Source organism: Exiguobacterium flavidum, from assembly GCF_003344535.1.
Taxonomy (GTDB): domain Bacteria; phylum Bacillota; class Bacilli; order Exiguobacteriales; family Exiguobacteriaceae; genus Exiguobacterium_A; species Exiguobacterium_A flavidum.
Map to the genome: position 1 here is coordinate 1 of NZ_QPKS01000006.1, position 115,343 is coordinate 115,343.

Here is a 115,343-nt window from a genome sequence, read left to right on the forward strand (position 1 = left end):
ATGATAAGCTCCCTCATAAGTAAACAGTTGAAACAATAAAACTGTCTGCTTATGAAGGGAGCTTTTCCTATGTCTAAAAAACGGCATACCGCGCTAGAAAAGATGAGAGCCATCCGAGCATATGAAGAAGGAACTGGAAGCATGGCCGCGATCGCGTCGCAGTTCGGAATCTCGCTAGACACACTCAAAGAATGGAGAAGCGTATACCGAAACGGCGGCCTTACGGCGCTCGAACCCCGCAAAAAATGGACGGGCTACACGACAGAGCTGAAACATCGAGCCGTACGCGACGTCCTGGAAGGTCGTGAATCCATTCGGAGCGCGACAAAAAAGTATGGTATCTCCGGCAAGAGCGTGTTGAAGAACTGGATAACGCAATATAATGGTCATAGAGAAATCAATGAGAGAAAGAGGCGAACCTCTATGACCAAGGGAAGACAGACGACGTTCGAGGAACGGATCGAAGCGGTGCTCGACTGCATCGGGAGAGGAAAGGACTACCATGGGACGGCAGAGACCCATCGGGTCTCGTATCAACAAATCTATAGCTGGGTCCGGAAGTACGAGAAAGACGGACCAGACGGCTTGATGGACCGGCGGGGACGCACGAGGATGGATGAGGAATTGACGGCGGAGGAACGCCACGCCATCGAGAAGAAGCGACTCGAGCTTGAAAACGAACGTCTCCGCGCGGAGATCATGTTCCTAAAAAAGTTAGAGGAAATCGAGAGGAGGCGAAACTGAGCCAAGTCCGAAACATGGACAAGTACGAGGCGATCCGGAAATTCACAGGTAAGACCTGTTTGTCGATCAATCGTCTATGCGACATCGCGGGTGTCTCGCGCGCCGCCTATTATAAATGGATGAGGTGTGTGCCTTCGGCTCGCGAGGTGGAGAACAAAGCCATCGTCGAGGAGATGCGGACGATCCATGAAGCGGTCGACGGTACCTACGGCTATCGTCGGATGCGTTTGAACCTGAAGCGTCGTTTCGGCAGAAACGTCAACCACAAGCGTGTACGCCGGCTGATGCGCATCGCAGGGCTTCGCTGCGTGATCCGTCGGAAGCGGGCGCAGTATATTCGGCATCCTGCGCAGCAGACAGCTGAGAACCTTCTGAACCGGGATTTCCGTGCGGACGCCCCGGACCAGAAGTGGGTGACTGACGTCACGGAGTTCAAGTATGGGGCTTCGAAGAAGGCCTATCTGAGCGCGATCCTCGACCTGTACGACGGGTCGATCCGCTCCTACGTGATCGGGCACGCGAACAACAACCAGCTGGTCTTCGATACGCTCGACATCGCCATCGCGGGCTCCCCCGGAGCCCGTCCCCTCCTCCATAGCGACCGCGGCTTCCAGTACACGTCCCATGCGTTCCGCTACATGACAGGAAAAGCGGGAATCACACAGAGCATGTCCCGCGTCGGGAAGTGCATCGACAACGGACCGATCGAGTCGTTCTGGAGCGCCCTCAAATGCGAGAGGTACTATCTGCATAAGTACGAGACGTTCGACGAGCTTCGTCATTCGATCGAACAATACATCGAGTTCTACAATCACGAACGATACCAGCAACGATTAAACGGCCTCAGCCCGTTGGAGTACAGGGCTGAGGCCGTTTAAAGGGTTTTCATTTTTACGACTGTCTACTTGACAGGGAGCTGTTCAGGAAGAGAGGATTTTTTCGTTTACCGTTTTCCTTTGATGTAAGGTACACCGACTGCTTTAGGTGCATCTGCCCGACCGACGACACCTGCGAGGGCGAGGATCGTCAAGAGGTATGGTGCGATCAGCAAGTAGACTTGCGGAATCTGGTCGAGGACCGGAAGCTGCTGACCGATGATCGAGATCGCCTGGGCGAATCCGAAGAAGAGGGCAGCGCCCATCGCACCGACCGGATGCCACTTACCGAAGATCATCGCAGCGATTGCAAGGAACCCTTGTCCGAGGATCGTCGTCAGGCTGAAGTTCAATGAAATCGATGTCGCGTAGACAGCGCCGGCGAGTCCGCCGAATCCGCCCGAGATCATGACGCCGATGAAGCGCATCTTGATGACGCTGATCCCCATCGTATCGGCAGCCATCGGATGTTCGCCGACCGAACGGAGACGAAGTCCGAACGGCGTCTTGAAGACGACGTACCAGGCAACGAACGCGAGGATGATCGCGATGTAGGAAGTATAGTAGATGTTCGCGAAGAACATTTTAAGCACCGGGATGTCGGAGAGGAACGGGACGTTCTCCTTCGAGATCCGGTTCGGAATCGAATCTGTCTGCCCTTTGTCATACAACGCACGTACGAGGAAGATCGTAAGACCTCCCGCGAGCATGTTGATCGCGACACCAAGTACCGTCTGGTCTGCCCGGAACAAGATGGCAGGGACAGCGAGGAAGAGCGAGAACACGACACCGGCAGCGATCGCGATCAACATCGCGATCCAAGGACTGGCTGCGCCTAGCCCCATCTTTGAAAGCGTAAGGGAAGAGACGATCCCGACGAATGCGCCCATGATCATGAGACCCTCGAGGGCGATGTTGACGACGCCGGACCGTTCACTGAAGATGCCGCCTAGAGCTGCAATGATCAGCGGAGCCGAATAGGCAAGCGCAATCGGCACGATGATATAGAGTACTTCAAGAAAGCCCATTATTTACCGGCTCCTTTCGATGTTTTCGCCATGTCCTTCTTCGTCGTGAAGCGGTCGATCACGAGACGGATCGCATAACCTGAAGCGACGAAGATGATGATGAAGGCGATGATGATTTTGATGAGTTCAGGAGGAATACCGACCTGTTGCATCGAGAGACCACCGATGTTGAGTCCTGCGAACAGGAGTGCCGCAAGGACGACCCCAATCGGGTTGTTCGCTCCAAGAAGCGCGACGGCGATCCCGTCAAAACCGACCCCCGTGAATGAAGCATTGAGCGTCATGTTCTGGAACGTACCGAGCCCTTCCATCGCTCCCGCAAGGCCGGCGAACACACCTGAGATGACGAATGAGAGGACGATGTTGCGCTTGACGCTCATACCAGCGTACTCAGCAGCACTCTTATTGAAACCGACGGCACGAAGTTCATATCCAAGCGTCGTCTTCCACAGAATGAACCAGAAGACGGCGGCTGCGAGGACGGCGACGAAAATCCCGTTGTGCAGGCGTGAGAAGTCCGTCAGCTCTGAGAGGAACGTCGAAGCGAGCGAAGCCGACTCTTTGACCGTCTCCGTCCGTTCGTTCGTGATGCCGATATACCTGCGCAAGATGTCATTCGTCAAATAAAGCGCGATGTAGTTCATCATGATTGACGTGATGACCTCGTGGACATGGAAAACAGCTTTTAGTACACCCGGAACAGCTGCCCAGAGTGCTCCAGCCAGTCCTGCGCCGATCAGCGCGAGCGGGAGGTGGATTGCAGTCGGCAGGTCGAACGAAATACCAATCCAGACGGCGACCATCCAGCCGACGAGCACCTGGCCTTCGACCCCGATGTTGAAGAGTCCTGTGCGGAACGCGAACGCGACCGCTAGCCCTGCGAAGATGAGCGGCGCAGTCGCACGAAGCGTCTCGCCGATGCTATATGGCTCTCCGAAGATGCCGTAGTAAAGCTGATAGAATCCTTCTCCTGCGTCGTAGCCCCCTGCGATCATCACGATCGCACCGACCGCGATTCCGAGGATGATCGACAGGATCGGGATCAGGATTCCATAGAAACGTTCGAGCTTCATACTTGATCTGCCCCTTCCTTCTTACCGCCGGCCATCAGGAATCCGAGTTCGAGCTCATTCGTCTCTTTCGGATCGCGATAGGCGACGATCTTACCTTCATAGAGAACGGCGATCCGGTCTGATACGTGAAGGATTTCTTCGAGTTCGAAGGAAATCAACAGCACGGCACGCCCTTTTTCGCGTTCTTCGATCAATTGTTGGTGAATGAATTCAATCGCTCCGACATCAAGCCCCCGTGTCGGTTGCGCAGCGACCAGGAGGTCCGGTGAACGGTCGACTTCACGGGCGATGATCGCCTTCTGCTGGTTACCCCCGGACAATGCGCGGGCGAACGTGTCGACGCTTGGTGTTCGGACGTCAAACTTCTCAATCAATTTTTTAGCTTTCTCGGCTACGGCGTTATAGTTCATGATCCCGCCCTTGGAGAAAGGTTTTTTGTAGTAGGTTTGAAGGACCATGTTATGCCCGATCGAATAGTCGAGTACGAGTCCGTGTTTGTGACGGTCTTGCGGGATGTGCCCGATTCCTGACTCCGTGACCTTGCGCGGTTTTAAGTTGGTGATAGGTTTATTATTAAGATAAACTTCTCCACTATACGGTTTACGAAGTCCAGTGATCGCCTCGATCAATTCCGTCTGACCGTTGCCATCGATACCGGCGATTCCGACGATTTCTCCGGCTCGCACGTTCAAATCGAGTCCACGAACGGCTTCTACGCCACGGCTGTCTTTGACGACCAGGTTTTTGACATCGAGTACTGATTCTTGTGGATTTGCCTTGGAATACTCCGCATCGAAGTTTACTTCACGTCCAACCATCATTTCCGCCAGGCGGTTCTCAGTCATCGTTTCGTCGATATCGACCGTCCCGATGTATTTACCACGGCGAATCGTCGTACAACGGTGCGCCACCGTCTTGATCTCCTTCAGCTTGTGCGTGATCAGGATGATCGATTTCCCTTCGCTGATCAGTCGGTTCATGATCTGGATCAACTCTTGGATCTCTTGAGGCGTCAACACGGCAGACGGCTCATCGAAGATCAAGATATCCGCGCCGCGATAGAGCGTCTTCAAAATTTCGACACGCTGCTGCATACCGACAGAGATATCCTCGATTTTCGCATCCGGGTCAACTGCCAGCCCGTACTGCTCGGAAATCTGACGCACTTTCTCACGTGCAGCTGCACGATCGATTTGAAGGCCTGATTTCGGTTCTGCCCCGAGGATGATGTTTTCTGTGACAGTGAAGTTTTGAACGAGCATGAAGTGCTGATGCACCATCCCGATTCCAAGATCGTTCGCGACGGTCGGACTCGTGATTTCCACTTTCTCTCCGCGTACGCGAATCTCTCCAGCCTCAGGCTGATACAGACCAAACAAGACGTTCATCAGCGTCGATTTTCCGGCACCGTTTTCACCAAGTAATGCGTGAATCTCACCTTTCCGAAGCTGGAGCGTGATATTATCATTTGCGACGAAATTGCCAAACTCTTTACGTATGTTCAGCATCTCAATGACGTATTCCAAGAAAATCCACTCCCATGTTTAGTTTAAAAGGGGAGGCCGCAGCTCGCGACCCCCGCTCCCTTAATGAATTATAGCGACGCTTCGTATGCTTTATACTCGTCGTCTGTAGCTGGCACTTTGATCTCGCCATCCATCATTTTCTTCTTGTACTCATCGACTTTAGTCAAGATGTCTTCCGAGATGTTGTCTTTCGAAGGAGCGATATCTACACCGCCGTCTTGAAGACCGAACTCGACGATCTTGCCGCCTGGGAATTTGCCGTCCTTCGTATCTTTCGCGACTTTCTCGACCGCGATGTCTACGCGTTTGACCATCGACGTAAGTGTGACGTTCTCAGGCATACCTTCTTCGACTTGGTCACGGTCAACACCGATGACCCAAACCTCTTCACCGTTCTTCTTACGGTTCTTCGCTTCCGTGAAGACCCCTACACCAGTACCGCCAGCAGCGTGATAGATGATGTCAGCCTTCTTGCCGTACATACCTGAAGCGATTGCTTGTCCTTTTTCAGCTGCGTTGAAGTCTTCAGCATATTGAACGAGTACTTCTGCTTCCGGGTTTACAGCCTTGACGCCTGCTTTGAAGCCACTTTCGAATTTCTTGATGAGGTCAGAGTTGACTCCGCCGACGAAACCGACTTTGTCAGTCTTCGTCGTAAGACCTGCTACGACACCTACGAGGAACGAACCTTCTTGTTCCTTGAAGACGATCGAAGCGACGTTCGGCTGCTCGACGACCATGTCGACGATTGCGAAGTTGTTGTCTTTGAACTGAGTCGCAACTTTGTTGATGTCTTCAGCCATCAAGAAACCGATACCGAGGATCAGATCGTACTTCGCACGAGCAAGTTGCTGCAAGTTCGGCTGGTAGTCCGATTGTTTAGCAGACTGGAGGTACTTGTAGCCAGTGCCTTCCTTCAAGTCGTTTTCCTTACCGAACTTCGTAAGACCTTCCCAAGCCGATTGGTTGAACGATTTGTCGTCAACGCCGCCAGTATCTGTTACCATACCGACTTTGAAGCTGTCTTTTTCGCCGCCTGAACCGCCGTTAGACTCTTTTTCGTCTCCACCGCAAGCTGCGAGGACCGAGCTCATTGCAAAACCTGTTGCCGCTAAAGCGAGAAGTGATTTCTTTTTCATGTGAAGTGTTCCCCTTTCGAATATGGTCATGCAAGTTCTTGCTACGTCAAGCACCCGAGGCTGGTGATGTGGAAGCGTTATAACCAAGTAGAAAGCGCTTTCAGGGGAATCCCCGAAAACAATCGTTACACACGCTTACGAATGACATGGAAGTCGAATTTGTCAGCGCGGAAATAATTCGCTGAGAAGAGCACCGCACGGTCGAGCTCATCGTAATGCGTCTGTCGCAAGACGAGCAGTGGTTGATCCGTATGTAGCTGTTCAGCGATTTTTGCATCGATGCGCGGCTCGATGTGCGTTACCGCGTGTGTGACGCGGCGCCCGACTTCCTTTTCCAGCGCGTCGAAGAGCGACGTCGAGGAGAACAGCTGGGCTTCATTTTTAATATAATGACTAGGAATCTTATCTACGCAGTATACGACCGGCACATCTCCTGCGAGACGAATCCGTTCGATCCGGTATACCAACTCTCCCGGAGCAAGTTGAAAGCGCTCTCGGTCGCGGTCAGTCGGTTCCACCAATTCGGACGACAAGACTTCAGAACCTGGAACCATACCTGCTCGGGAGATCATCTCCGTCACGCTGTAGAGTTCTTCGATTCCAGAAGCAAAAGGTGGACGTGCGTTGATAAAAGTACCGACACCGTGTTTACGGATGACGATATTCTCGTCTTCAAGAATTCGTAATGCCTCTCGAAGAGTTGCCCGGCTTACGCCAAGCTGCTTTGAAAGTTCAAACTCTGAAGGTAATTTCTCGCCTTCCTTGTAAACGCCGCCATCAATGTCGGACTTGATTTTTTCAATCACGCGTAAGTAAAGCAAACGATGATCTAATTTAATCGACATGACGCATCTCCATCCTCTATCTAGTTGTAACCAGTGCTCAGACTTCTGACGTATGAGAACTCCAGCCAAGATAAGTATATGACGCAACAACTCATCCTGCAATCTTTTTGTAACATGTTAGAAGTCTGACTTCTGGCGCTTTGTAACCCTTTTCATCATTACATAAAATAGGAAGAAAATAGGGCATTCGTATCAGGAATGCCCTATTCATCACCTTACCTTTCCGGGACCGAGATCTTTCCTGAGATGACGTCTTCCTTCGCCTTCTTCAGTTCGTTTCGAATCTCGTCAGACAACATGTCCGACGAAACGACATCGACGCCGTCTTCCTTCATGCCGTAACGTAACGTCTCGCCGCCTTTAAGCTCTCCTGCCTTCGCCTTACCTGCGACATCCGCGACAGCACGGTCGACACGCTTGACGACTGAAGTCAACGTGACGCCTTCAGGCATCCCCTCTTCGGTCTGATCACGGTCTACACCGATGACGTAGACGTCTTCACCGTTCTTCTTACGGTTTTTCGCTTCAGTGAAGATGCCATTCCCCGTTCCGCCCGCCGCGTGGAAGATGACGTCAGCTCCCTTACCGTACATGCCTGCAGCGATCGCTTGACCCTTTTCGGGTGCCGCGAAGTCCTCAGCGAACTGGACATCGACCTGGATGTCCGGATTGATTGATTTCGCTCCTGCGATGAAACCGGCGCGGAACCGTTCGATGACGTCCATCTGCATCCCGCCGATGAAACCGACGTGATCCGATTTCGTCTGCATGGCAGCTGCGATTCCGGCAAGGTATGCCCCTTCGTTCTCTTTGAACGTGATCGACGTGACGTTCTCGCCTTCGACGACGTTATCGACGATCGCGAATTGCGTGTCCTTGAACTGGCTCGAGACCGTCTTGATATCCTCGTTGAACGTGTTACCGATACCGAAGACGAGATCTGCTCCGCCTCGCGCAAGGCGCGACAAGTTCGGTTGATAGTCCTGTTGCGCCTTCGATTGAAGGTAGGAGTATCCTTCGCCTTCTTTAACTCCCTCTTTCTCGCCGTATGCCTTCAGGCCTTCCCAGGCCGACTGATTGAATGATTTGTCATCGATGCCGCCTTTGTCCGCGACCATCGCGACTGAGAACCCTTCGTTCTTCTTTTCTCCGCCATCGCCACACGCAGCCAGTCCGGCAGTCGACACCGCCAGCGCAGAGAACAACACCATCTTATTCTTCATCATTCTGATTTCCCCTCCCGTGATAACGCTTTCATTATCTGTTTGTTAAAAAAGCGCTCTCAGCCCGTCAAATATTTTCTTCTCTTACTCGAGAGTATGACAAACCGTAACTTGAGATTCAACAGACGTCTGACATCTAAATATGTTTTTTTATGCCATTTATTTTTCTTACAGGCCATGTATAGGTTTTCAAACCATTTTTATATCTCTTATTTTTGCTTATTCCCCAATTCATCCCATATTTTTTGAAACAAAAATACGTTCACACGAGTTCGTGTGAACGTATAATCACGTACCGATGACGCGCCTCGGTTTCGACCCTTCCGACGCTCCAATCAAACCGTTCGCTTCAAGTGAATCGATCAGGCGGGCCGCCCGATTATATCCGATGCGATACTTGCGCTGAATCATCGAGGTCGAGACCGTTTCTTGTGTCAGCGTATACTGGACGACTTCATCGTAAAGCGGATCGTCTGATTCCGCCTCGCCTTCCGGCACGTCCTTCGGTATCATCGCCTCGACATACTGCGCCTTCTGTTGCGAGATGACGTGGTTGACGATCTTCTCGACCTCTTCGTCGGACAGGAAAGCTCCTTGGACACGAACCGGCTTGTTCATCCCATTTCCGAGCAGCAACATATCACCGCGCCCAAGCAGTTTGTCTGCTCCGCTCGTATCAAGGATTGTCCGCGAATCCGTGCCGCTCGAGACACTGAAGGCGATCCGTGACGGGATGTTCGCCTTGATGACGCCGGTGATGATATCGACACTTGGCCGCTGTGTCGCGATGACCATATGGATGCCGGCAGCACGCGCCATCTGTGCGAGACGCATGATCGCATCCTCGACTTCACTCGATGCGACCATCATCAGGTCGGCGAGTTCATCGACGATGACGACGATATACGGCAAACGTTGGTGCACTTTCTCATCCGCGTTCATCTTGTCGATCAGCTGGTTATAGCCTTCGATGTTCCTGACACCGTTCTGACTGAAGATCTCATAACGGCGCTCCATCTCTGAGACGACCTGCTTCAATGCTTGAGCCGCCTTCTTCGGATCCGTCACGACAGGTGCTAGTAGATGAGGAATGCCGTTATAGACGTTCAACTCGACCATCTTCGGGTCGATCATCATCAATCGCACCTCATCCGGCCGCGCCCGCATCAGGATCGAGACGATCATCCCGTTGATACAGACCGATTTACCGGAACCGGTCGAACCGGCGACGAGGACGTGAGGCATCTTATTGAGTTTCGCCGTCACCGTTTCACCCGAGATGCTTCGTCCGAGCGCGACGAGTAGCCGGTCCGGATCAGTCTGGACGCTTTCCGCTCCGAGCACTTCACGGAGCGAGACCATTGCGACCTCGCGGTTCGGCACCTCGATGCCGACTGCCGCCTTCCCTGGAATCGGTGCTTCGATACGGATGTCCTTCGCGGCAAGCGCGAGGGCAAGGTCGTCCGCGAGACCTGTGATCCGGCTCAGCTTGATTCCCTGGTTCGGTTCGATCTCATACTTCGTCACACTCGGTCCGAGATGAATCTTCAATACCTTCGCGCCGATTCCGAACGAACGAAGTGTCGCAATCAACTTTGTCGCGTTGTCCTTCAAGCGCTTGTTTTCACCAGACAAGTCCTTCGCCACCGGTTCAGCGAGCAAGTCGAGTGAGGGCAGCTGGTAGCCGTCAGGTGTCTCTGTCATCGTCAAAGGACCGATCGGCTCCTTCGCCTGCGGCTCGACATGATCGGCGAAGCCGATGATCGGAACGTCCTGAATGCTCGTGATTGGATCTTCCGGCCCCTCGGCGGCCAAGTCCTTCTCCTCGGTCAGCCGCACTTCAGGTTTGTTCCGCTTTTTCTCCTTTGGTGCTTCCATCCGCTTCGGTTCGACTGTTGGTCGGTTGCGGTAATCCTCGATCCGTTCCCGCGCACCGCTTCCTAGATCCGAGTAGAACGATGGACGGAGCACATGGACGGAGAACCCGATCAAGAAGAGCCCGATCAGAAACGTCCCGAAACTCGAGATATAATAGTCGGACTGGAGATAGAGCAGACCGTTCAAGCGTCCTCTAGGCTCCCCGAGCAAGAGGTCAAGCCAAATGAAGAGTCCGAGCGCAAGGAGCGACCAGGCCGCCTTGTCCCGCCGTTCAAGCGACGACAATGCCAGGAGACCGCCTCCCCCGATCAGACCGTAGAGCAATGAGCCGAACTGGCCGACGAGTGAATCGGCGAATCGCGAGAGCGAGGCCCCGAACTCCCCGAACTTCCCTAATGCCAGAAGATAGAGCAACAGGAACAGGATCGACCCGATCCAGAGATATGTACGAACAGGTATCGGCGCCTTTTTCTTCTTTTGCGGAGCGCGCCTGCTCGGCGCCTTCTTCCGCGGTTGACGCTTCGTTGTCGTCGCCACACCAAGACCCTCCTTTTCAAAAAAACGACTCAGTCGACCGTTACGGTTTCCTGAGTCGCAGTCATTTGTCAGATTTCCATGATGATCGGCAAGATCATCGGGCGGCGTTTCGTCTGTTCATAGAGGAACGCGCTGAGCTTGTCACGGATGAGTGATTTCATCTCCGTCCAGTCAAGCTCGCCATTCAGCTTACCGTGCAGCTGTTTCGCGACGATCCGGTTTGCTTCGTTGATCATCTCTTCTGATTCGCGCATATAGACGAATCCGCGTGAGATGATCTCTGGTCCTGAAACGATCGTCTTGCCTTTTCTGCTGATCGTCAACACGCAGAGCACGACGCCGTCTTGTGACAGGAGACGGCGGTCACGGAGGACGATGTTCCCGACGTCACCGACGCCGATTCCGTCGATCAGCACGTTTCCTGCGTTGACTTTACGAGTCATGCGCGCCTTTCGCTTCTCGAACTCGACGACATCACCGTTCTCGACGATGAAGATGTTGTTCGCGTTCACGCCGACCGTCTGTGCGAGACGGCTATGCGCCTTTTGCATCCGGTATTCTCCGTGGATCGGCATGAAGAACTTCGGTTTGATCAAGTTGAGCATCAGCTTCAAATCCTCGGCAGACCCGTGGCCTGATACGTGGACTTTACGTTGGTTATAGATGACGTTCGCACCGGCGCGGAACAAGAGGTCGATCGTCTTCGAGACGGACTTCTCATTACCCGGAATCGGCGTCGCGGCGATGACGACCGTATCATTCAAACGAATGTTGACCTGCTTATGGGCATTGCGCGCCATGCGCGTCAGTGCGGCCATCGGCTCCCCTTGCGAACCTGTCGTCAGGATGACGACCTGATTGTCGTCAAGTCGATTGACTTCTGACAGTTCGATCAGCGTCTTCGGCTTGAAACGAAGATACTTCAGCTTTTCTGCCACTTCGACGATGTTGACCATACTGCGGCCGACGACCGCGACTTTACGGTTGTTGGCCTCTGCAGCAGTGAACACCTGTTGCAATCGATGGACGTTCGATGCGAACGAAGCGACGAGGACACGGCCCGGTGCCTCGTAGATGACATCATTGAGCTCGGAGCCGACGATCGATTCCGAACCGGTCATGCCCGGACGTTCCGCGTTCGTCGAATCTGACAACAGGCAAAGTACTCCTCGCTGACCGATGGCCGCGATTTTGCCGAAGTCGGCTTGTTTGCCGTCGACTGGCGTGTAATCGAACTTGAAGTCCCCAGTGTGGACGATCGCTCCTTGGGACGTTTGGATACAAATCCCGACCGCGTCCGGAATCGAGTGGTTGACCCGGAAGAACGTGACGAAATGTCCTGCAATCGTCAGCTTCGTCTTCGCATCGATGACGCGAAGGTCTGCCCGTTTAAGTAGCCCGGCTTCCTTCAACTTGATCTCGATCAGGCCGAGCGTCAAACGAGTTCCATAGACCGGTACTTTCAAATCGCGCAGCACGTAGCTGAGCGCCCCGATATGGTCTTCATGACCATGTGTGATGAAAATCCCTTGAATCCGTTCCTTGTTTTCTTTTAAATAACTGATGTCTGGAATGACTTTGTCGATTCCAAGCATCTCATCTCCTGGGAACATGAGTCCAGCATCGATAACGAAGATGTCCTCGTCGAGTTCGACGACGTACATGTTCTTACCGATTTCACCGGCGCCACCAAGAGCAAAGACGCTTACTTTTTCCGTCTTCTTCTTTGACACGACATGACCTCCTATTTTTATTCACTTTTCGTGAGCCGTCCACATATCACTATCACTATTCTAGCCGAATTTCAGACGCCTGCCAACAATTGGCCGTCGGATTCTGAAAAAAAACGGCTTGACTGGCGACTTACGCCAATCAAACCGTATTACTTCCCAAGCAGTTCTTCGATTTCATCGGTTCGGTCGGCTATAAGGGACTCAGCTGGACGTTTCCCCTTCTTCAAATCGTTCAAACTATGTCCGAACGTCATCTCGAAGTGCGGGACATCCTTGAAGCGGGTCCAGTCCCCGCCCCAGTCGAATCCTAATGCCTTGCCAAGCATCCCGATTTCGTTCCAATCGTTCTTGCCTGAACCGTTCCCGTCATGATTTAAATCGTAGGTGATGCCGCCGTCCGGTTTCAACAGGACGAAATCGAATGCGAGACCGTAGTTGTGCATCGACTCCCCACCCCGTGCGTTCGTGACGATTTCTCCGGATTTCGACCGTCCTTGCGAGAACAGCTCGTCCTGTTCCTTTTTCGTCCGGTATCCTTGTGTGATCCGGATATCGATGTCGTAACAAGACTTGCTCAACCGGATCAAATCCTCAGCCCCTTGGCGGACGCTCGGGTGAAGATTTTCGAGCCGCTCCGCACTCTTTCTGAGGAGTGCGTTCTCAGCCGCTTCGTCACGCGGACAAGCTTCGATTCCTAAGTCAGGTTCGTCGATCAGGACGCTCGGTAATCGGTTCATCGAAGCGGCGATGAAGAGACCTGCCGCGAACATCCCGAACGCAAAGAGGATCCAGCCGAATATCGTCCCACGTCTCATTAGCGACGCAACTTCTTCCGAATCTTCTTCAAGAGTGGCAAAGCGACTTCCATCCCGAGATAAAGCGGTCGGTTCAGCACGTAGTCGAACTCGCCTGCCTTCTCGATCATTTCGCTTCCCCAGCCCGATTTGAAGGCATAGAGTCCAGCATAGTGATCTTCAGGGTCCGTCGAGCCGCTGACACCTCCGAAGTCGTATGAAAGCGCGCCGTGGGCTTTCGCGTATTTCATCATCGTCCATTGCATGAGATGGTTCGGCATGAATTCACGGTACGCGTTCGAAGAAGCACCATACAGGTAATAGGAACGTCGTCCTGCAAGCGTCAGGATCGCTCCCGACAGAATGACGCCGTTCGGATGCTTCGCTGCGATCCCGAGCAATTCCGTTTTCGAGGCCTGCGCTTTTTCGATCTGGGCGTTCGTCTGGCCTTTACGATTCTCAAGGCTTTTGAGCTTCTTCTCCTTCTGTTCCTTCTCGAGCTGGCGTTCGATCTTCTCGAGTTCGTTGCCAGCCTCGATCAGTAGCGCCTCCACGTTCGCGAGAGCCTGCTCGACGTCAAGCTTCGTCAAGAACAGCGCAGCGTCCCCGTTTAATCTCAGCTTGTCATACAGATTCTCGAAATAATCGAGTCCGCGGATCGAGAAGCCGTCACGTTCTCCCGTCTCGACCATCAACTCGGCGAACGTCTTCAAATCCTCCCTGCCCGCCTCATAGCAGACGATTCCTTTGCGTTCCGCAAGGCGTACGTTATAGCGGAATTTCGGATGGAATGCCTCGAAGATTTCCTGCTCGTCGCGATCAAGGTTCGTCTCCATCGTAAAGCGGGGCTGAGCATGATCGAATCCGCCGCCATATCCCTGGTGTTTGAACCCGAGACGCGCCATCTCCCCGATGAAACCCGGATACTCGTCCCGGTCGACGTTCGGATCGATTTTGATCGCGATCGCCTTATGCTGCTTCGCGACTTCGACCGCCGCATCCCGCAGCGCAGCGACCGCTTCGAGGTCGTCATAGTCGACGACGAACCCGCGCGGTGCGTAACAGAGCGTGTACGGCAGCTTAGGCACCTTTTTGAAGAGAAGGAGCCCTGTACCGACCGGGCCGTTCGAATCGCCGACCGCGATCCGCTCATGGTCCCATCCCTTCTTGACTTCTCCCCAAGCCGGAAGTTGGAGCAAGTCGCCCTTTGGATGTTGTTTGACGAATTCGTCAAACGCCTCTATGGATAAATCGATTCGATGATAAGTCACTGCTTTTCCTCCAATTGTTGAATCGTTTCGCGCACGATCTGTTCCTCATCGAGCGGGATTTTTTCATCCCCGATGATTTGATATTTCTCGTGCCCTTTCCCGGCCAGGATGACGATATTGTCCGGCCGAGCGAGTCGTGCCGCGTACTTCACCGCCTCGAAGCGGTCTCCGATCGTCACGAACTGGTCGTGCGTCATTCCTTTTGCGATGCCGGACAGGATGGTCTCCTCAGACTCGAATCGCGGGTCATCCGTCGTGATGACGACGGTCCCGGCATACGTCGAGGCCATCTCGCCCATCGCGGGCCGTTTCGTAACATCACGGTTCCCACCTGTACCGATCAAGAAGACGATATTTTCTTTCGGCACGCCGACAAGTGCCTGCAGGCATTGTTCGATGCCGTCCGGAGTGTGTGCATAGTCGACATAGATGTTATAGCCCGGAATCGGCAGACGCTGCATCCGGCCTTTCGCGGGGTGGATCGTCTCGATCGCCGCAGCGATCTCAGGGAGCTCGTAACCGAGCGACAGCAGCACGCCGGTCGCAAGCAGGAGATTGTAGACGTTGAACCGGCCGATGAACTGTACCGTCAATTCGACCTGCTCCTCCTGATACGCCATCGTGAATGTCGTTTCTTGCAGAGTCTGGCTGATGTCATGCGCTGTCAGGTCCGCCGGACGATCGATTCCGTAAGTCAAGACGTTCGCGCCGGTCATCCGTTCGAACAACTCGCTCGTCTCGTCGTCGGCGTTCAGCACGGCCGTCTTTCCTTCCGAGAGGCGTTGTCCGAGCTGTGCGAAGAGCAATCCTTTGGCACGGGCATAATTGTCGAACGTCTTATGGAAATCAAGGTGGTCATGCGTCAGGTTCGTAAAACCGGCGACGTCGAAGTCAGCCCCCGCGACACGGCCAAGTTCAAGACCGTGGGAGGACACTTCCATGATGACGTCTTCGACGCCTTCGGCGTGCATTTGATGGAAGAACTCCTGCAGCTCGGAACTTTGCGGCGTCGTGTTGCGACTCGGCACGACGCGGTCTCCGATTTTCACTTCGACGGTGCCGATGATGCCGGTCTTCCTTCCGAGGCGCGCAAGGACGTCCCGGATGATGGTCGTCGTCGTCGTCTTCCCGTTCGTTCCGGTGATGCCGATCATGCGCATTTTTTCAGACGGGTAGTCGTAGAACTTTCCCGCGAGCTGGGCGATGGATCGAGTCGTGTTCCGGACGATGATGACCGGAATATCAACGTCGAGCGGACGTTCCGCGACGATGGCGACAGCCCCTTGCGCCTCAGCCTGTCTTGCGAAGTCATGGCCGTCGACGGTATACCCTGGAATCGCCACGAAGAGCGTTCCCGGCCGGACGAGGCGCGAATCGGTCGTCAGCGCATCAACTTCCGCGTCAGCCATTCTTTCGATTTTCTTTATCTGGATGGCGTGAATCAATTCAGCTAGGTTCAAGGGTATTCCTTCTTTCTCGGCTACATTTGTTCGTTCTGTTCGCTATTAGTTTAGGGGAAGGCACCTCTCGTTTCAAGAGTCACTCTTCCTCAGCAGGCATGACATAGGACTTCGCAGGTGCTTCTGCGAATACCTCGCGTATCAGTTCCTCGATTACTTCAGGCGTGATCCGTTCGACTTCCGCGATGACCTCTTCAAGGGACGGATGGCGTTCGAGATGCAGTTCATTGCGCGCATTCCGGTTCATATGGCTGGACGAGCCTTCGTTGCTCAAAATGAGTGACCCCTTCAGCTGTTCGATCCCGCCTTCGATTTCCTCCTGTGTCAATCCTTCTGCGAGCAGCCGCTCGATTTCTTGAGCGAGGAGCTGTTCGACTTCCGGAAGGGTTTCCGGTGAAGTCCCGACATAGATCGTATACGTCCCGTGATCGTCGAACGTCGTGTAATAGGAGTAGACGGAATAGGCGAGTCCCCGTTCTTCCCGAATCGTTTGGAAGAGACGGCTCGACATCGTCGCTCCGAAAGCATTGTTGAGCAATGCCAGCGCAGGAAGACGTTCATCCGCTGATTTCAGACCGCGGAAATTGTAGCAGAGATGGACTTGTTCCGTCTCCTTCTCCTTACGGACGATCCCGCTTTTCAGTACAGGTTCTTTTACGAGACGGGTCGTCTCCGTATCCTCCATCGCCGAGAAACGCTCCTTGATATGCGCGAGCAGCTCATCCGTCACGTGACCAGCGACAGAGATGACGATCTGATCCGGTGAATAGGCCTCTTTCAAATATGATTCGATCATCTGCCGGTCGATTCGGCGGACGCTCTCTTCCGTGCCGAGGATAGGCTGTGCCATCACATCCTCCCCGTACGCGGCGAAGGCAAGCAGTTCATGGACGAGGTCGTCCGGCGTATCTTCGTACATCTTGATCTCTTCGATGACGACACGCTTCTCCTTCTCGATCTCCTCTTCCGCGAAGGTCGAATCGAGGAACATGTCCGCTAAGACGTCAAAAGCATCTTCCGCATGCTCGTCGAGCGTCTTGACGTAATAACAGGTCTGATCCTTCGAGGTGAATGCATTGATATTTCCACCGAGCCGGTCGAAGTAAACTGCGATTTCTTTCGCGGAACGTTTTGATGTCCCTTTGAACATCATATGTTCGATGAAATGACTGATGCCGTGCTCCTCTTGCTTCTCCGTCCTAGAACCTGCCTTGATGAAAATACCCGTCGCGACGCTTCGCGTTCCTTCCATCCGTTCAGATACGATTCGGACTCCGTTGTCTAATACGATTCTCTCTATCATCTCGTTCCTCCTCTATGAAACAAGGTGGCCTTTTGCGCATCCTACTGCGCGAAAGAGCCACCTTGATCAATTAGTTACGACGTGGCGGACGTTGTCCGTCGCGCGGCGGGCGCGAACCACTGTCCCGACGCGGCGGGCGGCTTTCACGCTCAGTTTTTTTCTTTTCCTCGTATGCTTCTCGCTCGTCAGGCGTCATGCCTTCGACAAGCAACACTTTGTGTGATGCATTGACGCGTCCCTTGTCATCGATTTCCGTGACACGGACTTTCAACTTGTCCCCGAGCTTGACGACGTCCTCAGTCTGTCCAACGCGCTCGAGTGCGAGTTCTGAGATGTGGACGAGAGCGTCTTTGCCTTTGAACAACTCGACGAATGCACCGAACTTCTCGATCCGGCGAACCGTCCCGTCGAATTCTTCGCCGATGACGACTTCACGGACGATATCCTCGATCATCTGGCGAGCCTTGTCGATTCCAGCCTGATCCGTCGAAGCGATGAAGACCGAACCGTCCTGCTCGATGTCGATTTTGACGCCCGTCTCATCGATGATACCGTTGATGATCTTCCCGCCTGGTCCGATGACGTCACGAATCTTATCCGGATTGATTTTGATCGTGACGATTTTCGGAGCGTATTGCGAAAGCTCGGTGCGCGGCTCTGCGATGACCGTGTTCATATGCTCGAGGATATGAAGACGTCCGAGGCGGGCCTGCTCGAGAGCCTCTTCAAGAATCTGGCGCGTGATTCCGCCGATTTTCATGTCCATTTGCAGCGCGGTGACGCCTGCTTCCGTCCCGGCAACTTTGAAGTCCATGTCGCCAAGGTGATCTTCCATCCCTTGGATGTCCGTCAGGATCGAATAGTTCTCACCTTCCATGATCAGACCCATCGCGATACCAGCGACTGGCGCCTTGAGCGGGACACCTGCATCCATCATCGCAAGGATCGATCCGCAAATCGAAGCCTGTGAAGATGAGCCGTTCGACTCGAGTACTTCCGAAACGAGACGGATCGTGTACGGGAAGTCCTCGTCTGAAGGCAAGACTGGGCGAAGCGCGCGCTCTCCGAGAGCACCGTGACCGATTTCACGGCGACCAGGCGCACGCATCGGACGTGCCTCTCCGACAGAGAACGGAGGGAAATTGTAGTGATGCATGAAGCGCTTCTCTTCTTGCAGCCCGATTCCGTCGATGATCTGCGCATCGCCGACGACTCCGAGTGTCGCGATCGAAAGCACCTGTGTCTGACCGCGCGTGAAGAGGCCAGATCCGTGCGCGCGCGGCAACAGACCGACTTCTGAATCAAGCGGACGGATTTCAGCAAGTCCACGGCCGTCCGGACGGACTTTGTCTTCCGTGATCAGGCGGCGCACTTCTTCTTTGACGAACTTATTCAGAATGCCTGATACCTCACCGAGCTGTTCAGCCGTGACCGTCTCGTCAGCAGCGTAGAGGTCGATATACTTCGCGATGACTTCCGTGATCGCGATGTCGCGTGCCTGCTTCTCTGTGACCTGGACGGCCGCAGTAAGTTCCGCAAGGGCATCTGCCTTCAGGCGTGCGACGAGTGATTCGTCGAACGATGCGACCGTGTAAGCGAATTTCTCCTTGCCGACCTGAGAGACGATCTCCTCTTGGAAGGCGACGAGCTCCCTGATGACGTCGTGTCCGAGCAGAATCGCTTCGAGCATCGCCTGTTCAGATACTTCCTTCGCACCGGCTTCGACCATGTTGATTGCATGTTTCGTCCCTGCGACTTGCAGATCGATGTCGCTCTCTTCCGCCTGAGCCGATGTCGGATTGACCACGAACTCGCCGTTGACGCGACCGATCGTCACGCCGGCAATCGGGCCATCGAACGGAATGTCAGAAATCGAAAGTGCGATCGATGCGCCGATCATCGCTGCTACTTCAGAAGAGCAATCCGGGTCAGCCGAGAGTACAGTCGTCGCGACTTGGATGTCGTGACGGAAACCTTCCGGGAAGAGCGGGCGGATCGGGCGGTCGATCAGGCGCGACGTCAAGATCGCGCTCTCACCTGGACGGCCTTCACGTTTAAGGAAACCTCCAGGGATTTTACCAACTGCATATAGTTTTTCTTCATAGTTTACCGTCAGGGGGAAGAAGTCCAAGTCCTTCGGCTGTTTCGAAGCGACTGCTGTCGCAAGTACCGCCGTGTCGCCATAGCGGACGAGCGCTGAACCGTTCGCCTGTTTCGCCAGTTGCCCGACTTCAATTGTTAGTGGACGTCCACCGAGTTCGGTCGAAAACGTCTGTTTCGTTTGTGACATGCACAAATCTCCTCTCACATCTATCCATTTTTTCATTCAAGTCTAATTATGTAGGTTTAAGGACCAAATGTCCACGAATCGACAAAAAAAAGAAACAGGAGACAGTGCTCCTGCTTCTGCTTGGCTGTTCGCAAATTAGCGACGGAGACCAAGGCGCTCGATCAACGAACGGTAACGAGCTACATCCTTGTTACGAAGGTATGTGAGCAGGTTACGGCGACGACCGACCATTTTCAAGAGACCACGACGTGAGTGGTGATCCTTTTTGTGTGTACGCAAGTGATCGTTCAAAGTCGTGATTTGTTCAGTCAAAACAGCGACTTGTACTTCCGGCGAACCAGTATCGCCTTGTTTCGTAGCGTAAGCTTCGATGATTTCGTTTTTACGTTCTTTTGTGAGTGCCATTGTCACTCCACCTCCATCTTATGAATGACCGTGTTGCCGAGCATTGGACGGTGAGACCGAATGCCAAGCGAACCGGCTGTACGTCATCGTACCGACTCATCATATCGGATTCATCTGCCGGTGTCAAATCGACAGACGGCTTTTCGTCGCGATCCGGTCTGCAGCGAGTTGTGCCTTCAAACTGTCAATCCCGTCGAAAGCGACTTCGTCACGCAAGAAATCGACCCATTCAAGCGTGATCAGCTGACCGTATAGATTATCGTCGAAGTCGAGCAGGTGCGACTCGACGCTAAGCTCTCCCGTCTCATAGAACGTCGGACGGCGTCCGATGTTCGTCATCGCGTCGAAGACACGGCCGTCCTCGAGGTGCGCCCGCGTGGCGTAGACCCCCGTTCGCGGGATGACGTATTCGAAATCAGGACGGATGTTGGCCGTCGGAAAACCGATCAATCGTCCGCGCGCATCCCCGTGGATGACCTTTCCCCGAAGAATGTAGTTCTCTCCGAGCAGACGCGCCGCTTCCTTGACGTCTCCTGAAGCAAGGAGTTGGCGGATCCTTGTCGAACTGACCTTCTCGCCACCATCTCCGAACTCCCTGACCGTCGTATGAGTGAACGTCCCCCTGCTGTGGAAGGCGATCGTCTCCATCTTGCCTGCACCGAAGCGACCATAGGAGTAGTCGAACCCGGCGACGACATGGCGTGCACCTGCCGCGATCAAGTACTTGTCAACGAACTCCTGCGGCGAGAGCGCTGAGAATTCTCGTGTGAACCGGACGACGTAAGTCCGGTCGATGCCGGCAGCCGCGATTTTCTCGAGCTTCCGCTCAAGCGGCGTGATGTAACGAATTTCCTCGTCGCCTTTTCCGAGCACCTTCTTCGGATGCGGATCGAACGTCAGGACGACCGATGGAAGCTGCCGTTTCTCTGCTTCCGCACGGGCTGTTTCAAGCACGTGCTGATGACCGGTATGGACGCCGTCGAAAAAACCGAGCGCGATGACGGCCGGCCACTCCGGCGGCGTCTCCGGGTACTCCAAATGAATGATTTCCATCGCTTGATCTCTCCGTTCCTAATCGATTGCCATCATGACCTCGACCCGGGCGATATCCGATTCCGGGACGCGTCGATAGACGGCTAGACATCTGTCTTCCTCATTATAGACAGTAAAGACATCGAATTCGACTGGGATGCCTGACAACTTCGCCCCGTTCAATACACGCCCAGCCGTTGCGGCATCGACATCGAGCCGCGGCCACTTTGCGACGACCTCGTCGACCGGCAGCACGTACTGCATCCGCTCCTCGACCGTCTCACACGACTCGAGTGTCGCAAGCGTGACCGTCCGGCTCTCGTCGATCGCGCCGGAACCTGTCCGCCGCAGTTCGCTCATATGTGCAGGGTAACCGAGTGCTTCCCCGATTTGGACTGCGAGCGTCCGGATGTATGTCCCTTTTCCGCAAGCGATCCGGATACGGAAACGGCACGTGTCCTCTCCGAAAACGACGTCTGAAGTCCGAGTAATCTGGTCGACCTGGACGATTCGCGTCGGCCGTTCTACTTCGATTCCTTTTCGAGCGTACTCATAAAGCTTTCTTCCATTCACCTTGACGGCAGAGTAATAGGGTGGCGTCTGCTCGATCGCTCCCGTCAGCGAAAGAAGCACCTCATCGATTTGTTCTGCATCGAACGATGAAGGGGATACCTCCTTTGAGTCGATGACGTCACCATGCGCATCCTCGGTCGTCGTCGCTGTTCCGATCGTCACTTCGGCCTCATACACTTTACCCTCGTCCGTAATGAAACGGGCGAGCTTCGTTGCCCGTCCGAGGCAGATTGGCAGGACACCCGTCACCTCAGGGTCGAGTGTTCCTGTATGTCCGACCTTCTTCGTCTGAAACAGCTTCCTCAGCCGGAAGACGCAGTCATGGCTCGTCATGCCGGCCGGCTTGTCGAGCGGCAGTACACCGATAGGTTCCATCTCTCATTCCTCCTAAAAAAGGGTGGCCACTCGAGTGGCCACCCTTCGTTCATTCCTTGTTCAAGTTGCGGAGCAGCTCATCGATCCGCGATCCATATTCGACTGATGAATCGACCTCGAACATCAACTCTGGCGTCTTGCGCAAGCGGATGCGTGATCCGATCTCCTTGCGCATGTAACCTTTTGACTTCTCGAGTCCGATCTTCGCGTCTTCTCTCGCCTTCTCGTCTCCGAGGACGGAGTAATAGACCGTCGCCTGTTGCAAGTCTCCAGTCACCTCTACTCCTGTGACCGTGATCGTCTTGACACGCGGGTCCTTGACGTCCTTGATCAGAAGCGAGGTGATCTCCTTACGAATCTGTTCCGCAACACGGTTAGAACGTAAACTCATAGCTTATCCCTCCCGTTCGGGCTTTTTGCTTATTTGCGTTTGACTTCTTCCATGATGAACGCCTCGATGACATCATCAACCTTCAAGTCGTCATACCGTTCGATCTTGATTCCGCATTCGTAGCCAGTCGCGACTTCCTTGACGTCGTCCTTGAAACGGCGAAGCGTATCGAGCTTGCCTTCGAAGATGACGATACCTTCACGGACGATCCGGACGCCTGCGTCACGTGTCATCTTACCTTCAGTGACGTATGCCCCTGCGATCGTACCGACTTTCGATACTTTGATGACGTCGCGAACTTCAGCCTGACCGATGATCTTCTCGACGAACTCAGGGTCGAGGAGACCTTTCATCGCCTGCTCGATCTCTTCGATCGCATTGTAGATGATACGGTGGAGACGGATTTCGACCTTCTCCTGATCCGCCATCGATCTCGCGTTTCCGTCAGGACGGACGTTGAAGCCGATGATGATCGCGTTCGCTGCAGAAGCGAGGATGACGTCACCTTCCGTGATCGCACCAACGCCAGAGTGGACGATGTTGATTTTGACGCCTTCGACGTCGATTTTACGGAGTGATCCAGCGAGTGCTTCGACAGAACCTTGTACGTCACCTTTGATGATGACGTTGAGGTCCTTGACTTCGCCTTCCTTGATCCGGTCGAACAGGTCCTCAAGGCTGACTTTCGCGGATGCACGGCGTTGCGCCTCGATTTCACGCTGGTAACGCGCTTCCCCGATTTGACGCGCTTTCTTCTCGTCTTCGAAAGCGATGAAAGAATCACCAGCTTTAGGCACGTCGTTCAGTCCCGTGATCTCGATTGGAGTCGATGGACCGACTTCCTTGACGCGGCGGCCGATATCGTTGACCATCGCACGAATCCGTCCGAACGTATGACCGACGACGATCGGGTCGCCGACACGGAGCGTACCGTGCTGAACGAGGAGCGTCGCGACTGGTCCGCGGCCTTTATCGAGTTTCGCCTCGATGACAGTCCCGCGTCCGTTCATGTCCGGTGTCGATTTGTACTCCTGGACTTCAGATACGAGGAGGATCATCTCGAGGAGCTCGTCGATTCCTTCTCCTTTAAGTGCTGAAACCGGCACGAAGATCGTGTCTCCGCCCCAATCTTCCGCGACGAGTTGGTGTTCCGTCAATTCTTGTTTGACTCGGTCAGGGTTTGCCCCTTCTTTGTCCATCTTGTTGACGGCAACGATGATCGGCACGCCTGCTGCTTTTGCGTGGCTGATCGCCTCGACAGTTTGCGGCATTACGCCATCATCTGCTGCGACGACGATGATCGCGATATCCGTCACTTCCGCACCACGTGCCCGCATCGTCGTGAACGCTGCGTGACCCGGTGTATCGAGGAAAGTGATTTTCTTGCCTTCGACTTCGACCTGATACGCACCGATGTGCTGCGTGATTCCGCCGGCTTCGCCCGCAGTGACCTTCGTGTTACGGATCGAGTCGAGGAGTGTCGTCTTACCATGGTCGACGTGACCCATGATCGTAACGACTGGAGGACGTTCAGACAGCTCGTAAGCATCGAGGTTCAATTCGTATGCATCGAGTTCCGTCTCGTCGACTTTGACCGTCTTTTGGACGTCGTAGCCGAAATCAGCTGCGAGAAGTTCGACTGTCTCGTCGTCGATGTCCTGGTTGATCGTCGCCATGACACCCATTCCCATGAGCTTCATGATCAACTCGTTCGGTTTTTTGTTCATCTTTTGTGCGAGTTCTCCAAGTGTGAGGTTATCCTCGTATTGGATGACGTTCGCCATCAGCTCTTCTTGAGCGCGGCGAGCCGCTTTCCGCTGACTCGACTTCGAGTTCGGATCGGCTACTTCGAGTTGACGAGGTTCTGCCTTTTTCTGAGTCGGACGGCGCTTGCCGCCACGGTTGCGGTTGCCGAACTCCGGCTTCGATTTGCCGCCGCGGGCTGGGCCGCTTGATTGTCTGTTGCCACCTGTAGTTGGTCGGTTTGGTTTATTATCTGATTTCACTTGTGTTGGAGCCTCCGTTTTCTGCGCCCGGTATTTCTCCGGATTGAATACCTTGTCAAGCTGCTTGACAGTCTCTTCATCAAGGACTGCCATGTGGTTTTTGACTGGCTTATTTATTTTATCTAACTGGGTGATGACCTGTTTGCTTGTTACGTTCTGTTCCTTAGCGAATTCGTATACACGTTTACCCAAAGGATCCACCTCCAATTAATCTTGCGAGAGGAGTTCAGTCAGCTTTTTCGCAAATCCGGCTTCATTGACCGCCACGACGACGCGTGCTTCCTTTCCGAGCGCTTGCCCGAGAACGAAACGATCTGCTACGAGCAGATACGGCACGTCGTAACTGTTGCACTTGTCCGTCACTTTCTTGCGTGTGGCAGGTCCGGCATCTGCAGCCAACAGGACGAGCTTCGCCTGTCCGCCCCGCACTTCTTTCAGTACGAGTTCTTCTCCCGTCGTCACTTTGCGCGCCCGGTTCGCGAGACCGAGTAGCGATTCCCACTTGCTCATTTAATGCCTCCTGCTAGTTCAAACAACTGCTCATATAGCGCATCGGTCGTCTTGACCTTCAGATGATGGTCGAGCGTCCGTTTCTTTGCGGCTTGTGTGATGACCGCCGCGTCCTTCGACAAGTAGGCACCCCGCCCATTCATCTTACCACCAAGATCGACGACGACGTCGCCTTCAGGTGTCCGGACGACACGAATCAATTCGCCTTTCGGCTTCATTTCCTGTGTGATGACACATTTACGAAGTGGCACTTTCTTCTGCACCGCTTATTCCTCGCCTTCGGCTTCGACAGCATCGGCAGCGACTTCCGCTTCGATCGGTTCAAGGGCAGGCTCTTCCTTTGAGAACACGTCTTCTAGCGTCATCGTCTGTGCCTCAGTCTCACTCTTGATGTCGATTTTCCATCCTGTCAGCTTCGCTGCGAGACGTGCGTTCTGACCGCGCTTTCCGATCGCGAGCGAAAGCTGGAAGTCAGGTACGACGACGATCGTCGCCTTCGCCGGCTCGTTGACGTACACGTCGACGACTTGTGCCGGGCTGAGTGCATTGGCGACATACTCTTTCGGGTTGTCAGAGTAACGGACGATATCGATCTTCTCGCCGTTCAACTCGTCGACGATCTTCTGGACACGTGCGCCTTTCGGTCCGACACATGCGCCGACCGGATCGATCTCGTCTGAACCGACCGCGATTTTCGAACGGTCTCCAGCTTCACGAGCGACCGATTTCACTTCGACGACACCGTCTGCGATTTCCGGTACTTCGATTTCGAACAGACGCTTGAGAAGCCCCGGGTGCGTCCGAGAGACGAGGATCGATGCACCTGATCCCTTGACCATCGGATCGACCTTCGTGACGTAGACCTTGATCCGGTCACGGATGCCGTACTTCTCGTTTGGCATCTGCTCATGCGTCGTCAAGACTGCCTCGATGTTCTCGAGGTTGACGTAAAGGTTACGTGCGTCCTGACGTTCGACGATACCCGTCATGATCTCATCTTCACGGTCCGCGAAATGATTGTAGATACGCTGACGTTCTGCCTCGCGCATTTTTTGTGTGACGACTTGTTTTGCCGTCTGTGCCGCGACTCGACCGAAGTCACTCGGCGTCACTTCGACCTTGTGGTAATCCCCAAGCTCGTAAGTCGGATCGATCTCATGCGCTTCTTCGAGCGAAAGCTGCTCGTCCGGATGCGTCAAACGTTCGACGACCTTTTTCATCGCGAAGACACGAATGTCTCCAGTCGTCTGATCGAACTCGACCTTCACTTCCTCCGAGTCCTTCCCGAAGTTCTTGCGGTATGCCAAGATGAGTGCCTGCTCGAGCGCATCGATGATGATGGTCTTGTCAATTTCCTTTTCCTGCGCGATCAGCTCGATCGCCTCTAACAACTGTGGTCCCATTGTGCTCTTCCTTTCCATTAAAACGTGACGGCATGTCGCGCCATCGCGATTTTGTCGACTGGTATCTCGATTTTCAATTTACGGGTCTTGACACGGACCTCGATCTCTAGCGTCACGCCGTCGTATGCGAGGAGCGTCCCCTCGAATTCCTTCGCGTCCTTGACCGGCGCGTATGTCTTGACGTAGATATGCTTGCCGATCGCCTTCTCGTAATCTTCAGGCTTCTTCAGCGGACGTTCCGCCCCCGGGCTTGAAACGTCGAGGTAATAGGCTTGTTCGATCGGGTCGTCCTCATTGAGTGCCTCGGACAGTTGTTCGTTGATTCGAACACAGTCCTCGAGGTCGACTCCGCCTTCCTTGTCGATGTAGACACGTAGGAACCAATCCGTTCCTTCCTTGACGAATTCGACGTCGACGAGCTCCATGTTCTCCCGCTCGACGATCGGAAGAGCGAGTGATTCGACGATCTCAGTTACGTTCGTCATCTTCATCCTCCTTCAAAAAACAAACAAGAAAGGAGCAGGTCCCCCTACTCCTTCCCGTCGTAGTATAAAAAACATTTCCTCAACCAATATAGCATAGGAAGCCTGTTCCTGCAAGCGTTCCCCCCGCTTTACAGGTCGAAGAGCGAGAGCTGGTTCTCGTCCGGAAGCCCTTCGAGGCAGCCGAGCCCATCGAGTGTCTCGATGATCGACTTCGAGAGTTTCGCACGTTTCTGCAGATCCTCTTTCGAGAGGAATTCACCGCCGGCACGTGCCTCGACGATCGCCTTCGCGGCATTCGTCCCGAGTCCCGTCACCGCGTCGAACGGCGGCAACAAGCCGTCCCCGTCGATCAGGAAGTCGGTCGCGCTCGAATTATAGAGATCGACCTTCTTGAAGTGGAAACCGCGCTCGATCATCTCGAGTGCAAGTTCGAGGACCGTATAGAGGCCTTTATCCTTCGCCGTCGCCTCGAACCCCTTCTCCTTGATGTCTTGCAGCACCTTCCTTACAGCTGCCGACCCTTTCGTCATCGCGGCGATGTCGAAATCTCCGGCCCGGACAGTGAAATAGGAAGCATAGTAGTACATCGGGTGATGCACTTTATAGTAGGCGATCCGAACCGCCATCAAGACGTAGGCGGCCGCGTGGGCCTTCGGGAACATGTACTTGATTTTCTTGCAGGAGTCGATATACCAGAGCGGCACATCGTTCTCAATCATCGCCTCTTCCATGTCCGGTGACAGCCCTTTTCCTTTACGGACCGACTCCATGATTTTGAAGGCGAGCGAAGGTTCGAGCCCTGCGTAGATCAGGTAGACCATGATGTCATCCCGGCAGCCGATGACGTCCTTCAGTTCACAGGTGCCGTTGTAGATCAGTTCGCTCGCATTGCCGAGCCAGACGTCCGTCCCGTGCGACAGCCCGGAAATCTGGACGAGTTCCGAGAAGGTCGTCGGCTTCGTCTCCTCGAGCATCTGGCGGACGAACTTCGTCCCGAACTCCGGAATGCCGAGCGTCCCTGTCTTCGAATCGATCTGCTCAGGCGTCACACCGATCGATTCGGTCGAACTGAAGATCTTCATCACTTCCTTGTCGTCGACAGGAATCGTCTTCGGATCCCGTCCCGACAAATCCTGCAGCATCCGGATCATCGTCGGATCATCGTGCCCGAGGATGTCGAGCTTAAGCAGGTTGTCGTGGATCGAATGGAAGTCGAAGTGGGTCGTCTTCCATTCGGAGCCCATGTCGTCAGCCGGGAACTGGATCGGCGTGATGTCATAGATGTCCATGTAATCCGGGACGACGATGATTCCGCCCGGGTGCTGACCGGTCGTCCGCTTGACGCCGGTCACACCGCTGACGAGCCTGTCGACCTCAGCCGTCCTGAAGTTCAAGTCGTTCTCGGATTGATAGCCTTTGACATAGCCATAGGCCGTCTTCTCCGCGATCGTACCGATCGTCCCTGCCCGGTAGACGTAATCATCACCGAACAGCACTTTCGTGTACGCGTGGGCTTTCGGCTGGTATTCACCGCTGAAGTTGAGGTCGATATCCGGTACTTTGTCCCCTTTGAAACCGAGGAACGTCTCGAACGGGATGTCATGTCCGTCCTTTTTCATCGGCACATGACAGTCGGGGCATTCCTTGTCCGGCAAGTCGAATCCGGAACCGACCGACCCGTCATCGAAGAACTCCGACTTCTGACACTCCGGACATACGTAGTGCGGCGGCAGCGGGTTGACTTCCGTGATCTCCGTCATCGTCGCGACGAGGCTCGATCCGACTGAGCCTCGCGAGCCGACGAGATAGCCGTCGTCAAGCGACTTCTTGACGAGTTTATGTGAAATCAGATAGATAACGGCGAACCCGTGGCCGATGATCGATTTCAATTCCTTCTCGAGACGCGCTTCGACGATTTCCGGCAGCGGCGTCCCGTAGATCGCGTGAGCCATGTCGTAGCTCAAGTTCCGTACTTCGTCGTCAGCCCCCTCGATCTTCGGCGTGTAGAGATCTTTCGGTATGATGTCGATGTTCTCGAAACGATCCGCGATCTCGCGGCTGTTCGTGACGACGAGACGTTCCGCCGCCTCCGGTCCGAGGAACGAGAAGGCATCGATCATCTGTTGCGTCGTCCGGAAATGAGCCGGAGGAAGCTGTTTGCGCAAATTGAGCATGTTCGCGCCGCCCTGTGTCCGGATCAACACTTCACGGTACATCGCGTCGTGTTCATCGAGGTAATGGACATTCCCGGTCGCGACCGGCAAGATTCCCTCCCCTTCAGCGACACGGATGACCTTCTTGATCAATTCCCGGAGCTCCATCTCATTCTGGACGATTTCCCGCTCGATCAGGTGACCATACATCTGAGGCGGTTGAATCTCAATGAAGTCATAGAAGGCCATCACCTTCGCGAGTTCCTCGTCAGACTTGTTCAAGGCAGCGTCGAACACTTCGCCATTGTCGCAGGCAGACCCGATGATCAGTCCTTCCCGGTGGGCGACGACTTGCGAACGAGGCGTCCGGACGACACGGTGGACGTGTTTCGTATGCGCAAGGGAGATGAGCCGGTAGAGGTTCTTCAGCCCCGTCTTGTCCTTCGCATAGATCGTCGCATGATACGGCCGTGTCCGGGAGATATCCTTCCCCATCTCCCGGTTGAGCGACAGGTGCGTCTTCATGTCGAACATCTCATCAGCCATCTGAAGCAGCTTCAGCATCAGGTAGCCGGTCGCCTCAGCGTCATAGATGGCACGGTGATGCTGTGTCAGTTCGATGTCGAACCGCTTCGCGAGCGTGTTCAACCGGTGATTCTTAAGTGTCGGCATCAGGACACGCGCAAGTTCGAGCGTATCGATGACCGGCAGCTCTGACGCCTCATGTCCGCCGGAACGAAGCGTCGCGTCAAGGAATCCGATATCGAACGACGCGTTATGCGCGACAAGTATCGAGTCGCCTGCCCAGTCGATGAATTCCTTGACGACCTGTTCCGGATCCGGCTTTCCTCGGACCATGTCGTCCGTGATCCCTGTCAGTTCGATCGTCGTCGCCGATAACAGATGCTTCGGGTCGGCGAACGCCTCGAACTTGTCGATGATGTCACCGTCGTGGATCTTGACCGCAGCCAGCTCGATGATTTTGTTGTACATGGCGGACAACCCGGTCGTCTCGACGTCGAAGACGACGAACGTCGCGTCGTCGAGCGGGGTGTCGACCGGATTGTACGCGACCGGGACGCCGTCGTTGACGACGTTCGCCTCGATGCCGTACAGCACTTTGATGCCGTTCTTCTTGCCGGCATAATAGGCGTCCGGAAAAGCCTGCGCCCCGACATGGTCCGTGATGGCGACGGCGGGATGTCCCCACTTCGCCGCCCGTTCGACATACTTCGTCACGTTCATCACGGCGTCCATTTGGCTCATCTGGGAATGCGCATGGAGTTCGACGCGCTTTTCGCCCTTCCAAGGATCGCCCGGCGGTTCGATTTTCACTTCCGAGAGTTGTGAGACCATCATCGCGAGATCTCGCAAGTACGTATCGAACTCGACGCGTCCTGCGGCCTGGATCCACATCCCCTTCTTGATCGCACTGAGGACTCGGACGTCCGACTCGTCACGGGCGAACATCTTGACGATGAGCGAGTCCGTGTAGTCGGTCATCTTGAACGTGAAGATCGTCTTGCCGCTTCGAAGCTCGCGGCTCTCTGCGTTGAAGACGAGTCCGCGGACCGCGATGCGCCGTTCCTCGTCCTGGATCGTCTTGATCGGGACGATCTCGTCCTGGATCGGCTTACCGATCCGGATATCGACCGGTCCTTCCTCTTCAGTAGACTGCTCCCGCTTGAACTGCAGTTCGAGCATCCGTTTCGCCTCTTCGATATCCTCCTGCTTCACCTGTTCCTGCAGTGCCTGCTGTTTCGACTCATCGAGTGCGACGAACGGCTCGCAATTGAACTTCCCGAACCCATACGTACTGTAGAGTGCCTGAACCTCGCTGCAAAGCGCCCCTCGGACGAATCCGGCTTCCGGTTCGCTCCGGACCGGGATGAGGAGCTTATTGTCCCTCACCTCAGGAAGGATGCGCGACAGGTGCGTCCGCATCGCTTGTGAGACGTCGGCGAGGTCTTGGACGACGTACGGCCAGTAATCGGTGAATTGCGCCGTGTCCGGCCGGTTATCGGCCGACAGCACCAGTTTCACCTCAGCGAACTGCTGATAGCGGTTCTTCAGGCGGCTCGCGAACAGCTGGTAGACGTTTTGAGGCAGGACCTCCGTCAGTTTCACATGAAACGTCCACGTTCCGGCTGCTTTATTGACACGGAGCTTCTCGAGGGAAGCTTGATTGAAATGTTTTTCAATGATGCCTGTCGGCAATTCGAGGTCGCTCATCAAGAGCGCCATGCGATTCGTTTTTTCCATACGCTGATGGCTGTCTTTCAATTCACACCGCGACAGCAGCTCCTCCTCCTCTTGCGATTGCCCAAGGGGCGTATGGTGTGTAAGAAAAGAAGACAGTCACCGTGGAATAAGTGACCGTCTCCCTGAACTTCATAGACTATCGTATAATGCGCGCACACGTTCGGCAAGGTCCGCTTGCGAAACCTCTTGCGTCTCGCCTCCGGCCCGTGACTTCAATTCGACGATGCCTTCAGACGCCATCTTGCCGACGTTTATCCGGACAGGCACACCGATCAGGTCGGCATCGGCGAACTTGACGCCCGCCCGTTCCTTCCGGTCGTCGAGCAGGACCGAATAGCCTGCCTTCGTCAGATCGGCATAGAGCGACTCACCGAGTGACAGTTGTTCTTCGTTCTTCGCATTGACGACGATCAGATGGATGTCGAACGGCGCGATTGCTTTCGGCCAGATGATCCCGCGCTCATCATAATGTTGTTCGACGACAGCTGACAGTGTCCGGGACACCCCGATGCCATAGCAGCCCATGATGAGCGGCTGTGCTTTTCCGCCTTCGTCGAGGAATGTCGCGTTCATGCCTTCAGAGTAACGTGTTCCAAGCTTGAACACCTGCCCGACCTCGATGCCGCGCGCGAACTGGACGATACCTTGGCCGTCCGGCGAAGCGTCGCCTTCGATCGCGAAGCGAAGATCCGTATATTCCGCCGCGAAGTCGCGGCTCGGATCGACATGGATGTAATGCGTTTCCGCTTTGTTCGCGCCGCAGACCGCATTCGTCAGCGAGCGGACTGCGTAATCCGCGACGATGCGCATGTCGGTCCCGATCGGTCCGAGCGTGCCCGGTTTCGAATGGAGGGCTTCTTCGATCTCCTCGTCCGTCGCCATCGTGATATCGAGTGCGCCGACGTGGTTCTTCAGCTTGATATCGTTGACCTCATGGTCACCACGGACGAGCGCCATGACGAGCCCTTGTTCCGTCTTGAAGATGACCGTCTTGATCGATTCCTCAGATTTGACACCGAGGTACTCGCCGACCGATTCGATCGTCTTTGCGTCACCTGTGTGCACTTCTTCAAGCGCTTCAGGTTCGGCGGCTTGGCGCGGGTATTGGTCGAGTGTCTCGGCCATCTCGAGGTTCGCCGCATAGTTCGATTCGTTCGAATAGACGATCGTATCTTCTCCGATTGCAGCAAGCGCATGGAATTCATGCGTATCCTTACCGCCGATCGCACCTGAGTCTGCGACGACAGGGCGGAATTCAAGACCTACGCGGGAGAAGATGTTCGAGTAGGCGTTGAACATGTTTTCGTACTCCGCATCAAGACTTTCCTGCGTGCTGTGGAACGAATAGGCGTCCTTCATGATGAACTCGCGACCGCGGAGCAATCCGAAGCGCGGACGTCGTTCGTCACGGTATTTCATTTGAATCTGGAACAGGTTCACTGGAAGTTTCTTATAGGAATTGAGTTCATCACGTACGAGTGATGTGATGAGCTCCTCGTGTGTCGCTCCGAGAGCGAAACGGCGGTCATGCCGATCCGTCAGGCGCATCAGCTCAGGACCATAGATATCCCAGCGTCCAGTCTCTTCCCAAAGTTCGGCTGGTTGAATCGCAGGCATGAGAAGTTCCTGAGCTCCAGCGTTCTCCATCTCTTCCCGGACGATTCCTTCGATTTTCGAAAGGACACGCTTCGCGAGCGGGAGATAGGAATAGATACCGGAAGCATTCTGACGCATGAAGCCGGCACGAAGCAGAAGCTGATGGCTGATCGCTTCCGCATCAGCCGGTACTTCGCGCAGCGTAGGCATGAACAATTTCGACTGTTTCATTGAGAATAGGACCCCTTTTAAATCAATTTAGAAGAATGACTGAATGTCATTCCACGTTACGAACAACATGAGCAACATCAGGAGGGCGAATCCGATGAAATGGACGATTCCTTCCTTTTGCGGGTCGATCGGCTTGCCGCGAAGTGCCTCGACGAGCAGGAACAAGAGACGTCCTCCGTCAAGTGCAGGGAGCGGAAGCAGGTTGAAGACTGCCAGGTTGACAGACAAGAGGGCAGTCCACGTCAGGAGCATCGTCAGACCGTTGTCAGCGACCTGATCCGTCATCTTGACGATGCCGACAGGCCCAGATAGCTGATCGACACCGACTACACCGGTGATCAAGTCTCCGACTGCACCGATGATCAATGTCGACATACGCCATGTCTCTGAGATGCCTGTTTCGAGCGCATTGCCAAACGAACGTTCCGTCGCATTCGTCACACCGATGATACCGACCTTCTGACCGTTCTGATCCTGTACTTTCGGCGTGATGACAGCTGATCGTTCCTTGCCGTCACGCTCGAAGACGACCTGCGTCTCTTTTCCGCCCTGGTCCTCGAAGCCTGCACGAAGGTCCGTCCATTCCTTCGTCTCCATACCGTTGATCGAGACGATGCGGTCTCCTTCGACGAGACCGGCCTTATCTGCAGGAGATCCTTCCTGGACGTTCCCGATGACGCTCTCCCCGGTCGGCGTGCCTTGGACGAGGCCGATGCCGAAGAGGATCGCGAAAGCCAGGACGAAGTTCATCGCCGGTCCGGCAGCAATCGCGAGGACCCGTTTGAAGACGGATTGTGCTCCGAACGTCCGGTCATAAGGCGCGATCTGTGTCTTCGTCTGTCCGTCGACCAAAAATGCATCGCGCGCCACCGGGTATTCGATGACGGCGTCTCCAGACTGGCCGCGCACGTTCAGCTCACGGACGAGATCGATTTGCTCGACCGTCATGACCTGATCAGCCTTCGGATTATCCGCCTGCAAGTAGATCGATTCGACGACACCTTGCTTCAGGCCAAGACCGATGTTTTGACCGGGCTTCACTTCGACGAACTCGGGTTCCTCCCCGGCCATCTTGACGTACCCGCCAATCGGCAGGAGCCGGATCGTATACAGTGTCTCGTTTCGGAAGAACGAGATGATTTTCGGACCAAATCCGATTGCGAACTCACGACAAAGAATCCCAGCACGCTTCGCCATGACGAGATGTCCCCATTCGTGGACGGCGACAAGCACGCCGAACATGAGGACGATCGAGATGAATGTCGTCATTTATATCCCATCCTTACTTTTCGAACGAAAGTGCCGCCACGAACTCACGCGCAAAACGGTCCGCTTCGAGAATCTGCTCGAGCGATGGATCCGCAATGCGTTCATGTGCATGGAGTGCCGCTTCTACGCTCGCTTCGATTTCTAAAAAGCTGATTTCACCCGCCAGGAAGCGGGCTACCGCTTGTTCATTAGCCGCGTTCAGTACTGTAGGCATCGAGCCGCCTGCCTTCCCGGCCTCGAAAGCGAGACGGAGCAGAGGGTATCGTTCGAACGAAGCTTCCGTGAAATGCAGACTTCCGATTTGTTTTAAGTTTAACCGTTCTCCCCCCTTGATTTCAAGGCGGGAAGGATATGTAAGAGCGTACTGGATCGGCTCACGCATATCCGGCATTCCGAGCTGTGCCATGACGGCGCCATCATTGAATTCGACCATCGAATGAATGATCGATTCGCGGTGGATGATGACATCGATATCATCATAGTCGATGCCGAAAAGCCAGTGTGCCTCGATCACTTCGAAACCTTTATTCATCATCGTCGCTGAATCGATCGTGATTTTCGCACCCATCGACCAGTTCGGGTGATTGAGTGCCTGTTCGACCGTCACTTGAGAAAGCTCTTCTCTCGTCTTGTCACGGAAGCTTCCGCCTGAAGCCGTCAGGATGATCTGTTTCACGTCTTCGCGGCGCTCACCGTTCAAGCACTGGAAGATCGCTGCGTGTTCGCTGTCGACCGGAAGGATTCGGACGTTCTTCTCGCGCGCCAGTTTCATGACGAGGTGTCCGGCTGTGACGAGCGTCTCTTTGTTCGCTAACGCGATCGTCTTTTCCGCCTCGATCGCAGCAAGCGTCGGTTTCAGACCGACAGCCCCGACGACAGCCGTCACGACGACGTCCGCCTCCTCCGCTGTCGCGACACGGATTAGCCCCTCTTCCCCGAGATGGAGTTCGGGCGAATAGTCGAGTCGGGACTTAAGTGCTTCGAGCGCTGCCTCATCTTGTGCAGCGACGATGCGTGGTTTGAAGCGGTTGATCCAAGGTATCGCCTTTTCCGTATTGCGTCCATAAGCGAATGCGACCAATTCGAACTTATCGCCGTTTTCTGCGATGACGTCGAGCGTCTGAAGACCGATCGACCCGGTCCCCCCGATGATACTGATTTTTTTCATTCCGCTTCCCCCTTATTCGAATAGCCCGAGCACGACGATCACGGTGAAGACGATCATCATGCTGTCGAAACGGTCAAGGATCCCGCCATGCCCTGGAAGGAGCGCACCGGAATCCTTGACGCCGTAGTGCCGCTTATAAGCCGATTGGACGAGGTCACCCAACTGACCGACGACAGCGACGATGACGGCGAGCAGAATGACCGGTCCGAATCCAAACGTCGGTGAAATCAATTCGAAGACGATGCCGAGCAGGACAGCAAGCACGATTCCGCCGACTGCGCCTTCGACCGTCTTGTTCGGGCTGATTGCCGGCCAGAGCTTCGTCTTGCCGAGACTTTTCCCTACGAAGTACGCTCCCGAGTCCGTAAACCAAATCAGAAGGATGACGAGCAGCGACAAGCTGAGTCCGTTCTCAAGCAGCCTGATATGCGCGAAGCTCGCGAATCCGACTCCGACGTACACTGTCGTCAATAAGAGGACGGAGACGTCGTCGAAAGTAAATACGTTCTTTGAAAAAACAGTAAAGAACAGGCTGATGAGCACGATGAGCATCGCCCAGCTGAGAAGCGGGAGCCCGAGTTCCGGAGTGCTTCCGCTCCATTCCTGATAGACCGCTGCGAACGGCAACAATGTCGCCAGGGCGAACAAGATGACAGGGACTGATGTCCATTTCAAGCGTCGCATACGAATGAGTTCATGGTAGCCGATCAGCGTCAGCACACCCATGAAGGCGAGGAACGGGATTCCGCCGAGGTAAAGCAACGTCAGAAAAATCGCTCCTGCCCATATGCCTGTGATGATACGAGTTTTCATAATAAAATCCTCATTTATCAGACGCCGCCGAATCGGCGCGTCCTTAGATTATAATCTTCGATTGCCTTCAAGAAGTGCTCGCGACGGAAATCCGGCCACAACACGTCCGTGAAGTAGAACTCCGCATAAGCCGCTTGCCAGAGGAGAAAGTTCGAAAGACGTTGCTCTCCGCTCGTCCGGATGACGAGATCGACATGGGTGATCGAACCTGTCATGAGTTCTGACTCGATCGTCGCTTCCGTGATTTCTTCAGGGGATAGCTCGCATGCTTTGACGCGTTCGGCAATCCGCCGCGTCGCCTTCAGCAACTCGTCCCGTCCGCCATAGTTGAGGGCGAAGACGAGTTTGAGACCAGTGTTCTCGCGTGTCTCCTCGACAGCTTGAGCGATGGCGTCGCGTGTAAAGACCGGAAGCCGTTCGACTTCTCCAGCCACCTCCACCTTGACGTTGCGCGCGGCAAGATCTTTCAGATCCGTCTCGAGGAATTGACCGGGCAACTTCATCAAAAAGCTGACCTCTTCTTCCGGGCGCGACCAATTCTCGGTCGAGAACGCATATAGTGTCAAACTCGACACACCAAGATCACTCGCAGTGCGAACAGCTTCCCTGACTGATTTCATCCCTTCGCGGTGCCCCATGATGCGAGGAAGTCCTCGCTTTTTCGCCCAGCGTCCGTTGCCGTCCATGATGATGGCGACGTGTGCGGGCGCCGTCTGTTCGGGCGCAGATTCTTTCGTTTGGTTCAACCATTGAAACATCCACTTCTTCCTCCTGTCTGTCACTTCTTTAAGAAGAAAGGGACTCTTCGTGTGACAAAGAGTCCCCTTGTGACGAATTCGTCACACTTCCATGATTTCCTTCTCTTTCTCAGTTGCAGTCGCGTCAAGTTGCTTGACGAACTTGTCAGTGAGCGTCTGGACGTCTTCCGTATATCCGCGAAGATCGTCCTCAGTCAAGCTGCCATCCTTCTCGAGCTTCTTGAGCTGCTCGTTCGTATCGCGACGGATGTTACGGATGGCGACCTTGCCCTCTTCCGTATACTTCTTGACGAGTTTGACGAGCTCTTTACGACGCTCTTCCGTAAGCGGCGGGATCGCAAGACGGATCACCGTACCGTCAGAAGAAGGCGCAAGTCCGAGGTCAGCACGTTGGATCGCCTTCTCGACTTCCGTCACCATCGATTTGTCCCAAGGCGTGATCAAGATCAGGCGCGCTTCAGGCGTGTTGATGTTCGCGACCTGGTTGAGCGGTGTCGGCGAACCGTAGTAATCGACCTGTACCGGGTCGAGGATCGACGCATTCGCACGTCCAGCGCGAAGCGTCGCGAGCTCCTTCTTCAAAGAAGCGTGCGCTTTTTCCATCCGTTCTTCTGCTTGTTTGATTGTTTGTTGTGACATAGTCATTTCCCCCTAACGAGCGTCCCGATTTCTTCACCGGTGACGACGCGTTTGATGTTTCCTTCTTCAAGGAGTGAGAAGACGATGAGCGGGATATCGTTGTCCATGCAGAGCGACGTAGCAGTCGAATCCATGACTTGGAGCCCGTCCTTCAGCACGTCGAGATACGTAAGCGTCTCGAACTTCTTCGCATTCGGATCGACGTTCGGGTCCGCCGAGTAGACGCCATCGACGTTGTTCTTCGCCATGAGGATGACATCCGCCTCGATTTCTGCCGCCCGGAGTGCTGCTGTCGTATCCGTCGAGAAGTAAGGGTTCCCTGTGCCGGCTGCGAAGATGACGACGCGGCCTTTCTCAAGGTGACGCATCGCACGACGGCGGATGTACGGTTCTGCGACTTGACGCATCTCGATCGATGTTTGGACGCGTGTCTCGACGCCTAGGGATTCCAAGCTGTCCTGGAGCGCAAGCGAGTTCATGACCGTCGCGAGCATGCCCATGTAGTCAGCATTCGCCCGGTCCATTCCAAGTTCGCTTCCTGTCTTTCCGCGCCAGATGTTACCGGCGCCGACGACGACGGCGACCTCGACCTTCAAATCGATCAATTCCTTGATCTGTTCAGAAATCGAGTTGACGATTACCGGGTTGATTCCAAACCCTTGATCTCCTGCGAGCGCTTCTCCGCTCAATTTTAACACAATCCGGTTGTACTTCGGCTGCATAACTTCGCCCTCCTTGCTTGATTCCGTTCCGTGAAAAAGGAACACGACCCACTTCCACGCGAAAGTGGACTTATGCATACGTGTTCCTTCTCATATGATCAGGTCGCCCTGATTATTTTTTAAGTTGGTTCATGACTTCTTCAGCGAAGTTCTCTTCTTTTTTCTCCATGCCTTCGCCTACTTCGAAGCGAACGAATGAAGCGATCTTGCCGCCTTTAGACTCGACGTATTTACCGACTTTGAAGTCAGGGTCTTTTACGAAAGTCTGGTCGACGAGGCAGATTTCCTCGAAGTACTTGTTCATACGGCCAACGATCATCTTCTCGACGATGTTTGCAGGCTTGCCTTCGTTGAGCGCTTGCTCAGTGAGGACTTTTTCTTCGCGAGCTTTCTCTTCTTCCGTTACTTCAGAACGGTCGACGTAGAGTGGACGCGCAGCTGCGATGTGCATCGCGATGTCTTTCGCCACTGACTCATCAGTAGTTCCTTCTACGACGATGACCGTACCGATACGGCCGCCCATGTGGAGGTATGAACCGAAGACAGCGTCATCAGCTTTGTTGAAGAATGCTACGCGGCGGAGAGAGATTTTCTCGCCGATCGTCGAAGCTTCCTCAGAGATGTACGTGTCGATCGTCTTTCCAGCTTCGTACTCAGAAGCGAGAGCCGCTTCAGCAGTTTCTGTTCCGTTGCGGAGAACTGCGTTCGCGATGTTTTGAACGAGGTTTTGGAAACGCTCGTTCTTCGCTACGAAGTCAGTCTCAGAGTTGACTTCGACGAGTACTGCTTTGTTGCCTTCGATTGCGACTGCAGTCAAACCTTCAGCTGCGATACGGTCGCCTTTAGAAGCCGCTTTCGCGATTCCTTTTTCACGAAGGAAGTCGATTGCCGCTTCCATGTTGCCGTCAGTTTCGACGAGTGCTTTCTTGCAGTCGAGCATACCTGCGCCTGTTTTTTCACGAAGTTCTTTTACCATTGCTGCTGTAATAGCCATTGGATGTTCCTCCTTCAAAGTGCTGTTTTCAAAAAAAAGGTGATAAAAGGTCGATTCCCTTTATCACCTGGCATCACGAATTACTCAGCGTCTGCTACTACTTCTGTTTCTTCAGTAGTTTCAGGTGCTACGTTATCTTCGCCTTGTTTAACTTCGAGGATTGCGTCAGCCATTTTACCAGTGAGCAATTTGACTGCACGAATCGCATCGTCGTTCGCTGGGATGACGTAGTCGATTTCGTCTGGATCACAGTTCGTGTCAACAATCGCAACGATTGGGATGTTGAGTTTGTGTGCTTCCGCGATCGCGATACGCTCTTTGCGTGGGTCAACGATGAAGAGTGCATCCGGAACTCCTGGCATATCCTTGATACCGCCGAGGAATTTCTCGAGACGTGTCATTTCCTTTTTGAGGATGATGACTTCTTTTTTAGGAAGGACGTCGAATGTGCCGTTCTCTTCCATTTTTTCGAGTTGCTTCAAACGGTTGATCCGTTTTTTGATTGTTGAGAAGTTCGTGAGTGTACCACCCAACCAACGTTCGTTGATGAAGTATTGACCCGCACGGATCGCTTCTTCTTTCACAGTGTCTTGAGCTTGTTTTTTCGTACCGACGAAAAGAACGTTACCGCCTTCAGACGCTACTTCACGGATGAAGTTGTATGCTTCGTCTACTTTCTTGACCGTCTTTTGAAGGTCGATGATGTAGATACCGTTACGCTCTGTGAAGATGTATTTTGCCATTTTTGGGTTCCAACGGCGTGTTTGGTGACCGAAGTGTACACCAGCTTCAAGCAATTGTTTCATTGAGATTACTGCCATGATGAAATTCCTCCTTTTGGTTTTTGGGTGTCCTCCGCGATGATCGTTGATCCGGCTAACCTAATATAGGCACCGCAGCCGGCGATACATGCGTGCGTAATTACAACCGTAGACTAATATAGCACATTGTTCAGCGCGGGGCAACTGTCGTTTCTTTAGAAAGTTTGGCGATCAGAGCCACTTCGCCGGCTCCCCGGTTCAGGGAACGGGCGAGTGCATCCAAGTCCTCCCCCTGTTCAAGCCTTGCCTTGACATCGACTCCACCAGGCGCGTCTTCTTTTTCAGACGCTGTATCCCTGACGGCTACGTGATTGACTGGATCAGTGTTTCCTTCAGTCCGCGTCTCGTCCCGGTCATCGTCGATCCGGTTGACGTTCTCCATGAAGGCGAGGAGCAACTGCTCCATCTCGCGCTTCTCCGTCTCAAGATTTTCAATCCGTTCACGCATCAAGGTTTGTTGCTTGAACAGCAGGAGCAACGCATAGCAGAAACCTGCTGATAGAAGTATGAAGAATAATGTCATGGTCATCCCTTTCACATCGCGACACGGTCAGAGAGGTACGCACTCCCGAGGGCATGCTTCAGCTTACGGAGCGCCTTCGAGTGAATCTGCGAGATGCGGGACGTCGAAAGCCCGAGGACTTCGCCGATTTCCGTCAACGTCAGTTCGTCGAAGTAGAAAAGAGAGACGACATACTGCTCTTTTTCAGAAAGCTCTTCGATCTCCTCTGCGAGTTTCGAGATCAACTCCCGCATGAGCAGCGAATCTTCCGGCGTGGCGGCTTCCGGATCGAGGTAGGAGATCGACATCGATTTCCCTTCGTCCTGAAGTGTCACGGCCTCGTCGATCGACAGGACGTTCGCGAAGTAACTCTCGGCAAGAGCCGCCTTCACGTCATCCGGCTTCATGTCGACGATTTTTGAAACTTCTTCCAAAGTCGGTGTCCGCTGCAATTGCTGCTCGAGGATTTCGACAGCCGCCTCGACCCGTTTCGATTTTTCACGGAGCGAACGCGGAAGCCAGTCGACTTTTCTCAGACCGTCAAGAATCGCACCGCGAATACGGAATGCCGCATATGTATCGAACTTGTTGTTATGATTCGGATCATATTTCTTGAGGGCATCGTACAGCCCCATCATGCCGAGGCTCTTCAATTCGTCTCGGTCGACGCTTTTCGGAAGCGTGGCGCTCAGACGCTGGACGTGGTACAGAACGAGATGTTCATAGTTTAGAAGCAATAGATCGGCGACCGACCCGTCACGCGTCGAAAGCCATTCATTCCAAAGTTGTTGTAAATCCTCACGCATGTCTCTATTCCTCCTTCAAATTTCCAGCGTCCCTACGTTGACCGTCCGAATCATCAACATCCCTGTCTTCGAATGGAATTCGATCGTCCGGCCATTCGTCCCTCCGACATCTTCTGCGACGAGGGGGACGCGCACCGCGTGTAACGCTTCCTTGACTGCTTGTATGTTACGCTCGCCGATTCGCATCGACTCATGTTCGTATTTGAATTGAAACATCTGTGCACCGCCTGCGATCTTCGCCCGCAAGCGGACCGCCCCCATCCTTTCGAGAGAGTCCTTCAACGCGACGATCGCCGTATCGGCGAACTTTCCGATCTCTTCTTTCTTATTCCGGCTGATCGCCGAATCCGGCAGCATGACGTGTGCCATTCCCGACAGTCCCCTTTCGAGATCGTACAGGACGACACCGACGCATGAACCGAGACCGGCCGTTCGGAGGACGACGGCTTCACGGCTGACCGCCCACTCGGCGATGCCGATCCGAATCACTTCATTTTCCATTCGGATCCACACCCAATCGCTTGAACACCGGCGCGAAGGAATCCTCGTCAGGCAAGAGAAGAAGATGTCCGTTCAACGCATCGCCGAGACTTGAGAGCCGTGTGTCGATGTATAATGCCATGTTACCAAATTTTGTTGAATTTAGTAATCCGATTTCCAAAATTGCGCCGACCATGTCGAAAGCTGAGGCCGGTACGCTGACGTGGAGCGAAAGACCGAGCCAGTCCGAGATGGAGCGCGCATAGGCGCCAATCAGAATATTGCCGATTTCCTCCCATGCTGAGACACCGAGCGAGTGCATCTCTCCGAAGAAACGGAATTGTTCACCGATCAATTGTCCGACGAGCCGTTCGGCGTCCTCGAGCGGCATCAGGAACAAGAGCGTCGCTTCGACATCTCCCGTGAAGCGGAGCAACGCACCCGCCGTGTAGTTCTCCGCTCCGCCGAGCCGTTCGAGAATCTTCTCGAAACCCTCGAGCTCTGCCGAAGGCACCTCGATATCGATCGGACGGCCGAGCAATGTGGAGAGTGCGGTCGCGGCATGTGCAGCTCCGATGTTGCCAACTTCCTTGAAGACATCCTTTTCAAGGGGATCAAGCATGTACGATTTCCTCGAACAGGCGATTCGGGTCAAGAAGTGAGAACAGCTCCTTCTCCCCTTTCGCGATAGCCGTCAAGTACGCATTTTCTGCATTTCCGCTCTCCGGGAGCGGCTCGATCCGGACATCCTGCGCCTCGATGACTTCATTCGCCCGATCGACGATGAATCCAGCGTCTCCGTGCTCGAGCGTCGCGATGATGATTCGCGTCTCTTCCGTCTCCTCGAGTGTTTCGAAGCCAAGTCGCGTCCGGAGGTCGATCACGGGTGTGACGACCCCTCGCAGGTTGATGACGCCCTTTACATACGATGCGGCATTCGGAATTCGCGTGATCGGCTGAAGGCGTTCAATCGATCGCACGGATTGGACATCAAGTCCGTAAGCATTTTCTCCCAGTTGAAACACTACCCATTTCTGTTCCATTTCCTTCTCCTCACTTCCGCAACAGCGCGTTGCTGTCGACAATTAGGGCGACACGTCCATCCCCTAGGATCGTCGCGCCCGAGATGGCGCGAATACCTTCAAGATAACTGCCGAGTGGTTTCATGACGATTTCTTGCTGACCGATCAGTTGCGAGACGACAAGCCCCGCCAGTCTGTCACCGCTTCTGACGACGACGACGGAGTATGCTTCACTTTCCGCACTCTCGAGGCCATAGACGTCCGTCAGCCAAATCAACGGCACGAGCTGACCGCGGAAATCGAACACCTTCTCACGGTGTGCCTGCAGCACCGCTTCGTGTTTGAGCGACGTCGTCTCGATGATGGCAGTCAACGGGATGGCATACGTCTCATCCTGCAGCTGAACGAGCATCGCCGAGATGATCGAGAGCGTAAGCGGCAGACTGATCCGGAAGATCGTCCCTTCGCCAAGCTTCGTCTCGACGAACACTTCTCCACCGAGCGATTCGATCTTCGACTTGACGACGTCGAGTCCAACGCCGCGCCCTGAAAGATCCGTCACGGTCTCTGCCGTAGAGAATCCAGGTGCGAACAGTAGCATCGACATCTCTTCCGGCGTCAGAAGTGCAGCGTCCTCTTGCGTCAAGATGCCCTTTTCAACGGCGATTCGAGTAACCTTCTCGTGATTGATGCCTGCCCCGTCGTCTTCGATTTCGATGAAGACACGGTTCCCTGCGTGATACGCACGAAGAGTCAAGTTCCCCTCTTCCTGTTTGCCTGCCTTCAAACGGTCCGCCTTGCTCTCGATTCCATGATCGACTGCGTTGCGGATCAGGTGGACGAGCGGATCCCCAATCTCGTCGATGACGGTCCGGTCAAGCTCCGTCTCAGCCCCCGTGATGTGAAGCTTGATGTTCTTGCCGACGTCCTTCGCGACGGATCGGACCATCCGCGGGAAGCGATTGAACACCTGCTCGATCGGCATCATCCGTAGCGTCAGGACGAGTGATTGCAGTTCGTTCGTACCGCGTTTGATGCGCTCGACGGTCTCCGTCAATTCAGGAGACTCGACGTCACCTGCGATTCGTTCAAGTCTGCCGCGGTCGATGATGAACTCCTCGAACAGGTTCATCAAACGGTCGATACGCTCCAAATTGACGCGAATCGTCTTCGCTGCAGCGACCGGTCCTTGTTCCGTTTCTTCCTTCGCAGCCGGAGAGACGGGGCTGACTTCGGGAATCGCAGTGACGGCCACCTCGGCTGAGACCTCAGGCGCATAATCCGCCACGGTCACCGCCGCGACTTCCGAAACGGCTCCGATGCTCTTCTCGACTTCTTCTGCCGTGTTCGTCGTCACGAAGAGGACACGGAAGCTCGTCTCGAACTGTTCCTGTTCGAGCTCGTCCGAAGTCGGATCGGACAAGATGACATCTCCGAGCGACTGCAGCCGTTCGAAAACCATGAACACGCGCGCAGCCTTGAGGATGACATCCTCAGACAGGGCGACATCGATGACGAAGACGTTGTACCCTGAAGCGAGTGACTGCTTGACGACAGACTCCGAGTAGACGTCACATTTGAATGTCGATGACGGATTTGCAGTCGATGCCTTCTTCACTTCCGTCTCCTCTGAAGTGTTCGAGAACTGCTTCAGGCGGGCGACCGTCTCCGAGACGTCACGCTTTCCTTTTCCGCCATTCGCGATATCATCGACCATCGCTTCGATCTGTTCTGCTGCGACGAACAGCGTATCGATCAGTTCAGGTGTCGCCGGCTGGCGTTTAGAGCGGACGAGGTCGAGAGCGCTCTCCATCTCGTGTGTCAAATCGGCGATGCCGTCAAAGCCCATCGTGCCGGCCATCCCTTTCAATGTGTGGGCGGAACGGAAAATCTGATCGATCACTCCTTCGTCATCCAACTTCTGTTCGAATTTCAAAAGGCTCGAGTTGATCGCTTGCAAATGCTCGATCGACTCGTCGAGAAACAGGCCTAAATATTCATTTAAATCCATGGACGAGGTCCCCTTTCATATTAGCGAGTACTGCTCGTCCGCCGTTTGAAACGGCTGACGAGACGATCCAGGAAATTACGTTCCTGAATCGGGACGCCGGTAAGTGTCGTCGTGATGCGATCGAGTCGCCAGCTGACGTCGCTGTTCCGGTCGAATAAATAAAATGGCTGCTGCGCCTTCACGGCGCGGGTGACGACCGGATCATCCGGGAGAAACCCGATGAATCGAAGTGATTGTTCGAGAAACTTCGTGCTGACGAGCTCGAGCCGCTCGAACGTCTCGGTCGCCTCCTCCCCGTTCACCGCACGGTTGACTAGGACGGCGATCGGCAAATCATTCGCATGCCGATTCGCCAGTTTGACGAAGGCATAGCCGTCCATGATGGAGGTCGGCTCAGGTGTGACGATGAGCCATGCCTCGTCGGCACTGCTGATGAAATCGAACGTATGGTCATTCGCGCCTGCCCCGAGATCGAGCAGGACGAAGTCATATTCATAGAAGAAACGCATCTCGCTCATCATGAACGTCATATCGTCTTCAGAGAAGGACACCAGTTCCGTGAATCCGCTCCCTCCATGGATGAAGTGAAGCTGGTTCGAGACTTCCGTGATTGCTGCTGACAGGGGGGTGCGTTCCTTGACGCAGTCCATCAGGGAACGTCTCGCGCTCTCTCCGAGAACTACCCCGACGTTCGCCATCCCGATGTCGAGATCGACGATGAGCACCCGCTTTTGTTGAAGGGATAGGGCGATTGCCAGATTGACTGCGACGTTCGTCTTTCCGACGCCGCCCTTTCCACTGACGATCGCGATCGTCTTCGTCTGTTTCATCGAAACCTTCGACCGAAGTTGCCTTGCTTGATCCGACATCATCGCAGCCCTTCTTTCTCGATGATCATCGAGGCAAGCCGTTCGGCATCCGGCTGACACAAGTCCTCCGGTACTTCCTGTCCTGTCGTCAGCCAGGCGACAGGAAGGTCGGTCTTATCCGTCATGCCGAAGATCGTCAGAAGATCGCTCGTCTCGTCCGCCTTCGTATAGATTAATCCCGCAAGCGGTAAGTGACGGAATTGAGCGAAAATTTTCTCGATGTCCTTGAATTTAGCTGTCAGGCTGAGCACGAGCAAGAGGCTGGTGTCGGAGAAGTCATGACGTCTTTCGAGTTGTCTGACATACCCTGCGTCACGGAAATTTCTCCCTGCCGTATCGACGAGAATGACATCGCAATCCTGTAAGCGCACCTTCGCCGCCTCGAATTCCGCTGCATCATAGGCTACCTCGAGCGGTAGCGATAAGATTTCGGCATAGGTCCGTAACTGCTCGACCGCTGCGATCCGGTATGTATCCGTCGTGATCAGGCCGACTTTCATCCCTTTGTTCAACTGGTAATCCGCGGCAAGTTTCGCGATCGTCGTCGTCTTTCCGACGCCGGTCGGACCGACCAGCATGATAAAGCGGCTTTCAGGCGTCTCAACCTTGAGATCACGCACGATCCGGCTTCTGAGTGCCTCAACGGCGCCGGCCGTGTCGTTCGTCCGGTAGTAGCTCGAGAGGATCAATTCGCTCAACTCTTCAGCCATGGAGCTCACGCTCGGCTCAAGAAGAAGCTGTTCATAGGCGATCAACGGCTCAGGCAGCCTCGGCATCGTCGTCATGACGACTTTCGCTTCCTGCTCATCCGGGCGAATCCGGGCAGGTTCCTGCACGGTACGGACAGGGTTTTCAGTTGTTTTCGAGACAAGCGTCGCCGCTTGCTCTTTCTTGTTTTCTTCGAGTGTCGCGACGAGCTCGACTTTCTTCTGCTGGAAGAAACCGAACAACCCTCCGACTTTTATGTTTCGCGTGTTCAAGATGACTGCGTCCTCTCCGAGTTCCCGCTTCACACGCTCCATCGCTTCACCCATCGTATCCGCAACGATTTTCTTTACCATCATCTTAAATCACCCCAATACTTTTTACTTCAATCGTCGGAATCAGCTCGTTGTAGGACAGGATCGGCACATCCGGGAAATAACGCTCCGTCAACTGGCGGACGAACATCCGTATGCTCGGTGATGTCAAGACGACCGGCTGCGCGCCGTAACGGTCAAACTCGGCTGTCAACTGATTGAATGATTCCACGAACTGAGTCGCCTTCTCAGGGTCAAGCGCCAAGTAGTTTCCGAACTCGGTCTTTTGGATGCTTGCCTGAATATCCTGCTCCATCTCGCTCGAGACGGTGACGACATGCAGCGTATCGCTTTGCATGACTTGTTCCGTGATTTGGCGTGAGAGTGACTGACGAACATACTCTGCGAGCAATTCCGCATCCTTCGTCACGGTACCGTAATCCGCGAGCGTCTCGAAGATGAGCGGCAAATTGCGGATCGAGACTTTTTCCTTCAACAGCTGGACGAAGACTTTTTGGAGTTCGCCGATCGAGAGAAGACCTGGTGTCACTTCGTCGACAAGAATCGGATGCGTCTCCTTCAGGTGATCGACGAGCTGTTTCGTCTCTTCCCGTCCGAGAAGCTCTGAAGCATGACGCTTCAGGAGTTCGGTCAGATGGGTGGCGACTACCGATGGCGGGTCGACGACGGTATACCCTGACATCTCAGCCCGGCTGCGCGTCCGTTCGTCGATCCAAAGTGCCGGCATGCCAAACGCCGGTTCTACCGTCTCGATTCCTTGAATTTCAGGGTCGTCCACCCCCGGGCTCATCGCCAGGTAGTGGTCGAGCAGTAGTTCTCCTCCCGCCATCTCGCTGCCGCGAATCTTGATGCGGTAACGGTTAGGTGGCAATTGGAGATGGTCCCGGATCCGGACGGTCGGCAGGACGAACCCCAGTTCGAGCGCGAGCTGCCTTCTGATCATGACGACCCGGTCGAGCAGGTCACCGCCCTGTGCTTCGTCAGCGAGCGGAATCAAGCCGTAACCGAACTCGAATTCGATCGTATCGACGTTGAGAAGCGAGACGACTGATTCGGAGGAGCGCAGGCTCGCTGTCGTTTCCTCCGTGACAGGTTCTTCCGGGACGACGTTTTTAGTCGCCTTGCGCATTTGCCATGCACCGAATCCGGCAAGCAAAGCAAGCGGGATCGTGACGAAATCAGGAATCGGCGTGAACAACCCGAGCAGGAAGATCGCACCCGCCGCAATCATGACAAGGATCGGATTTTGACCCAACTGGTTGATGATGTCTTCCCCAAGATTTCCTTCCGAAGCCGAGCGTGTGACGATGATACCGGTCGCGACCGAAATGAGGAGCGCCGGGATTTGACTGACCAGACCGTCACCTACAGTCAGGAGTGTGTACATCTGTACGGATTCACCGACCGGCAATCCTTGCTGGACGACGCCGATGATCATCCCGAAGATCAGGTTGATGATGACGATGATGATGCCCGCGATGGCATCTCCTTTGACGAACTTCGATGCACCGTCCATCGCTCCGTAAAAGTCAGCCTCGGATTGGATTTTCTGACGACGTGTCCGTGCCTGCAGCTCGTCGATCATGCCTGAGTTGAGGTCGGCATCGATCGCCATCTGCTTACCCGGCATCGCGTCGAGCGTAAAACGAGCCGAGACTTCCGATACCCGTTCCGAACCCTTCGTGATGACGATGAACTGGATCAGGACGAGAATCAGGAAGACGACGAAGCCGACGAGCGCATTGCCCCCTACGACGAAGTTGCCGAACGCCTCGATGACCTGTCCGCCGTGACCGGTCGAAAGGATCGAACGCGTCGTCGAGACGTTCAGTCCGAGACGGAACAACGTCACGATCAGTAGCAGTGATGGAAACACCGAGAACTCAAGCGCTTCCTTCGCATTCATCGCGACGAGCAGGACGACGAGTGCGATCAGAATGTTGATGATGATCAGGAAGTCGAGTGCGAATCCAGGCAGCGGAATGACCAGCATGACGACGATCATGATGACTCCTAGCAGTACGGATAGGTCTTTAGTTGAAATTGTCATGTTGCTTCATTCCTCTCTTGCGATTGTTTCATTTGATAGACGAAGGCGAGTGTCTCCGCGAGTGCTTGATAGAATTCCTCTTCTACAGCCATCCCGATCTCGACTTGCGCGTATAGAGCGCGGGCGAGCGGACGATTCTCGACGAGAGGCACCCCGGATTCGGTCGCCTTCTCCCGGATTCGGAATGCTACGGCGTCGACTCCTTTTGCCACGACGACAGGTGCAGCGTGCCTTCCGTCGTCATACTTGATCGCGACTGCATAATGGGTCGGGTTCGTTATGACGACGTCTGCGTTCGGAATTTCCTGCATCATCCGCCGCATCGCCATCTCCCGTTGTTGTTGCTTGATTTTCCCCTTGATTTGAGGGTCACCTTCTGTGTTCTTGTGCTCGTCCTTCAAGTCTTGTTTACTCATCCGGATCGATTTTTCGAAATCGAACCGTTGATAGGCGAAGTCGAAGACTGCGAGCATCAAGAGCGCGATACTGACGGACAGCCCGAGTTGGAAGGTCAGTTGGCCGATGATGGCTAACGCCCCGCCAATCGGCTCCGTCGTCAAACGCGAGATTTCAACCTTGTTGTTCCAAAGGATGATGCCGCTTGTCGCGCCGATGATCAGGAGTTTGAAGACTGACTTCAGGAACTCGACGAGTGCCTTCATGCTGACGATCCGCTTGATTCCCTGAAGAGGGTTGATGCGGTCGAGCTTCGGCTGGATCGCTTCTCCGGATAAAAGCACCCCGATCTGAATGAAGTTTCCGATGACTCCGACAAGAAGTGCCGTCAGGAAGAATGGAGAGACGAGTATCCCCATCTCGATCATCATCTCGATCATCACCTCTTCGACCTTTCCTTCCTCTACGGATACCAGTACCGCTTGCGGACTGAGGCCGTTTGTCAAAAGATCGACGAACCTTTTCCCGAGCATCGGCCCGAAAGCGAGCAGGACGAGGAACATGGCGAGCAGCATGAGCCCGCTCGTCACGTCCGCAGATTTTGCGACCTGCCCCTTTTTCCTTGTATCCTCCCGCTTTCGTGGTGTTGCTTTTTCAGTCTTTTCTCCAGCGAAGAACTGGAGGTCAAGACGTAATGCGAATTTAGTCATCTCTTATCCTCCTAACAGCTGAATCGCATCCGCGAGCGCATGCTGGAGGAGCGGAACGAAACGTGAAATCGCCGTGATGGTCGCTCCGGCGAGCAAAAACAGCAGACCGTATCCAATCAGTAGCTTGACCGAGAAACCGATGGCGAATATGTTGAACTGCGGTGCGGTCTTCGCGAGAAAACCGAGAGCGAGATCGACAAGAAACAAGGAGACGACGAGCGGAAGCGCCATTTGAAGCGCCGTCAGCATCGCAAGCCCGATGATCTTGACGACGAGACTCATCCCGGCCTCACCCGATATCGAGAGCGCCTCGCCTGGCGGGAACACGAGAAAACTCGTGTAGATCCCGTCGAGCAGAATAAGGTGCATGTCAGAGGCGAGCAGGACGAGCAACGTCAACATGTAGTAGAAGCGACCGACGATCGGCGATTGTCCGCCGAACATCGGGTCATACGCCGACGCCATCGCGAGACCCATCTGCAAGTCGATGATCGACCCTGCGATTTGAGGCGCATATAGGAGCAGACTCGCGATCAGTCCGAGCGCGAGACCGACGATGACCTCTGTCCCCATCCGGAAGTAGAAATCGGCATCTGTCACGTGGACCGCCGTCTTCACCGTATAACTCGAGAAGTAGGCGAGCGCTGCCGCGATGGCCAGCTTATGCTGAGCGGGAAGCTGTTTTGATGAGAACAGCGGTGCTGCTACGAAGAAGCCGACCGTCCTGCCGAAAACAAGCAAAAAGACGCTGACGAAGGAAAGCAGGTTCATTTCCTTGAGACCTCGACGATTTGCTCAAAGATTTGCAGCGTGAACGTCTCGAGCTCCTGCATGATCCACGGACCGAAGAAGATGAGCGAAAGAAATACTGCGACGATCTTCGGGACGAAAGACAATGTTTGTTCCTGGATTTGTGTCGTCGCCTGCAGGATGCTGACGAGGAGACCGACGACGAGCGAGACGAGCAAGAGCGGTGCCGAGACCTTGAGCAGCGTCCAGACAGCCGAACTCGCGAGTTGTATGATCATTTCTTGCGTCATCGTGATTCCTCCTATTGCATGCTGACGAGCAGCGATTCGACGATCAAGTGCCATCCATCGACCAGGATGAACAGCAAGAGCTTGAACGGTAAAGCGATCATGACCGGCGGCAACATCATCATCCCCATCGACATCAGGACGCTCGAGACGACCATGTCGATGACGAGAAACGGGATGAAGATCATGAAGCCGATCTGAAAGGCCGTCTTCAGCTCGCTGATCGCATAAGCCGGTACGATGGCGACGAGCGGGATATCTTCAACCTTTTCAGGTTTTTCATACTTGCCGTACTTCAAGAACAGTTCAAGATCATTCGAGCGGGTATGCTTCGCCATGAATCGCTTCATGATGTCTCCTGCTTCGTCGAACGCCTCATTCTGCGAGATATCGTTGTTCATGTATGGCTTCAGCGCCTGCGTATTCAAGTCGCTGATGATAGGCGACATGACGAACAGCGTGATGAAGAGGGCGAGACCGATGAGCAGCTGGTTCGGCGGCGTCTGTTGTGTCCCGAGTGCTGACCGCACGAACGAGAGTACGACGACGACGCGCGTGAAGCATGTCATCAGGATGAGCAGCGAAGGTGCGAGCGACAAGAGCGTCAGCAGCACGAGCAGTTTGACCGAGGTCGCCGTACCTGAAGGCGTATCGAGTGAAATCAAGCTTTCGATCGTGTTCATTCGCGACCTCGATTCTGGAACTGTTCGAGCTGCGCCTTGAACGTCTCGACGAATGGTGAGTTCCTTTTCGTCTCGACTGTAGGCGCATCTTCAGCCATCGATGCCCATTCGAGATCATCCTCGATCGTATCGATGAGCTCGACGTTCTGCCCTACCCCTACTACATAGATTTTCCCTTGAACCCGAACGAGCTGGACGGAACGGTCCTTCCCGAGCGGTACTCCGCCGAGATGGGCCATCTTCCCAGTCTCTCTTACGCCGCGCGTCCGCTCGTTCAGCCAACGGACGACGAGCAGGAACCCGCCGAGCAGGACTGCGAGCGTGACGACTACCTTGATGATGGTGACGAACGTCGACGACCCTTCGACCTGTTCTGTTGTCGGTTCACTCTTCTTGTTGTTCAGCATCTCATCGACCGTCTCTGCCTGTGCCGGGGCACTGAGCAGAAACAGGATGAGACAGGTCAGAAAGGTCAATTTCTTCATGACGATACTGTCTTAGCAACCGCCTCGAGTACGCGGTCCGCCTGGAATGGCTTGACGATGAAGTCCTTCGCCCCTGCCTGGATGGCATCGATGACCATCGATTGCTGCCCCATTGCCGAACACATGATGATTTTCGCTGCAGGATCGAATGATTTGATTTCCTTAAGTGCCGAGATGCCATCCATTTCAGGCATCGTGATATCAAGCGTCACGAGGTCTGGCGAGAGCTCCTTATATTTCGCGACCGCGTCGCGGCCGTTTTCAGCCTCACCGACCACGTCATATCCATTCTTCGAGAGAATTTCCTTAATCATCATTCGCATGAAAGCCGCATCATCTACAATCAAAATTTTTGTACTCATTCCATTTCCTCCTCAAAACATTCGTAGTCGTTAAAACATTCGTAGTCGTTCTTTTGGATTGACGATCTCAGTGATTCTGACACCGAAGTTTTCTTCGATCACGACGACTTCTCCCGTCGCGATCAGTGTGTTGTTGACGAACACGTCGACAGGTTCGCCGGCAAGCTTGTCGAGCTCGATGATCGATCCTTGCGTCAGTTCAAGCACATCCCGGACTGACTTGCGCGTCCGCCCGAGTTCGACCGTGACGTTCAACGGGACGTCATACAGCATTCCGATGTTCCCCGGCGTACCGCCTTCGACCGGACTGTCTGACAGCTGGCCGAATTCGACCGGGCTCACGTCGACTGCCGGTTTCGGCGGCGCAGGCGGAAGTTGTTCCGCTCGTTGCGGCTCCGGACTTGCCGGTTTCGCTTCAGGCTGCCGGACTGGGCTGCTCGCCGGCTTTGGCGTCTCTGACTGTTGCGTGCTCAAGCTGAAAAGCTTTTGGATCAGCTGTTTCGAGAAATCGACCGGTGCGAGCTGGACGATCTTGGAATCGATCAGGTTTCCGATTTTCAGGTTGAACTCGATGATGACCATCTTGTCCCAAAGGTCGAAGCTGTCGACGATGCTCTTCCCCTCTGAGAAGTCGAAAATCTCGACAGCCGGCGGTGAGATGTCGATTCGCATGGCGAAAACGGTCGACATCGATGTCGCTGCCGCTCCCATCATCTGGTTCATCGCTTCTTGGACGGCTGAGAGTGCGATCGGTTCCATCGGGACAGACTCGTCGATGATGCCGTCTCCTCCCATCATCAAGTTCGCGATGACGGTCGCGTCCCGTTGTGTCAGGATCAAGACGTTCTCACCTTCGAATCCTTCCGTATAACCGACGCGCAGAGCGACATGTGGAATCGGATAGCGGCTTCTCAGCTCATCCATCGAGATCATGCTGACCTGAGGCGTCGTGATCTCGACTTTTTGATTCAACAGCGCGGATAGCGCTGTCGCGGAGTTCCCTAGCGAGATGTTACCCACTTCTCCGAGCGCATCGATTTCCATTTCGTCTAGGTTGGCTTGTTGCGTTGGTGGCGGAGTCATCGGCGCCCCGTTCAGCAACGCGTCGATTTCTTCTTGTGAAAGCATGTCGCTCATGTTATTCCTCCTCAATTCGATCTAATACTTGTAAGGCGAGATGCTTCCCGTTCAGGCCTGGCCGCGCCTTAAACATTTTACGGTCATCGACGTATAATTCGACCGGGTCTGTCGTACGTGCCTGAAGGGCTAAGCAATCGCCTACCTCGAGGTGTAACAACTCACCAAACGAAAGTTCCGTCTGGCCAAGAACAGCTTTCAAATCGACGATCGACCCCATCAACTGAGCCTCCATCTGTTCCGTCTGGTGTTCCTCGACGGTCCGCCGCTTCTCTTGTTGCATCCAGAAATGGCTTGACAGCTTCGAGATGATCGGCTCAAGCGTGACGAATGGCAGACAGATGTTTAGCGTACCGCTCACTTCGCCTACTGTGACATATAGAGACACGAGGATGACTGTCTCATTCGGCGAGACGAGCTGAAGAAACTGCGGATTGACCTCCAGTTCCGCATACTCCGCATCGATTTCAGCGATCGAGTCCCAGGCACTTCCATATTGTGAGAAGGCCTTGCGGAAAAGTTGTGTCATGATGCGTGTCTCGATTTCGGTCAAGTTCTCGATTTTGTTCATCCCGAGTCCCGGTCCGCCAAGCATCCGGTCGAGCATCGCATAGGCGATGTTCGGATTGACCTCGAAGATGATGCGTCCGTCGAGCGGATGCAGATGCACGAGATTGAGCATCGTCATGTTCGGGATGGAATGAATGAATTCGTCATAAGGCAGTTGCTCGACCGTATTGACGGTAAACTGGACGTATGTACGGAGCTGAGCAGAAAAGTATGTCGTCAGCATCCGTGCGAACTGTTCATGGATCCGCGTCAGGCTGCGCAGTTGATCCTTCGAGAAGCGAAGCGCCCGTTTGAAGTCATAGACCTTGACGCGCCGCTCCTCCTCTTGGCTTCGTATTTCGTCGACTTCCATATCACCGCTCGAGATGGCAGAAAGCAAGGCGTCGATTTCATGTTGTGATAAGACTTCGCTCATGCTGACACCTCATTGGATGATTTTTTTCGTCGTATAGACGCGCTGGACGTCGCCCTCTTCAAGGAGTTCCTTGAACTGAACTCGAAGTTTCTCTTCAAGTCGGGCCATGTCCTGCTTTGAATCCAGGTCTTTCTTCTTCATCTCAGCAAGATTGCCGAGAATGATGTTGTGAATCTGGAACTTGCGGAGCTCGAGCTCCGTCTTCGTTTTTGCGTCGTCCGTCACGATCGTGAACTGGACGTTCAGGAATCGTTCGTCCGCGATGTTCGTCGTCAGATCGTCCGTCGCGAAACTCCGTTCAGCAAGTTCCTCGCCCGTCGGCTGCTTGACCGCCGCCTTCGGCTCTGTCTCCATCCAGAGATATTGATAGACCGCATAACCTGCGCCGACCATCATCGCAGCGATCACGATCAAGAGCAGCGGCAGGCGCAATTTACTCTTCTTTTTCTCTTCCTCCATCTTCTTGCCTCCTTCCGGCGTTCATCCGGATCAGTCCGATTTGCTGATAAAATGCGATCGTTGCCTCCTGCACCTGCTCGATCGTCTCGCGGACGACGTACGTCTGTCCGCCGACGAGCTGGATCGTCGTGTCTGGCGTCGCACGGACCGCCTCGATCAACAAGGCATTCAGGACGATTGGCGTCCCCCTCAGCGCTGTCAGGCTGATCATCGTTTCAGATTGACGAGCTCTTCTAGCACTTGGTCGGACGTCGTGATGATTCGCGTGTTCGCCTGGAATCCGCGCTGGGCGATGATCATCTCTGTGAACTCCTCAGACAAGTCGACGTTTGACATCTCGAGTGTTCCTGATGTGAGCTGACCGAGTCCACCTGCGCCTGGAGTACCCGGTACCGGCGTTCCTGAGTTCTGCGATTGCGAGAACAGGTTGACGCCTGATTTTTCAAGACCACCCGTGTTCGAGAAGTTCGCCATCGCGATGTATCCGGCATTATTGAGCTTGCCCGCATCATCGATGAACGTAACGAGTCCGTCTTTCCCAATCGACAGGTTACGTGCCGTACTCGGAATTTCGATTCGGATATAAGGATTTCCGGGTGCAGTTCCCGTGGTATAGGTTGCGACGCCGTCTGCATCATATCCAGTAGATCCAGCAGGCTTCGATACCAAGCCCAATGATCCTGAATTAGTTGGCAGTGGGTATGCATTCCCAGTCGCATCCTTGACCGCATCGGCCTTTACTTTTCCAGCACCAGCTGCAACCGCTTTTACCCCGATCAAGTAATTTCCGTCACCTGTCACGAGATTCCCCTCGAGGTCCGTATAGAAGTTTCCTGAACGCGTGAACTGGAGTCCGTCCGCCGTCATGACCTGGTAGAACCCTTCACCGGAGATTCCGATGTCGAGCGTGCGGCCCGTGTTCTGGAGCGCCCCTTGGTTGAAGACGTTGTCTACCGTCGCCATCGAGGCACCGAGACCGACTTGTTTCGGGTTCGTCCCGCCGACTCCGCCGCCTGCACCGGATGCAGATCCGACCGATTGGTTGACGAGGTCTTTGAAGGTGACGCGGCCTTTTTTGTAGCCGAACGTATTGACGTTCGCGATGTTGTTACCGACGACGTCGAGCTTAGACTGGAAGTTCTTCAGTCCACTGATTCCTGAGTACATAGAACGCAACATGTTATTTTTCCTCCTTGAGTGTGATTTCGTTCAGTTCATAGACGCTGACCAGCTCACCATTTCCGAGCTCGGCGATGACATCCACTCCGTCCCGTTTGACGCTCAGGACGTTCGATGTCCCGCTGACCGTCTTCGTCGATTCGTTTCCCTGGTCATCGACCTCCGTCGTCTCGTATTCATATGAGACGTTCTTGCCGATCAGATTGCTGTAGGAGAGAAGACTTCCGGCATGTTGATTCAGGTTCATCGTCTCGATGCCCTTTCCGATCGCCTGCATCTGCTCGAGCGAGGAGAATTGAGCCATCTGTGCGATGAACTCCTTGTCCTCCATCGGCGCAGTCGGATCCTGGTTCGACAGCTGGGCGATGAGTAGCTTCATGAACATGTCCTTGTCCATCTTATTCGTCGGCGCCGCCTGCTCTTTCTCCGGCAAGCGGTAGCTCTCAATCGATTTCGCGACTGACGGGTTGATATTAGTCATCATCCTCTTCCTCCTCGCTCTCCTGGTCGGCTTGCTGTTCCTGATGCTCGGCATCTCGTCTTCGGTCGTCGAAAGTCTCACGTCCGAAATCCTTGACGTTCGAGGCGACGATCCCCGTCTCGATTCGTGTCTGCGGTGCATGTTGTTGAAGCATTTGCTGCAGTTTTCCTAGTTGCTGCTCGATTGCCTGTTTGACGGATTCCGTCGCCGTGAACAGTTTGACCGTCAGCTCGCCATCTTTTCTTTCCAGCTGAACGACGAGTTCACCAAGCTGCTCCGGATACAGACGGATCGACAGGCGTGTCGTCCCGTCTCTTCCCTGCGTGAATGGTGCTTTCGCTAAGGCAGCCTCGATCTTTGCGCGAAGACGATCGTCAAAGCGCGGATCGTTCAGATCGAGTGCTTCCTTTGCCGGTCTTTGCGCAGTCACCTGCATCTCAGTCTTCGCTTCTCCTCTGCTTACAAGGCCGATTGAGTCCTCGGTGTCCGGTGCCGTCTCCGGTTCGTTCGTCGCCTTCTCTAACACAGTGCTATCCTTAACCCGCGGCGTGTTGAGGGAGACGGTAGGCATCATCCTTGCGGTCTCTTTCGCGGGCTCCTTTATTGCAGTCTCCCGCTTTGGCGCAAGGACGTTCGTGATGATCGCCGGAAGCGCCTCTTTGATTTGAAGTGGAAGTCGCTCGAGCGTCTCGAGACTTCCTGCGATTTCTCCTTGCTCGACTTGATGGAGCCACTCGATCACGTCTTCGACGGATTCCGGCTCTTGATCAAGGAGCAGCTGGAGCTCTGGTGTATCGAGCAGTTGCTTCGCAAGACCGGGTTTCCCTTCAATTTCACTCATGAGTGCGATGAGCTGATCATTTGATGTTTCGCCTTCAGATTCTTTGGGAATCAATTGTGGTATCAGGTCGCTCTGTGGCGAGATCGATGTCAATAATTGAAGCATCGACGCGAACTGACCGGCAGGTTGCCCGGCAGATGGTCCCTTCTTAGTTGTCGTCTCTGCTGTCTGTTGGATGGGTTGGATCGTATTCACCTGACTCCTCCTCCCTCAATTCGCTATCAGTTGCGTCAAGGCAGCCGCTTTCTTCGGATCCATCTTTCCAATGATCTCGGCTTGCGTCTCAGCGTCGACGTCCTCAAGGATGGCCACGACCTCGGTCGGGCTAAGCTCATTGAGAATCATAGCCGCCTGCTTCGGTGCCATCTCAGAATAGACGTCTGTCACCGTCGCTTGCTTCTTTTCTTCAACTGTCTCTTCCGCTGCCGGAGCTGCGCTCTCGGTCGGAGTCTTCTTCAACCGGTCGCGCTCGGCGATCAGTCGGACGACTTCCTGTTCTTTCGCTTTCAGGATATTCGTCTGATCTGCCAGCTTCGTCCGCAGTTTCTTGATTTCCGCGTTCGCGATCTTCAAGCGTTCATCATCATTGTCGTTTGATTCAATCGTCGCAGTCTGATCAATCGGCAAGGCGAACAACGGTCTGCCGTTCGCGTAGTTGAGTACTACATACACAGCCAGCAGGATCAGGACGAGCGGGATGATGATCAGTGGGATGAGCCACTGTTTTGATGTCTTTGACTCGTTGTTCATGATGTCCGTCCTCTTCCGAACTGCAGTAAAGCGAGTTCATCTAATTGTTCTTGTTCGAGCAGTCCGGCAGCGATGCGCTCGTATTCGAGCTTATTCTCCTGGAGCCGGGTGAACTTCTTCTCCTCGATCATCGCCGTCTTCAACTCTCCCTGCGCCCGCTCATACTGATTGCGAGCTTGCGTCACGAACAGTTGTTGCCGTTCGATCTGCTGTTTGACGACGTCCCTTGCCCGCTCCCGGTACTGGGAGATCGCAAGTTCCACTTTCCCCGTCTCGTTTTGAGCCTTCTGGAACGTCTCGTACCGGACGAGCAGGTGATACAGCTTTTCGACTTCCTGCTCATACCGTTTCTTTTTTTCCGCCGTCGCCTTCGCGACGCGGTCCTTTTCCGCTTCCGCCAAGGGAATGATTCGTTCGTAGATCGTCTTCACCATGGACCTCCTTAGCGGCTTGCTGCAAACAGTGCGGTGAGCGCTTCATCGAATGAGCTTTTCTCTTCGACACGCTGCTTCAAAAATTCAATCAATTTCGGATATTTTTCGACGGCTCTGTCGATTTCCTGATTCGTTCCGCTCTTATAGGCGCCGATGTTGATCAGGTCCTCTGCATCGAGATAGGTCGACAACAATTGTCTGAACAGGATTGCCGCTTCTTTTTGTTCGGGATCTGTGATTTGGTTCATGACCCGGCTGATCGAGCGCAGGACGTGAATCGCCGGATACTGTCCCTTGTTCGCAAGACTGCGATCGAGGACGAAGTGCCCGTCGAGAATCCCCCGCACGGCATCCGCAATCGGTTCGTTCATGTCGTCACCGTCGACGAGTACCGTGTAGAATGCTGTAATCGACCCGGCCGTCGTTCTGCCGCTTCGCTCAAGTAACTGCGGAAGCAGTGCGAACACGCTCGGGGTATACCCTTTCGATGCAGGCGGCTCTCCGGTCGCGAGTCCGATTTCCCGTTGCGCCATCGCGAACCGGGTGACGGAATCCATCATCAGGACGACGTTCTTGCCTTGATCCCTGAAATATTCTGCTATTGCGGTCGCCGTGTAGGCACCTTTCAGCCGGACGAGCGGCGGTTGATCACTCGTGGCTACGATGATGACCGACCGGCTCATCCCTTCAGGCCCAAGCTCTGCCTCGATGAATTCCTTCACTTCCCGTCCACGCTCACCGATCAGGGCGATGACGTTGATGTCCGCCGTCGATCGTTTGGCGATCATTCCGAGAAGCGTCGACTTCCCGACCCCGGAGCCGGCGAACAAACCGACCCGTTGTCCCTTCCCTACAGTCAGCAAGCCATCGATTGCGCGTATGCCGGTCGAGAGGACTTCGTCGATTCGCGGACGCTCGAGCGGGTTTGGCGGCGTCTTGACGATCGACGTCGTATCTAGCTTCGAGAGATCCTCGCCGTCGAGCGCTCGTCCGAGCCCGTCTAGCACCTTGCCGATCAATCCTTCACCGACAGGTACGTGAAGCGGTTTCCCTGTCGCGATGACATCTGATCCCGGAGCAATCGCCGTCGTCTCACCGTAAGGCATCAGCAGGACGTTCCCGTCCTTGAAGCCGACGACTTCCGCTTCGATACCAAGGCCGTTACGCATCCTGATCAAGCATCGCTCGCCGATCGATACGACCGTCGGACCGCTCGACTCGATCATCAAGCCGATGACCTGGACGACTTTGCCGGAGTGAACGACGAGTTCATCCGGCCGGACCTGTTCGAGCAGTGTTTGAACCGCTTCAAATCTACTCATCGCGAAGCACCGCACTGATCTTGTCCGACAGATTTGCGAATCCTGTCTCGACACCACTCGTGATGGCTCCTTTTTCCGACTCGATCCTAAAGTCATGTACCGGCAACGTCTCGTCGATCCGAAGACCGAGAGTGACTTCGTCCGGCAATATTTTCTTAAGACGATTTTCAAACCGGAGCACCTTTTCATATTGTTCCGGATGGACGAACAGGATCAGTTTCTCCCGGTCACGGAACTGGATGAGCAGCTTCTCGATCATCGACGCGAGCTTCTCGTCATCCTGCGTGAGTGTTTCATGGAGGAACTGCTTTGTTACAGCAAGCGAAAGCTCCAGCATCTCCTGCTCGAACGCGTCGATTTGACGCGCGAGGAGCACCTCTAGCTGTCCTGCGAACGTGTTCGTCGCCTCGATTCGCTCTCTGTACGCCTCTCTGCCGTCCTGTCGCCCTGCTTCGAATCCGTCAGCATATCCGCGTTCTTTCGCGAGCTCGAGGGTGCTGACCCGCTCCTGCTCGATTTGCTCACGTACACGCTCGACTTCTCGCGCGAACTGGATTCGTTCCTGTTCGAACTCTTCCATCAAATGATGCTCTTGTGAAACTTGTACTGCCGGTACCTCTTCCTGCCGTGCCTGCAGATGGACGATCGTTTGTGCCCCTCGTTCCATCACGGACTGACGCTTGATGACGTTAGACAACGATATCATCTCCTCCGCCGCGGGCGATCACGATCTCACCCATGTCTTCGAGGCGTCTGATGATACCTACGATACGACTCTGAGCTTCTTCGACATCCCGCAGTCTGACGGGTCCCATGAATTCCATATCTTCTTTGAATGTCTCGACCATGCGCTGTGACATGTTGCGGTAGACGATTTCCTTGACGTCTTCTGACGACACCTTGAGCGAGAGGAGCAAGTCCTCGTTCGTGACTTCCCGGATGATACGCTGGATGGCCCGTGCGTCGAGCGTGACGATGTCCTCGAAGACGAACATCCGCTTCTTGATCTCTTCTGCAAGTTCCGGATCCTGGATCTCGAGGGCATCGAGAATCGTACGTTCCGTCGTCCGGTCGACTCCGTTGAGCACTTGGACGACCGATTCGATTCCGCCTGATTGCGCGTAATCCTGCATGCCGGATTGGGAGAGATTACGTTCCAGGATCTGTTCGACTTCACTGATGATTTCCGGGTTCATCCGGTCCATCGTCGCGATTCGACGAGCTACGTCCGTCTGCGCCTCAGCCGGCAACTCCGAAAGGATCTGACCTGATTTCGCCGGATCGAGATGGGCAAGCACGAGGGCGATCGTCTGCGGATGCTCGTTCTGGATGAAATTGAGCAGCTGCTTCGGGTCGGCTTTACGTGCGAACTCGAACGGGCGTACTTGTAGCGTCGAGGTCAGGCGATAGATCAGCTCCATCGCCTTCTCTTCACCGAGCGCCTTCTCGAGGACCGATTTCGCGAACCCGATGCCGCCTTGCGTGATGTAGTTCTGCGCCATCGCCATGTCGTGGAACTCTGTCATGACGCCTTCCTTGTCCTCCGTCTCGATCCGCTTGATGCTTGAGATTTGGAGTGTCAACCACTCCATCTCCTCTTCTGATAGGTGTTTATAGACATTTGCAGCCACTTCAGGTCCGAGCGATATCATTAAAATCGCTGCTTTTTCCCGGCTGTTCAGTGCTAACTTCTTCATTTCCTCAATCCTCCGCTAGCCAAGTGCGTAACAATTTGACGAATTCATCCGGATTGGATTCAGCAAGCTTCTCCAGCTGCTTCCGTTTGACGGCACCTTCACTCTTGTCGTCCATATCGAGTTCAGGAATCTCCGTTTCAATCGGCACCCATTCATCCTGTTCCTCGAGTTGATTCGCTCTTCTGCGGCGCATCATCACGAAAATCGCTCCGATGATGGCGAGTGCCGCGGCTCCAACGACATACCAGACCCAGGTCGGTACGGTCTCTTCCGTCTTGACTTGCTCTGCTGTCACAGCGAACGGTCTCGACATGACGACGACCTTGTTCGCAAGTTCCGCGTCTGTCAGCGTCGTCTTCGCATCTTCTTTCGCAAGTGAAGTCCTAATGATCGAATACATCATCGTCTGCAAGTCTGCCTGGAGCTGGGCATCAATCTGTTGCTGTCCTTGCGGCGGTTCGACGATCAATTGGATTCCAAGATCACGAATCTCATACGGCGCGCCGCTGATCTGCTTCGTGATCCGGTTGACTTCATAGTTGATGATGTCATGCGTCTTCTCACTCGAGTCGCTCGTCGCTCCGTTCCCTTCAGGATAGTTGATCGTATCGTTCTCCCCAGTCCCTGCAGCACCTTCCGTCGCGCCGCCTGTGTAGGCTTCAGCGACCTTCTCGGCAGAAGTGACGATACCTTCTATTTTGTCCTCATCGACCGGTTCGACGAGTTTTTGTTCCTCTTGCCGCTGTGTCACGTCCATGTCGGCCGTGACGGAGACGAGTGCTTTCTGCGATCCGAGAACGACTGAAAGCATCTGTTGGATCTGCTGACGCAGATCCTTTTCCGTCTGCTTCTTCAGCTGCATCGGGTCCGTGCCGCCTCCGGCGATGCTCGTTCCCTTCACCGGTTCGTAGTATGTGAAGTACTGGTCCATGATCGTGATGTTCTCTTCACTGAGCTTCGGCACACTCTTCGCGATCAGGTGATAGAGCCCCTGGACCGTCTGCTGATTCAACTCTGAACCCGCCCCTGCCGTCAAGACGACGGAGACGCTCGAACTTTCCTCTTTGTCTGAAAGGAAGACGCTTTTCTCAGGCAGTGTGATCATAACCTTCGCGTCCTCGATCCCATTGACCTGTTTGATCAGGTTCTCGAGTTCAGTCTGCATCGTATCGCGTTCTAGGATGTTCATTTCCTTATCAGTCGTCCCGAAGCCCGCGTTCTCGCTGAAGAACGAATAGTCGATCTGACCTGACTTCGGTATTCCTGCCGTCGCAAGATCGACCTTCAATTGTTCCGCTGATTCCTCAGGTACTAGGATTGTCACTCCGGTCGCACCGCTGACGACTTCTGAGGCGATACCGTCCTCATTCAATTTTTCGGTGACTTGCCCCGCCTCTTCAGGAGACAGCTTCGAGTAGAGCGGTGTCATCGACGGTTTGCTCAACCAAATCACTGCCCCGATCACCACCGCAAGGAAGAGGACGATCGAGGAGAGGATCATCGCTTTTTTCGAAAGTGGCCATTCCTGCCACGCTTTTCTCGCGGAATCAAGCCGCGCCTTCATATTTTCGTTCATCTAGCATCTCCCACTCCTTCAGTAACGGTCACAGCTGCATACGCATCATTTCTTGGTATGCTTCCATTGCCTTGTTCCGTACCTCGATGGCAAGCTGCATAGAGAGCGATGCTTCTTCTGTCTTGATCATGATGTTATGTAAGTCCGTCGTCTTCCCCGTGGCCAAATCGACACGGGCTTGCGAAGAGACGTTCTGCTTCTCGTTCAGACCACTGATGGCATCGCTGAGCAACGCGCCAAAATCCGACGGTGTCGCCTTAGGCGCTTGCATCGACGAGATTCCCATCGTCTGAAATTGAATCGGTTGAATTTCCATGATGTCACTCCTCTTTATTTACCAATTTCCATTGCCTTGACGAGCATCGCCTTCGTTGCATTGAGCGCTGTCACGTTTGCTTCATAAGACCGTGTCGCCCCCATCATGTCTACCATTTCCTTCAACAGGTCGACGTTCGGCATCTTCACGTACCCGAGTTCGTCCGCATCCGGATGATTCGGGTTGTATTCGAGTTTGAACGGCTCACTGTCTTTTCGAATCTCACTTACCGTCACGCCACTCGCCGTCTCTTTCAGGACAGCGAGCTTCCGTGCATACGGTTGCCACTTCCCTTCGACGAGTTCACCGCGCGTCGTCTGTGCGTTCGCGATGTTCGACGATACCGTATCTAGACGCAGACGCTGGGCCGTCAATCCTGAGGCCGATGTATGAAAACCCGAGAACATGCTCATGCTCAACGGCCTCCTCTGATGACAGATTCAAGACCTGCATATTTACGATTGAGTTGCTCGACGAGCGCCTCATATTCGATTTGATTACGCGATAGTTCAGACATTTCAAGATCGATGTCGACCCCGTTCCCATCGTTTCGCATGTTAGATGAACGGTCGACGATTGATCCGTTCGATTCGATCGTCGTGTGGCGCTTCAGGCTAAGCTTCATTTGTGTATCGAGCACGTCATTGAATACGAGACGTTTCGCCTTATACCCTGGTGTATCCACATTCGCGATATTGTTCGCGATGACCTTCTGTGATGCGACGGTCCGCCCGATGGCGTTCGTCATCAAATTATAGTCCGATCCTAGCCAATTCATGCTTGAATACCTCCAACATTCGCAATATTGAAAAAACAATAGCACGGCTAACCGTAAGCGTTTAGTAACATATCTGAAATAATTGAAACAAATGGTAATGCTATTTGAAAGAAGTTTTTTTAAAATCAGGGGAATGGAAGAGTATAAAAGACCCCTTATATTGACATTTTTTATAAAAATGATTCGATTAGCCTATAAATAAAAAGGGCACGAGTGAAGTAGGTCCTTTCACTCATGCCCTTTCGGCGCATCTGTTCAGTTCGATTTCACCCGTTCAAGCTCGAACAGGAAATTATCGTTCAAAATCTTGATATACGTCCCTTTCATACCGAGTGAACGGGATTCGATGACACCTGCGCTCTCAAGTTTGCGAAGTGCGTTGACGATGACGGAGCGAGTGATTCCGACGCGGTCCGCGATTTTCGAAGCGACGAGCAGCCCTTCGTTTCCATCGAGTTCGTCGAAAATATGCTCGATCGCTTCAAGCTCGGAGTAAGAGAGCGAGTTGATCGCCATTTGGACGACCGCCTTCTTACGTGCTTTGTCCTCTGCCTCATGAGCCTTTTCGCGCAGGATTTCCATCCCGACCACTGTCGCGCCATATTCCGCGAGGACGAGATCCTCTTCATTGAAGTCGTCGTCGAGTCGTCCGAGAACGAGCGTGCCTAGACGCTCGCCGCCCCCGATGATCGGCACGATCGTCGTCTTCGACGTCTCGAACATCTCACGGTTCTCGACTGGGAATGCCGTATGCTCGCTGTCGATTTTGATGTTCGCCGTCGTCTCAGTGACGTTGAACAGATTTTTCGTATACTCTTCCGGGAACTGGCGATCTTCGAGGAATGAACGCATCCGGGCGTTCTCGATTTGCTGCTTGATTGCGAAACCGAGCAGCTTGCCGCGACGGCTGACGATGAACGTGTTCGCCTCCATCACCTCGCTCAGGCGATCAGCCATTACCTTGAAGTCGACATGCGTGCTTGCTTCCTGCTGCAGCATCGCATTTAGTTTCCGTGTTTTTTCCAATAGATTCATGATTTCTTCCTCCACTTATAAGATGAACTGACTCAGGTCACGATCATCTGCTACTTTACCGACACGCTCCGTTACATATTGGGGCGTGATCGTCACATCGGTCTCCGGCATGTCCGCCGCCTCGAACGATAACTCTTCGAGGACGCGTTCCATGATCGTATACAAACGACGGGCGCCGATGTTGTCCGTCTCGTCGTTGACTTGCGCCGCGATGCGTGCGATTTCCCGGATTGCTTCGTCCGTGAAATCGACATGGACCTTCTCGGCTGCAAGAAGTGCCTTATATTGCTTGAGCAGCGCCTGATTCGGCTCTGTCAAGATTTTTACGAAATCAGCTTCCGTCAGACTGTCGAGCTCGACACGAATCGGGAAGCGTCCTTGCAGTTCTGGGATCAGGTCGGACGGTTTCGCCATATGGAAGGCACCTGCCGCGATGAAGAGGACGTGATCCGTCTTGACCGGCCCATACTTCGTCACGACGGTCGATCCTTCGACGATCGGCAGGATATCCCGCTGGACTCCTTCGCGGGACACACCGGCGCTGTCATGGCCCTTCGTCGCGATCTTATCGATCTCATCGACGAAGATGATCCCCATCTGCTCCGCCCGGCGGACCGCTTCATCATGGACTTCGTTCAGATCGAGCAGCTTCTCCGCTTCTTCCGCTGTCAACAGCGGTCGGGCCTCCCGAACCGTCAATTGACGTTTCTTCGTCTTCTTCGGCATCATCTGACCGAGCATGTCCTGAAGGTTCGCGAGCCCCTCCATTCCCTGTTGGCCCGAGAAGAGGTCGACTTGTCGTTCCTCGATGTCGACTTCGATGACGCGATCCTCGAGTTCCCCGAGCAGGAGGAGCTGGCGCATCCGTGAACGGTCTGCCGTATCGTTCGCTGTTTCGGGTTCAGCCGTCTTCTGTCCACCGAACAACATCTCGAACGGATTTCCTCCGCCGCTCAGCGGATTCGATTTCTTGCCAACGAGCGCGTCGACGATTCGTTCGTTCGCTACAGCTTCGGCCCGGTCCTTGAGTGCCGCCTTCTTCTCCTCCTTGACGAGGCGAAGCGATGCTTCGACAAGGTCGCGGACCATCGATTCGACGTCTCGTCCGACATAGCCGACTTCCGTGAACTTCGTCGCTTCGACCTTGACGAACGGTGCACCGACTAGCTTCGCAAGTCGACGGGCGATCTCTGTCTTCCCTACTCCGGTCGGTCCGATCATCAGGATGTTCTTCGGCGTCACTTCTTCCCGCATCCCTGCCTCAAGCAGCTGGCGTCGATACCGGTTCCTCAGTGCGATCGCGACTGCTCTCTTCGCGTCGCCCTGCCCGATTACGTGTTCGTTCAACTTCTCTACGATCTGTCTTGGCGTCAATTCATGCATTCGCCTCTCCTCCAATCGTTTCGAGTATCACTTGATCATTCGTAAAGACGCACAGCTCGCCGGCAGTCTCAAGCGCAGCTTGCGCGATTTCCTGCGCCGTAAGCTGCGGTGCATGTTTTTTCAAGGCACGACCGGCTGCGAGGGCGTAGTTTCCGCCTGATCCGATGGCGAGGATCCCGTCATCCGGCTCGATGACCTCACCGTTACCGGAGACGAGGAGCAAATGGTTGCCGTCCATCACGAGCAGCAATGCCTCGAGTTGACGAAGCATCTTATCGCCCCGCCACTCCTTCGCGAGCTCGACAGCAGCCCGCTGAAGATTTCCGTTGTACATCTCAAGTTTCGCCTCGAATTTCTCGAACAGCGTAAACGCATCCGCAACGCTGCCGGCGAAACCGGCGATCACTTTTCCACCATAAAGTCTTCTGACTTTCTTCGCACTCTTCTTCATGATGACCTGGTTGCCGAACGTCACTTGTCCGTCCCCGCTCATCGCGGATTGTCCTTTATGTTGAATCGCGAATATTGTAGTCGCATGGAACATATGGTGTCCTCCCTTAAGCACGTGGGTGCGTTTGTTGATAGACGCGACGGAGCCGTTCGCTCGTCACGTGCGTATAATGGCCAGTAGTCGAGAGCGAAGCATGGCCGAGCAATTCCTGGACGGCCCTCAAATCCGCCCCCCGTTCGAGCAGGTCCGTCGCAAAGCTGTGCCTGAGGGCGTGCGGCGTCACGTGTTTCGAAAGAAGAGACTCGCTTCGCTTGAAAATTTTACGAACGGCGTCTGGTGTCAGCCTTCTCCCTGTACGGGAGACGAAAAGGGCCTTTTCCTCATTCGCGAACGCCTGACGTTCATCTAAATAACGGATGAGTGCTTCCTTAGCGAAGGAGCCGATCGGTGTGATCCGCTCCTTCCGGCCTTTCCCGTATACATGTAGAAATGACATATCGCCATCGAGGTCATCGATATCGAGCCCAGTCAACTCGCTGACCCTTATCCCCGTCGCATAGAACAGTTCAATCATCGCCACATTCCTGCGTCCGAGCGGATCGTCCGTCTCAAAGGCACCCAAGAACTTTTCATACTCCGACGGAACGAGGAATGTTGGCAGGTTTTTCGATTTTTTCGGTGCTTTCAATCCGTCGAACGGATTGATTTCGCGGGTATCACGCGTGATGAACCGGCCGAATTGCTTCAAGCAGGAGACCTTCTGCGCGATCGAGGCGCTCGAGAGCTGCTCCACTTCGTAAAGTGCATACAAATAACGCCGCGCGGATGCCAAATCAAATGGATCAAGGGCATGATCCTGGCAAAATGCGGCGTATTTTCGAAGTGTCTGATCATACGAACGACCGGTGTTCGGGGAAAGCTGGCGTTCAATATGCACATACTGCAAAAACGCTCTTCGCAGCTTCTCTACGTCCATATCTGGCCCCATTTCCGAACCCCCTTTTCGTTCTCGTCTCGAATCGCCCTTAGCATAGCACACAGTAAGTAGTCTGACAATAGAACCTCATTTAAAATAGACGAAATTATCGTTCTTTTTCGAAAAATCAAGAAAGGGGTAGAAAGGACGCGCTTAAAGCGCACCTTTCTCCCCTTTTGCCATTCATTAAAGCGAACGGTAGTCCTCGATCGATGCGAGGGCGCGTTCTGCGTAAAGAGCGTACTTTTCAGGTTTCTTCATCTTGACAGGGTGTCCTTCGAGTGCCGGAACAAGACCGAAGTTCGCGTTCATCGGCTGGAAGTGTTTACCCTCCGCTGTCGTGATGTAGTGCGCCATCGAACCCATCATCGTCTCTTTCGGGAAGGTGATCATGTCTTCTCCGAGCACGAGTCGCGCTGCGTTGATGCCGGCAGTCAAACCGGAGGCTGCTGATTCGACGTATCCTTCGACGCCTGTCATTTGCCCTGCGAAGAACAGGTCGTCCCGCATACGGGTCTGGTAGGTCGGCTTAAGCAGGCTCGGCGAGTTGACGAACGTGTTCCGGTGCATGACACCATAACGGACGATTTCAGCATTCTCAAGGCCAGGAATAAGACGGATGATCCGCTTCTGCTCGCCCCACTTCAAATGTGTCTGGAAACCGACGAGGTTGAAGAGCGTACCCGCCGAGTTGTCTTGACGGAGCTGAACGACCGCATAAGGACGCTTCCCGGTTTTCGGGTCCTCGAGACCGACCGGCTTCATCGGTCCGAACAAGAGCGTCTTCGGTCCGCGTGACGCGATGACCTCGAACGGCATGCAGCCTTCGAAGTAGATCTCCTTCTCGAATTCCTTGAGAGGGACGACTTCCGCCTTGATCAGTTCGTTGTAGAAGACCGTGAATTCCTCTTCCGTCATCGGGCAATTCAAGTAGGCTGCTTCCCCTTTGTCGTAGCGGGATTTCAAGTACACCTTCTCACGGTCGATCGTATCGCCGTCGAGAATCGGTGCTGCAGCATCGAAGAAGTAGAGATAGTCTTCTCCAGTGAACTCTTGCAGCGATGCTGACAGTGACTCGCTCGTAAGCGGTCCGGTCGCGACGATCGTCGGTCCTTCCGGGATCGCACCGATCTCTTCGTGATGGACTGTGATGTTCGGGTGGTTCTTCAACGTCTCCGTGACGTATCCGGCAAAGTCATGCCGGTCGACGGCGAGTGCTCCGCCAGCTGGCACACTTGCGAGGTCCGCCGCTTTGAGGATCAGCGAATCCAGGCGACGCATCTCTTCCTTCAATACGCCAACCGCGTTCGTCAGCTGATTCGCGCGGAGCGAGTTCGAGCAGACGAGCTCTGCGAATTGATCCGTGTGATGGGCAGGTGTCTGCTTCACAGGACGCATTTCATATAAATCGACTTGGACGCCGCGCTTCGCAAGTTGCCAAGCTGCCTCAGAACCTGCGAGCCCCGCGCCGATTACCGTTACACGTTTCAACGGTTATTCCTCCTCTTGATCCATGCGTGTCTCATGATGTCCACAAACTGTACATTCTACTTTCACGCCGTTCTTGATTTTTTTCTGTACCATCATGCCCGAGCAGGTCGGACACGGTTCTGCGACCGGTTTATCCCATGAGACGAACTCACATTCCGGATAGTTCGAACAGCCATAGAAGAGGCGTCCCTTCTTGCTGCGTCGCTCGACGATGTCACCTGTCTTGCATGTCGGACACTTGACACCGATCTCGACTTGGATCGGCTTCGTGTTTCGACATTCCGGGAAGTTCGAACATGCCATGAACTTGCCGTATCGGCCCATCTTGATGACCATCGGATGTCCGCAAACTTCACAATCCTCGCCTGCCGGCTCATCCTTGATCTCGATCTTCTCGATCTCTGCTTCTGCCCGGATCAGACGTTTCTCGAACGACTTGTAGATCGGGTCGACGACTTCGGTCCAGCGCATGTCGCCCTTCTCGATCGCATCGAGCAAAGCTTCCATGTCCGCCGTGAATTGAACGGTGATGAACTCTTGGAAATAGTCGCTGATCATGTCGATGACCAGCTCACCGAGTTCCGTCGGGAGAAACTTCTTCTCCTCAAGCGTCACATATCCCCGTTTCTGGATCGTATCGAGCGTCGGTGCATACGTCGAAGGTCGTCCGATGCCGAGTTCCTCCATAGCACGGACGAGTCGCGCTTCCGTATAGCGCGGAGGTGGTTGAGTGAAGTGCTGTTTCGGTTCGATCGCCTCTTGCGGAAGGACCTCTCCGTCTTCGAGCGGCGGAAGCAGACCTTCCTTGACATCCGATACCGCCTCGTCATCCGTGTCCTCGATATAGACCTTCATGAAGCCCGGGAACTTGACGGTCGATCCGTTCGCCCGGAACGTCACGCCGTTCGAGACGAGGTCGATCTTGACCGTATCGAGAACGGCAGGAGCCATCTGGCTCGCGACGAACCGCTCCCAGATCAGTTTGTAGAGTCTGAACTGATCGCGTGACAGATAGGACTTCACTGCTTGCGGGTCACGAAGCGTTGATGTCGGACGTACGGCTTCGTGCGCGTCTTGTGCGTTCGTCGCCTTCTTGTCCTTCCGTTTTTCGCTCGCGATATATTCCTTGCCATAGGCGTTTTCAATGAAGCCTTGCGCTTCCGTGTTCGCCGTATCGGAAGTACGGGTCGAGTCGGTACGCATGTAGGTGATGAGACCGACAGTCCCTTCCTTACCGAGGTCGATACCTTCATAGAGTTGCTGTGCGATCATCATCGTCTTCTTCGCACGGAAATTCAGTTTGCGGGCAGCTTCCTGCTGCAAGGAACTCGTCGTGAACGGAAGTGCCGGATTTCTGCGGCGTTCCTTCTTCGTGACGGAGTCGACCGTGAATTCCTTACCGATCTTCGAAAGGATCGCGTTGACGTCATCCTCAGACGACAGCTCGACCTTCTTGCCGTCGACGCCATAGAAGTTCGCTTCGAGCTTCTCACCGTTCGCGTCGAGTTCAAGCTTGATCGTCCAGTACTCTTCCGGTTGGAATGCGTTGATTTCCTGCTCCCGGTCGATGATCATCTTGACGGCGACCGACTGGACACGTCCTGCCGACAAACCCTTCTTGATCTTCTTCCAAAGGAGCGGGCTCATGCTGTATCCGACGAGACGGTCGAGAATGCGGCGCGCCTGCTGTGCATCGACAAGATCATAGTTGATCTTGCGCGGCTTCTTGAATGATTCCTTGATCGCGTCCTTCGTGATTTCATTGAAGACGACCCGGCAGTCCGTCGACTCGTCGACGCCGAGCGCCTTCGCGAGGTGCCATGCGATAGCTTCCCCTTCTCTGTCGGGGTCAGCCGCGAGGTAGATTTTCTTCGCTTTTTTCGCTGCTGTCTTCAATTCTTTCAAGACAGGGCCTTTGCCCCGAATCGTGATATATTTCGGTTCGTAGTCATGTTCGACGTCGACACCCATTTGGCTTTTTGGCAGATCGATCACGTGCCCCATCGAAGCTTTCACGGTATAGTTCGACCCGAGATAGCGCTTGATCGTCTTCGCCTTAGCAGGTGATTCGACGATTACTAGATAATTCGCCATTACAATCGCTCCCCTTTTTAGAGGCGTACTCGTATTTTAATCTCACTTATCATAGTGTTGTGTCTTCCTGTTTGTCAACGCTCATCAGGATACTTTTTACAAGTTCACTTGGATTTAGCAAGGGAAACGCCCCTTCTGCGATCAGCTGATTCGTTCCGGAGAAGCATGGATTCGTCGGGCATCCGGGCAGGCAATAGATATCTTTCCCCTGCGCGAGCGCGTGGCCTGCCGTGTTCATCGTGCCACTTTTACGCTTGGCTTCTAAGATTACAAGGACGCCTGAAAGGGCTGAGATGATCCGGTTGCGGGCGAGGAACTGGTGTTTGGACGGAGTGGTGAACATAGGATATTCGGAGAGGAGAAGACCGGTTTCCGAAATGCGCTCAAATAATGGGAGATGGGCCCTTGGATAGGAATGGCCGATTCCGTTCGCGAGGACGGCGATCGTCGGCTGACGATGCTTCAGGGAGAGGCGATGGACGTAGGAGTCGATGCCGTACGCACCGCCCGAGACGGTGGCTATCGGGGCTTCAAAAAGCGGTTTGAGGAAGGTCAGGCGGGAAGAGACGTCTTGGGACGGGTGACGGCTGCCGATGATGCTGATTGACGGCTTTTGAAGCAAGGTCCGGTCACCTCGATAGAATAAGGCATAGACCGGATCCGGAATCGTCCTGAGGCGCTCCGGAAAATCTTCATCCGCGATCGTCCAGGCATCCGGGGTATCCGGCATGTCCAGTGCACGTTCATATCGTCTTCGCTCGTTCGCCGACACCGGGAGTTCCCGTGGCTCGATCCATCCGAAACGTTCGATCAGCTCGACGATTTTCCAAGACACCCCGCAGGCCGCAAGACGGGGATAAAGTTCCTTCTTCATCCGAAAACCTCCTTTTATATAGAAGAAAGCCGTCCTGATCATTCAGGACGGCTTTTCGCCTTCTTACTTCTTCTTACTTCACAGCCGATCCAGTGACACACTCGTCATAGATGCCTGCTTCTTTGATGACACGGATGAGCGTCTCACCGATGATTGCCGGTGTTTCAGCGACTTCGATCCCGTTCGCACGGAGCGTCTTGATCTTCTCAGCTGCAGTTCCCTTGCCTCCAGAGATGATGGCGCCCGCGTGGCCCATCCGTTTGCCTTCTGGAGCCGTCTGTCCGCCGATGAAGCCGATTACCGGTTTCTTCATGTTCGCTTTCACCCATTCAGCAGCCTCTTCTTCAGCAGTACCGCCGATTTCTCCGAGCATGATGACCGCTTTCGTGTCCTCATCTTCGTTGAAAGCCTTCAGCGCGTCGATGAAGTCAGTCCCGTTGACAGGGTCCCCACCGATACCGACAGCTGTCGATTGGCCGATTCCTGCTGTCGTCAACTGATGAACCGCTTCATACGTAAGCGTTCCAGAGCGTGAGACGATTCCGACATGTCCTGGCGTGTGGATGTAACCTGGCATGATACCGAGTTTCGTCTCGCCTGGCGTGATGATACCCGGGCAGTTCGGTCCGATCAGGCGAACCGGTTTACCTTCGAGATAACGTTTGACCTTGACCATGTCGAGCACCGGAATACCTTCCGTGATGCAGACGATCAATTCGACGTTCGCATCAGCCGCTTCCATGATCGCGTCCGCAGCGAATGCCGGCGGGACATAGATGATCGAAGCGTTAGCGCCAGTCTTCTCGACAGCTTGAGCTACCGTATCGAATACCGGTACGCCGAGTACTTCTGTACCGCCCTTACCTGGCGTGACACCGCCGACAAGCTTCGTTCCGTATTCCAACATCTGTTCGCCATGGAACATCCCCTGGTTCCCAGTGATACCTTGAATGATGACCTTCGTCGATTCATTAACCCAAATACTCATCTCTAGCTCCCCCTTACTTCACGAGCGCAGCGATTTTTTCTGCGCCGTCTGCCATTGATGTAGCTGCTGTGATTGCGAGTCCTGAATCCTTCAGGATCTGTTTTCCTGCGTCGACATTCGTACCTTCAAGGCGCACGACGAGCGGAAGCTCGAGTCCGACTTCCTTCGTCGCTGCGACGATGCCCTCAGCGATGACGTCACACTTCATGATGCCTCCGAAGATGTTGACGAAGATCCCTTTTACGTTCTCATCAGAGAGAATCAGCTTGAATGCTTCCGTGACCTTCTCCTTCGTCGCGCCGCCGCCGACGTCGAGGAAGTTCGCTGGGTCTCCGCTGTAATGTTTGATGATGTCCATCGTAGCCATCGCAAGACCGGCACCGTTGACGAGACATCCGATGTTGCCGTCGAGCGCGATGTAGTTGAGGTCGCTCTTCGAAGCTTCCACTTCACGCGGATCCTCTTCCGTCTCGTCGCGGAGTGCGACGATGTCCTTGTGGCGGTAAAGCGCGTTCGAATCGAAGTTGAGCTTCGCGTCGAGTGCGAGGACGTCCCCGTCCTTCGTCGTGACGAGCGGGTTGATCTCAGCGATCGAGCAATCCTTGTCGACGAAGAACGTATAGAGCTTCGTCACCATGAAGACGAACTTGTTGACGAGCTTCGCAGGCACGCCCATCGCGAAAGCAAGCTTACGCGCTTGGAAAGCTTGAAGTCCGACAGCCGGATCGACGACTTCCTTGATGATTTTTTCAGGAGTCGCTTCCGCCACTTCCTCGATGTCCATTCCACCTTCACTTGAACCCATGATGACGACACGGCTTGTGACGCGGTCAAGCACGATTCCAAGGTAGTATTCCTTGTCGATTGCGCATCCTTCTTCTACGAGAAGACGCTGAACGACCTTTCCTTCTGGACCAGTCTGATGTGTGACGAGCGTTTTGCCGAGTAACTCCGTCGCATACTCCTTCACTTCTTCTAGCGATTTTGCCAGTTTGACCCCACCAGCTTTACCGCGACCCCCTGCGTGAATTTGTGCTTTGACGACTTTGATCGGACCTGACAGACGTTCTGCCGCCTCGACAGCCTCTTCGACCGTGAACGCAGCGATACCGTTCGGTACAGGTACACCGTATGAACGAAGTAACTCTTTTGCCTGATACTCATGTACATTCATGAAAAAATCCCCCTTAACCCCTTTAGTTTCGGCTCTTTCATTGTAGTTAAAATTGGAAGCGCTGTCTATTGTTATTGACCGAAAGCATTATTTTTTCGGCTTTTCTGCGTGATCGAGCTTGTAAAGGAACGCAAACAGTTCTGCGACGAGACCATACAACTCGGAAGGGATCTGTTCTGACACTTCGACCGCGTCGAGCAGGGCGACGAGTGTCTTGTCCTCCCTGATCGGGACATCATGGAGCAGCGCCTGTTCGATGATTTTTTCGGCGATGACATCATTTCCTTTTGCGACCACGGTCGGGGCGTGCATTTGATCTTCGTATGTAAGGGCGATCGCTTTCTTTTTCATGCTTGATAATCCACCCTTCCTTGCTCGGCATGGAGGACGACCGGCGTCCGTTCCCTCTTCTCTGCCACATGCTCGAAACGATGCAGCTGATAACCTTCCTTCGAAAGCGTCTCTGCCAGCTGTTCCTCATAGGTCCGCATGAACGCACCGACTTGCGCTTCTTCATGATAGACGGAGATCGATACCCTCCGCTCGTTGACGAGAACGTCGAGCAAGATCTCGCCGAGTGCTGGAAGCTTGAGATAGAGAGCCAGACGAGCATGATCCGGGTCGAATTCCTTCTTCTCGAAAGGCGCTTCGATGTGAACTTCTAAATCTTCGAACGGACCGAAATAAGGGACTTGAAATAAAAATTGTCCTTTTCCTTGTTCATTTCCTGCCGGTACCAGCTGTTGACCGAGTAACTGATCGCTCAACTTCCTGTCCATCCCGCTCCCCGCATCCCTTGCCAGCTGATGAAGTTCAAGAATCGCCTGCTTCAGCGCTTGTCCCGATCCCTCTTCGACGGTCCGTCTCCCGAGTGACGCGAGCAAGTCGCGCGTCGTCCCGTCGAACGATTCCTTTTTCGACAGCAGTTCAAGCAGATGCACCTTCTTTAGCCCCGGCTCTGCCTGTTGATCAAGAAGCTTCAGGACAGGCTGATTCCCAAGTTCGGTGACGACGAACCGGTAGCTCATCCCTTCCTTCAAGTTGGCTGCCGTCCCTGCCGTCAGGACCTGCTGGCCGATCCTGAGCTCGACGAGTCCTTCAGGCAACAGCTTCAGCACACGCCCTGTGACGATGCCGCCCTCACGCAGCGGCATGTTCGATTGATCGATGATCTTGTACGGTTGAATGCCGCGATGTTCGATCTGCATGCTGGCTCCTCCTTTACAGCCGGTCAGTGACCGGTTTGAATGTTTTCCGATGAATCGGGGTCACGCCAAGCGAATCGAGCGCGAGGAGATGTTCTGCCGTCCCGTATCCGGCATGGCGTTCAAAGCCATAGCCCGGAAACTCGCGCGCATATTCCTCCATCAGCCGGTCCCGCGTCTCCTTCGCGACGACGCTTGCCGCAGCGATCGAGACACTCCGTGCGTCACCTTTGATCAATCCCTCTTGCGGCAACGGGAGGTCGAGCGTCATCGCGTCGACGAGCAACGCATCCGGTTCGAGCTGCCTGACCGCCTGCTCCATCGCCTGTTTCGAGGCTTGATAGATGTTGATTCGGTCGATCGCCCCTGCGTCGACGATCCCGATCGCGACCTTCGCCTGCGCCATGATCGCGTCGTAAGCCGCTGCACGCGCCGCCTTCGACATCTGCTTCGAATCCGTCAGACCGCCATGGTAGAAGCCTTCAGGCAAGATGACGGCTGCAGCGACGACCGGTCCTGCGAGCGGTCCACGTCCCACCTCATCGACACCTGCGATTTGTTCGTATCCCGCCTTCATATATGCTGTCTCGAAGGCCATTCGTTCGAGGAAGGACGCTCGTGCTCTCTCTTCCCTCTCGAACCGGCTGTCGGTTCGTCCGATCAGCTGTCCCACCCCTTTACGCGGGTCCAGCGCGAGCTTCTTCCGCTCTTCAAACCATTCCTCCCGGCTTAATTCAGTGAGCCGCTGCTTGATGGCGCCAATGCTTTCCGGCATCCTCATCTCTCCCTTTTTTCAGAAAAAGGCCTGAGATCAGTTGATCCCATGGCCTTTGAATCATTCGTTTTCCCATTCCTCGACGGTCTCGAGCGTCAGTCGGCCGATTTTCTCGGTCCGCAGCTCATGGAGCAGCATCTCGCTCGTCCGCGCGAAGTCGACGTACCCGCCAGTGACGAATCCGCGTTTCTTGCCGATCGCCTCGAGCACCTCGACGGCGTCCCCGGGAAGTTCTTCGAGACGATAGCGCTCGCGAAGCTGTTCCGGATAACGCGTCTTCAGTTCACGGACCGCGAACAGCGCGATATCGTCGAGATGCAGGATATCGTCCTTGATCGCACCGGTGGCCGCGAGACGGTAGCCTACGCGCTGGTCATCGAACTTAGGCCAGAGGATACCTGGCGTATCGAGCAACTCCATCTCACCCGTCTTCATCTTGATCCACTGCTGACGCTTCGTCACACCGGGCTTGTCACCCGTGATCGCGATGTTGCGACCTGCGAGCCGATTGATCAGCGTCGACTTCCCGACGTTCGGGATCCCGATGATCAAGGCACGGATCGCACTCGGCCGGCGCCCTTTTGCGATCATCCGGTCATGCTTCTCCTTCATCAGGCGAAGCGCTCCTTCATGGATCTGCCCAAGACCTTTGCTGTGCTTCGCGTCGACTGCGACGACGTCCACACCGTCCCGTTTGAGCGACTTGATCCATTGCTCGGTCACGCGCGGATCGGCCATGTCCGACTTGTTCAGGACGATCAGACGCGGCTTTCCTGCCGTGATTTCATCGACCATCGGATTTCGGCTCGACATCGGAACACGTGCATCGACGAGTTCGATCACGACATCGATCAGTTTTAATTTTTCCGTGACCTCACGGCGAGCTTTCGCCATGTGGCCCGGGAACCATTGAATTGCCATTATTCGTTCACCTCAACTATTAATCGACCGTCCGGATATCCGTGAATGGATAATAGACGACACTTGTCGTCCCGACGATCTTGCTTTCATCGACAAAACCGATGTCCCGGCTGTCTTGTGAATATTGCCTGTTGTCACCCATGACGAAGACCTTGCCCTCAGGCACTTCCGTCTCGCCCGTCAATTCCTCGAGCGTGAAATCATACGTCAACGGCTCCGCCTGTTCCTTCAACGGTTCGAGGTACGGTTCGTCGACCTTCTTCCCGTTGACATAGAGGATGTCGTCCTTATACTGCAACCGGTCGCCCGGTACCGCGATGACACGTTTGATATAATCACGCTCTTCCGTCGCGTGGAAGACGACGATGTCCCCACGTTCCGGCTCATCGATATAATAGAGCAGCTTATTGACGATCATCCGGTTCTCGTTCTGCAACGTCGGCTCCATCGATTCGCCGTCGACGATGACGGGCACGAACAGGAATGTTCGCACGACGAATGCCACGACGAGCGCGACAGCCAGCGGTTTAATCCAGCTCATTACTTCTTTCAACGCCAACACCCCTTCAAGACAATTTTGCGCTAGAACCAGTATAACAAAAAAAGAAGCTTGCCGGCAGACAAGCTTCGAGAACACCTGCTTCAGTCGACCATCCGGATGCTGTCGAACGGATAGAACACGACATCCGTCGTCCCGACGATTTGTGATTCGTCGATGAATCCGATCATCCGGCTGTCCTTCGAATTTTGACGATTGTCACCAAGAACGAAGACCTTTCCCTCGGGCACTTCCGTCTCGCCCGTCACTTCCTCGAGCGTGAAGTCGTTCGTCAGAGGCAGTCCTTCCATCTCGTCCTTGAAAGGGTCGAGATACGGTTCATCCACCTTCTTGTCGTTGATATAGAGGACATCATCACGATAAGCGACCGTGTCGCCCGGGACCGCGATGACCCGCTTGATATAATCCCGTTCCTCCGTCGCATGGAAGACGATGATGTCGCCCCGTTCCGGCTCATCGAAGTAGTAAGGCACCTTGTTGACGATCATCCGGTCCCTGTCCTGCAAAGTCGGCATCATCGATTCCCCGTCGACGCTGACCGGGACGAACAGGAAATTGCGGATGATGAATGCGATGACGAGCGCTACGACGAGCGCCTTGATCCAGCTGAATAGTTCTTTCATTCCCTTCACTCCTTGTACCTCACTCTTTTACACAAGTATAGCTAGTCGGAGCAAAAAAAAGAAGCTTGTCGGATGACAAGCCACTTTTTCACATGATTAACGGCGGATTTCTTTAATACGAGCCGCTTTACCACGAAGGTTACGAAGGTAGTAAAGTTTCGCACGACGGACTTTACCGTAGCGAACTACTTCGATTTGCGCAACGCGTGGTGAGTGGAGCGGGAATGCACGCTCAACGCCTACACCGTACGAAATTTTACGTACTGTGAACGTTTCGCTGATACCGCCACCTTGACGCTTGATGACTACGCCTTCGAAGAGCTGGATACGCTCGCGCGTTCCCTCGACGACTTTAACGTGTACTTTTACTGTGTCACCGGCACGGAATGCTGGGACGTCTGTTTTGATTTGCTCTTGCGTGATTTCACGGAACAATTGTTGTGTGTTCATGAATCATTTCTCCTTTTTCACCAATGTTCTTATCTTCATTTGCTATTCAAGCATCCAACAGCGGAACATCGTTAATGGTGGGCATTTTGCCACATGTTTTAACTTATCATACATTCAGTCTTTTGACAATCCCGAAATCGACTTCAAAAACAGAAGATCCCTCTCCGACAACGGAGCGTTCTCGAGGAGGTCTGGCCGCCGTTCAAGCGTCCGCTTCAACGACTCCTGCCTGCGCCACTCCTCGATTTTTGAATGGTTGCCGGACAGAAGGACGTCAGGGACCTTCATTCCTCTGAATTCCGCCGGACGGGTGTAATGCGGATATTCGAGCAGTCCGGTCGAGAACGAGTCGTCTTCGTGACTTGCGGCTTGCCCGAGAACGTCAGGCAAGAGCCTCACCGTAGCGTCGATCATCGTCATGGCCGCGAGTTCACCGCCAGTCAGAACGAAATCACCGAGCGAGACTTCATCCGTGACGAGGACGTCATGGATTCGCTGGTCGAATCCTTCGTAATGACCGCAGAGGAAGACGAGTTCTTCCTCTTTCGCCCACTCCTCCGCCATTTTCTGATTGAACCGTCTGCCGGTCGGTGTCATTGCGATGATGCGTTTCGCGTCTTTTGCGACCGTCTCGACGGCGTCGAAGATCGGCTGCGGCGTCAGGAGCATGCCGGCGCCTCCTCCATATGGATAGTCGTCGACGTTCCCGTGTTTGTTCGTCGAATAGTCGCGGAAGTTCACCGCCTCGAATTGCAGACGGCCTTCCCGCCGCGCACGGCCGACGATTGAGTGGTCAAGCGCCTCGAACATCTCGGGAAAGAGCGAGAGCACGGTCACCTTCATCCTTCGATCAGTCCCGGAAGCGGTGTGATCTGGATCCGTTTTGCTTTTACATCGACCGAGGCGACGACCTGTTCGATGTACGGGATCAAGACGTCCCTCTTTCCTTGTCGCTTGATCGTCCAGACATCGTTCGCCCCTGTCTCAAGGATCTCAGAGACGACGCCGATCAACTCCTCACCGTCATAGACTTCACAGCCGATGATCTCATGGTAGTAGAATTCGTGCTCTGCGAGTTCCTGCAACACTTCAGGGTGCACATAGATTTTCAGACCTTTGTACTTCTCGACGTCGTTGATATGGTGCATCCCTTTCAGCGTCACCATGTGGAACTGTTTATGTTTCCGGTATCCGCTGATCGTCACGGGCAACTTCTCCGTCTCGGTGCCGATGAAGACCTCGTTACCGACTTTGAAACGTTCTTCCGGGAAATCGGTGCTTGCGAGCAGTTTCAATTCCCCTTTTAATCCGTGCGTGTTGGCGATTTTCGCCACTTCCAACCATTCCATGCATGTTCCTCCTTCCATAGCAAAAGGAGGCAAGCTTTCGCCCACCTCCATCGTCATTACTTCGCGAGTTTCGCGTTGTGGAATTTCTCCATGATACCTGCTTGCGAGAAGAGGTTACGGACTGTGTCAGAAGGTTTAGCACCTTCAGCGAGCCATTTAAGAGCGAGCTCTTCGTTGAGCTTCACTTCAGCCTCTGGTTTAGCAACCGGGTTGTAGTATCCGATTTGCTCGATGAAACGACCGTCACGTGGTGAACGTGAGTCTGCTACTACCACACGGTAGAAAGGTGATTTTTTTGCGCCCATGCGCTTAAGACGAATTTTAACTGCCATTCGTAAGTCCCTCCAAATAATAGATATAGTTTTTAGTCGATTTGACAACTTCAATAGTATACAACGTTACAGCGAAAGAGAAAAGACTTTTAGAAGAACGGGAGGCCAAAGCCGCCTTTCTTTTTTCCTTTGCCCATCTGGCCGGAGAATTGTTTCATCATCTTCCGCATGTCCTCGAACTGCTTGATCAGTCGGTTCACTTCTTGAATGCTCCGACCGCTTCCGCGGGCGATCCGCTTGCGGCGGCTCGCGTTGAGGATTTCCGGTTCGGTCCGCTCTCGTTTCGTCATCGATTGGATAATCGCTTCGACGTAAACGAGTTGCTTCTCGTCGATTTGGGCATTTTTCAGCCCTTTCATCTTACCGGCGCCTGGAATCATTCCTAACAACTCATCCAAAGGACCCATCTGTTTCACTTGCTGTAACTGCTCGATGAAATCGTCGAAAGTGAACGATGCATCTCGCATTTTGCTCTCGAGCTCTTTGGCGCGCGATGCGTCCATTTGAGCCTCTGCTTTTTCAATCAGAGAGAGCATATCTCCCATGCCGAGGATTCGTGACGCCATCCGCTCGGGATAGAACGGTTCGAGGGCATCGAGCTTCTCTCCAAGACCGACGAACTTGATCGGTGCTCCGGTGACTGCCTTGATGGAGAGGGCGGCTCCGCCTCGTGTGTCCCCGTCGAGTTTCGTCAGGACGACACCTGTGACACCGAGCTTCTCGTTGAAGCTCTCGGCCACATTGACCGCGTCCTGACCCGTCATCGCGTCGACGACAAGGAAAATTTCATTTGGCTTCGCGATCTCCTTGACGTCGACGAGCTCCTGCATGAGGGCTTCATCGACATGGAGACGACCGGCCGTATCGATCAACACGATATCGTGGTGATGCTCTTTTGCATAGTCGAGCGCACCTTTGACGATCTCTTGAGGGCTGACCTGATCTCCCATTGAGAAGACCGGCAGTTCAAGCTGCTTGCCAAGGGTCTCGAGCTGTTTGATCGCGGCTGGACGATAGATGTCCGCCGCGACGAGAAGCGGGCTGCGGTTCATTTTCTTCCGCAGATGATTCGCAAGCTTTCCTGTCGTCGTCGTCTTACCGGCACCCTGGAGCCCGGTCATCATGATGACGGTCGGTGGTTTGCTCGCGATTTGAAGTGGTGAAACTTCCCCACCCATCAGTTTCGTCAATTCGTCATGGACGATTTTGACGACTTGCTGACCTGGTGTCAGGGATGTCATGACATCCTGACCGATTGCGCGTTCCTTCACGTCGCTGACGAATTGTTTCACGACCTTGAAGTTGACGTCCGCCTCGAGAAGCGCAAGACGTACTTCACGCATCATCTCTTTGACGTCCGCTTCAGAAATCTTGCCTTTCCCGCGCATTTTCGCGAGGCTGGCCTGAAGCCGTTCCGATAATCCTTCGAATGCCATGTTGCTGCCCCCTACTCTAATTGCTCAAGCGCCTCTAAGGCCGCCATCGCTTCACTCGGAAGGTCAAATCGCTTCAGCGTATCGAGCAGTTGCTTGCGCTCCTCATATTTTGAAAAGAGTGCCAGCTTCTCCTCGTATTGCTCAAGCATCGCTTCCGTGCGTTTTATGTTGTCGTAGACTGCTTGTCGGCTAACTTCAAACTCATCGGCGATCTCACCTAACGAATAGTCGTCCAAATAATAGAGCGACATATAGTTGCGTTGTTTTGGCGTGAGTAGCATTTGATAAAAGTCAAACAGGTAGTTCATCCGGTTCGTTTTATCGAGCGTCATCTACGCACCTCCGCTTGTTAAGTGAAATTCCTTTACAGATAGTATAGTACCGCCCAAGCTTATTGATGTCAAGTTTTTTTCTTTACAACTGAAACGTCATTCCGTCTCGTCAGTTTCATCTTCTCTCTTCTCTTCGAATACATCACCGAACAGTCCATAGACGAACTGTTCTGCATCGAACGGCTGAAGATCGTCGATTTTTTCGCCGAGACCGACGAATTTGACCGGCAGATCGAGCTCGTTGCGGATCGCGAGCACGATTCCGCCCTTCGCCGTCCCGTCGAGCTTCGTCAGGACGATTCCGGAGACGTTGGTCGCCTCCTTGAACGCCTTCGCCTGAACCATCGCGTTCTGGCCCGTCGTCGCGTCGAGCGCGAGAAGAACTTCGTGAGGCGCACCGGGAATCTCCCGTTCGATGACGCGCTTCACCTTCTCAAGCTCGTTCATCAGATTGACCTTGTTCTGCAGGCGACCTGCCGTATCACAGATCAACACGTCCACCTTGCGCGCCTTCGCTGCGCGAACAGCGTCGAAGACGACCGCCGCGGGATCAGACCCTTCACCTTGTGCGATGACCGGAACGCCTGAACGTTCTCCCCATACTTGCAGCTGGTCGATCGCTCCGGCACGGAATGTGTCACCGGCAGCGAGCATGACCGACTTGCCTTCGTTTTTCAGACGATGAGCGAGTTTTCCGATCGTCGTCGTCTTGCCGACGCCATTGACGCCGACGAACAGGATGACGGCGAGTTCATGATCGAGCTCGAGTTCCGTCTCTCCCTCTTCGACGAGCATGTCTGCGACGACCTCGACGAGGACGTCACGGACCGCCTTTGGATCCTTTACGTTCTTCCGTTTCACTTCTTCCTTAAGCTTCTCGACGAGATCCATCGTCGTCGTGACGCCGACGTCCGCTTGGATCAATACTTCCTCGAGTTCCTCGAAGAAGTCCTCATCGACTTCCCGGAAGCGGTAGACGAGGTCGTTGACGGCATTCGCGAACCCGTCGCGCGTCTTCGTCAATCCGTCCGTGAATTTCGTGGTCACCTCTTGCGTCGAAGTGGTCAGTTTTTCTTTCAGCTTTTTAAAGAAACTCATGATTTAAACTCCTTCTGGTTGCTTTCTTCATTCAATGTGCGTCTCGCTTCCTCGAGTTTGACCGACAGCACTTCAGATATACCGTTCTGCTGCATCGTAACGCCGTAGAGGACGTCCGCCGATTCCATCGTCCCTTTACGGTGAGTGATGATGATGAATTGCGTCTCGCTCGCGAGCTGATAGACGAATTCACCGAAACGGGCGACGTTCGCCTCGTCAAGTGCCGCTTCGACTTCGTCGAGCACGCAGAACGGTACAGGACGTGTCTTGAGGATCGCGAACAGCAAGGCAATCGCGGTCAATGCCCGCTCGCCCCCTGAGAGCAGCGACAGGTTCTGTAGCTTCTTGCCCGGCGGCTTCGCGATGATGTCGATCCCGCTCGTAAGCAGATCGGACGGATCCGTAAGGACGAGGTCCGCCTCCCCACCTCCGAACAGTTCGCGGAAAGTCTCCTGGAAATGGCCGCGTACGGATTGATACGTCTCCTTGAAGAGACGGATGACTTCCCGATCCATCTCTTCGATGATCTGATAGAGGTCCGTCTTCGCGGCGACGAGGTCGTCGCGCTGTGCCGACAGGAATGTGAAGCGTTCATCGACCTCAGCGAACTCCTCGATCGCACCGAGGTTGACGATTCCGATCTCTTCGAGTTGCCGTTTGAGAAGATGCAACTCCTCCTTCGCCTCTTCGTATGGAATCTCGATCGGACTGATCAGTTCGAACACGAGCCCCATCTCTTCGAGCGTCTCCTGACGCGTCTCAAGACGCGTGCTGACGCGTCCGTGTTCGATTCGTTGACGGTCGAGTTGCTGGGCGGTCGCCTTCATCGCTTCCTCTGCCTTCGCCTCCTGCAGACGCATCAGACGAAGCGTGTCCGCTTCCCGCCCGATCTCCGTCAGCAGATTGTCGAGAGCTTGCGCGACCTGCTTCTCCTCTTGCTCATAACTTATCTGATCAGCCTTCAACCGTTCGATTTCAGCTTCGTCGAACCCCTTCAGTACGTGCTTGAGGTCACGGCGCTTATGGCTTCTCTCGAGTATCGCATGGTCTAGCGCCTCATTGACCCGTTCGAGTTCCCGTGCTGCCTGGTCCCGGTTCAGCTCCGCCGTCCGTTCTTCGAGCTGCGCCTCGCTCTGCGTACGTTTCAGTTCCTCGATTGCCACCGCACCGCGAGTTTGCGCGTCCTTCAGGCGGTTGAGCGCCTCTCGAAGCTCCGTTTGCCGCCTCGTCAGCACCTCGATCTGAACAGCAGTCTCCTCGATCGTCGTTTTCGCCGCCTTCTCCTGTTCGATCAGGCGCTCCATCTGTGTGTCATGGAGTGAAAGTTCGGACGTCGTGATCGCAAGCAGCCGCTTCGCTTCAGCAAGTGAGTCCCGCGTCGTCTCGATTTCAGTTCTGAGCGTACGAATCCGTTCTGACACGAGGACTTGCGCCTGTTCCGTCTCTTCATATCGCTGCCGCGCCTCTTTGATTCGGCGTTCCTGCTCCTTGATGACGGCCTCGCCCTGCTCGAGCCCTTGAATCAATGATTCGAGTTCTCTCGCCTGACTGAACAGAGGCGTCCCCTTCTTCCGGCTTCCACCGGTCATCGTACCGCCGACGTTTACGACATCCCCTTCGAGGGTGACGATACGATGTCTCCCGCCTGTCGCCCGGCCGATCGCGTTCGCCTGCTCGAGCGTCTCGACGACGAGCGTCGTCCCGAGCAAATTCTGTTTCAATTTCGACAGGTGTTCCTCAGTCTTGACGAGATCGCTCGCAACCCCGATGAACCCCTGCATCCGGGCGACTTGTTCCCGGACGCTCGCACCGATCTCCCGCGACTGGATCGACGCCATCGGCATGAATGTCGCTCGACCGGCATTCTTCCGTCTCAATTCAGCGATCAGTGCACGCCCCGTCGCATCCGTGTCGACGACAATGTTTTGCATGGCTCCGCCGAGTGCCGTCTCGATTGCCGCCTCGAATCGCTCCGGCACGGACAAGAGTTCCGCGACCGCGCCGTGAATCCCTTCGAATCGGTCTCTGCTTTGAAGGACTGTCTTGACTGCACCGAAATATCCGCTGTAATCGGCTTTGACAGACTCGAGGAATTCGATTCGGTCACGTGTCTTATCGCGACGACGGTACAGGTCGTTCACTGACCGCTCCGACTGGACGATTCCCGCGCGAAGCTCAGTGAGTGACGCTTGATGACGCTCGCTGTCCGCCTCGAGTGAGCGAAGTTCTTCCTTGCTCGCCTCGAACTTCGACTCGAGCGCCTCCGCTTCTTCAGCATATCGTTTTCTCGTCGACACACGGTCTCCCGAGTTCGACTCGAAGGCTTTTTGCTGTTCGACGGCATGGGCGATATCCGCCTTCGCCCGGTTGTGCGCGTTCGTCTTCGCAGCAAGTTCGCTCGCCACCTCGAACGCTTCAGAACGGACGGTCTCCGCCTCCTGCTCGAAGTCCCGGTTCGAGAAATTCAACGCCTCGTCGGATTGTTTTCTTCGGGCATATGCAGTCTCATAGGCTGTCTCGGCTTCTTGAAGCCGCGACTGCACTTCTCTTTTTTCGGCCTCAGCAGCCTCGACACGAGTTTCCGCGAGCGCCACTTCCCGTTCGAGGCGTTCTTTCGTCTCCGTACCATGCTTCTCGCGTTCCTTCGCGAGGTTCAAGGCACCTTTGATCTCGACGAGCGTCGTCGCGACGAGACGGAGCCGCTCCTGCAGTGACTTCTCCTCTTTACGTGACGCATCGAGCGCCTCTTCCTTCGCTTCGCGCTCTCCTTGTTTCAGGACGACCGCCTTGCGTTCCTCCGCCAGACGTTCCTCACAAGCCGTGATTTCCTCGAGCAGCGCCTCGACCTGTTGCTGGTATGTCCTGATCTCTTCAGCGATGACCCCTTGTTCAAGGAAGTCATGACGCTCGCGCGCAATCAGATACTCCTTCGCGAGTGATGCCTGCTCACGGAGCGGCTCGATTCTTCCCCCGAGTTCATAGAGGATGTCGTCGACTCGGGACAGGTTCGACTCCGTATCCCCGAGCTTTCGCTCCGCCTGTTTCTTGCGCTGACGATATTTCAATACACCTGCCGCCTCTTCGATGACTGAGCGGCGTTCCTCCGCCTTTCCGGAAATGACCTGCTCGACGCGGCCCTGCCCGATGATCGCGAAGGCGTCCCGCGAAAGACCGGTGTCGATGAATAGGTCTAGTATGTCTTTCAGTCGGCACGCCTTCCGGTTGAGGAAATAATCGCTGTCCCCGTTCCGATTGACACGGCGTGTCACGTTGACTTCCTGATAAGGAAGCGGGAGCATGCCGTCCTCATTGTCCAGAACGAGCGTCACTTCCGCGATCTGCTTCCGGTGTTCCGATGTGCTTCCGGCAAAGATGACGTCCTCCATCTTCGCACCGCGAAGTGATTTTGCCGACTGTTCGCCGAGCACCCAGCGGACAGCATCCGATATATTCGATTTACCGCTGCCGTTCGGTCCGACGACCGCCGTCACGCCTGTCGTGAAGTCAAGTTCGGTCCGATTCGCGAACGATTTGAAGCCATTGATTTCGATTCGTTTTAAGTACATCGCTACCACCTATATGTTTTTGATTTCTTTTATCTTACCATAGGGAAAGGGTCTGCAAAACGTTGGCTTTTATGGTATTGTTAAGCGAAACGAAATAGATGGAGGTAATATCAGAAATGACGATCGAACAAATGATCGAGGCCATCCTCGATAAGCTGAACATCATCAATAAAGGGGTCATCAAGGCCGAACAATTCGACGGATCCAAAAGCGAAGATCTCGAGGAGATCTACTCATTCGTCATGATGCGTGATTCATTGACGCTTGCAGAAGTCGACGCGATCATCGATGAACTGAAAGCACTCAAGACCGCCTGACTCGTCCGTGCGAATCCGGCCTTCATCGAAAAGGCTCCATCCCGAAAATCCGGGATGGAGCCTTTTCTCATTCCTTCAGTTTCTCGGCTTCAGCAAAGCGAGTGCTTCCTTCGCAGCCTGCTGTTCCGCTTCCTTCTTCGACCGTCCGGTTCCGGTTCCTTCGACACCGTCAGAGACGAAGACACGCGAGATGAACTCGCGACTGTGAGCAGGTCCTCTCTCCTCGACGATCGCATACTCGATCGGACCGAGCCCTTCCCGCTGGATCGCTTCCTGCAGTTGGCTCTTGAAGTCCGTCTGCTCCTCGAAGAAGCCTGTCGCCACCTTCGGAAAGACCGTTTCGGCGAGGAATCGTTCGACTGCCTCTACACCTTGATCGAGGTATAGGGCACCGATGAACGCCTCGAAGACGTCAGCGAGCAGAGCCGGACGGTTCCTTCCGCCAGTCAGCTCCTCCCCTTTCCCGAGCAAGATCAGTTCTGAGAACCGGTAGGCATGCGCGAACTGAACGAGCGATGGTTCGCATACGATCGCTGCTCGCAATTTCGTCAATTCCCCCTCGGAACGATCCGGATAGTGATCGAACAAATACCGGGATACCGTCAATTCAAGTACCGCGTCCCCTAAAAACTCGAGACGCTCATTGTCCCCTCCAGATTCCCGTTGCTCATTGACGAACGAAGAATGGGTGAACGCTTGTTTCAATAATCCGACGTTTCCGAACCGGATTGCGAGCCGTTCCTGCAACGCAGCGAACTGGTTGTTGATACGCTCGACTGCACGGGCATCTTGCCTTGCCGTCCCTTTGCGGACACGGCGTCCTTTTTGTTGCGCCATAGTTCCTCCTAAACAGCTAAATCCCACCGCGAAAAAGCGGTGGGCTCAGCTTACTGATCAAACTTGTGTTTCGATGTAGTTGACGACGTCGCCGACGGTTTTCAAGCCTTCAGCTTGATCGTCTTCGATCGTGATCTCGAACTTGTCTTCGAGATCCATGACGAGTTCCATGACTTCGAGTGAATCTGCGCCGAGATCATCCTTGAATGATTTGTCGACCGTGATTTCGCTTGCGTCCTTACCGAGCTTTTCAGCGATTGCTTCCTGTACGTCTGCTAAGATTTGTTCTTTTGTCATTTGAGAATCCCTCCATAGGTTGAGTATATAAGATGATGTTGCGTTTGGCAAAGCGAGCGGTCACATCGTCATGCCGCCATCGACCGCGAGCGTCTGACCCGTGATGTATCTTCCTTTGTCCGAGACGAGGAAGGCCACGAGTTCAGCGATGTCGTCCGTCTGCCCGAAACGCTTGAGCGGGATGCCGCTCAGCGAGAGAGCACGTTGCTCCTCTGTCAGTTCGTCCGTCATGTCCGTCTCGATGAAGCCAGGGCAAACGGCATTCACCGTCACCTGTTTGCCGGCAAGTTCACGGGCGACCGATTTCGTCAAGCCAATCAATCCGGCTTTCGCCGCCGCATAGTTCGCTTGTCCGGCATTCCCTGTGATACCGACGACCGACGCGATGTTGACGATGCTGCCGCCGCTCTTGAGGAGCGGTCGGGTCGCCGCCTGTGTACACAGGAACGCCCCTTTCAGGTTCGTATCGAGAACAGCGTCATAGTCGGCTTCCTTCATGCGCATGAGGAGACCGTCACGCGTGATGCCCGCATTGTTGACGAGGCAGTCGAGCTGCCCGTATTCCGTCGTAACCTGCTTGACCATGTCCTTGACCTGATCAGCGTTCGAGACGTCGGCTTGGATCGCCGTCGCCTCGCCACCAGCAGAGACGATCGAAGCGACGATTTCCTCCGCCTTTTCCTTGCTGCCCGCGTAGTTCACGACGACGCGGAATCCTTCAGAGCCTAGCTTTTTCGCGATCGCCGCACCGATTCCGCGGGACGCTCCTGTTACGAGTGCTACTTTCTTGGTCAACGTACACCCTCCGCTTCCAAGTTCGCAAGCGTCGTGATGCTGACGACCTTGACGTTTTTATCGATTCGTTTGACGAGACCGGAGAGCGGCGAACTCGGTCCGAACTCGATGAACGTGTCTGCACCCTCGTCGATCAGCTTCTTGACGCAAGCCTCGAACAAGACAGGCGAATACAGCTGTTTGACGAGGAGCTGCCGGAGTTCCTCCGGAGCAGTATGCAACTCACCGTCGACGTTCGAGACGAGCGGGACGACTGGTGTCTCGAACGGCGAGGAGACGAGTATATCCTCGAATCGAGGTGCGAACGGCGTCATCATCGAAGAGTGGAATGCTCCGGATACGTCGAGAGGCAGGACACGTTTCGCGCCAAGCTCCTTCAGTTTCGAGGTAGCTGCGTCGACTGCCGCCTGCTGGCCGGAGATGACGAATTGACCAGGGCAGTTGTAGTTCGCGATCTGGACGATCTCGCCTGTAGCTGAAATCGATTCGACAGCGTGGCGTGCTCCCTCAAGGTCCTCAAGTCCAAGGACCGCAGCCATCGTTCCGCCAGTAGCTTCACTCATCAGACGTCCGCGTTCACGGACGAGATAGACCGCTTCGCTTGCCGAGATCACTCCGCTTGCCGTTAGTGCACTGTACTCTCCGACGCTGTGACCGAGAACGAAGTCAGGCTTGTTTCCTTTGGCACGGTAGCGTTCCGCGAGCAATGCGCCGTGCGCGACGATTGCCGGCTGTGCGATGTCCGTCTCCTTAAGTTCATCCTTCGTCCCTGTCGTAAGCAGGCTTACGAAATCAAGGCCGATTCGAGTTCCGAGCGCTTCAAGCGCATGTTTCGTCTCTGCGTCATCGACGAGCGTTTGTCCCATTCCAGACGTTTGTGAACCTTGTCCTGGAAACATCCATACGGTTTTCCCCATTCCGACCACTCCTTCTCATGCTTTCGCGGAGATGATTCGCTCCACGACGTTTTGTTCGACCATCCGCTCCGCCTGCGCGAGTGCACGGCTGAACGCATAGCCATTGCTTGAACCATGTGCCTTGATGACCGGGGCCTTTATACCAAAGAGCCCCGCTCCGCCATATTCTTCGTAGGCAAGCAGTTGTTTCATCGCCTTCAGCTTCGGTTTCAGGATCAGTGCCGCGACCTTCGAGATGAAGGAGCTCATGAACTGCTCCTTCATCACGCCCATGATCATGCTCGCTGCGCCTTCCGTGCTCTTGAGCAGGATGTTCCCGGCGAACCCTTCAGTGACGATCACGTCGACTTCGCCGCTCATCGCTTCCCGCGCCTCGACATTTCCGACGAAGTGGATCGGTGCCGTCTCAAGCAGAGGATACGTCTCCTTCGTCAGCGCATTCCCTTTTCCGGCTTCAGAGCCGATGTTGAGCAGCGCCACTCTCGGACGTTCGATTCCTCGTACTTGTTCTGCGTAGACGGATCCCATGATCGCATAATCGAGCAGATGCTCAGCCTTCGCGTCCGGATTGGCGCCGACATCAAGGATGACGACTCCTTTTCCGTTGCGCGTCGGGAACGTCGGGGCGAGGGCAGGGCGTTCCACCCCGGGAATCCGGCCGATCACGAACAATCCGGCGGTCATGACAGCACCCGTGTTCCCTGCTGACACGAGAGCGTCTGCCGCTCCCGATTTCACCAGGTTTGCAGCCACGACGAGTGAGCTGTCCTTCTTCCGCCGAACTGCACGGACCGGTTCGTCTTCTCCGGTGATGACTTCACCTGCATGCACGATCTCCACGCGAGGATCTTCAATGTTATAGGAACGCAGTTTAAGTTCGTCTCCGACGAGACGAATCCCAATCTTTTCATTCGGCCGTTCAGCAAGAAACTGTACGACCCCCTCCACCATTGCCTTCGGGGCGTTGTCTCCGCCCATTGCGTCTACTGCCAAGATCATCTGACTTCCTCCTTACTGCTTCTGTACACGGTGAACTCACCGATGAACACGCATTCTTCGCCAACGAAACTCTCGACGACGATCTCAGAACGCCCGTCTTGCCGGTGTGACATGACAGAGGCTTTCGCGACGACTCTCTCCCCGACTCGAACAGAGCGGGTGAACTGGACGTTCGCCTTCGTCGTCAGGGCAAGTTCGTCGTCGATCAGGGCGATCGCGAGAGAGTTCGCTTGTGCGAACAGGATATGTCCCCGGGCGATCGCATTTCTGCTGAATGCGTGTTCCGGCAGGATCTCGAGGATCGAGATTGCGGAAGCGTCGAGCTTGAGGTCGATCATCTCACCGATGACCTCGCTCGCAGTAAGGGTTCTTACGTCATCAAGTCTCTCCGTCGCAACATGTTTGATCCGCTCACGCAGTTCGGGAATCTTCAGCTCCATCCGGTCGAGCCGAATCGTCTGGATGCTGACGCCGAACTGTGCAGCGAGCGTTTCGTCCGTGATGAACGGATTTTGTTCGATTGTTTCGAGCAGCTCACGCTGCCTGTCTTTTTTAGGTACCCGCATACTTGTTCCTCCTACAGGAAGGAAATAAACTATTATTACCTGGTACTAATAGTAGTATATATCTCCTTTAGTCCACTTTCAAGTGCTATTCTATTCTTTCGCCGCCAAGCAGGTTTTCCCGCTCGATGAACCGCTTGAGTACGACATACTCTGGATTGTCGAAAAATGCCTGTGAACGCAATAGGCGCACCGCGTCGGCACGCGCCGTCTCCATCACTTGGATGTCGAGGGCGGGATCGGTCAAAATGAAGCGTGGAATGCCGCTCTGTTCCGTACCGAAAAAGTTACCGGCGCCGCGAAGCTCAAGATCCTTCTCGGCCAGCTTGAATCCATCGTTCGTCTCCGTCATCGTCTTGATTCGTTCCTTGCCCGTCTCACTCGACGGATCGGCGATCAGGATGCAGTAGGACTGGGCATCTCCCCGTCCGACACGGCCTCTCAGCTGATGTAGCTGGGCAAGACCGAACCGTTCCGCGTCATAGATGACGATCATCGTCGCGTTCGGTACATTGACGCCGACCTCGACGACGGTCGTCGAAACGAGGATTTGAACATCATTTCGTTTGAAGGCTTGCATTACTTCATCCTTCTCGCTCGCGTGCAATCTACCATGCATCAAGCCGACTCCGTACTCCTTGAATCGTTCCGCGAGGATTGCATGCAATTCCATCGCGTTCTGTACGTCGAGCGTCTCGGATTCCTCGATCAGCGGAGCGATGACGTATGCCTGATGACCGGCAGTTAGCTCCTTCTCGACGAAGCCGAAGACGCGTTCGAGCTGCTCCGGCTTCGCCCAGTATGTCTCGATCGTCTTCCGCCCGGCAGGCATCTCGTCGATGACGGATACATCCATGTCACCGAAGACGGAGATGGCGAGCGTCCGCGGAATCGGTGTCGCCGTCATATAGAGGACATCCGCGAGTTCAGCCTTATTTCTCAGACGCTTCCGCTGTTCGACGCCGAACCGGTGCTGCTCGTCCGTGATGACGAGGTGAAGCCGCTCGAACAGGACCGTGTCCTGAATCAAGGCATGTGTGCCGACGAGGATGTCGAGTTCACCCTGCTCGAGTGCTTCGAGCAGAAGTGACCGTGCCTTTCCCTTGACGGAGCTCGTCAGCAGACCGACGCGAATCCCGAACTGCTCGAGCAGCGGGGCAAGGCTCGATGCATGTTGTTCCGCAAGGATTTCGGTCGGAACCATCAGAGCACCCTGCTTACCTGCGCGCACCGTCGCGAACAGAGCGATCGCCGCGATGATCGTCTTGCCGCTTCCGACGTCCCCTTGCAGGAGGCGATTCATCCGCTCCGGACGTTTCATGTCGTCGAGTATCTCCCTAGCCACGCGACGCTGGGCACCCGTCAAGGGAAATGGGAGTGCCGTGATGAACGACGCGATGTCCGTCTCGTCCAACTGGAGCGCCCGGCCCTGACCCCTCCGCTTACCGAGCCTGAGTGCCTGGAGCTTCAACTGGAAGTAGAGGCATTCTTCATAGACGAAGCTTCTCCGCGCGAGCGTCAATTCCTTTCGTGTCGCCGGAAAATGGAGCGTCTTCAACATGGCTCCCCGGTCCATCAGCCGGTATGTAGCCCGAATCGGATCCGGGATGCGTTCCTCGATCGGTTCACTCACTTCGCCGAACGCAAGCTCGACGACGCGCCGAAACGTCTTCATCCGCATATCCCCCTTCAAGGAATAGACCGGCGTCAGCTCTCCTTCGACCGCTCCGAATTGCAGTTCCGTCGCAGAAATCGTCATTCGGTGCAGATCCCACTTCCCGCTGACCGTCACGTCCTCGCCGAGTTTCAGCTGATCTTTATAGAATCCCCGGTTGAACATCGTCACGGTCACGCTGTAACGTTCCTCGACGAGCAAGCGGAAGGAAAGGCGGTTCTTTCCCTTGCCATAGTAGCGCACGACCGCCTCCGATTGCACTTTCCCCGCGAATTTGACCTTGTCGCCGTGAACAGCATCGGTCAGGCTGCCCGTGACGAAGTCGTCATAACGAAACGGGACGTGCTCCAGCACGTCCTCGATCGTTTCGATGTCCATTTCGTACAACTTTCGTGCAAGGTCCTTCCCGATTCCTTTTAAGGAGCTTACGTCATGTGACGCGTTCATTCGATTGTTCTCCGAAGATCTTCGATTCGAGCCATCGGCCGGTCGGCGTGTTCGCGAGGCCGCCTTTCGCCGTCTCGCGAAGTGCGGAAGGCATCATTTGACCGATCTCATACATCGCCCCGATCACCTCGTCGCACGGGATGCGGGAAGTGATTCCGGCGAGTGCCATGTCCGCCGCGACGAGCGCGTTCGCTCCACCCATCGCGTTTCGTTTGACGCACGGCACTTCGACGAGTCCCGCGACCGGATCACAGACGAGACCTAGCATGTTCTTGAGCGCGATCGCGAAGGCGTGCGCTGATTGTTCAGGTGTGCCGCCTGCCATCTCGACGATCGCCGCCGCCGCCATTCCGGTCGCCGACCCGACCTCTGCCTGACAGCCGCCGGCAGCTCCCGAAATCGACGCGTTGTTCGCGACGACGAAGCCGAACGCGCCTGCCGTGAACAGGTAGCGCAGCATCTGATCGCGAGTCGGGTTCAATCTTTCCTTGACGGCAAACAGCGTCCCAGGAACGACTCCGGCGCTTCCGGCCGTCGGCGTCGCACAGATTTTTCCCATCGCAGCGTTCACTTCATTCGTTCCGATCGCCTTGCTGACCGCATCAAGAAGCAGGTCCCCGGACAGCCCTTTACCGCTCGCTCGATATTTTTGCAGCAATACCGCGTCTCCCCCAGTGAGTCCCGTGACCGACTGGACGCCTTCGAGCGAACGCGCTACCGCATCCTCCATTACCTCGAGGTTACGTTCCATCATCGCATAGACCTCGTCACGTTCGAGGTAGCGGACGCTCATCTCCTGCTGGATCATGATTTCCGAGATCCCGACCTGTTGTTCGTTCGCGAGCCCGACAAGTTCCTTTACTGATTTGAACATACTTTTCACTCCCCTATCATGACTGAACGTTCGACCTGCGGCAGACGATTGATCTCTTCAAGCACCTCGCGCGGCATCCGGTCATCGATCTCGATCGCCATGAGCGCTTGTTTCCCTTTTTCGTGACGGGATACTTCCATATGACCGATATTGATCTCATGATCAGCGAGCACGCGCGTGACTGCAGCGATCGCCCCGAAGCGGTCATGGTGCAACACGACGAGCGCGGGTCCGCCGCCGGACAGGCGAAGCGGGAAATGATTAAGCTCCGTGATTTCGATCGTCCCGCCGCCAATCGAGATGCCGACGAGTTCGAACGTCTCGTCCCCTGCCTTCAAGTTGACCCGGGCCGTGTTCGGATGATCCGTCAACGCCTCGCTCGTCTCGAAGACGATTTTGATTCCCTTCGATTCCGCGATTTTGATCGATTCCGGAATCCGGTCATCGAAAGTGTCGAACCCGAGCACACCTCCGACGATCGCGACGTCCGTACCGTGACCGCGATACGTGTCAGCGAACGAACCGTAGAACGTGACGTGAATCACCTCCGGCGTGACCCCGAAAAGTTTTCCGGCCATCAGACCGATTCGTGCGGCCCCGGCCGTATGTGAACTGGATGGCCCGACCATGACTGGTCCGATGATATCAAATACACTCCGATACTTCATTTCCCCATTTCCCCTCTCCTTGCGCTTCAAACAAAAAATCCCACCTCTATTATCGCAGATGGTGGGATAAGTGAAAAGCTTACTCAACACTCAAAATATAAGAATAAAGCGGCTGCTTGCCGTCGTGGACTTCGACTTCAGCGTCTGGACAGACCGATTCGATATATGCCGTCAGTTCCTCGACGTCTTCTGCCGTGACACCTTCACCGTAAAGAACCGTGACGATCTCATCTTCTTCCGTGACGAGCGTGTCGACGAGCTTCTTCGCGGCACCGAGGCTCGAGTGATCCGTCGCGACGATCTGCTTCTCCGCGATCGCCATGTGGTCGTCCTTCTTGATTTCGACACCGTCGATGCTCGTGTCACGAACGGCGTACGTCACCTGACCGGATTTGACAGCTGAGATCGCGTCCTCCATGTGGCGCTCGTTCTCTTCGACTGTCGCTTCAGGATTGAAGACGATCGTCGCGGCGAGTCCTTGCGGGACGGTCTTCGACTTGACGACCGTCACGCCGCAATCCGCGACCGAAGCCGCTTGTTCAGCAGCCATGATGATGTTCGAGTTGTTCGGATAGACATAGACATGTTCAGCGTTCGCATCGTTGATCGCCTTGACGATGTCTTCCGTCGAAGGGTTCATCGTCTGTCCGCCTTCGATGACGACGCTGACGCCGAGTGATTTGAAGAGATCGCTGATCCCCTCGCCCATCGCCACCGTCACGAGTGCAGCCTTCGCCTTTTTAGGAGCCGCGACCGCGACAGGAGCCGGGCGATTGACGCCTTCCTCTTCGAGGATCGTCGAATGCTGCTGGCGCATGTTCTCGATCTTGACCGCGACGAGTTCACCGAAACGCTGTCCTTTGTTGATGACATCACCCGGCGTTTCGACATGGACGTGAACCTTCAGCAGTTCATCATCTGCGACGACGAGCAATGAATCACCGAACTCCGAGAGCTCGTTCCGGAACGCGTTCTCATCGAACGGAGCATTTTTCAGCTTGTCTTCCTGGAAGCGGACCATGATTTCCGTGCAGTATCCATAATGAATCTCCTCTGTCGACATGAAGCTTTGAGCCGACTTGTGATGCTCCGCTTCGACGAGGGCCTCCATGACAGGGGCATGCGGCTTCTCGAGCTCCTTGCCTTCGAGCGTCGCGAGGAATCCTTCATAGATGCAGACGAGTCCTTGGCCGCCCGAATCGACGACACCGACTTCCTTCAGCACCGGCAGCAATTCCGGCGTCCCGTCGAGTGAAATCTTCGACTCGTCGACGAGGTGATGCATGAGCTCACGGATATCCGAAGTCGTCTCAGCCTTGACGAGCGCTGCTGCTGCAGTCTCACGGGCGACTGTCAGGATCGTCCCTTCGACCGGCTTCATGACGGCTTTGTAGGCCGTATCGACACCTTTTTGAAGGGCGTTCGCGAAGTCGACCGAATCGATCTCCGTCTTGCCTTCGATCGCTTTCGAGAATCCGCGGAACAATTGGCTCAGGATGACGCCAGAGTTCCCGCGTGCACCCATGAGGAGTCCGCGCGCGAAGACGGACGCGACTGCAGAGATGCTGTCCGTCTGTGCTTTCGCCACTTCTTTCGAACCGGACGTCATCGTCAGGTTCATGTTCGTCCCTGTATCACCATCCGGTACCGGGAACACGTTGAGCGAATCTACGAAATCCGCGTTCTGATAGAGATTCGCTGCGCCATTTTGGATCATCTTGGCTAGCTGCGCTCCTGTTAAACGTTCTAAACTCACTGAATTTTCCTCCTCTTGCCTTCTTAGACGTTCGTCAAGCGGACTCCTTGAACGAAGATGTTCACGGATGTCACTTCAAGACCGAGCGCTTGGCTTAACGTATACTTGACGCGGCTCTGTACATTATTCGCAACTTCTGAGATTTTCGTACCATAGCTGACGATGATGTGCATGTCGACATGGACCTGATCCTTCATTTGACGAACGATCACACCGCGGGCGAAGTTCTCGCGTTTGAGCAATTCAGCGATCCCGTCCTTGATTTGTGCCTGAGACGCCATACCGACGACTCCGAAGCATTCCATTGCCGCTCCGCCTGCAAGCATTGCGACGACGTCGTTATCGACGTCGATCTTTCCATAGGTCGTCTTCATTTCGATAGCCACCTGAGAAGCCCCCTTCACCTGTATTCTGGTTATAATTTTACTATAAGGACCAACTAATGAGAAGTCATCGTACTGACTATACACCGATTATGCCCGAAATAGTAGCGGTCAAATGAACTTTTCCTTGAATCCTCCTCCATTATTTTAATTTTCGCATGTCACTGTCAAGTTTTTTTCTTGTCAGACGCTTTTTTTATGTTGCAACGTCCCTGACACCATGCTAAGATAACGAAGTGTCTATTAGGACGAACGCAAAACAACATAAAAGGAGGCGGAACGCATGGCACGCAAATGCTACGTTACTGGTAAATCGCCGAAATCGGGAAACAACCGTTCACACGCGATGAACAAAACAAAACGCACTTGGGGCGTAAACGTACAGAAAGTACGTATCCTCGTTGACGGTAAGCCTAAGAAGGTTTGGGTTTCAGCTCGAGCGCTTAAATCAGGTAAAGTTGAACGCGTATAATCGATACGCATGACCGGATGTGGATTTCCACTTCCGGTTTTTTCATGCACAAAAATTTAAAAGAAGGCTGTCATGACGGAGATCCCCTCCGAAATGACAGCCTTTTTCATACCTGAAGTTCCTTCACGCGCAGTGCGATCACCTCACCGGAATGAACCGTGATGCGCGCGATTCCCTCCCATTCATTGCTGACGGTGAGCGAGCCCCCGACTGGGACGATGCGATTGTCGAGAGGATATTTGACGCCTGACAGCGACAGTTCCGTCTCGACGAGCGGGATGAAGGACAAATAGTCGTGCCCTTCCTTCTCGAGCTCGAAATGACCCGGTCCCATGTATCTGACGTCGCCGCCCTTCGATATCAATCTTGCCTGCTTGTAGCGTCTCAATAGATAGACGTTCTGGAGCGTCATATCGAGCCGCCCGCCCGTCGCTCCGAAGATTAGCATCTCAGCTTCAGCGTCGACGCCATTCGCATGACTTAGAGCAAGCTCGAGGTCGGTGAAATCCTTTTCAGGAGGATGGACGACCGCACCGCACGGCCTGTATCCTAGCGAATCGAAATCTCCGATAAGGACGTCACAATCGACGCCTCGGGCTTGAGCAGTCGCGATTCCGCCATCTACTCCGATCACGTACGTGTCATCTTCGAGGCAGGAAGAGAGTTCAGGCACTTCCGAAGCCGGACCAGCGGCGATGATCACGATCCGCACGTCAGGCACCCCGCATCGAATATTTGAGCAATCGCGGAGCGGTCGCGAACAAGAGCGCAGTCACGATACCGCAAAGCAGATACGACGGTACCATGTATGTCGCATTGTAGACCAGTGAATATGGAACGACCGGGCCGTCCGCATACTCTGCGAAAAAGACGATTCCGCTGACGACATGAGCCAAGTAGCGCAGACCGGCACCGACGAACGTCGCGACCATGACGATTCCGATCAGTTTGCCGCGTTTTCCGTCGAATGCAGCCTTTCTGACGACCGAAGCGAATATTCCACTCACCCCGACGAGTGCGAACGCGAGTGTATAGTCGAGGAGCGGTTGGACGAGCGTCAGGATTTGCGGTCCGAAGAACAGCTGCAGCGTACCGACGAGCGCTCCGGTCAGCAAGCCGCCGGGAATCCCATGGCGGAAAGCCATCACGAAAATCGGCAGCATCGCGAGGCTTACCGATCCCCCGTGCGGCATCTTGAACGGGATGATCATGTCGAAAACGACACCGAGACTCGCGAAAATCGCGATCTCCATCAGCATTTGTAGACGTTTCATACTATCTCTCCTTTTAGAAAAAAATGAATGCAAAAAGGCAGCACGACGAACGCCGTACTGCCTGCGTGCGCCACATCCCTACGTCCGTCTGAACGGAACAGGTTCGAAGGGTTAAAGTCGAGTACTTCTCTCAGCCGCCTAGCGACACCCCTTGCGGTCAAATTCGATTGTCTGTAGACATTATACGCTAGCTGCGCCTCGAATGCCAGCGATCGCTTCCGCGTAGTCGGGAGCATTATAGACGGCTGATCCGGCGACGAGAACGTTCGCTCCGTTATCGATGCAGCTCTTCGCCGTCTCGAGGTTGACACCCCCGTCGATCTCGATTTCGAAGTCGAGACCGCGTTCTTCCTTCATGTCGGCAAGCGCCTTCAGTTTCGTCAGGACGCCCGGGATGAACGATTGTCCGCCGAATCCCGGATTGACCGTCATGAGCAGGACCATGTCGACGTCCTCGAGGACGTGCTCGATCGTCGAGAGTGGCGTGTGCGGATTGAGCACGACGCCTGCCTTCGCACCCGCCCCCTTGATTTGCTGCAGGACGCGGTGGACGTGATTCGTCGCCTCGACGTGGAACGTGACGATGTCTGCACCGGCGCGAACGAACTCTTCGACGAAGCGTTCCGGCTGGTCGATCATCAGATGGACATCGAGGACGAGATCCGTCACTTTCCGGAGCGAGCTGAGGACAGGCAGACCGAACGAGATGTTCGGTACGAAGACGCCGTCCATGACGTCGAAGTGGATGTAATCCGCTCCGGCCGCCTCGACTGCTTTGACGTCACGTTCGAGATTGGCGAAATCCGCCGACAGGATGGATGGTGCGATTTTGATCATGTTCAATACCTCCGTGCTCTATTCTTGATTTCCTCCACAAACATACCATAATTCGAATAGCGCGAGGGGAAGATTTCTCCACTTTCAACCGCACCTTTGATCGCGCAGCCCGGTTCGTTCAGATGCAGGCAGCCGCGGAACTTGCAATCGTCCTGAAGCCGGACGAACTCAGGGAAGCACCAGCGCAGGTCCTCGATTTCCATCTCATGCGGGAAATCAAGGTTCGAGAATCCGGGTGTATCCGCGACGAGGCCGCCCGCGAGGGGCATGAGCGTCACGTGTCGCGTCGTGTGACGTCCGCGCCCGAGCGCCTTCGAGATATGGCTCGTCTCGAGGGCAAGTTCAGGTTCGAGAGCGTTCAAGAGCGAGCTTTTCCCGACACCCGATTGACCGGCGAGAACGCTCGTCTTTCCTTCGAGCAACGGACGGACGACCTCGATCCCTTCGAGCGTCTCGCTAGATGTCTCGATGACGGTGTATCCGATTTTGCGATACGCCTCGATCGCCACCTTGACGACACGCTCCTCTTCCCCTTCCAGCAGGTCCATCTTCGTCAGCACGATGACCGGTTTGATCTCCTTTGCTTCGATCAGGACGAGAAACCGGTCGAGCAGATGCGCAGAGAAGGCCGGTTCAGTTGCCGAGAAGAGCAACAGTGCCTGATCGATGTTCGCGATCGGCGGTCGGACAAGGAAGTTCGAGCGTTCGTTCACCTCAAGGATGTATCCCGCTTCTCCCTCGATGTGGAGAAGGACGTCGTCACCGACGACCGGAGCGATGCCGCGCTTCCTGAAATTCCCCCGAGCTCTCGAGCGGACCTCTCCGAGTTCCGTCATGACATCATAGAACCCGCCTTGCAGCCGGATGATCGTACCTGTCCGGTTTTCTTCTTTTCCATGTGCACTCAATGATTTATCCCCTTTCATCAAAAAAACGGGCAGACGTGCGACTTCTTGAGCACGACCACCCGCTAAGAGTTCCGTATTACAGCTTCTTCGCTTGCGCGTAACTGATCGTACGCGTCTTGACGACCTCGCCATCCGCATAGACGGTAACCTTGCCGTCCTCACCCGGATTGATCGTCAGCGTATATGGGAACGTCTCTGATTTCGTGATGTCCTCTTCGACGACCGTCCGCTTGCCTTTAGCGTCCTCCGTCTCGATCTTGATTTTGACCGGAACAGGTTCTTCCCCCTCTTCCGCCGTGTTCTGATAGGAGACCGGTTCCTCGAGGACGACGGTGACCGGAGACTCTTCTTCACCTTTCGAGAATACGACCGTGATGCTCGCTTCCGGCTCGACGACCGCACCTGCTTGAGGGAACTGGCGGATCACTTGATCCTTCGCGACTTCAGTCGAGAATTCCTCTTCGTACATCCCGTCAAGATTCTGTTCCGAAAGATACGCTTCGACTTCGGCACGCGTCATCCCGCTCAAATCGCGCAGCTCAAAGCTCGAGGTTCCTTGCGAAACGGTGATCGTGATCGTCTGCTCCTTCGCGATCACTTCCGTCCCTGCCGAGATCGATTGTCGAATCACATCGCCGCGTTCAACGGTCTCCGATTCTTCACGTTCGACTTTGACATCCTCGAACCCGACATCCTTCAGCGTCTCGACTGCCGCGTCCTCGGAATCGCCCGTCACGTCAGGTACTTCGACCGGTGCGCTTCCTGTCGAGGCGACGAGGTCGACTCTCGAACCTTCCTTGACGGTCGCATTCGCGCGCGGTGATTGGCTGATGACGAGACCGTCCTCGACCTCGTCACTCGCCCGTTCCGTCACCTTGACGACGAATCCGAGTTCTTCTAACCGGTCCTCTGCCTCAGTCGCGTCTTCTCCTGTCACGTCCGGAACAGCGATCGTCGGATCAGGCCACATCGTATAGGCGATTCCTCCGCCGATCAGCAACAACAAAAACAATAGCCCTGCGATCCATCCTTTTTTCTTCCGCTTTTTCTCCGGCACCTTCGCGACCTTCACATCCTGATCGACGGGTGTAGCTTCCGGTATGACGGGGGACAATACCATCGTCTTCTCGAAAGCGTCGTCATGCCCGCGAATCCCTTCATCTGCCCGCTCATCCGACAGCGCCGTCACCATATCTTCCTTGAAGGCGGCGACGCTCGGCTGCCGGTCGTGAGGCGCTTTCGAGAGTGCCTGCATGATGCAGTTCTCGAGCGCTTGGGGCACTTCCGGATTAAGTATCGACGGTCTTCTCGGCGTATCCTGCAGATGCTTGAGCGCAACCGCGACCGGTGTCTCCCCTTCGAACGGGACGCGCCCCGAAACGAGTTCATACAGGACGGCACCGAGGGAATAGATATCCGACTTCTCATCGGCGAACTTCCCTTTCGCCTGTTCAGGCGAGAAGTAATGAACGGACCCGAGAACCGACATCGTATGCGTCAGCGTCGCGTTCGACATGGCGACGGCGATTCCGAAATCCGTCACCTTGACCGTACCGTCCTCCGTGATCAGCATGTTCTGCGGTTTGATGTCCCGGTGGATGATTCGATGCGCGTGGGCGTGTTCGATCGCATCACAGATCTGCCCGATGATCCGGACCGCCTCCTCGACCGCAATCGCTCCGCCTTGGCAATAGGACTTCAGCGTCATCCCATCGATATACTCCATGACGATGTAGTAGACATCGTCCTCCTCACCGACGTCATAGACTGCGACGATGTTCGGATGGTTCAAACTTGTCGCGGCATGCGCTTCCCGTTCGAAGCGCCGAATGAACTGTTCGTCGTGCGAGAATTCGGCACGCAGGATTTTAATCGCCACGTCACGATTCAATATTTCATCATAAGCACGGTACACGTTCGCCATGCCACCGCTTCCGACGAGCCGCTCGATTCGATAGCGGTCGTTCAAGCGTTCTCCATTTCGCATAATCTCAGCCCTTCTTTCTATCCAGGAAACGGACAGCCGCGACTGTGATGTTATCCGTTCCCTGTTCTTCCGCTTCCTTGACCAAGTGGTCGACGATCTGCTCGAGCGGCTCATCCGCACCGAGCAGCTCCTCGATTCGTTCGTTCGTCACCTGATCCGTCAATCCGTCGCTGCAGACGAGCAGGAGGTCGTAGTCCGGCGCCTCGCGGACCTGTACGTCGACTTCGACCGTCTCGCTCGATCCGACCGACCGCGTGATCAAATTTCTTCGAGGATGGTGCCTTACTTCCTCCTCTGACAATTCGCCCATCTGCTTGAGCATGTTGACGTAGGAATGATCAACCGTCAATTGCTTCAGTTTCCCGTTTGCGATTGCATAGACACGGCTGTCCCCGACATGGGCGATCAACAAGACGTCGCCCGCCCAGCATGCACATGCGATCGTCGTGCCGACGACAGCCAGTTCTTCCCGCTTCGCGTACTCGAGAATTTCCCGGTTCGCCTGTTCGATACGCCTGCGCACCCAGTCGGACATCGTGTCCGGCCGTGTCGGCATCTCTTCATAACGGTTCGAGAAGATGTCATAGACGATTTGGCTCGCTTTTTCTCCGGCCGCATGCCCGCCCATCCCGTCGGCAACGAGTGCGATCCCTTTCAATTCGTCACCGATCAAGAAGACCGTATCTTCGTTTTGCGAGCGGACCTTGCCTGTCGTGGTCCGGTAAGCTAGTTCCATGAATGGTTACCCCGTTTCTTGATGGTCCGGCGCTTCGAGGTGCACCGGTCCCTGGTATGCGATCCATTTTAGAGATAGCAGAGATGACCGAACGACCTGAAGGATTCAGTCAACTCTTTTGAAGGCCGCGATGTAGAATCCGTCCGTGCCGAGCGTCGTCGGCAAAAGCTTCAGCTCTGCGCGGTCACCGATCAGATGCCGCACCGATTCCGGCATCCGCTCCTTGAACGTCTCATCGAAGATGAATCCTTGGCTCAGGATGAACTCCGTCTGCCCTTCGTTCTCTTCGTGGTCAATCGTACACGTCGAGTAGACGAGCGTACCGCCTTTCTTGACGAGCGGCAGGACAGACGTCAGGATTTCCCGCTGGACTTTCGGCAGACTGACGAGATCCTCCGGCCGTTTCGTCCACTTGATATCCGGCTTTCTCCGGATGACACCGAGTCCAGAACACGGTGCGTCGACGAGGATGCGATCGAATGTCTCAGGAGGGAACTTCTCTCCCGCCTTCCGTGCGTCAAGCGCCTCAGCATGAACGTTCTCAAGACCGAGTCTCTGCGCCTGCGCCTCTAGCAGCTTCACTTTGTGCGGATGCAGATCGAGCGCCTCAAGCTGTCCCTCGATCAGGCCTTCTGCGATATGCATCGCCTTTCCGCCCGGTGCGGCACAACTGTCGAGAACTCGTTCCTTGCCGTTCGCTCCGAGGGCGTATGCGACGAGCATCGAACTCTCGTCCTGGAGCGAGACGATTCCGCGCTCGAGCAGATCCGTTTTTTGGACCGCGCCGTTCGTGATCTCGATTCCTTCCGGTACGATGTTCGACACTGCGGCCTCGACTCCCTGCTCGTGCAGAGATCCGATGGCCTCATCGACGGAGACACGGGTTTTGTTGACGCGAAGCGTCACCGGAGCCGGCGTATTGTTCAGGCGGCACATCTTCTCCGTCTCTTCCACTCCGAGCTGATCAATCCAGCGCCCTACGAGCCATTCCGGATGACTCGTCTCGATGCTGATGCGGCGCGACGCAGGTTCGATCGCCGCGAAGTCCGGCCGTCCTTTTCGAACGACGTTCCGGAGGACGCCGTTGACGACTTTCGCCACGTGGGGCTTTCCGCGCTTCTTCGCGATTTCGACCGCTTCGTTGATGACCGCATGATCCGGGATGCGATCGAGATAGAACAACTGATAGACGCTCATCCGGAGCAGTGGTCTCATCCACGGATCAAGCTTCTTTTGCGAAGCGAGGAACGGTTCGAGAATATGATCGAGCGTCAGTTCCCGGCTGAGCGTGCCGTAGACGAGTTCCGTATAGAGACCGACATCGGCCTCCTTGAGCAATCCTTTTTTCAGCATATGGTTGACCGTGATGGTCGAGAATGCACCACTATTACCGATTTTGAGCAAGGTCGTCAGTGCAGCGTCGCGTACGTTCATGATTCCACCCCGACTTTCATTCCAAGTGTAAGTGCCTGACCGACTCCGCGCATGAACGTCTGACCATCCATCCGTTTCTTGCCTGCCGGTTGCAGATCGACGAGCTTGAGCGCAACGTGTGAACCTGTCGCGATGACCGGACCGTCTTCTTCAAGCCGGATGATTTCTCCCGGTGTGCCGTTTCCTTCGACCTTTTCAGCGAAGAACACTTTCAGACGTGCCCCTTCAAGCGTCGTATAGCTGCTAGGGAACGGGTTCATGCCGCGGATTTGGTTGTAGAGATCCTCACCAGGGCGCGTGAAATCGAGGATTTCACGTTCACGGCTGATATTCGGTGCGAACGTCGCTTCCTCTTCGTTCTGAGCGACCGGTGTCAAGTCACCCTGGACGAGTGGCGGAATCGTCTCGAGCAGCAGGTCTGCGCCTGCGACACTCAGTTTCTCGAACAGGCTGCCGACCGTATCCTTCTCTTCGATCGGGACGACGACCTTCGACAGCATGTCGCCGGCGTCGAGCTTGTCGACCATATACATGATCGTCACGCCCGTCTCCTTCTCTCCGTCGATGATCGCCTGATGGATCGGCGCGCCGCCCCGGTATTTCGGCAAAAGGGACGCATGGACGTTGATCGCACCATGCTTCGGCGCATCAAGGACGGCCGTCGGCACGATCTGACCATAGGCAGCCGTGATGATCAAGTCCGGCTTCATCGCGAGCAACTCCTCGTAGTCCGTCCGGATCTTGATCGGCTGGATGACCGGGATGCCGTGCGCGAGCGCGACGGCCTTGACCGGTGTCGGTTTGATCTCCCGTTTTCGCCCGACCGGCTTATCAGGTTGTGAGACGACACCGACGACGTCATATCCTGCCTCGATCACGCGCTCAAGCGTACTCGCCGCGAAATCCGGCGTCCCCATGAAGACGACGCGAACATCCTTCGGAGCTTCAGCAGTCGTCTCTGCGAGCTTATCCGTGAAAAGGATCCCGTCAAGGTGATCGATCTCGTGCTGGATCGCCCGGGCGAAGAATCCGTTCGCCTTCGTCGTCACAGCCCGTCCGAGGCGATCCCGGCTCTTGACGGTGATCGATTCGTACCGTTCGACCGGTCCGAAGACGCCAGGCATGCTCAAGCATCCTTCGTCGTCGATTTCAGCACCGTTCGCCTCGACGATTTCCGGGTTGATCAGCTCGAGCGGGCCTGTCTCGTCGTCCGTATGCACGACGGCGACTCGCAGGTTCAGGTTGACCTGCGGCGCGGCGAGACCGACGCCATCATATTCGTACATCGTATCGAACATCCGATCGATCATCTTTCCGAGCTTCTTATCGAACTTCGTCACCTTCTCACACTTAGTACGAAGGATTTCATTTGGTACTTCAACAACTTTATACATAATGCCACCTCACATGAATACGAATGGATTCACATCCACCGCGACTTGAACTTTTTGTTTGATTCGGTCAGCGAGCACCCGCTTCAACGCGTCATGGACATCGCGCTGACCTTTATGTTTGACGATCACTTGGTAACGGTATTGGTTTTTCAACCGGGCGAGCGGAGCCGGGAAGGGTCCGTTCACGACGACCGATTCGTCCTCGAGGACACCGAGTTCCCCTGCGATCAGGCGACCTTCACTCTCCGCCTCGAGCGGACTTTCAGAGGACAAGGTGATCAGGGCGAGGAACCAGAACGGCGGATGACCACCGAGTTTCCTGAGCTGCATCTCGCGCTTGTAGAACGCCTCGAAATCGTGCCGCTTCGCAGTCTGGATGACATAGTGCTCCGGGTTGTACGTCTGGACGATCGATTGTCCTGCCAGCTGTCCGCGCCCTGCACGCCCCGATACTTGCGTGATCAGCTGGAACGTCCGCTCGCTCGCGCGGAAATCCGGGATGCCGAGCGTCGCATCGGCGGCGAGCACCCCGACGAGTGTCACGTTCGGAAAATCGAGCCCCTTCGCGATCATCTGCGTCCCGAGGAGTATGTTGCCCTCCCCCCGTTCAAAACGGTCGAGCAGCGTCTCGTGGGCCCCTTTGCGTGACGTCGTATCCTGATCCATCCGGATGATCCGGGCTTCCGGGATGAGATGCGCGAGCTCCTCTTCGATTTTCTGCGTCCCTGTCCCGAACTGGCGAATTTTTTTCGAAGAACAGTTCGGACAGGTTTTCGGCATTGCCGCTTCGAATCCGCAGTAGTGACATTTCAGGCGGTCTCCGTGCTGGTGATACGTCAGGTTGACCGCACAGTGCGGACACTGGAGTGTCTCGCCGCAATCGCGGCAGAGGACGAACGTCGTGTATCCCCTGCGGTTCAGGAGCAAGACCGTCTGCTCCCCTTTGTCGATCCGCTGCTTGATCGCCTCGATCAGCGGGCGGCTGAACGGTGTCCGGTTCCCGCTTGCGAGTTCCTTTCGCATGTCGACGATGTCGACCGGGGGCAGCTCGCCGCCGAAACGTTCCTTGAGCGGCAGATAACGATAGACGCCTTTCATCGCGCGCGCGTACGTCTCAAGCAGCGGCGTCGCGCTTCCGAGGACGACAGGAGCCCCGTGATAGGCGGCCCGCCAGGCTGCTACGTCCCGCGTCTGATAGCGCGGGTTCTCTTCCTGCTTATAGGTCGTCTCGTGTTCTTCGTCCAAGATGATCAGACCGATGTCAGTCAAGGGGGCGAAGATCGCTGAACGTGCCCCGACGACGACGTCGACTGCTCCTTCAGCGATCTTCCGCCACTCGTCATACTTCTCACCGAGCGAGAGGCCGCTGTGCATGACAGCGACGCGCTCGCCGAATCTCTTCTTGAAACGCTTCACCATCATCGGTGTCAGACTGATCTCCGGTACGAGCAAGATCGCCTGGCGTCCGCGCTCGAGCACCGAGTGGATCGACTCGAGATAGACCTCCGTCTTTCCGCTCCCGGTGACCCCGTGGAGCAGGAACGTAGAGGCTTGCTCGTCCGCAGTGATCGCATCGACCGCCTGCTGCTGCCCGCTCGTCAAGGAAGCCGGCACGAAGACGTCCTGCGTCAGGTGCGCATACGGATCACGGCCGATCTCGACCTCTTCGACTTCGACGATCCCTTTCTTCTCGAGTGTCGTAAGGACACTTGCCGTCACGTCGAACGTCCGGAGCACCTCGCTCCAAAGTACTTCAGTTCTTTCGCGGACGAAATCCCGGAGTTCGTGCTGCTTCGTCGCGTTCGCCGCAAGCGGGATCGAGGCGTCCCGCAACCGGACGATCTTATCGCGCTTCGCCGTCTTCTTCTCTTTGACGACCGGTTTCAGACGGAGCGCCCCGTTCTTCGCGAGCTCGAGAATTCTTTTTTGCGTCTCCGGAGGAAACTGGCTGATTCGTTTTCGGTCCCACTGCGCATGTTGCGGCGCGTCGACTTCCTTGTCATAGCTCACCTTGAGTGCGGCCGGGAGCATGGCGAGGAGTGCCGTCGCCCGGTAACATAACGTCGTGTCGGCAAGAAAGCCCGACAGCTCGATCAGTTCATGCGTGAACGTCGGTTCCTCATCAAGCAGGCGGATGATCGGCTTGATCCGTTCGAGCTCAGTCGATTCCTTCGTACCGATGACGACGCCGAGCAAGGCGCGCGGTCCGAACGGCACCTCGACACGCATGCCCGGAACGACGAGGTCCTGCCACATGTCCGGTATGAGGTAATCAAAAGGCCGGTCGACGGTCGCTGCAGGCACGTCGACGATGACTTCGGCAATCATCGGAGCGCCTCTGCGAACAGCGTCATCAGCTCACGGGCGAGCTTCGTCTTGTCTTGCGCCGGAAAATCCCGGGAGAAGCCGTCTTGTCCGAAGACGGTGACGGCGTTCTGGTCGCTCCCGAAACCGATCGACATATCCGAGACGTCGTTCGCGACGATGAAGTCCGCCTTTTTCTTCGCAAGCTTCGCGAGCGAATGTGTCTCGAGCTGTTCCGTCTCGGCAGCGAAACCGACGAGGATTTGGTTCGTCTTCGCTTCACCGAGCGTCTTCAGGATGTCGGTCGTCTCTTCGAGTTCGATTTCAAGTGCCCCGTTGATTTTCTTTTGTTTCTGCTCATAGCGGACCTTCGGACGATAATCGGCGACAGCCGCCGCCTTGACGACGATGTCCTGATTCGCGTAACGTTTCAAGATCGCTTGGAGCATCTCTTCTCCCGACTCGACCGCGACAGCCGTCACGCCTGACGGAAGCGGTATGCTGACTGGTCCATGCACGAGCGTCACGTCCGCCCCGAGATCACGTGCGGCTTCTGCGAGCGCGATGCCCATCTTGCCTGACGAATCATTCGTCATATAACGGACGGGATCGATCCGCTCGATCGTCGGTCCGGCGCTGACCAGGACGTTTCTCCCGCTGAGCAGCTTGTCTGCGAACAGTCCCTCGATCGTCAGCACGAGCTCTTCCGGTTCCGGCAAGCGCCCTTTCCCGACCCATCCACAGGCGAGATTGCCGATGCCCGGTGCGATGATCTTCACCCCGTCCTGCTTCAGCTGTTCGATGTTCCGCTTCGTCGCCGGGTGATCAAGCATGTTGACGTTCATCGCCGGACAGACGACGATAGGACATGTCGCGGCCAGGATCGTCGTCGTGATGAAATCGTCTGCGATTCCGCTTGCGAGCTTTGCGATCGTGTTCGCGGTCGCCGGTGCGACGACGATTAGATCGGCCTCGTCCGCGAGGTCGATATGCGCGATTTTCGACGCGTCATGTTCGATGAACACGTCATCATAGACCGCTTTACGTGTCAGCGCGGCGAATGTCGCCTTGCCGACGAACCGCTCTGCGCTTTTAGTCATCGCGACTTGCACTTCTGCGCCCGCCTGTACGAGTTTCGACGCAAGCGCGGCCGCTTTGTAGGAAGCGATTCCTCCGGTGACGCACAGTAGGATGTTACGACCATTCAACATGTAAGGCTCCCCCTCATTGAAAAAAAACAGCCACAATAGAGAGTGGCTGCTTCTTGTTTAGTCTTGCGGCTGATTGACGACGATCACGTCTCCGAAGTAAAGCTCTTCTAGCGCCTTACCTACCGGTTTGAACGATCTCGGATTTGCAACCTTGACGCGTTTCCCGTCTTGGATCTGGCGTGCGCGTTTCGCTGCTACCGTCACGATCGTGTATTTCGAAGGAATCTTCTTCTGAAGCTCGTCTACTGATGGATATAACATGTTATTTGACCTCCATGGCTTTTTTATATAAGGAAGCGACGCGCTCCCGACTGCAGTGTTCAGCTGTGACGATTGCTTGGATACGGTCACATGCCTTCTTGATCTCGTCGTTCGTGACGACGTAATCATATGCGTCCATCATATCGATCTCTTCTTTTGCGACGAGAAGGCGCTGTTTGATGACTTCCTCTGATTCCGTCCCGCGTCCGACGAGGCGGTTGCGGAGCTCTTGCAGGCTCGGCGGTGCGAGGAACAGGAAAACGGCTTCCGGGAAATGTTCCTTGACCTGCATCGCACCCTGGACCTCGATCTCAAGGATGACATCCTTGCCTTCGTCAAGCATCTGGTTGACCCAGGCGACAGGCGTACCATAGTAATTGCCGACGAACTCTGCATGTTCGAGCAATTCGTTTCGTTCGATCATCAGTTCGAACTCTTCACGCGTCTTGAAAAAATAGTGTACGCCATCGATCTCACCTTCACGCGGTGAGCGAGTCGTGCACGAAACAGAATAATGCAGGTCGTTGTCGACGTCCTCACGAAGTGCACGGCAGACCGTACCCTTCCCGACGCCACTCGGACCTGATAAAACGAGCAGTAAACCACGTTCTTTGAAAATCACTCCAGAACCCCTCCATCTAACGAACTTCACATTGTTTCATATTAGCAGTAACGTTCGGAATTTCGCAAGTGGTCATTTCAAATCGACTGCTTAATCATACCATATTCTCGCTCTATCTGTTACCGTTAGAGTTGGGAAATCAGTATAGAAGGAAGTGAAGCACATGGCTTTCGATGGTTTAATGACGACACGTGTCGTCGGTGAGCTTCAGACGCTCGTCGGCGGCCGGATCAATAAGATCCACCAACCATATACGCTCGACCTGACGATGAGCGTACGCTCGGAGCGAAAAAATGTCACGCTCCTCGCTTCTGCGAACGCGATGTATGCCCGTCTTCATCTGACGGAGGAGACGACGAACAACCCGAGTGAACCGCCGATGTTCTGCATGATGCTCAGGAAACATCTCGAAGGCGGATTCATCGAATCGATCGAGCAGCTCGGGCGCGACCGGATCGTCCTGTTCCGAATCCGCTCCCGCAACGAGCTCGGAGACGAGGAAGCGAAGAAGCTCTACATCGAATTGATGGGTCGCCATTCGAACATCATCCTGACTGACGGGCAGGACCGGATACTCGATGCGATCAAGCATTTACCGCTCAGCCAGAACACCTACCGGACGATCATGCCGGGAATGACCTATCAGCTTCCCCCGCAACCGGACAAAGTCGATCCGCTGACCGGAGACATCGACCAGGCGCTGTCACGGATCGACTGGAATGCAGGCAAAATCGACCGGCAGCTGCTCGGGATCTTCAGCGGAATCTCGCCGCAGGTTGCCGAGGAAGTCGTCCATCGCGCGAAACTCGCGAACCGGACGAGCATCAAGCAATCACTCTCAGAAGTTCTCGACGAGCTCTCAGGACCATATCAGCTGCAGCGGCTCGCGAACGGGAAAGAGCGTTTCGCACCGGTCCGCCTGACCTCGGAAGACGTCACTGAGTCGAGGGAATATGCGACGAGCGGCAAGCTGCTCGATGCCTTCTTCCATGAGAAGGCGAACCGGGACCGCGTCAAACAACAGGCGGCCGACCTCGAACGATTTATCAAGAGCGAATATGAGAAGAACAAGCTGAAGCACACGAAGCTGATGCGTGATCTCGAAGCGACGGAAAAGGCCGACGAACTGCGCCATAAGGGCGAACTGTTGACGACCTATTCCTATCAGCTCACACGCGGGATGAAGGAGGCAAGTGTCGTCGATTACTACGATGAGGACGGCGGAGAAATCACGATCCAACTCGACCCCCGCTTCTCTCCGAACGAGAACGCCCAGCGCTACTACAAGCGCTACAACAAGCTGAAGACGGCGAAGATCGAGGTCGCGAAACAGATTGAGAAGAACGAAGCGGAAATCCAGTACTTCGAGACGTTGCTCTCCCAGCTAGACGTCGCCTCACCGAAGGATATCCAGGAGATGCGTGACGAACTCGTCGAGGGCGGCTATCTGCGCGAACGTTCGAAAAAGAAGAAAAAACCGACGACGCCCGTCCTCGAGGCATATGTCTCCTCGACCGGTATCCCGTTTTCCGTCGGGAAGAACAACAAACAGAACGACTTTGCGACTTTCAAGTTCGCCCGCCGTTCCGATACGTGGCTCCACACGAAAGACATTCCGGGTTCGCACGTCATCATCCAGCACGACGCACCGGATGAGACGACCTTGCTCGAAGCTGCGACCGTTGCCGCCTATTTCTCGAAGGCACGGTCGTCGAGCCAGGTACCTGTCGACTTCACGGAAGCCCGGTACGTCAAAAAGCCGAGTGGCGCAAAACCTGGCTTCGTCATCTATACGGATCAGACGACCGTCTATGTCAAACCGGACGCCGATCTCGTCCAGCGACTCAAAAAAGACTGACCTGAAATCGAAGATCACAAACAAACGCAGCCTCAGCGGGCTGCGTTTGTTTGGCTTATTTCATTTTTTCGAGTTGCTCCCTGTAGTCGAGCAGATGTCCCTGGATGATTTCAGCGACAGGCTGTTCCTCGTGCTGAAGGTCGAAGAGGGATCCCCCACGATTCTTCGAGTAGATGACATCGTAGTGATGGGCGAGCAGGAAATCGATTTCCTGTTCGAACTCCCTCTGCCGTTCAGGCGACAACGCCTCCTCCCGATGGCTCGCGAGACTCTCGAGCAACAGCAACAGCTTATCCTCAAGCGCGACGAGACGGCGCAAGTCGATGAAAGCCTCGCTCTGTCCGCTCGCGACAAGCGGATACTTCTCGTCCTCCTGCAGCATCAATACCATCTCTTCATGCTTGAGCACCTGTTTGCGGACTTCGAGCAATGCAGCATCATCCTTGATCAATGAGCGCCAGTCCTGCATCAGGCGCTCCGTCGTCTTCTTGACGAGCAGCATCAGCCGTTCTTCATAATGCGGCGGGAAGAAGACGTAGTTGACGGCTACAGCGGAAAGAACGCCTATGACCGTCAAAAGCGAACGGGTCAGCGCATAATGTACATAATCGTTCGTCGGGCTCTCGAACATGAGAACGATCGCAAAACCGGCGAACGTCGACATATCCGTCTTGCCGATCAGCGTATTGAAGGCGAGCGCGACGATGACGGCGAGGCCGATCGTCAGCGGATTCGCCCCTAAGGCTGCAACGACCATCAGTCCGCAGACTAGTCCAAGGATCGTTCCGAGAATCCGGTTGATGACCATCTTGAACGAACGATGGATGGTCGGTTGCATCGCGACGATCGCTGCGACGGCCCCGATCCCTGAATAAATCCCAACAACATACCAAGAGATGCCAAGCGCGACAGCTACAGCGATTCCGGTCTTGATCGTCCTCAGTCCCACTTTCAGACGCGGCATCATTTCAATGTCACCTCACCGACCTCACTCGTCACCTTGATTTCCGGTTTTTCTTGTTTCGACAGTTCATAGACGAGCTGCTCCTGCTCGGTCGTATCCTTCGTATACCGACTGTTCGTATTCACTTCTCCGCCTGTTTTCACAGTAACGGAACCGGCGGATTTCGTCGGCTCGAGCACGATCGGTCCATCGATCGTCTCGACATCGAGCGAGATTTTCGCCGTGAAGTCCGTCAGTTCGACTTTCGTTCCGAAAACCGTCGCCCTGACCGCGTCGAGTCTATCGATCGTCACGACGTCACCTCGTATGTCGAGTGTGTCACCATCCAGTTTGCCCATATCGATACGGGACGCCTCGATGCCGACTTTCTTCGCGTACAGCCCTTGACCTTTGACGCCTTCTGAGGTGACGTTGACTTTTGTCATGTAGCTCGGCAGCCCGATTTGAACGGAATATCTTCCTGGTTCCGTACTCGCCCTGCTTCCGAACCGGGCGGTCATTCCGTCTCTTCCCGTGACCGTCAGTCCGTCCCCGGAACTCATCACCTTCAGGCGTTTTCCGGAAGAAGCACTGTCGACGAGCTTGACCTGGACATTCCCGTCAGTGCTGCGTACGAACGTGACATCACCGTTCGGCACGTCAATACCAAGTGTGCGGTACCGATCTGTCGTCGTGTAAGACTCGCCTCGCGAAAGCAGCGTCGTGCTG

Annotated in this window: 115 protein-coding genes, 1 pseudogene and 1 riboswitch (1 of these 117 running past the window's edge); of the genes and pseudogenes, 4 read left to right on the plus strand and 112 right to left on the minus strand. The window is 54.8% G+C overall.

Annotated elements, in window-relative coordinates; all coding sequences use genetic code 11:
- The first annotated feature begins 69 nt into the window (after positions 1-69).
- Positions 70-1,622, plus strand: a protein-coding gene (locus tag DFG60_RS06935; protein ID WP_232818602.1) for an IS3 family transposase whose coding sequence is annotated in 2 segments (ribosomal slippage) — positions 70-706 and positions 706-1,622 — 1,554 coding nt in all. Because the reading frame shifts where the segments join, the coding sequence is not laid out codon by codon here.
- A 65-nt stretch (positions 1,623-1,687) separates the two neighbouring features.
- Here DFG60_RS06935 and DFG60_RS06940 read toward each other — a convergent pair.
- The 86 genes from DFG60_RS06940 to smc all read right to left on the minus strand — a co-directional run bounded on the left by DFG60_RS06940 (position 1,688) and on the right by smc (position 87,845).
- Positions 1,688-2,647 carry an ABC transporter permease gene (locus DFG60_RS06940; RefSeq protein ID WP_114571026.1) on the minus strand — a complete coding sequence of 320 codons (960 nt, stop codon included), beginning with the start codon at positions 2,645-2,647 and terminating at the stop codon, positions 1,688-1,690.
- Complete coding sequence (locus DFG60_RS06945; protein ID WP_114571027.1) at positions 2,647-3,720, minus strand: ABC transporter permease; 1,074 nt, start codon at positions 3,718-3,720, stop codon at positions 2,647-2,649. Before DFG60_RS06945 ends, DFG60_RS06940 begins: the two co-directional genes overlap by 1 nt.
- Complete coding sequence (locus tag DFG60_RS06950) at positions 3,717-5,246, minus strand: ABC transporter ATP-binding protein (RefSeq protein ID WP_114571028.1); 1,530 nt, start codon at positions 5,244-5,246, stop codon at positions 3,717-3,719. The genes DFG60_RS06945 and DFG60_RS06950 overlap by 4 nt, the downstream gene beginning before the upstream one ends.
- A gap of 68 nt (positions 5,247-5,314) precedes the next feature.
- The gene (locus DFG60_RS06955; RefSeq protein WP_114571029.1) at positions 5,315-6,385 is read right to left on the minus strand and encodes a BMP family lipoprotein; all 1,071 of its coding nucleotides are present in this window, start codon (positions 6,383-6,385) and stop codon (positions 5,315-5,317) included.
- Between the two features lie 125 nt (positions 6,386-6,510).
- On the minus strand, positions 6,511-7,230 hold the full coding sequence (locus DFG60_RS06960) for a GntR family transcriptional regulator (RefSeq protein WP_114571030.1): 720 nt from the start codon (positions 7,228-7,230) through the stop codon (positions 6,511-6,513).
- Between the two features lie 215 nt (positions 7,231-7,445).
- A complete protein-coding gene (locus tag DFG60_RS06965) occupies positions 7,446-8,453 on the minus strand; it encodes a BMP family lipoprotein (RefSeq protein ID WP_269801294.1) in 1,008 nt (335 codons plus the stop codon).
- Positions 8,454-8,741: 288 nt separating this feature from the next.
- Positions 8,742-10,868, minus strand: a complete 2,127-nt coding sequence (locus DFG60_RS06970) for a DNA translocase FtsK (protein WP_114571032.1) — start codon at positions 10,866-10,868, stop codon at positions 8,742-8,744.
- Positions 10,869-10,936: 68 nt separating this feature from the next.
- Positions 10,937-12,601: a ribonuclease J gene (locus tag DFG60_RS06975; protein WP_114571033.1), complete on the minus strand. Its 1,665-nt coding sequence runs from the start codon at positions 12,599-12,601 to the stop codon at positions 10,937-10,939.
- A 149-nt stretch (positions 12,602-12,750) separates the two neighbouring features.
- On the minus strand, positions 12,751-13,416 hold the full coding sequence (locus tag DFG60_RS06980) for a M15 family metallopeptidase (protein ID WP_114571034.1): 666 nt from the start codon (positions 13,414-13,416) through the stop codon (positions 12,751-12,753).
- Positions 13,416-14,666 (minus strand): lipid II:glycine glycyltransferase FemX, encoded by a 1,251-nt coding sequence (locus tag DFG60_RS06985; protein ID WP_114571035.1) that lies wholly within the window; start codon positions 14,664-14,666, stop codon positions 13,416-13,418. The genes DFG60_RS06980 and DFG60_RS06985 overlap by 1 nt, the downstream gene beginning before the upstream one ends.
- Positions 14,663-16,126 carry a UDP-N-acetylmuramoyl-L-alanyl-D-glutamate--2,6-diaminopimelate ligase gene (locus tag DFG60_RS06990; protein WP_114571036.1) on the minus strand — a complete coding sequence of 488 codons (1,464 nt, stop codon included), beginning with the start codon at positions 16,124-16,126 and terminating at the stop codon, positions 14,663-14,665. Before DFG60_RS06990 ends, DFG60_RS06985 begins: the two co-directional genes overlap by 4 nt.
- Positions 16,127-16,205: 79 nt before the next feature.
- Positions 16,206-17,429 carry a M16 family metallopeptidase gene (locus tag DFG60_RS06995; RefSeq protein WP_114571037.1) on the minus strand — a complete coding sequence of 408 codons (1,224 nt, stop codon included), beginning with the start codon at positions 17,427-17,429 and terminating at the stop codon, positions 16,206-16,208.
- 70 nt (positions 17,430-17,499) lie between these two features.
- Entirely contained in the window at positions 17,500-19,719 is a 2,220-nt protein-coding gene (gene pnp, locus DFG60_RS07000) for a polyribonucleotide nucleotidyltransferase (protein ID WP_114571038.1), read from the minus strand.
- Between the two features lie 135 nt (positions 19,720-19,854).
- Positions 19,855-20,124, minus strand: coding sequence for a 30S ribosomal protein S15 (gene rpsO / locus DFG60_RS07005; protein ID WP_023468676.1), 270 nt, complete (start codon positions 20,122-20,124; stop codon positions 19,855-19,857).
- Between the two features lie 123 nt (positions 20,125-20,247).
- Positions 20,248-21,177: a bifunctional riboflavin kinase/FAD synthetase gene (locus DFG60_RS07010; protein WP_114571039.1), complete on the minus strand. Its 930-nt coding sequence runs from the start codon at positions 21,175-21,177 to the stop codon at positions 20,248-20,250.
- Between the two features lie 18 nt (positions 21,178-21,195).
- Positions 21,196-22,104, minus strand: a complete 909-nt coding sequence (gene truB / locus DFG60_RS07015; RefSeq protein WP_114571040.1) for a tRNA pseudouridine(55) synthase TruB — start codon at positions 22,102-22,104, stop codon at positions 21,196-21,198.
- A 49-nt stretch (positions 22,105-22,153) separates the two neighbouring features.
- Positions 22,154-22,495, minus strand: coding sequence for a 30S ribosome-binding factor RbfA (rbfA, locus tag DFG60_RS07020; protein ID WP_114571041.1), 342 nt, complete (start codon positions 22,493-22,495; stop codon positions 22,154-22,156).
- A 29-nt stretch (positions 22,496-22,524) separates the two neighbouring features.
- Entirely contained in the window at positions 22,525-24,693 is a 2,169-nt protein-coding gene (gene infB / locus DFG60_RS07025; RefSeq protein ID WP_114571042.1) for a translation initiation factor IF-2, read from the minus strand.
- Positions 24,694-24,708: 15 nt separating this feature from the next.
- Positions 24,709-25,011, minus strand: a complete 303-nt coding sequence (locus DFG60_RS07030; RefSeq protein WP_114571043.1) for a YlxQ family RNA-binding protein — start codon at positions 25,009-25,011, stop codon at positions 24,709-24,711.
- Positions 25,008-25,274: an RNase P modulator RnpM gene (gene rnpM, locus DFG60_RS07035; RefSeq protein WP_114571044.1), complete on the minus strand. Its 267-nt coding sequence runs from the start codon at positions 25,272-25,274 to the stop codon at positions 25,008-25,010. The genes DFG60_RS07030 and rnpM overlap by 4 nt, the downstream gene beginning before the upstream one ends.
- 3 nt (positions 25,275-25,277) lie before the next feature.
- Positions 25,278-26,414, minus strand: coding sequence for a transcription termination factor NusA (gene nusA, locus DFG60_RS07040; RefSeq protein ID WP_114571045.1), 1,137 nt, complete (start codon positions 26,412-26,414; stop codon positions 25,278-25,280).
- Between the two features lie 17 nt (positions 26,415-26,431).
- A complete protein-coding gene (rimP, locus tag DFG60_RS07045) occupies positions 26,432-26,899 on the minus strand; it encodes a ribosome maturation factor RimP (RefSeq protein ID WP_114571046.1) in 468 nt (155 codons plus the stop codon).
- 128 nt (positions 26,900-27,027) lie between these two features.
- Positions 27,028-31,314: a PolC-type DNA polymerase III gene (locus DFG60_RS07050; RefSeq protein ID WP_114571233.1), complete on the minus strand. Its 4,287-nt coding sequence runs from the start codon at positions 31,312-31,314 to the stop codon at positions 27,028-27,030.
- A 129-nt stretch (positions 31,315-31,443) separates the two neighbouring features.
- The gene (locus DFG60_RS07055; protein WP_114571047.1) at positions 31,444-33,141 is read right to left on the minus strand and encodes a proline--tRNA ligase; all 1,698 of its coding nucleotides are present in this window, start codon (positions 33,139-33,141) and stop codon (positions 31,444-31,446) included.
- A gap of 27 nt (positions 33,142-33,168) precedes the next feature.
- Positions 33,169-34,410 carry an RIP metalloprotease RseP gene (rseP, locus tag DFG60_RS07060; RefSeq protein WP_114571048.1) on the minus strand — a complete coding sequence of 414 codons (1,242 nt, stop codon included), beginning with the start codon at positions 34,408-34,410 and terminating at the stop codon, positions 33,169-33,171.
- A 13-nt stretch (positions 34,411-34,423) separates the two neighbouring features.
- Positions 34,424-35,578: a 1-deoxy-D-xylulose-5-phosphate reductoisomerase gene (locus tag DFG60_RS07065; protein ID WP_114571049.1), complete on the minus strand. Its 1,155-nt coding sequence runs from the start codon at positions 35,576-35,578 to the stop codon at positions 34,424-34,426.
- Between the two features lie 12 nt (positions 35,579-35,590).
- On the minus strand, positions 35,591-36,391 hold the full coding sequence (locus DFG60_RS07070) for a phosphatidate cytidylyltransferase (RefSeq protein ID WP_114571050.1): 801 nt from the start codon (positions 36,389-36,391) through the stop codon (positions 35,591-35,593).
- A 17-nt stretch (positions 36,392-36,408) separates the two neighbouring features.
- The gene (locus tag DFG60_RS07075; protein ID WP_114571051.1) at positions 36,409-37,149 is read right to left on the minus strand and encodes an isoprenyl transferase; all 741 of its coding nucleotides are present in this window, start codon (positions 37,147-37,149) and stop codon (positions 36,409-36,411) included.
- A gap of 81 nt (positions 37,150-37,230) precedes the next feature.
- Complete coding sequence (gene frr / locus DFG60_RS07080; RefSeq protein WP_114571052.1) at positions 37,231-37,788, minus strand: ribosome recycling factor; 558 nt, start codon at positions 37,786-37,788, stop codon at positions 37,231-37,233.
- A 2-nt stretch (positions 37,789-37,790) separates the two neighbouring features.
- The gene (pyrH, locus tag DFG60_RS07085; protein WP_114571053.1) at positions 37,791-38,510 is read right to left on the minus strand and encodes a UMP kinase; all 720 of its coding nucleotides are present in this window, start codon (positions 38,508-38,510) and stop codon (positions 37,791-37,793) included.
- A gap of 112 nt (positions 38,511-38,622) precedes the next feature.
- Entirely contained in the window at positions 38,623-39,504 is an 882-nt protein-coding gene (tsf, locus tag DFG60_RS07090; RefSeq protein WP_114571054.1) for a translation elongation factor Ts, read from the minus strand.
- Positions 39,505-39,584: 80 nt separating this feature from the next.
- Entirely contained in the window at positions 39,585-40,325 is a 741-nt protein-coding gene (gene rpsB, locus DFG60_RS07095; protein WP_114571055.1) for a 30S ribosomal protein S2, read from the minus strand.
- A gap of 130 nt (positions 40,326-40,455) precedes the next feature.
- Positions 40,456-40,854: a hypothetical protein gene (locus DFG60_RS07100; protein WP_157964499.1), complete on the minus strand. Its 399-nt coding sequence runs from the start codon at positions 40,852-40,854 to the stop codon at positions 40,456-40,458.
- Positions 40,855-40,859: 5 nt separating this feature from the next.
- On the minus strand, positions 40,860-41,633 hold the full coding sequence (locus DFG60_RS07105) for a FliA/WhiG family RNA polymerase sigma factor (RefSeq protein WP_114571057.1): 774 nt from the start codon (positions 41,631-41,633) through the stop codon (positions 40,860-40,862).
- Between the two features lie 15 nt (positions 41,634-41,648).
- Positions 41,649-42,134: a chemotaxis protein CheD gene (locus DFG60_RS07110; RefSeq protein ID WP_114571058.1), complete on the minus strand. Its 486-nt coding sequence runs from the start codon at positions 42,132-42,134 to the stop codon at positions 41,649-41,651.
- Positions 42,124-42,735 carry a chemotaxis protein CheC gene (locus DFG60_RS07115; protein ID WP_114571059.1) on the minus strand — a complete coding sequence of 204 codons (612 nt, stop codon included), beginning with the start codon at positions 42,733-42,735 and terminating at the stop codon, positions 42,124-42,126. The genes DFG60_RS07110 and DFG60_RS07115 overlap by 11 nt, the downstream gene beginning before the upstream one ends.
- Positions 42,728-43,156 carry a chemotaxis protein CheW gene (locus DFG60_RS07120; protein ID WP_114571060.1) on the minus strand — a complete coding sequence of 143 codons (429 nt, stop codon included), beginning with the start codon at positions 43,154-43,156 and terminating at the stop codon, positions 42,728-42,730. The genes DFG60_RS07115 and DFG60_RS07120 overlap by 8 nt, the downstream gene beginning before the upstream one ends.
- 10 nt (positions 43,157-43,166) lie before the next feature.
- Entirely contained in the window at positions 43,167-45,146 is a 1,980-nt protein-coding gene (locus tag DFG60_RS07125; RefSeq protein ID WP_114571061.1) for a chemotaxis protein CheA, read from the minus strand.
- Positions 45,147-45,166: 20 nt separating this feature from the next.
- Positions 45,167-46,018, minus strand: a complete 852-nt coding sequence (locus DFG60_RS07130) for a MinD/ParA family protein (protein ID WP_114571062.1) — start codon at positions 46,016-46,018, stop codon at positions 45,167-45,169.
- Positions 46,015-47,079, minus strand: coding sequence for a flagellar biosynthesis protein FlhF (locus DFG60_RS07135; protein WP_114571063.1), 1,065 nt, complete (start codon positions 47,077-47,079; stop codon positions 46,015-46,017). The genes DFG60_RS07130 and DFG60_RS07135 overlap by 4 nt, the downstream gene beginning before the upstream one ends.
- Before the next feature lies 1 nt (position 47,080).
- Positions 47,081-49,105, minus strand: a complete 2,025-nt coding sequence (gene flhA, locus DFG60_RS07140; RefSeq protein WP_114571064.1) for a flagellar biosynthesis protein FlhA — start codon at positions 49,103-49,105, stop codon at positions 47,081-47,083.
- Positions 49,102-50,211, minus strand: a complete 1,110-nt coding sequence (flhB, locus tag DFG60_RS07145) for a flagellar biosynthesis protein FlhB (protein ID WP_114571065.1) — start codon at positions 50,209-50,211, stop codon at positions 49,102-49,104. The genes flhA and flhB overlap by 4 nt, the downstream gene beginning before the upstream one ends.
- Before the next feature lie 3 nt (positions 50,212-50,214).
- Positions 50,215-50,982 (minus strand): flagellar biosynthetic protein FliR, encoded by a 768-nt coding sequence (gene fliR / locus DFG60_RS07150; RefSeq protein WP_114571066.1) that lies wholly within the window; start codon positions 50,980-50,982, stop codon positions 50,215-50,217.
- Entirely contained in the window at positions 50,979-51,251 is a 273-nt protein-coding gene (gene fliQ, locus DFG60_RS07155; RefSeq protein WP_114571067.1) for a flagellar biosynthesis protein FliQ, read from the minus strand. The genes fliR and fliQ overlap by 4 nt, the downstream gene beginning before the upstream one ends.
- Positions 51,252-51,262: 11 nt before the next feature.
- Complete coding sequence (fliP, locus tag DFG60_RS07160) at positions 51,263-51,931, minus strand: flagellar type III secretion system pore protein FliP (protein ID WP_114571068.1); 669 nt, start codon at positions 51,929-51,931, stop codon at positions 51,263-51,265.
- Positions 51,928-52,416 carry a flagellar biosynthetic protein FliO gene (locus DFG60_RS07165; protein WP_114571069.1) on the minus strand — a complete coding sequence of 163 codons (489 nt, stop codon included), beginning with the start codon at positions 52,414-52,416 and terminating at the stop codon, positions 51,928-51,930. Before DFG60_RS07165 ends, fliP begins: the two co-directional genes overlap by 4 nt.
- Positions 52,413-52,778 (minus strand): response regulator, encoded by a 366-nt coding sequence (locus tag DFG60_RS07170; RefSeq protein WP_114571070.1) that lies wholly within the window; start codon positions 52,776-52,778, stop codon positions 52,413-52,415. The genes DFG60_RS07165 and DFG60_RS07170 overlap by 4 nt, the downstream gene beginning before the upstream one ends.
- 30 nt (positions 52,779-52,808) lie before the next feature.
- Positions 52,809-53,915, minus strand: coding sequence for a flagellar motor switch phosphatase FliY (gene fliY / locus DFG60_RS07175; RefSeq protein WP_114571071.1), 1,107 nt, complete (start codon positions 53,913-53,915; stop codon positions 52,809-52,811).
- A gap of 1 nt (position 53,916) precedes the next feature.
- Positions 53,917-54,900 carry a flagellar motor switch protein FliM gene (fliM, locus tag DFG60_RS07180; RefSeq protein WP_114571072.1) on the minus strand — a complete coding sequence of 328 codons (984 nt, stop codon included), beginning with the start codon at positions 54,898-54,900 and terminating at the stop codon, positions 53,917-53,919.
- A 9-nt stretch (positions 54,901-54,909) separates the two neighbouring features.
- Complete coding sequence (locus DFG60_RS07185; RefSeq protein WP_114571073.1) at positions 54,910-55,359, minus strand: flagellar basal body-associated FliL family protein; 450 nt, start codon at positions 55,357-55,359, stop codon at positions 54,910-54,912.
- Positions 55,334-55,570, minus strand: a complete 237-nt coding sequence (locus tag DFG60_RS07190; protein ID WP_114571074.1) for a flagellar FlbD family protein — start codon at positions 55,568-55,570, stop codon at positions 55,334-55,336. The genes DFG60_RS07185 and DFG60_RS07190 overlap by 26 nt, the downstream gene beginning before the upstream one ends.
- On the minus strand, positions 55,567-56,538 hold the full coding sequence (locus tag DFG60_RS07195) for a flagellar hook-basal body complex protein (protein WP_114571075.1): 972 nt from the start codon (positions 56,536-56,538) through the stop codon (positions 55,567-55,569). The genes DFG60_RS07190 and DFG60_RS07195 overlap by 4 nt, the downstream gene beginning before the upstream one ends.
- Position 56,539: 1 nt before the next feature.
- Complete coding sequence (locus DFG60_RS07200) at positions 56,540-57,019, minus strand: flagellar hook capping FlgD N-terminal domain-containing protein (RefSeq protein ID WP_114571234.1); 480 nt, start codon at positions 57,017-57,019, stop codon at positions 56,540-56,542.
- Positions 57,012-58,055, minus strand: a complete 1,044-nt coding sequence (locus DFG60_RS07205; protein ID WP_114571076.1) for a flagellar hook-length control protein FliK — start codon at positions 58,053-58,055, stop codon at positions 57,012-57,014. Before DFG60_RS07205 ends, DFG60_RS07200 begins: the two co-directional genes overlap by 8 nt.
- Before the next feature lie 15 nt (positions 58,056-58,070).
- Positions 58,071-58,610 carry a MotE family protein gene (locus DFG60_RS07210; protein ID WP_114571077.1) on the minus strand — a complete coding sequence of 180 codons (540 nt, stop codon included), beginning with the start codon at positions 58,608-58,610 and terminating at the stop codon, positions 58,071-58,073.
- Positions 58,607-59,041 carry a flagellar export protein FliJ gene (locus DFG60_RS07215; protein WP_114571235.1) on the minus strand — a complete coding sequence of 145 codons (435 nt, stop codon included), beginning with the start codon at positions 59,039-59,041 and terminating at the stop codon, positions 58,607-58,609. The genes DFG60_RS07210 and DFG60_RS07215 overlap by 4 nt, the downstream gene beginning before the upstream one ends.
- Positions 59,042-59,052: 11 nt before the next feature.
- Positions 59,053-60,366, minus strand: a complete 1,314-nt coding sequence (fliI, locus tag DFG60_RS07220) for a flagellar protein export ATPase FliI (protein WP_114571078.1) — start codon at positions 60,364-60,366, stop codon at positions 59,053-59,055.
- Positions 60,359-61,063 (minus strand): FliH/SctL family protein, encoded by a 705-nt coding sequence (locus tag DFG60_RS07225; RefSeq protein ID WP_157964500.1) that lies wholly within the window; start codon positions 61,061-61,063, stop codon positions 60,359-60,361. Before DFG60_RS07225 ends, fliI begins: the two co-directional genes overlap by 8 nt.
- On the minus strand, positions 61,056-62,063 hold the full coding sequence (gene fliG / locus DFG60_RS07230) for a flagellar motor switch protein FliG (protein WP_114571080.1): 1,008 nt from the start codon (positions 62,061-62,063) through the stop codon (positions 61,056-61,058). Before fliG ends, DFG60_RS07225 begins: the two co-directional genes overlap by 8 nt.
- A 4-nt stretch (positions 62,064-62,067) precedes the next feature.
- Positions 62,068-63,639 carry a flagellar basal-body MS-ring/collar protein FliF gene (gene fliF / locus DFG60_RS07235; RefSeq protein ID WP_114571081.1) on the minus strand — a complete coding sequence of 524 codons (1,572 nt, stop codon included), beginning with the start codon at positions 63,637-63,639 and terminating at the stop codon, positions 62,068-62,070.
- A gap of 28 nt (positions 63,640-63,667) precedes the next feature.
- Positions 63,668-63,955: a flagellar hook-basal body complex protein FliE gene (gene fliE, locus DFG60_RS07240; protein WP_114571082.1), complete on the minus strand. Its 288-nt coding sequence runs from the start codon at positions 63,953-63,955 to the stop codon at positions 63,668-63,670.
- 14 nt (positions 63,956-63,969) lie between these two features.
- Positions 63,970-64,368 carry a flagellar basal body rod protein FlgC gene (gene flgC / locus DFG60_RS07245; RefSeq protein ID WP_114571083.1) on the minus strand — a complete coding sequence of 133 codons (399 nt, stop codon included), beginning with the start codon at positions 64,366-64,368 and terminating at the stop codon, positions 63,970-63,972.
- 2 nt (positions 64,369-64,370) lie between these two features.
- Positions 64,371-64,733 carry a flagellar basal body rod protein FlgB gene (gene flgB, locus DFG60_RS07250; protein ID WP_114571084.1) on the minus strand — a complete coding sequence of 121 codons (363 nt, stop codon included), beginning with the start codon at positions 64,731-64,733 and terminating at the stop codon, positions 64,371-64,373.
- Positions 64,734-64,988: 255 nt separating this feature from the next.
- Positions 64,989-65,768: a GTP-sensing pleiotropic transcriptional regulator CodY gene (gene codY, locus DFG60_RS07255; RefSeq protein ID WP_114571085.1), complete on the minus strand. Its 780-nt coding sequence runs from the start codon at positions 65,766-65,768 to the stop codon at positions 64,989-64,991.
- Between the two features lie 15 nt (positions 65,769-65,783).
- The gene (hslU, locus tag DFG60_RS07260; protein ID WP_114571086.1) at positions 65,784-67,151 is read right to left on the minus strand and encodes an ATP-dependent protease ATPase subunit HslU; all 1,368 of its coding nucleotides are present in this window, start codon (positions 67,149-67,151) and stop codon (positions 65,784-65,786) included.
- The gene (gene hslV / locus DFG60_RS07265; RefSeq protein WP_114571087.1) at positions 67,144-67,695 is read right to left on the minus strand and encodes an ATP-dependent protease subunit HslV; all 552 of its coding nucleotides are present in this window, start codon (positions 67,693-67,695) and stop codon (positions 67,144-67,146) included. Before hslV ends, hslU begins: the two co-directional genes overlap by 8 nt.
- Before the next feature lie 13 nt (positions 67,696-67,708).
- On the minus strand, positions 67,709-68,590 hold the full coding sequence (locus DFG60_RS07270; RefSeq protein WP_114571088.1) for a tyrosine recombinase XerC: 882 nt from the start codon (positions 68,588-68,590) through the stop codon (positions 67,709-67,711).
- 174 nt (positions 68,591-68,764) lie between these two features.
- Entirely contained in the window at positions 68,765-70,069 is a 1,305-nt protein-coding gene (trmFO, locus tag DFG60_RS07275) for an FADH(2)-oxidizing methylenetetrahydrofolate--tRNA-(uracil(54)-C(5))-methyltransferase TrmFO (protein WP_114571089.1), read from the minus strand.
- A 3-nt stretch (positions 70,070-70,072) separates the two neighbouring features.
- Positions 70,073-72,163: a type I DNA topoisomerase gene (topA, locus tag DFG60_RS07280; RefSeq protein WP_114571090.1), complete on the minus strand. Its 2,091-nt coding sequence runs from the start codon at positions 72,161-72,163 to the stop codon at positions 70,073-70,075.
- A gap of 49 nt (positions 72,164-72,212) precedes the next feature.
- Complete coding sequence (dprA, locus tag DFG60_RS07285; protein WP_114571091.1) at positions 72,213-73,037, minus strand: DNA-processing protein DprA; 825 nt, start codon at positions 73,035-73,037, stop codon at positions 72,213-72,215.
- Between the two features lie 73 nt (positions 73,038-73,110).
- Positions 73,111-74,025: a succinate--CoA ligase subunit alpha gene (gene sucD / locus DFG60_RS07290; RefSeq protein WP_114571092.1), complete on the minus strand. Its 915-nt coding sequence runs from the start codon at positions 74,023-74,025 to the stop codon at positions 73,111-73,113.
- A gap of 13 nt (positions 74,026-74,038) precedes the next feature.
- On the minus strand, positions 74,039-75,199 hold the full coding sequence (gene sucC / locus DFG60_RS07295) for an ADP-forming succinate--CoA ligase subunit beta (protein ID WP_114571093.1): 1,161 nt from the start codon (positions 75,197-75,199) through the stop codon (positions 74,039-74,041).
- Between the two features lie 87 nt (positions 75,200-75,286).
- Positions 75,287-75,550, minus strand: coding sequence for an EscU/YscU/HrcU family type III secretion system export apparatus switch protein (locus tag DFG60_RS07300; RefSeq protein ID WP_114571094.1), 264 nt, complete (start codon positions 75,548-75,550; stop codon positions 75,287-75,289).
- A complete protein-coding gene (locus DFG60_RS07305; RefSeq protein WP_114571095.1) occupies positions 75,547-76,407 on the minus strand; it encodes a hypothetical protein in 861 nt (286 codons plus the stop codon). Before DFG60_RS07305 ends, DFG60_RS07300 begins: the two co-directional genes overlap by 4 nt.
- Positions 76,408-76,420: 13 nt before the next feature.
- On the minus strand, positions 76,421-77,179 hold the full coding sequence (locus tag DFG60_RS07310) for a ribonuclease HII (protein WP_114571096.1): 759 nt from the start codon (positions 77,177-77,179) through the stop codon (positions 76,421-76,423).
- 60 nt (positions 77,180-77,239) lie between these two features.
- A complete protein-coding gene (ylqF, locus tag DFG60_RS07315; RefSeq protein WP_114571097.1) occupies positions 77,240-78,100 on the minus strand; it encodes a ribosome biogenesis GTPase YlqF in 861 nt (286 codons plus the stop codon).
- Between the two features lie 19 nt (positions 78,101-78,119).
- Positions 78,120-78,653 (minus strand): signal peptidase I, encoded by a 534-nt coding sequence (gene lepB / locus DFG60_RS07320; protein ID WP_114571098.1) that lies wholly within the window; start codon positions 78,651-78,653, stop codon positions 78,120-78,122.
- Between the two features lie 89 nt (positions 78,654-78,742).
- On the minus strand, positions 78,743-79,282 hold the full coding sequence (lepB, locus tag DFG60_RS07325) for a signal peptidase I (protein ID WP_114571099.1): 540 nt from the start codon (positions 79,280-79,282) through the stop codon (positions 78,743-78,745).
- Positions 79,283-79,378: 96 nt separating this feature from the next.
- Positions 79,379-79,732 carry a 50S ribosomal protein L19 gene (rplS, locus tag DFG60_RS07330; protein WP_114571100.1) on the minus strand — a complete coding sequence of 118 codons (354 nt, stop codon included), beginning with the start codon at positions 79,730-79,732 and terminating at the stop codon, positions 79,379-79,381.
- Positions 79,733-79,846: 114 nt separating this feature from the next.
- The gene (gene trmD, locus DFG60_RS07335) at positions 79,847-80,575 is read right to left on the minus strand and encodes a tRNA (guanosine(37)-N1)-methyltransferase TrmD (RefSeq protein ID WP_114571101.1); all 729 of its coding nucleotides are present in this window, start codon (positions 80,573-80,575) and stop codon (positions 79,847-79,849) included.
- A complete protein-coding gene (gene rimM / locus DFG60_RS07340; protein WP_114571102.1) occupies positions 80,572-81,081 on the minus strand; it encodes a ribosome maturation factor RimM in 510 nt (169 codons plus the stop codon). Before rimM ends, trmD begins: the two co-directional genes overlap by 4 nt.
- Positions 81,082-81,137: 56 nt before the next feature.
- A complete protein-coding gene (gene rpsP / locus DFG60_RS07345) occupies positions 81,138-81,413 on the minus strand; it encodes a 30S ribosomal protein S16 (RefSeq protein WP_114571103.1) in 276 nt (91 codons plus the stop codon).
- A gap of 89 nt (positions 81,414-81,502) precedes the next feature.
- The gene (ffh, locus tag DFG60_RS07350; protein WP_114571104.1) at positions 81,503-82,849 is read right to left on the minus strand and encodes a signal recognition particle protein; all 1,347 of its coding nucleotides are present in this window, start codon (positions 82,847-82,849) and stop codon (positions 81,503-81,505) included.
- 11 nt (positions 82,850-82,860) lie between these two features.
- Positions 82,861-83,181: a putative DNA-binding protein gene (locus tag DFG60_RS07355; protein WP_114571105.1), complete on the minus strand. Its 321-nt coding sequence runs from the start codon at positions 83,179-83,181 to the stop codon at positions 82,861-82,863.
- Positions 83,182-83,277: 96 nt separating this feature from the next.
- A complete protein-coding gene (ftsY, locus tag DFG60_RS07360) occupies positions 83,278-84,279 on the minus strand; it encodes a signal recognition particle-docking protein FtsY (RefSeq protein ID WP_114571106.1) in 1,002 nt (333 codons plus the stop codon).
- Complete coding sequence (smc, locus tag DFG60_RS07365; RefSeq protein WP_114571107.1) at positions 84,276-87,845, minus strand: chromosome segregation protein SMC; 3,570 nt, start codon at positions 87,843-87,845, stop codon at positions 84,276-84,278. The genes ftsY and smc overlap by 4 nt, the downstream gene beginning before the upstream one ends.
- A gap of 98 nt (positions 87,846-87,943) precedes the next feature.
- Here smc and DFG60_RS07370 point away from each other — a divergent pair, with 98 nt between their 5' ends.
- On the plus strand, positions 87,944-88,162 hold the full coding sequence (locus tag DFG60_RS07370) for a DUF1128 family protein (RefSeq protein ID WP_332871684.1): 219 nt from the start codon (positions 87,944-87,946) through the stop codon (positions 88,160-88,162).
- Positions 88,163-88,237: 75 nt separating this feature from the next.
- On the opposite strand, the gene rnc is transcribed toward DFG60_RS07370, so the two are convergent.
- The 11 genes from rnc to DFG60_RS07425 all read right to left on the minus strand — a co-directional run bounded on the left by rnc (position 88,238) and on the right by DFG60_RS07425 (position 98,376).
- The gene (gene rnc / locus DFG60_RS07375) at positions 88,238-88,999 is read right to left on the minus strand and encodes a ribonuclease III (protein WP_114571109.1); all 762 of its coding nucleotides are present in this window, start codon (positions 88,997-88,999) and stop codon (positions 88,238-88,240) included.
- Positions 89,000-89,056: 57 nt separating this feature from the next.
- Positions 89,057-89,296 (minus strand): acyl carrier protein, encoded by a 240-nt coding sequence (gene acpP / locus DFG60_RS07380; RefSeq protein ID WP_114571110.1) that lies wholly within the window; start codon positions 89,294-89,296, stop codon positions 89,057-89,059.
- Positions 89,297-89,356: 60 nt separating this feature from the next.
- Positions 89,357-90,091, minus strand: coding sequence for a 3-oxoacyl-[acyl-carrier-protein] reductase (gene fabG, locus DFG60_RS07385; RefSeq protein ID WP_114571111.1), 735 nt, complete (start codon positions 90,089-90,091; stop codon positions 89,357-89,359).
- The gene (gene fabD, locus DFG60_RS07390) at positions 90,088-91,008 is read right to left on the minus strand and encodes an ACP S-malonyltransferase (RefSeq protein ID WP_114571112.1); all 921 of its coding nucleotides are present in this window, start codon (positions 91,006-91,008) and stop codon (positions 90,088-90,090) included. Before fabD ends, fabG begins: the two co-directional genes overlap by 4 nt.
- Before the next feature lie 15 nt (positions 91,009-91,023).
- Complete coding sequence (plsX, locus tag DFG60_RS07395; RefSeq protein WP_114571113.1) at positions 91,024-92,007, minus strand: phosphate acyltransferase PlsX; 984 nt, start codon at positions 92,005-92,007, stop codon at positions 91,024-91,026.
- A complete protein-coding gene (fapR, locus tag DFG60_RS07400) occupies positions 92,004-92,573 on the minus strand; it encodes a transcription factor FapR (protein ID WP_114571114.1) in 570 nt (189 codons plus the stop codon). Before fapR ends, plsX begins: the two co-directional genes overlap by 4 nt.
- Positions 92,574-92,658: 85 nt before the next feature.
- Positions 92,659-94,692, minus strand: coding sequence for an ATP-dependent DNA helicase RecG (gene recG / locus DFG60_RS07405; protein ID WP_114571115.1), 2,034 nt, complete (start codon positions 94,690-94,692; stop codon positions 92,659-92,661).
- Positions 94,676-95,566, minus strand: coding sequence for an L-serine ammonia-lyase, iron-sulfur-dependent, subunit alpha (gene sdaAA, locus DFG60_RS07410; RefSeq protein WP_114571116.1), 891 nt, complete (start codon positions 95,564-95,566; stop codon positions 94,676-94,678). Before sdaAA ends, recG begins: the two co-directional genes overlap by 17 nt.
- Before the next feature lie 5 nt (positions 95,567-95,571).
- Positions 95,572-96,234 carry an L-serine ammonia-lyase, iron-sulfur-dependent subunit beta gene (sdaAB, locus tag DFG60_RS07415; protein WP_114571117.1) on the minus strand — a complete coding sequence of 221 codons (663 nt, stop codon included), beginning with the start codon at positions 96,232-96,234 and terminating at the stop codon, positions 95,572-95,574.
- Positions 96,235-96,313: 79 nt separating this feature from the next.
- Positions 96,314-97,990, minus strand: coding sequence for a DAK2 domain-containing protein (locus DFG60_RS07420; protein WP_408608655.1), 1,677 nt, complete (start codon positions 97,988-97,990; stop codon positions 96,314-96,316).
- Between the two features lie 23 nt (positions 97,991-98,013).
- Positions 98,014-98,376 carry an Asp23/Gls24 family envelope stress response protein gene (locus tag DFG60_RS07425; RefSeq protein WP_114571119.1) on the minus strand — a complete coding sequence of 121 codons (363 nt, stop codon included), beginning with the start codon at positions 98,374-98,376 and terminating at the stop codon, positions 98,014-98,016.
- A 280-nt stretch (positions 98,377-98,656) separates the two neighbouring features.
- Between DFG60_RS07425 and rpmB the strand changes: the two genes are divergently transcribed.
- On the plus strand, positions 98,657-98,845 hold the full coding sequence (gene rpmB / locus DFG60_RS07430; RefSeq protein ID WP_114571120.1) for a 50S ribosomal protein L28: 189 nt from the start codon (positions 98,657-98,659) through the stop codon (positions 98,843-98,845).
- A 106-nt stretch (positions 98,846-98,951) separates the two neighbouring features.
- Here the strand turns inward: rpmB and DFG60_RS07435 are convergent, their stop codons facing one another.
- From DFG60_RS07435 to gmk, 13 genes and pseudogenes are all read right to left on the minus strand, one after another.
- The gene (locus tag DFG60_RS07435; protein ID WP_114571121.1) at positions 98,952-99,557 is read right to left on the minus strand and encodes a thiamine diphosphokinase; all 606 of its coding nucleotides are present in this window, start codon (positions 99,555-99,557) and stop codon (positions 98,952-98,954) included.
- A 1-nt stretch (position 99,558) separates the two neighbouring features.
- Positions 99,559-100,119, minus strand: coding sequence for an energy-coupled thiamine transporter ThiT (thiT, locus tag DFG60_RS07440; protein ID WP_114571122.1), 561 nt, complete (start codon positions 100,117-100,119; stop codon positions 99,559-99,561).
- Between the two features lie 58 nt (positions 100,120-100,177).
- Positions 100,178-100,281: riboswitch (TPP riboswitch) on the minus strand.
- Positions 100,282-100,299: 18 nt separating this feature from the next.
- Complete coding sequence (gene rpe / locus DFG60_RS07445; protein ID WP_114571123.1) at positions 100,300-100,956, minus strand: ribulose-phosphate 3-epimerase; 657 nt, start codon at positions 100,954-100,956, stop codon at positions 100,300-100,302.
- Between the two features lie 2 nt (positions 100,957-100,958).
- Positions 100,959-101,864, minus strand: coding sequence for a ribosome small subunit-dependent GTPase A (gene rsgA, locus DFG60_RS07450; RefSeq protein ID WP_269801293.1), 906 nt, complete (start codon positions 101,862-101,864; stop codon positions 100,959-100,961).
- 76 nt (positions 101,865-101,940) lie between these two features.
- Entirely contained in the window at positions 101,941-103,851 is a 1,911-nt protein-coding gene (pknB, locus tag DFG60_RS07455) for a Stk1 family PASTA domain-containing Ser/Thr kinase (protein ID WP_114571125.1), read from the minus strand.
- Between the two features lie 4 nt (positions 103,852-103,855).
- Positions 103,856-104,587, minus strand: a complete 732-nt coding sequence (locus DFG60_RS07460; protein ID WP_114571126.1) for a Stp1/IreP family PP2C-type Ser/Thr phosphatase — start codon at positions 104,585-104,587, stop codon at positions 103,856-103,858.
- Between the two features lie 105 nt (positions 104,588-104,692).
- The gene (rsmB, locus tag DFG60_RS07465; RefSeq protein WP_114571127.1) at positions 104,693-106,021 is read right to left on the minus strand and encodes a 16S rRNA (cytosine(967)-C(5))-methyltransferase RsmB; all 1,329 of its coding nucleotides are present in this window, start codon (positions 106,019-106,021) and stop codon (positions 104,693-104,695) included.
- Complete coding sequence (gene fmt / locus DFG60_RS07470) at positions 106,018-106,938, minus strand: methionyl-tRNA formyltransferase (RefSeq protein ID WP_332871685.1); 921 nt, start codon at positions 106,936-106,938, stop codon at positions 106,018-106,020. Before fmt ends, rsmB begins: the two co-directional genes overlap by 4 nt.
- Positions 106,939-107,016: 78 nt before the next feature.
- Positions 107,017-107,415: pseudogene (def, locus tag DFG60_RS13830) on the minus strand (peptide deformylase); the annotation flags it as partial.
- A gap of 9 nt (positions 107,416-107,424) precedes the next feature.
- Entirely contained in the window at positions 107,425-109,743 is a 2,319-nt protein-coding gene (priA, locus tag DFG60_RS07475) for a primosomal protein N' (protein ID WP_114571129.1), read from the minus strand.
- Entirely contained in the window at positions 109,740-110,930 is a 1,191-nt protein-coding gene (gene coaBC / locus DFG60_RS07480) for a bifunctional phosphopantothenoylcysteine decarboxylase/phosphopantothenate--cysteine ligase CoaBC (RefSeq protein WP_114571130.1), read from the minus strand. Before coaBC ends, priA begins: the two co-directional genes overlap by 4 nt.
- Positions 110,931-110,987: 57 nt before the next feature.
- A complete protein-coding gene (rpoZ, locus tag DFG60_RS07485; RefSeq protein ID WP_114571131.1) occupies positions 110,988-111,191 on the minus strand; it encodes a DNA-directed RNA polymerase subunit omega in 204 nt (67 codons plus the stop codon).
- 1 nt (position 111,192) lies between these two features.
- Positions 111,193-111,813: a guanylate kinase gene (gmk, locus tag DFG60_RS07490; protein WP_114571132.1), complete on the minus strand. Its 621-nt coding sequence runs from the start codon at positions 111,811-111,813 to the stop codon at positions 111,193-111,195.
- 163 nt (positions 111,814-111,976) lie between these two features.
- Here gmk and DFG60_RS07495 point away from each other — a divergent pair, with 163 nt between their 5' ends.
- Positions 111,977-113,671 (plus strand): Rqc2 family fibronectin-binding protein, encoded by a 1,695-nt coding sequence (locus tag DFG60_RS07495; protein WP_114571133.1) that lies wholly within the window; start codon positions 111,977-111,979, stop codon positions 113,669-113,671.
- A 55-nt stretch (positions 113,672-113,726) separates the two neighbouring features.
- On the opposite strand, the gene DFG60_RS07500 is transcribed toward DFG60_RS07495, so the two are convergent.
- Positions 113,727-114,638 (minus strand): FUSC family protein, encoded by a 912-nt coding sequence (locus DFG60_RS07500; RefSeq protein ID WP_114571134.1) that lies wholly within the window; start codon positions 114,636-114,638, stop codon positions 113,727-113,729.
- Positions 114,635-115,343 carry the 3' portion of a hypothetical protein gene (locus tag DFG60_RS07505; RefSeq protein WP_114571236.1) on the minus strand. Its footprint extends 176 nt past the window's final position, so 709 of the gene's 885 nt are visible here — the last part of the coding sequence; the start codon falls outside the window, past its right edge — the gene reads right to left on this strand; its stop codon occupies positions 114,635-114,637. Before DFG60_RS07505 ends, DFG60_RS07500 begins: the two co-directional genes overlap by 4 nt.

Bases quoted from the DNA above. Each gene is read 5' to 3' on its own strand.
- DFG60_RS07300 (WP_114571094.1), bottom strand. From the start codon at position 75,550: ATGAAAAAGAAAGCGATCGCCCTTACATACGAAGATCAAATGCACGCC.
- pknB (WP_114571125.1), bottom strand. From the start codon at position 103,851: ATGCGAAATGGAGAACGCTTGAACGACCGCTATCGAATCGAGCGGCTC.
- hslU (WP_114571086.1), bottom strand. From the start codon at position 67,151: ATGCATGAATTGACGCCAAGACAGATCGTAGAGAAGTTGAACGAACAC.
- DFG60_RS07355 (WP_114571105.1), bottom strand. From the start codon at position 83,181: ATGACGCTCGATAAAACGAACCGGATGAACTACCTGTTTGACTTTTAT.
- DFG60_RS06980 (WP_114571034.1), bottom strand. From the start codon at position 13,416: ATGAGACGTGGGACGATATTCGGCTGGATCCTCTTTGCGTTCGGGATG.
- fliY (WP_114571071.1), bottom strand. From the start codon at position 53,915: ATGAGCGACATGCTTTCACAAGAAGAAATCGACGCGTTGCTGAACGGG.
- DFG60_RS07130 (WP_114571062.1), bottom strand. From the start codon at position 46,018: ATGATGTCGGATCAAGCAAGGCAACTTCGGTCGAAGGTTTCGATGAAA.
- fapR (WP_114571114.1), bottom strand. From the start codon at position 92,573: ATGCGGGTACCTAAAAAAGACAGGCAGCGTGAGCTGCTCGAAACAATC.
- rpmB (WP_114571120.1), top strand. From the start codon at position 98,657: ATGGCACGCAAATGCTACGTTACTGGTAAATCGCCGAAATCGGGAAAC.
- rimP (WP_114571046.1), bottom strand. From the start codon at position 26,899: ATGACGAACGTAACTGAGATCGTCGAATCACTCGCTCTTCCGATCGTC.
- thiT (WP_114571122.1), bottom strand. From the start codon at position 100,119: ATGAAACGTCTACAAATGCTGATGGAGATCGCGATTTTCGCGAGTCTC.
- DFG60_RS07210 (WP_114571077.1), bottom strand. From the start codon at position 58,610: ATGAACAACGAGTCAAAGACATCAAAACAGTGGCTCATCCCACTGATC.
- ylqF (WP_114571097.1), bottom strand. From the start codon at position 78,100: ATGGCAATTCAATGGTTCCCGGGCCACATGGCGAAAGCTCGCCGTGAG.
- pnp (WP_114571038.1), bottom strand. From the start codon at position 19,719: ATGTCACAAACGAAACAGACGTTTTCGACCGAACTCGGTGGACGTCCA.
- DFG60_RS07115 (WP_114571059.1), bottom strand. From the start codon at position 42,735: ATGCTTGATCCCCTTGAAAAGGATGTCTTCAAGGAAGTTGGCAACATC.
- DFG60_RS06945 (WP_114571027.1), bottom strand. From the start codon at position 3,720: ATGAAGCTCGAACGTTTCTATGGAATCCTGATCCCGATCCTGTCGATC.
- frr (WP_114571052.1), bottom strand. From the start codon at position 37,788: ATGTCACAACAAACAATCAAACAAGCAGAAGAACGGATGGAAAAAGCG.
- fliR (WP_114571066.1), bottom strand. From the start codon at position 50,982: ATGAACCTGCTTTCCTTCGTCAGCGTCTTTTTGCTTGTTTTCGGCAGG.
- flhA (WP_114571064.1), bottom strand. From the start codon at position 49,105: ATGACAATTTCAACTAAAGACCTATCCGTACTGCTAGGAGTCATCATG.
- ffh (WP_114571104.1), bottom strand. From the start codon at position 82,849: ATGGCATTCGAAGGATTATCGGAACGGCTTCAGGCCAGCCTCGCGAAA.
- fliQ (WP_114571067.1), bottom strand. From the start codon at position 51,251: ATGACGCAAGAAATGATCATACAACTCGCGAGTTCGGCTGTCTGGACG.
- flgC (WP_114571083.1), bottom strand. From the start codon at position 64,368: ATGAGCATGTTCTCGGGTTTTCATACATCGGCCTCAGGATTGACGGCC.
- DFG60_RS07200 (WP_114571234.1), bottom strand. From the start codon at position 57,019: ATGACTAATATCAACCCGTCAGTCGCGAAATCGATTGAGAGCTACCGC.
- DFG60_RS07075 (WP_114571051.1), bottom strand. From the start codon at position 37,149: ATGTTTCAATGGTTGAACCAAACGAAAGAATCTGCGCCCGAACAGACG.
- acpP (WP_114571110.1), bottom strand. From the start codon at position 89,296: ATGACAAAAGAACAAATCTTAGCAGACGTACAGGAAGCAATCGCTGAA.
- DFG60_RS07030 (WP_114571043.1), bottom strand. From the start codon at position 25,011: ATGAGCAAGTGGGAATCGCTACTCGGTCTCGCGAACCGGGCGCGCAAA.
- fabD (WP_114571112.1), bottom strand. From the start codon at position 91,008: ATGGGGAAAACCGTATGGATGTTTCCAGGACAAGGTTCACAAACGTCT.
- DFG60_RS07125 (WP_114571061.1), bottom strand. From the start codon at position 45,146: ATGGATTTAAATGAATATTTAGGCCTGTTTCTCGACGAGTCGATCGAG.
- flgB (WP_114571084.1), bottom strand. From the start codon at position 64,733: ATGAATTGGCTAGGATCGGACTATAATTTGATGACGAACGCCATCGGG.
- DFG60_RS07105 (WP_114571057.1), bottom strand. From the start codon at position 41,633: ATGCGTGAGGATTTACAACAACTTTGGAATGAATGGCTTTCGACGCGT.
- DFG60_RS07305 (WP_114571095.1), bottom strand. From the start codon at position 76,407: ATGCAGATCGAACATCGCGGCATTCAACCGTACAAGATCATCGATCAA.
- codY (WP_114571085.1), bottom strand. From the start codon at position 65,768: ATGAATCTATTGGAAAAAACACGGAAACTAAATGCGATGCTGCAGCAG.
- DFG60_RS07310 (WP_114571096.1), bottom strand. From the start codon at position 77,179: ATGCCGGAAAGCATTGGCGCCATCAAGCAGCGGCTCACTGAATTAAGC.
- flhB (WP_114571065.1), bottom strand. From the start codon at position 50,211: ATGACTAAATTCGCATTACGTCTTGACCTCCAGTTCTTCGCTGGAGAA.
- DFG60_RS07500 (WP_114571134.1), bottom strand. From the start codon at position 114,638: ATGATGCCGCGTCTGAAAGTGGGACTGAGGACGATCAAGACCGGAATC.
- fliM (WP_114571072.1), bottom strand. From the start codon at position 54,900: ATGAGCGAAGTCTTATCACAACATGAAATCGACGCCTTGCTTTCTGCC.
- DFG60_RS07190 (WP_114571074.1), bottom strand. From the start codon at position 55,570: ATGATCAGCCTGACAGCGCTGAGGGGGACGCCAATCGTCCTGAATGCC.
- DFG60_RS06955 (WP_114571029.1), bottom strand. From the start codon at position 6,385: ATGAAAAAGAAATCACTTCTCGCTTTAGCGGCAACAGGTTTTGCAATG.
- DFG60_RS07495 (WP_114571133.1), top strand. From the start codon at position 111,977: ATGGCTTTCGATGGTTTAATGACGACACGTGTCGTCGGTGAGCTTCAG.
- tsf (WP_114571054.1), bottom strand. From the start codon at position 39,504: ATGGCTATTACAGCAGCAATGGTAAAAGAACTTCGTGAAAAAACAGGC.
- plsX (WP_114571113.1), bottom strand. From the start codon at position 92,007: ATGATCTTGGCAGTAGACGCAATGGGCGGAGACAACGCCCCGAAGGCA.
- DFG60_RS07460 (WP_114571126.1), bottom strand. From the start codon at position 104,587: ATGGAACTAGCTTACCGGACCACGACAGGCAAGGTCCGCTCGCAAAAC.
- DFG60_RS07120 (WP_114571060.1), bottom strand. From the start codon at position 43,156: ATGGAACAGAAATGGGTAGTGTTTCAACTGGGAGAAAATGCTTACGGA.
- rnc (WP_114571109.1), bottom strand. From the start codon at position 88,999: ATGGCGCAACAAAAAGGACGCCGTGTCCGCAAAGGGACGGCAAGGCAA.
- DFG60_RS07135 (WP_114571063.1), bottom strand. From the start codon at position 47,079: ATGATGGTAAAGAAAATCGTTGCGGATACGATGGGTGAAGCGATGGAG.
- rseP (WP_114571048.1), bottom strand. From the start codon at position 34,410: ATGACGACATTCATCTCGATCGTCCTCATGTTCGGCGTGCTTGTCGCC.
- fliG (WP_114571080.1), bottom strand. From the start codon at position 62,063: ATGAAGAAGTTAGCACTGAACAGCCGGGAAAAAGCAGCGATTTTAATG.
- DFG60_RS07165 (WP_114571069.1), bottom strand. From the start codon at position 52,416: ATGAAGAAATTGACCTTTCTGACCTGTCTCATCCTGTTTCTGCTCAGT.
- sucD (WP_114571092.1), bottom strand. From the start codon at position 74,025: ATGAGTATTTGGGTTAATGAATCGACGAAGGTCATCATTCAAGGTATC.
- topA (WP_114571090.1), bottom strand. From the start codon at position 72,163: ATGGCGAATTATCTAGTAATCGTCGAATCACCTGCTAAGGCGAAGACG.
- nusA (WP_114571045.1), bottom strand. From the start codon at position 26,414: ATGGGACCACAGTTGTTAGAGGCGATCGAGCTGATCGCGCAGGAAAAG.
- DFG60_RS07370 (WP_332871684.1), top strand. From the start codon at position 87,944: ATGGAGGTAATATCAGAAATGACGATCGAACAAATGATCGAGGCCATC.
- rpsP (WP_114571103.1), bottom strand. From the start codon at position 81,413: ATGGCAGTTAAAATTCGTCTTAAGCGCATGGGCGCAAAAAAATCACCT.
- priA (WP_114571129.1), bottom strand. From the start codon at position 109,743: ATGATTGCCGAAGTCATCGTCGACGTGCCTGCAGCGACCGTCGACCGG.
- ftsY (WP_114571106.1), bottom strand. From the start codon at position 84,279: ATGAGTTTCTTTAAAAAGCTGAAAGAAAAACTGACCACTTCGACGCAA.
- rplS (WP_114571100.1), bottom strand. From the start codon at position 79,732: ATGAACACACAACAATTGTTCCGTGAAATCACGCAAGAGCAAATCAAA.
- DFG60_RS07170 (WP_114571070.1), bottom strand. From the start codon at position 52,778: ATGAGTACAAAAATTTTGATTGTAGATGATGCGGCTTTCATGCGAATG.
- fliE (WP_114571082.1), bottom strand. From the start codon at position 63,955: ATGGAAATTCAACCGATTCAATTTCAGACGATGGGAATCTCGTCGATG.
- fliI (WP_114571078.1), bottom strand. From the start codon at position 60,366: ATGAGTAGATTTGAAGCGGTTCAAACACTGCTCGAACAGGTCCGGCCG.
- DFG60_RS07270 (WP_114571088.1), bottom strand. From the start codon at position 68,590: ATGGGGCCAGATATGGACGTAGAGAAGCTGCGAAGAGCGTTTTTGCAG.
- fliP (WP_114571068.1), bottom strand. From the start codon at position 51,931: ATGAACACGATCGAAAGCTTGATTTCACTCGATACGCCTTCAGGTACG.
- pyrH (WP_114571053.1), bottom strand. From the start codon at position 38,510: ATGCAGCCGAAGTACAACCGGATTGTGTTAAAATTGAGCGGAGAAGCG.
- DFG60_RS06965 (WP_269801294.1), bottom strand. From the start codon at position 8,453: ATGAAGAATAAGATGGTGTTGTTCTCTGCGCTGGCGGTGTCGACTGCC.
- rimM (WP_114571102.1), bottom strand. From the start codon at position 81,081: ATGGAATGGTTGGAAGTGGCGAAAATCGCCAACACGCACGGATTAAAA.
- DFG60_RS07100 (WP_157964499.1), bottom strand. From the start codon at position 40,854: ATGACCATGACATTATTCTTCATACTTCTATCAGCAGGTTTCTGCTAT.
- DFG60_RS07195 (WP_114571075.1), bottom strand. From the start codon at position 56,538: ATGTTGCGTTCTATGTACTCAGGAATCAGTGGACTGAAGAACTTCCAG.
- DFG60_RS07185 (WP_114571073.1), bottom strand. From the start codon at position 55,359: ATGGAGGAAGAGAAAAAGAAGAGTAAATTGCGCCTGCCGCTGCTCTTG.
- DFG60_RS06960 (WP_114571030.1), bottom strand. From the start codon at position 7,230: ATGTCGATTAAATTAGATCATCGTTTGCTTTACTTACGCGTGATTGAA.
- sdaAB (WP_114571117.1), bottom strand. From the start codon at position 96,234: ATGAAGTATCGGAGTGTATTTGATATCATCGGACCAGTCATGGTCGGG.
- trmD (WP_114571101.1), bottom strand. From the start codon at position 80,575: ATGAAGGTGACCGTGCTCTCGCTCTTTCCCGAGATGTTCGAGGCGCTT.
- DFG60_RS07110 (WP_114571058.1), bottom strand. From the start codon at position 42,134: ATGGAAAATGAAGTGATTCGGATCGGCATCGCCGAGTGGGCGGTCAGC.
- DFG60_RS07050 (WP_114571233.1), bottom strand. From the start codon at position 31,314: ATGGAAAAAACGAATCGCATGGCGCTCTTGATGAGCGACCTCGAATTG.
- DFG60_RS06995 (WP_114571037.1), bottom strand. From the start codon at position 17,429: ATGATAGAGAGAATCGTATTAGACAACGGAGTCCGAATCGTATCTGAA.
- sdaAA (WP_114571116.1), bottom strand. From the start codon at position 95,566: ATGTTCAAATCAGTAAAGGAACTTGTCGGGCTCGCGAACGAACAACAG.
- DFG60_RS06940 (WP_114571026.1), bottom strand. From the start codon at position 2,647: ATGGGCTTTCTTGAAGTACTCTATATCATCGTGCCGATTGCGCTTGCC.
- DFG60_RS07070 (WP_114571050.1), bottom strand. From the start codon at position 36,391: ATGAAAACTCGTATCATCACAGGCATATGGGCAGGAGCGATTTTTCTG.
- rpsB (WP_114571055.1), bottom strand. From the start codon at position 40,325: ATGGCAGTAATCTCAATGAAACAATTGCTTGAAGCTGGTGTACACTTC.
- rsmB (WP_114571127.1), bottom strand. From the start codon at position 106,021: ATGAACGTACGCGACGCTGCACTGACGACCTTGCTCAAAATCGGTAAT.
- recG (WP_114571115.1), bottom strand. From the start codon at position 94,692: ATGAACGCGTCACATGACGTAAGCTCCTTAAAAGGAATCGGGAAGGAC.
- dprA (WP_114571091.1), bottom strand. From the start codon at position 73,037: ATGAAGAAGGAACTTTATCCCCGTCTTGCGGCCTGCGGGGTGTCTTGG.
- rpe (WP_114571123.1), bottom strand. From the start codon at position 100,956: ATGATCAAAATCGCACCATCCATCCTGTCGGCGGATTTCGCCAATCTC.
- DFG60_RS07055 (WP_114571047.1), bottom strand. From the start codon at position 33,141: ATGAAACAGTCGAAATTGTTCATGCCTACGCTGCGCGAAGTACCGGCT.
- smc (WP_114571107.1), bottom strand. From the start codon at position 87,845: ATGTACTTAAAACGAATCGAAATCAATGGCTTCAAATCGTTCGCGAAT.
- DFG60_RS07010 (WP_114571039.1), bottom strand. From the start codon at position 21,177: ATGGAAATCATTCATTTGGAGTACCCGGAGACGCCGCCGGAGTGGCCG.
- sucC (WP_114571093.1), bottom strand. From the start codon at position 75,199: ATGAATGTACATGAGTATCAGGCAAAAGAGTTACTTCGTTCATACGGT.
- fliF (WP_114571081.1), bottom strand. From the start codon at position 63,639: ATGAACGAAAATATGAAGGCGCGGCTTGATTCCGCGAGAAAAGCGTGG.
- truB (WP_114571040.1), bottom strand. From the start codon at position 22,104: ATGGAACCTATCGGTGTACTGCCGCTCGACAAGCCGGCCGGCATGACG.
- lepB (WP_114571099.1), bottom strand. From the start codon at position 79,282: ATGAAAGAACTATTCAGCTGGATCAAGGCGCTCGTCGTAGCGCTCGTC.
- rpsO (WP_023468676.1), bottom strand. From the start codon at position 20,124: ATGGCACTCACAAAAGAACGTAAAAACGAAATCATCGAAGCTTACGCT.
- coaBC (WP_114571130.1), bottom strand. From the start codon at position 110,930: ATGTTGAATGGTCGTAACATCCTACTGTGCGTCACCGGAGGAATCGCT.
- fmt (WP_332871685.1), bottom strand. From the start codon at position 106,938: ATGGGGACGCCGGATTTCGCGGCGAGTACGCTTGAGCGCGTGATCGAG.
- rbfA (WP_114571041.1), bottom strand. From the start codon at position 22,495: ATGAGTTTACGTTCTAACCGTGTTGCGGAACAGATTCGTAAGGAGATC.
- rpoZ (WP_114571131.1), bottom strand. From the start codon at position 111,191: ATGTTATATCCATCAGTAGACGAGCTTCAGAAGAAGATTCCTTCGAAA.
- DFG60_RS07065 (WP_114571049.1), bottom strand. From the start codon at position 35,578: ATGAAAAAAATCAGTATCATCGGGGGGACCGGGTCGATCGGTCTTCAG.
- hslV (WP_114571087.1), bottom strand. From the start codon at position 67,695: ATGTTCCATGCGACTACAATATTCGCGATTCAACATAAAGGACAATCC.